Origin of the sequence: Pseudomonas citronellolis (genome assembly GCF_900112375.1) — a bacterium.
Classification (GTDB): Bacteria; Pseudomonadota; Gammaproteobacteria; order Pseudomonadales; family Pseudomonadaceae; genus Pseudomonas; species Pseudomonas citronellolis.
The window spans coordinates 1-112,335 of record NZ_FOLS01000012.1 but is presented as its reverse complement, the minus strand read 5'-3'; the positions used below and the strand labels follow the sequence as shown (position 1 = coordinate 112,335).

Here is a 112,335-nt window from a genome sequence, read left to right as displayed (position 1 = left end):
TCCACTTATCGCTAGGCTCTTTAGGAGTCTTCGGTACGTTCTCGCTCACGCTTTTGCGTGTTTTAGCCGGGGTTTCTAAGTGATAGTAGGAAAGCACCACACTAACAAAATCAGCCTCGTTATAGCCGTGTTTCTCCCGCAAAGCATCCAGCTCTTCAACCAGATCAAGCACTTTGGCTTCGTTTGCATCAGCTTTAAGACTTTCGATCTGTGCTTCTAGCGATTTTTGCTGTGCAAGTAGATCAAGCAATTTAGACATTTCAACGATCCATGGTTGGGTTTTTCAGGATCATAATTTCAAAAAATTAGCTTGTCAAAATAAACCGCCAAGGATAAAGCAGTTAAGGGTTTAAGATTTTAGATCCACCAGAATGGCTTTTGACGTTCTGCCCTCATATTATATATAGATTTACGTAGTAAATATCTTATACCCCCTTACAACATTCAAAAAAGCCCGCAAGAATAAGAGAAATCTAAAAATTTGGGTTATAGCATTTTATTTTTATTCGATTTTGGGTTAAAGCATTTTATTTTTTTTAGGGGTTTATACTTAGAATATTGAGTTTTTCAAAAGCATTAAAGTATGGTTAAAGCAATTTATAAACTTTTTCCTGTTTTTATCCTTGTAATTTCTTTTTTTAATGGTTCAATATAAGTGTTAACAAGGAAAAATTAACCGTGGAATATAAATTAAAAGAAATCATTGGAAAAAACGGCAAGCCTCGTAGAGTACGAGCATTAACTACATTTATTTCAGTACCTAGAATTTTTCTAGTTCTGCCGCTTTTCAATATCATCAATAGTAGCGAAGGTTTTGGCGATACTATCAAAATTGATAAGCATCAAAATGCTAGAAATATAGAGTTCACAAACGTACAGCTAACGATAGACAATGACTTTGACGTTTTTCTATTTATATTAAGAAGGGTTTTGAATAGCAATAATACATCAATTGAGTTCACGACCAGCGAAATGATGGATGAATTAAAAATCGACAAAGTTAATAGAGCACAGTACTTAAAGACTTTTATTAAGTCGGTTGAACGACTAAGCAAAATACACGTCAGGTATATTGATTATGTCAACGGCGAATGGGAACGTAATTTTTTCAGTTTTATTGACGGAAAACTTACAAAAACAAAAGGCGTGATTGAAGTTTCAAAATTTTTCATTCAGTTTTTTGGAAGCCTTAAAGAGCTTTATGAGTTAAACCCTGAAATTTTAAGTGCATTAACAAAGTACCAACGTATTTTGTACGTCTTGTATGTGTGCAACAGAATGAGCACAACAAACCATTTTAGCGTTGATATGCTCAAAGAAAGATTCAACATCAACAGTGAAAAAATGCCTGACAAAACATTCATTAAAAGCATTCGAGATGCAAATAATGATCTTGTGTTCCTTGGTTTGATTACCGGCTTTCAAGAAATTAAAGAATTAGATAATCAAGGAAAAAACAACAGCCCGAAAAAGCCGACCGAAAAGTTTGAGGTTGATTACTCGTACAAATCACTTTATCCAAAAGTAGAAGAACTTGAAAAATTAAAAGAAAAGGCTGAAATACTTAAAGCTCAAAAGAGACAAAAGAAAGCTGTTAAAAAACTGAATTTAGACGCTTTTAATGATGATCTAGATGACGCATTCAAAGAAGAAATTGAACGCCAAAACAACATAAATAAAGAGGTGGAATAATGGAAGAACAAGAAATCAAAGAAATCGACTTAAAGCACGTCAGCGTTGCCGCTCAGGCGTTGATTACGCACATTGAAAGCATATTGCCAAAGATCCCTAGTGACCGCGTTAAAACGCTCGTAGCGATGAAATTAAGCACTGCCATTAGCCAAGGTGGTAATGAGGCTATGTTGCGTCAGATTTTGCTTTTAGCTGTTACAGCAATCGAAAGTAGTGAACTCATAGAACACAAAATGGACACGAATGATCTTCAATACAATATTATTACTGGGGAAATACTAAGTGAAATTGACTGTATCCCTGCGATGAATCAAATCATAAAAGTGAAAAAAGAAGTGGAAGATTCATTGAAAAGCAAAGGACCAAAAAACAACCAAAAACCGCCAGCGGTTTAACATCGATCAGGAGCAAGATGAATGTAAGAAATGTAATCACTTTTTTAACGCTGCTTTTCCTTCCAATCGTCGCATTCGCTGATGATGCAACCGCCGCCCGTGTTGAACTCATTTCGGCCAACATCGTGCTAATCAAGCGTGTTATTTTCTTGATCGGATTTATCGTATTTATTTCGGGTGCGTACAAGCTCACTTTGATTACCGAACAAGGTAATAAAATGGGAAAAAGTGTCCCGCTCGTTTTCCTAATTGTTGGTGCTGTTCTTATGAATATTACGCTTGCCATTGGTGTATTCGGTAATACCTATTTTAAAGCCGGTGATTTCTGTTTTGTCGTATCAGATGACGCGATAAATAACGCTTGTATGAATACGGAAGTATCGGGCCTTACAGGTGAAGTAAAAGCACGAATTGAAAAGCTTTCAAGCGGTAGCACTGCTGAAGAATTTTTGCAAAATTTTCAAATCATCATCGGTATTTTTCAAGTTATCGGATTGATTTATTTCGCTGTCGGGAGTTACGGGATTGCACAAGTTTCAAACGGATCATCAAAAGAAAATGGCTATGGAAAACCCATAATCACGATGTTTGCATCTGCTTTGATTGTTGATATTCCACACACTGCAATGATGGCGATCAATACGCTCGAAAAAATCGGAATCAACTTTTAAATTAACCAAGGAGGAAATTATGAAAAAAACGATGTTGCTTTTAACGCTTTTATACTCAGTCAATGCTTTTGCTGTTAATGATTTTTGTGAAGACGGTTGCACACTTAAAGAAATCGAGGCGAAAAACAAAGCGAATTACAAAACCCATGAACAATGGGTAATTCATAATGAAGCACTTGAAGCCGAGGAATATCGCCAGTGGGTTCAAGAACACCGTGAAGCACAAGCTAGGGCAGATGCTTTGCCTAAATCTGTTTACGTCCCCGGCACGCAATACAGGACGTGTGTGCAAGACGTTTATGAGCAAGCCGCTGGCTTCCTTGGTGAAGATGCAAATACTCAAATTTCAGTCAGTCAAGACACTAGTGAAAAATGTAGTTTCATCGTCACTAGATTTGATGATCAAAGTCATGCTTGCGAAAATCTTTCAGCACTGTCAGGAATGGCGAGAATGATGAGTTATCAAGAAGAAACATGTAGATATGAGAAAGAAAAGTGGAGGTTATACGAACAGTATAGAGATGTAGTTTATACGCCAGCATGGACGCATAGCGTTGAGCTTGAATATTTGAATAAATTGAAACCTATCGAGCTGAAACACAAGGAAAATGTAGATAAATGGATTGAGCAGGAAAAACAAAAAAACAAAAAAGGGGGAGCACTATGAACAAAGAAAGTTGGGTTGATGTAATTGAATATTTAGGTATTCGTATCGTTACTAAAAAGCAAGAAATTGAATACTACAAAAATAATGCCGGTTACACCAACGAAGAAAAGAAAAAGCTAATTAACGAACGTTTGCACTACATCAAATCGTTAGAAGCTGAAATTTTTTACATCACGTTTTTCATAAAATAACAGAAGCCCCAACCGGGCTTTTTTCTCGTATTTGATTTTTTAATATTATTATATATAATAATATTAACAACATCATTTCCAACATGAAAAATTCAAAAATTCTTTTCTATTCTCACTTCGCAGTGATTGCGTCAAGTGCCTTTTTACTTTCAGTTTTGTCTTCAATGCCAGAAGCCATACCAACGCACCACTTGATATTTTTAATCGGCATTCAAGTATTCGCAGTTTTTTGTTTATACAAATTGCACTGCATTGCCAAGAAAGGAGAACAAACAAACAACAATAACGAGGTATCACAATGATCAAGCTTTCACTTTTAACCATCGCATTATTTTCTTCAATTTCCGTTCAAGCGGCTTATGTCATAAAAATCCCTATGGAGCAAAATCTAGGTGGTTCATTGCCAACCAGTTCAATCGCCTTCGTTGGTGGAATCGGTGGGGGTTCTACTTCACCAGTAACGCCAGATCCAAAACCAGAAGAACCAGAGCAAAAACCAGAAGAACCATCAAGGGAAAGCGTTTGTGCTTCTGCGAAGCAAAATGTTATCAGCATCGCAGCATCACAAAATTTAGGCGTAACCGTTAAATACATTTCGCCGTTACCGGCTGACAAATGCGTTTTAATGGTTATGTCTATTGGGAAATTTACAGATAAAGCGGCATTAGTAAATTTTGGCAACTCAGTTGCAAGATTGAATATTGAAAATTATTCAATTGGAATTGAAAGATACAGCAGCACGACAGTAGATATGTTTATAAGCTCTGTAACGACTGACGTAAGCACACAAGCTGATAAAATTTGGTCACGATACCAAACAGACAAGAAATAAAAAGAACGCCTAAAAAGGCGTTTTTTAATCGGGTCTTGGCATGTTTCGTCTTCTCCTTTCGTTTTGATAATGTACATCTTCCGCTTCATTTTTTTGAGTTTGAATTCCTGCGTCAAGAGCACGCATTTCAGAAAGCTTTTCTTCCATAGTTCCCGCTGAAAAGCTGTTTGTCATATCACTCATTTTATCTAATGCACCATCAAGCAAACTAGCAGCGATTTCTACGGTTTTACTCCCGACAGCTTTTGCTGCACCGCCAATGCCGTTTTCGTTTTTTGGATCTTTGGTTTTTTCGACCGGTTTTCCAGTTGGTAAAGACTTAGTGTTATTTTGCTCAGTTGGCTTCTTGAACGCTTGGTTTTCAAGCTTCATTTTTTCAAGCTGTGCTTTGTCTTGTGCAGTCGGCTCATAGCCTTTGAGTGAATAACCTTTTTTATCAAGATTCATCATGTGAAATTGAAGCCATACCACACGCTTGAATGCTTCATCACCTTTGATATGCAAGGTGTCTGATTTGCCGCTCTCAGTGAGCTTTTGCAAGCCCGCTTTGATCACCATTGGGCTAATGCTATTGAAATGAGCGGTGCCGTTTGCATAGCTGAACGCTTTGCGGTGCGAGCCTTTGAAACGGTATGAATGACCATCATCAGTATCGAAACGAGTATCAAGGACGCGGTTAGATTTAATCCTGCGTTCGGTAATGGCTGATTGTTGATCATGAAAATCACCGCCAATGCTTCCAAAATCACGCACAGGGGCCGTTTTCACGCCAAGACGTGCAAGCGTGTCGGAGAACTGGGGATCGTCGCCAAAACGGGCTTTTAGAGCTTTATACGATGCACCGACATCGGAAGCCTTGAAGATCTGGCCGTCTTTCTCCAGGGAATAGCCAGTGTTGCCGTTGAGGATCAGGGTGTAGCCATCGGCATCAAGGAATTCGAGGAACTCGCCAGCGGTCATAGCTTTGTCAGTCGAAGCATTTACAGCTTCTTTAAATTTTGACTTTTCAGACTTGATACCGCGATTTTCAAGCCTGTATTCGTTCGATGGTTGGGGATTTGTAGGCATTTCGGGTTTTAGGAATTTTCTGTTTTCAACGACTTTCAAACCATTTTCGATTTCTGTTTTGTGAAGAGCTTTTTCAAACAAAGCATAATCGTAAAGCTGTTCGTATACCTTGCCGCTGTTATCTCTTTTATTCCAGATCAAGTGAACATGGATTTTATCCGTATCAGTGTGAACGGCCCAGCGGTGCCTGTGTTTGTCTATATTAAGAACCTCACGCCATACGCCCAAGGCTAATTCAGCCGCTTTTTCGGGTGTGATTTTATCGGAAGCGTCAAAGCTGATCATTTCGTGCAAGCCTTGAACTTCTTGTTTTCTTCCCGTTTTACCATCGTGTTTATTGTTAACCTGATCGCACTTCTTAACGCCCAGCTTCACATAATCTTTGATACTGGTGCTTTCAAATTTTACTTCACTACCGCCAACCAATGCGGCTTTTGATAGTGCATAATTCATTGAACGGCCTATGGCTGCACTGTCAGGTAATTTGCTTAATTTTTTCCTGATCATTTTTTACCTCTCTTCTTGATTACTGTTTTTTTTGTTCTTGTAGAAATCCAATCAGATAGATAATCAAAACGTGATGTTGATTTTTCGATGACTCTCAAAGCCGCGACGATTGTCTGTCTATTTTTTTCTGTAAGTTGTTCATCGGAATTCAATTTAGTCGAAATTTGGTTAATGTTGTTGCCGATGCTTTCCAACTGACTTTCAATGTCTTTCAAGGTTTCTTGAATTTTTTCAGCAGAAGCAATTAAAGCAGGATTATTGAACTCGACTGTTTGAGCAAAGCCATCGTTAATGACTTTTTTGATTATTGCTGTTTTAGTCATTGATAGACTAGAAGCGAGGGTGTTTAGTTTTTCTATGTCTTCTCTTCTAACGCGGATTGATATTTTGTCTTGTGCCATGTTTCTCCTGATCGATGTGTTTTATTTGGTGAACAAAGGCCGGGGCCTGTTGTTCGTTTACATCAAATGTTTCCTTCTGCTAAATCAATGATTGCGATTGAAATAGCCTTTATAGCTGACTGTTCGCTTTCCGTTAAATCTGTGTAACCTTCACGATCACCATCTGCAAGGCGTTCGATAATATCGCATAGAGTTGTGATTAATTGGCTTGTGGCGTGCTCGCTGAACATGCCACTCATAAAGCGATTATAAGAATATGAGTCATATCCTAGATGACGATTACAAATATCATTAACTACTATATTTAGAGCCTTGAACCTTTCAAGCCTTTCGGTTTTAAATTCAAAGTAAAGTGCTTGGTCGTTTCTTGGTGCTGCTTTAAATCTGCCGATAATATGCTCATAAGCATTTGAGATCTTAATCGCTTCCATCTGAGCGGCTGCACGACTTTCAGCATCTTTTTCATTAATAGTGTTTTGTTTTTTGATAACCGTTTCACCTATTGGTGTAACAATTTCATCACCAAAGTCAAAGTCATTGCTATCTTCAAAATCGAAATCGTTAGTGTCTTTTTTGTCTGTCATAATTTTCCTCATTTTTACGTTGGTTTTTGAACAATGAGCATCAGCTAATTGTTCGGGTCTTGCTTTTGATTTCCTGTAATGTCCGAAAGCATTACAGGGACTTGCTTTTGCTTTACCATTTTCAAACGAAGTGTAGAAAATCAAGTAGGAAACGGAATAAAAAAGCACGGAGTGTTTTTTATGACCGGCAATTTAACGAAGTTAAATGTCGGACGTTTCCATTGCTTGCCTGTTCTTTCTAGACTTCATATAAATGTTGTATCATATATTTTAATGTTTTCAATAGCGTCCGACATTTTTGTCCGACATAGAAAGCGTCCGACATTTTTGAAAACGTATGACAAAACGTCCGACATTTAACCGTTTGATTTTTAGACCGCATAAAAAAAGGCCATCTATAAATAGACAGCCTCTTTAATAAGTTTGATGGTTAGACTTATTGCGGTGCTTTATTCTTGTGATTGATAACCTGCTTTAAGATCAAACCGTTCTTCGTCCTCTGGCTCAAATTCAGGCGGCTCAAATCCTATGATCTGATCTCCGGTGTTGCCATCTTGATCTATAAATCGCTGGACGCCGTTAAAGAATTCGATTTCAAGGCCGGTTTCGAGATAGTCAATACGAATATGCTTAATGATCTTTTTAAGTTCGCTGTTGTATCTCACACGTTTTTCAATGGATTCATCAGAGCGATCATAAATTATTTCGCTAATGTCATTTGATTTCAAACCAGAGAACGATTTTTCGGACATGTATATTTGATCAAGCTTTTTACTTTCGCTTTCGATTTCTTGATCTATGTGTGTGCGGTTGCTTTCTAGTTCTGCGATCAACTCGTTGTAAGTAGATGGTATGGTTTTACCACTCATAATCATGTTTTTAACGTCAATCTTGAAGTCGTCAAGCCTGCTAGTTATTTGATCTCTGTTCGCTTTCATTTTCATGATTTTTGTTTTCAGTTCCTCGGCCTGTGTGTTTTCTTCTAGCAAGGCAGAAACATTCAAACCATCTGTGAAAGCAAAGAACATCGAAAACAGTTTTTTGCCACGAATCGACAATTGACCAAAATGACTATTTAGATCGCATTTGCCAGTCATCGAATTTGTGCAAATAAAATAATCTCTTTCACCCTTATTCATATAGCGGATGGTGCCACCACACCACTTGCAATAAATCAGGTCACGAAAGACGTTATATCGTTGATTAGAGTATCTACCGGCAAAAGGTCTACGGGATTTGATGACTTCTTGAACTTGATAGAAAAGTTTTTCATCGACAACAGCCGGGTAATAATTTGGTATGGCTTCGCCTTCGTCTTTCCGTTTCAGTTGTCCAGATTCGTCATAATGGATTTTTTGCGGCGAATGTTCGCCAATAAGCTTTCGATTACTCAATAGGTATTGTGTCTGGTGAATGGCGAGCTTTTCACTATATAGTTCGTTATATTCTCGCGTAGCTTCTTGTAGACCTTTCGACAGTGAAAGCTTGAAAAGCGTGTTAATTCGTTCGACTTTTGCATGATCAATGACAAAGGCGTTATTTTCGACTTTTAGCCACGTTGGCACCTTTTTAGTAACGATTTCACCGGCCCGCATTTTCTCGCGATTAAATCGCCATGCTTTGCTTGAAAAATCGCTTTTCCGCTCGCTCTCTGCGTTCGCACGTTCAAACTCTACAAGGGCACTGATCCAGTCTCCAAAATCGAGATTTTCAGCGTCATAGATTTTGTTTTTATCAAGAATGACAATCTTGATACCGGCGTAAAGCAGATCGGTAAAAATCTTATTACTGCGAACAATTTTGTCCCGCGAAAGCCGGTCGAAGTTTTCGATCAACAGATATGAACCCTTGTCGATTTCACCCATGCGGACTTGCCGCAGGAATTGACCAAGCACACCTTCGGCCCCTGCGTTTTTACCCCTGTGTGCTGACGTACCAGCGTCTTCAAGGTGTCGATCAACGTCTAGACCATGCTTAGTGACGAAAGCGTCTATAAGCTCGTTTTGGCGGGCACGGGTGCTGCCGTCCTCTTGGCGGGTCGATGAGAATCGAACGTAAGGAAAGCATTTTTTGGTCATTTTTAGTCACCCCGTGCGATGGAACGTATAGCCTAACATGTCTGCATCTACTGCTTCGCGCGGCCCAGCCACGCCTACTGGGACCTGTCGCCGGGCATCGACTTCGAGACGCGGCTGATCGCCAAGACCAACCTCGCCGAGCGCCTGGAGGCGGAGCTTAGCAAGCCCGGCTACGTGCCGCGGCCGATCGCCCTGGGCATCAACACCGATGCCTACCAGCCGCTGGAGCGCGAGCAGCGCCTGACGCGCCAGGCGCTGGAAATCCTGCTGCGCTTCCGCCACCCGCTGCACATCATCACCAAGGGCTCGCTGATCCTGCGCGACCTCGACCTGCTGGGCGAACTGGCCAGCCTCAACCTGGTCAGCGTGGCCTTCAGCCTCACCACCCTGGACAACGAGCTCAAGCGCATCATGGAGCCGCGCACCGCCAGCCCCGGCGCGCGCCTGCGCGCCATGCGCACCCTGCACGAGCACGGCGTGCCGGTCAGCGCGGTGCTGGCGCCGATGATCCCGATGGTCAACGACATGGAGCTGGAGCGCCTGCTGGAAGCCGCCCGCGACAACGGAGCGCGTTCGGCCGGCTACATCCTCCTGCGCCTGCCGCTGGAGATTTCCGAGCTGTTCCAGCAATGGCTGCAGGCGCACTTCCCCGACCGCGCCGAGCACGTGATGAGCCTGATCCGCCAGAGCCGCGGCGGCAAGGACTACGACAGCCGCTTCGGCACGCGCATGCGCGGGGAAGGCGTGTTCGCCGAACTGCTGGCCAAGCGCTTCCAATTGGCCGCCCGCCGCCTCGGACTGGACCGCCGCGACTACGGTGGGCTGGACTGCTCGCTGTTCCAGGTCCCCCGGGCGCAGATGAGCCTGTTCTGAGGCGGCGCATTCACATCATCGGGCCATGATAGCTTGTCGGCATCATCGGCGATCTTGCCTCAAAAACATCTGTAACGTGCGAGATAGAGCGATTATTTAATTTTTGATTAATCTTCCTTGTCTAGGGTTGCGTGAACAGGATGACCCCACGGTCACGAAAGTCATTTCCCATCGTTTGTGCCTTTTCGCCAGGCGCGAGACGTCGGCAAGCATGGGAAAATCCATCGACACTCTTCGAGGCTCATGCAATGAACGACAAATCGCACGGTGAGGAGCACATCACGGAGAATGCCGACGAGGCCCTGCGGCGCATCGTCGAAGGTTTCCGCCAGTTCCGCCAGGAAGTCTTCCCGCAACAGGAAGCGCTGTTCAAGAAGCTCGCCCATGCGCAGAACCCGCGCGCCATGTTCATCACCTGCGCGGATTCGCGCATCGTCCCCGAACTGATCACCCAGAGCTCGCCGGGCGACCTCTTCGTCACCCGCAATGTCGGCAACGTGGTGCCGCCCTACGGGCAGATGAACGGCGGCGTGTCCACCGCCATCGAATTCGCGGTGATGGCCCTGGGCGTGCAGCACATCATCGTCTGCGGGCATTCCGACTGCGGCGCCATGAAGGCTGTGCTCGACCCGCAGACGCTGGAGCGCATGCCCACGGTGAAGGCCTGGCTGCGCCACGCCGAAGTGGCCAAGACGGTGGTCGAGCAGAACTGCGGCTGCGCCAGCCACGACACCCTGGACATCCTCACCGAGGAGAACGTGGTGGCCCAGCTCGACCACCTGAAGACCCACCCCTCGGTGGCCGCGCGCCTGGCCAGCGGGCAGTTGTTCATCCACGGCTGGGTCTATGACATCGAGACCAGCCAGATCAAGGCCTACGACGCCGAGGTGGGCCATTTCCGCCCGCTGGACGGCGAAGGCCCGATGCCCATGGCGACGCCGCGCCCGCGCTACTCGCAATCCTGACCCTCATGGGCACGGCGCCCACCTCCACAACGACAGCCGTGCCCGCTTCCTGACCTGACACCTGCCCGAACCCCGCGCCGGCCCGCCGGCGCGTCCTGACAACCTGCGCGTGTCGATGCCGCTGACCCGGCGTCGTGGGCTTTCTCGCGCCCGAAAAAGCCAAGGAGGACAGCGCCATGCCCGTTCCCCAACCCCTTCATGCGCCCCTGCGCGCCCTCAAGGACAACCTGCCCCGCGACCTGCTGGCCTCGGTGGTGGTCTTTCTCGTCGCCCTGCCGTTGTGCATGGGCATCGCCATCGCCTCCGGCATGCCACCGGCCAAGGGCATGCTCACCGGCATCGTCGGCGGCCTGGTGGTCGGCCTGCTGGCCGGCTCGCCGCTGCAGGTCAGCGGGCCGGCGGCGGGCCTGGCGGTGCTGGTCTTCGAACTGGTGCGCAGCCACGGCATGGCCATGCTCGGGCCGATCCTGCTGCTGGCCGGGCTGATCCAGCTGATCGCCGGGCGCCTGCGCCTGGGCTGCTGGTTCCGCGTCACCGCGCCGGCGGTGGTGTACGGCATGCTCGCCGGCATCGGCATCCTCATCGTGCTGTCGCAGATCCACGTGATGCTCGACCTCCAGCCACAGGCATCAGGGCTGGACAACCTGCTGGCCTTCCCCGGCGCCCTCGCCGCCTCGCTGGGCAACGGCCCGCAGGCCCTGGCCCTGGGCCTCGGCACCATGGCGCTGATGTGGAGCTGGGAACGCTTCCGCCCGGCGCGCCTGCGCTTCCTGCCCGGCGCCCTGCTCGGGGTGAGCGCGGCGACCCTGGCGAGCCTGGCGCTGCCCATGGACGTACTGCGGGTGGAAGTGCCGGAACAGCTCAGCCAGGCCATCGACTGGGTCCGCCCGGCCGACCTGCTGCGCCTGGCCGAACCCGAGCTGCTGCTGGCGGCCCTGGCGGTGGCCTTCATCGCCAGCGCCGAGACGCTGCTCTCCGCCGCCGCGGTGGACCGCATCCACCAGGGGCCGCGCTCGGACATGGACCGTGAGCTGTCCGCCCAGGGCGTCGGCAACCTGATCTGCGGCCTGCTCGGCGCGCTGCCGATGACCGGGGTGATCGTGCGCAGCTCGGCCAACGTGCAGGCCGGCGCCCGCAGCCGCCTGTCCGCCATCCTCCACGGCCTCTGGCTGCTGGCCTTCGTCGCCCTGCTCGGCGGGCTGCTGCGGCAGATCCCCATCGCCAGCCTGGCCGGGGTGCTGGTCTACACCGGGCTCAAGCTGGCCGATCCCAAGGCGCTCACCGGCCTGCTGCGCTACGGGCGGATGCCGGCGCTGGTGTACCTGGCCACGGCTTTGGGCATCGTCCTCACCGACCTGCTCACCGGCGTACTGGTGGGCTTCGCCCTGACCCTGCTCAAGCTGGCGCTGAAGGCCGCGCGGCTGAAGGCCAGCCTGCACTACAACGGCGCCGGCGACGAAGCCGAGCTGCGCCTGGTGGGCGCCGCCACCTTCCTGCGGGTACCGCAGCTGGCGCGCCTGCTGGACCAGGTGAAGCCGGGCACCACGCTGCACGTGCCGCTGCAGCACTTGCGCTACATCGACCACGCCTGCATGGAACTGCTGGAGGACTGGGGCCGCGCCGCGGCGGCCAAGGGCTGCCGGCTGAGCCTGGAAAACCACGGCCTGCGCCGCCGCCTCGAAGGCCGCGCACGGCGCGAGGCGGGAGCGGCAGGTTCGTAGGATGGGTTTCTGCTGTCATGCCGCGACACTCATGACAGCCGGATCGCGGATGAGATCCGCTACACCGTGCTACCCGCGCTCGGAGCCTGCGGTCCCCTCACCCTCTGGAAGAGGGCAAGCCCGAGCACCAATGCATTCCCATGTAGGAGCGCGCCCTGCGCGCGAAATCGCGGGCAGGGCCCGCCTACACCTCCAGGGAAGCACGGCTTTTCGTAGGATGGTATTGAGCGAAGCGATACCCATCACCACGGCAGCATGGGTATCGCAAGCTCAACCCATCCTACGAAGAGCGCATCGGCGCAAGACAGTTGCTCCTACCGTATGGGCAAGGCACGGCCTCTCGTAGGAGCGAGCTTGCTCGCGAACCGCATGGCACCGCGCTTGTTCGCGAGCAAGAACTAGGCGTCCCCCTCGATCCTACGAAAAGCACCTCGGCGCAGCTGGAAAGACAGTTGCCCCTACATTCCGGCTCGCTCAGGCCCGGCGGCGTTCGCGCTGGTCGATCAGGTACTGCAGGCGGAACAGGTGACGGTAGCCGGCTTCCCAGGCCCCATGACCGGACTTCACATTGATGTGCCCGGCATCCGGCAGGATCAACGTCTCGGCGCCCCAGGCGCGGCCCAACTGCAAGGCGCGCTGCGGACTGCAGGCGGCGTCGTTGTCCGAGCCCACCAGCACGCTGGGAAAAGGCAGGGCGTCCAGGGCGATGGGGGCGAAGTTGCGCAGCGCCGCGTGGCAGGTCTCGCGCTCGACGTCGGCAGGCGCCACCAGCAGGGCGCCTGCCACCTGGGCCAGGGCCCTGGGCCCGGCGCGGCGGGCCCAGGAAGCGACGGTGACGCAGCCCAGGCTGTGGGCGATCAGCACCACGCGGCCGGGCTGGCGGCGGATCTCGCGGTCCAGTTCGGCGACCCAGTCGACATGCCGCGGCGTCACCCAGTCGCGCTGTTCCACCCGCGAGGCGTTGGGCAGCGCGCGCTGCCAGTGGCTCTGCCAGTGCTCGTCCTCCGAGCCGTGCCAGCCGGGCACCAGGACATAGCGGACGCGTTCGCTGCGCATGGGTTCATCCCCCTGAAAGTCGTCATGGGGAGGCAGTGTAGGTGGGCTTCGTCAATAAATTAAGGAATAAAAAATGCTTTGCTTATGCTGCATTTGCTTATTCCCGCACTTCTTGATTCGCGACAAGTACGCAGGGGGCTGGAAGGCGTTGAATCGACGCTGGGCCCACTCCCTCCAGGCAATTCCCCATGGCGAAGAAATTCCCCCTGCACCCCGCCCACCCCGAACGCATCTGCTGGGGCTGCGACCGCTACTGCCCGGCCTCGGCCATGGGCTGCGGCAACGGCTCCAGCCGCACCCAGCACCCCGTCGAGATCTTCGGCGAGGACTGGGCGGACGAATCCGCCTGGGGCCTGGACGAGACGCCCGCACAACTGATCGAGGTACGCCAGCCGGCGCCCTGATTCAGCCGGAGGCCTTGGCGCAGCAGCGCGCCAGCAGGGCTTCCAGGTTCAGGTCAGGCATGGCGCAGGCGCGCAGCGCGCTGACCGTCTGCTCGACGTATTCGCGGGTGGTGCCGAAGTGCCCCTGGGCGCTGTCGAACACGCGCTGCACGACGCTGTCCGGCAGCGAGCCGGCGTAGCTGGGCAGGTGGCGTTCGAGGACGAAGCCCAGGGCGCGCACCCGGCGGCCATCCTCCAGGCGGCAGCTGAGCCATTCCGGGCGGTAGGAGGCGTAGGGCATCTCGCGCTGCCAGAGGGCGAACAGGTTGGCGTCCAGACCGTCGTCGGGCAGCCGGTAGGCGAAGCCGCCGCAGGAGCCGCCGCGGTCCAGGCCGAGCACCAGGCCGGGCATCTCCGGGGTGCCACGGTGGGTCAGCGACCACAGGTAGAGTCCGCGGTGGTAGCCGTGCACCCGCGCACGGCTGGCCTCGGCCACCGGGAACTCCGGGCGCCAGATCAGCGAGCCGTAGGCGAACAGCCAGACGGCGCCGCCGCCGTGCTCGGCCATGGTGATTTCCAGCGAGGCGCGCAACTGCTCCGCGCTGAGTCGTTCCGGCGCCCCCAGCGCCGGTGGATAGAAGGGGCCGTCCAGGTTCATAGACGTGCTCATGCGTAACCCCCAAGGTACCTCACGCTCTGAAAACTTAGCGGATGTGACCTTTTGACAGAAGGGCCAGCTGCGCAAGACACCTTTGCGCGGACGAACGGCGATACCGCCGGTCCGGATGGCGAAAACGCGGGAAAAGAGCCGGAAAAAAAGAGGGCCGCGCGGGGCGGCCCTATCACCAAGATCTTTGCTGGCGTGGGGTGCCAGTGGGTGTGAGGTACCCGACCAGCAGTAGAACAGCCGCCCATGACAGGCGCATGACGGTCACTTGCCGGCGTGCCATTGGCCCTTGCTCTGGCTTTCGCAGAACGGCTGGAGGAAGCGCGCGTCGCTGGCCACACCGTAGTAGTGGATGTCCTGGCGGTAGGGGCTGTTGGGCACCTGGGCGTTGTTGCAGACGCCGAAGGCGCCGCTGGGGCAGGCGTCGGCGTAGGTCACCTCGACCTGCTGGTCCTTCAGCTGCGGCTGGCAGAAGCCCTCGTGGAACAGCTTCGCCGGGATGCTGCGGTTCTGCTGGCAGACCTTCACGTCGAGGTTCTTGCCGCGGCTGTGCACCACGCAGGCTTCGGCGTGGGCAAGGGCTGGCAGGGCGAGGCAGGACGACAGGAGCAGGGCCGGCAGACGCATGAAGACGGGGTCCTTTGAGCGAAGGGCCGACTCTAGCGCTTTTCCCCGCCCTCGTCAGGCGGCAACATGGCGCCATGCTCGAACAGATTCCCACCCATGTGATCGGCGGCCCACTGGGCGCCGGCAAGACCAGCCTGATCCACGACCTGCTGGCCCAGCGCCCGCCTGGCGAGCGCTGGGCGGTGCTGGTCAACGAATTCGGCCAGGTCGGCCTGGACGCCGCGCTGCTGGCCACCGACGCCGACGGCGTGGCCATAGGCGAGGTGGCCGGCGGCTGCCTGTGCTGCGTCAACGGCGCGCCTTTCCAGGTCGGCCTCGCCCGCCTGCTGCGCAAGGTGCGGCCGCAGCGGTTGTTCATCGAGCCCTCCGGCCTCGGCCACCCGCGTACCCTGCTGCGCCAGCTGGGCGAGGCGCCCTGGCGCGGCGTGCTGGCGCCACAGCCGCTGCTGCTGGTACTGGATGCCGCGGCGCTGGCCGCCGGGGCCTCGCTGCCGGAGGCGCAGCAGGACGCCCTGGCCGATGCCGCGCTATTGGTGCTGAACAAGAGCGAAGGTCTGGATGAAGAGGCCCGCGAGCGTCTGCAAGCCAGCCTGCCGGCGTTGCCGCTGGTGTGGACCGAGCAGGGGCGCCTGCCCTTCGCGAGCCTGCCGTTCGTCGCTGGGTTCGATTCGGCAACGACGACGGAACTGCCGGCCCCCGCGGCCGAACTGCCGGTGCTGCTCACCCGCGCCGCGCCCCTGCGGCAGGTGCATAGCGATGGCGGGCACCAGGCTGTCGGCTGGCGCCTGCACGCCGACTGGCGCTTCCGCCGCGCGGCGGTGGAGGCCTGGCTGGCCGGCCTGGACGGCTTGCTGCGGGCCAAGGCGGTGCTGCATTGCGAGGACGGCTGGCAGGCCTGCAACCGGGTGACGGGCGCCGAACCCTGGCGGCCCAGCGCCTGGCGGCGGGACAATCGGCTGGAGCTGATCTTCGCCAAAGAGCAGGATCCGCAGGCGCTGCAGCAGCAAATGTTGACCTGCGCCTGGTTGCCGGATGGCCAATAAGGTTGCCATACCCGGGGCGAATGATAATAATTATCAGATTCTGTCATTTCTCCACAGGCTTCTCCCATGTCGCCATCGCAATCGCGCTCGCCGGCGAGTTCCACTCTCGTCGCGTCCGCCGCGGAACTTCCTTCGTCTTCCGACAGCGACGAAGGACTCTCGCTGCCCTGCGTCAGCGCCCAGCGTGGCAATGAAGCCAACCTGCGTCTGGTGGACTGCTCCGGCGCCCGCCGCGACGAGGAAGTGCCCGTCTCCGAACTGCTGATCCCCTACGCCGCGCCGGTGGAGGGGGTGGAAGAAGCGGAGCAGCCGCCCCAGCAGGCGGGCTGGTGGAAGTCTTCCGGGCTGTCCGTGGTGCTGCACCTGGCCGTGGTCGCCGGCCTGGTCTGGGCCGTGCCCAGCCCCGACGAGCTCAACCTCGGCCGTGGCGAAGTGCCGACCATGCAGGTCAGCGTGGTGCAACTGCCGCCCAAGCCTGAACCGGTGAAAGAACCGCCGGCCGCCGCGCCCGAGCCGCAGCCGCCGCAACCCACGCCGCCGGAGCCGGTGGTCGAGCCGCCCAAGCCGGAGCCGCCGAAACCCAAGCCCAAGCCGGTGGAAAAGGCGGTGCCGAAGAAGGCACCCAAGCCCAAGCCGAAACCCAAGCCCGAGCCCGAGCCGGCCGAGGAAGCCCAGGCCGAGCCGACGCCGCCCGCCCCGCCGCCGCCTCCGGCCGCGCCGACCGTGGGCCAGAGCACCCCGGGCGCCCAGGCCGCCCCGACCGGCACCCAGGGCCCGGCCGGCCTGCCCACCGGCAGCCTCAACGACAGCGACATCAAGCCGTTGCGCATGGAGTCGCCGAAATACCCGCTGATGGCCCAGCGCCGCGGCATCGAAGGCCACGTGAAGGTGCTGTTCACCATCACCGCCGACGGCCGCATCGACGACATCCAGGTGCTGGACTCCTCGCCGCCGCGGATGTTCGACAACGCCGTGCGCCAGGCCATGGACACCTGGCGCTTCGAGCCGCGCATCAGCGGCGGCCGCATCGTCGCGCGGCAGGCGACCAAGGTCTTCTACTTCAAGCTGGAGGGGCGCCGCTGAGGGGGTCTTCTGCTGGTGAAAAAAACGCGCCTTTGGGCGCGTTTTTTGTTTGGGGTGGTGGGTGTTGTAGGAGCGAGCTTGCTCGCGAATGGCGTTTACCGGCAGTGGCTGTGTTTCGGATCAACTCCTCCCCTCTCCCCAGCCCTCGGCTGCGCGCCCCGCCCTGAAGGGAGAGGGGGCTTGTCCGTGCCGAGAGAAGGAATGGTTTCAGTCGGAAACCAACGGTGCTGCCGGCTGACTCCAGAATATCCAAGCACACCGAACGGTCCCCTCTCCCTTCAGGGCGGGGCGCGCAGCCGAGGGTTAGGGAGAGGGGGCTCTTCAGGACACGCACCGAAGCCATCAGGCAGAGTTCCGTTCGCAAGCAAGCTCGCTCCTACAACGTGCTCCCCTGCAGCCCGTAGGATGGGTTGAGCGAAGTGTTACCCATCACCAGGCTCCGATGGGTTTCGCAAGCTCAACCCATCCTACGAAAAGCGCTTTGGCGCAGTCGGTCTTACAGAAACAGCCCCTCAAGGCAACTCAAACCCACCCGCCGCCTTATGCAGCGCCCGCAGGTGCGCACCAAGCTGCTTGAGATTGGCCTCCAGCGCCTGCAACTCCTCGCGGCGCTCCGGCTCCAGCAGCGCGCGGACTTCCTGGTCGAGGTCGTCGCTAAGCTGGCGCAGGCGGGCCTGGCGGGCCTGGGTCTGCTGTTCCAGGCGCGTTGACTCGCCCGGCTGCGGCAGGCCGTAGCCGCTGTCCAGCAGCTCCGCCGGTTGGCTGAGGAAGCCGCTGTCGTCGAGGATCTGCTGCAGCGTCTTGCCCGCCGCCACCAGCTTGGGGTCGGCGCGGGCGTCGTCGCGGTGGCCCAGGTACAGGCGCTTCAGCTCGTCCTGGGCCAGCTGCAGCTGGCGCCGCAGCGAGGCCTGCTCCAGCAGCAGCATGGCGGCGCTGGCGCGCAGGTCGGCCTTGTCGAACCAGGCGCGGCGCTCGCTGGCGGGCAGGGCCAACCAGTCCTCGACCTTGCTCTGGGGAATGTCCAGGCGCTGGCGCAGCACCTCGAACATCGCCTGGTAGCGGTCGCGGAAGGAGTCGAAGCGGTAGCCCAGGCGCAGTGCGCTCTTGGAGTCGTCGAGCACGCTGGCGTCGGCCAGGCCGCGGTTCTCCAGGATCTGCACCACGCCGTTGGGGGTGATGCTGTCGAGGTCCTGCAGGCGCGGGTCGGGAATGCCGCTGCGCAGCAGCTTGAGGGTTTCCACCGCGCAGTTGTTGGAGATGAAGTAGTAGTTGCCGTCGTAGCCCCAGTGCACCTGCATGGCCCGCTCCACCAGCTCGTCGATCTGCTGGCGATTGAGCTTGAGCGGGATCGAGGCCAGGCTGCGCAGCTCGATCTTGGTGTATTCCTCGATCACCTGGGACAGCGGCAGGACGAACAGCCGCGACGGATAGGATCCGGTCAGGCCATCCCAGCTGGACAGCTGCAGGTCGCCGACGAAGGCGCGGTAGGACAACACCAGGTGCTGGTCCAGGTCCAGCCGGCAGTCCGGGCCGCGCGGCCGGCCCGGGGCGCAGACCACCAGGCGCAGCATGGCGTGGCCCCAGCGGCTCATCCACTGGTCGTTGGCCTCGGCCAGCAGGTAGTCGACCTCGTAGACGCGCTCCGGGTCCAGCCTGCCCAGCGGCTGGCGGCCGAAGTCGCGGCCGGCGTTGAGGTAGGCGAAGGACGGCGCGCAGGCCTGGCGCTGCGGGCGTTCGCCGAAGCGCTCGGCGTAGTAGCGGTACAGCGCCGGGCGGCGGCAGGCGTAGCTGGGGTCGAGGACGAAGTACTCCATGTTCACCGCGACGAACTCGCGCGGGTTGCTCAGCTCGTAACGGTCCGGGCTGCGCAGGACGAAGCGGTTGTCGTGCTCGCGCTGACCGCGCTTGCCGGCCAGTTGCGGCCAGCCGGCGAGGTCGAGCAGGCGCGGGTCGTCGGAGAGGGTGAAGCGGCGGTTGGCCTGGCCGCGGCACTCGGCGCCCTCGCCGATGCGTCCGATGCTGTCCTGCTGGCGCGTGCAACGCTGGATCAGCCGAGCCTCGGCGGGCAGCCAGAGGTGGCCGCGGTCGTACAGGTGGGTCAGCTCGTGGACCACAGTAGCCTGCAGCTCGCGGCGCAGGGTGCCGTGGCTGCGGCCAGTCTTGATAGTGGCGGCGCTGCCGTCGGTGAGGGCGGCCAGGTACTTGCGGTTCAGCGCGATGGCGCCGGGGCGCAGGGCCTGGCCCATGCCGTTGCCCGGCAGGTCGTCGCGCCATTGCACTTCGACGCGGCGGTCCAGGGCCTGGACGAAGATCGGCGGCAACGCCTGGCGGACGTCATCCAGCAACTGCTGGCTGGCCTGGCGCTGCGCCGGGGCGAGGCCGTCGGGCAGCAGCTCCAGGCGCAGGTCGGCCTGGGCGCCGGCGGCGACGAGCAGGCCCAGTGCCGCCAGAGCGCGGCGGCCGCGGGGGATCACAGAGCGAGAATGGCTTCAGCCAACTGCTGGTCGGAGGCGTCGCGCGCATCCGGTACCTTCTCGCGGACCACCTTCAGCGCCGCTTCCAGCTGCGCGCCGCGGATGGCGCCTTCACTGGCGACGAAGCTGGCGGCGTCGTCACGGGCCTCGCGGACGATCTTCATGTCGCGGATCGAAGTGGTGGTGTCGGAGGTGAAGTCCACGCTGCGGCCGATGGCGTTGGTGGTGATGTTGAACAGGCGGATGACCGAGTGGGCCTGGGCGCTGGAGGCGCAGGCGGCCAGCAGCAGGCCGAGGATCAGGGGGCTCTTGGGGATCGAGCTGAGGCGCATGGGAGTCTCCGAAACGGCAGCGGGCGCTGCTCACGACTGACTATTGGGCAAGAATGGCTTCGGCCAGTTCCCGATCGTTCGCCGCGAGCTCCGGATGCTGCGTGCGCAGCCAGCGCAACGCCTGTTCCAGGCGCGCTCCGCGCACCCGGCCGTCGGTGGCGATGTAGCTGGCGGCATCATCGCGGGCGGCACCGAGCAGTTTGTTCTCGAAAGGCGTACTGGTGACTTTGCTGGTCACGTAGCTGCTGCCGGCGACGAACATGGTGGTCTGTTCGAAGGCCAGCACGGGGGTGGCCAGGCAGAGGCCGGTGAGCAGGAATAGCAGGCTGCGCATGGGCTATGGCGATCGGAAAAGCACAGCCGCCAAGGCTAACGGAATGTGCCGGCAAGAGCCAGCCTTGCAGGCCCGGTAGACGCTCTGAAAAGGCGCCTCCGGGCGAAGAGCGGGGGTCAGATGACCAGGATCGCCTGGGCCAGCTGCAGGTCGTTGGCGGCCAGGCTCGGCAGCTTGCCGCGAATGTGCCGCAGCGCCGCTTCCAGATGCGCGCCGCGCACCTGCCCGTCGGTGGCGACGAAGGTGGCGGCGTCGTCGCGGGCGTCCAGGACGATCTTGTCGTCGCGGAAGGAGTTGGTGATGTCGGTGGTACCGTCGGAGGTGGCCTTGGTGGCGCCGACCAGCGCATCGGTGGTGACGATGAAGCTGCTGGCGAAGGCGCCGCTGGCGCAGGTGATCAGGGCGGCGGCGGTAAGCAGGCGCAGACGATTCATGAATGGACACTCCCAGTCGAGATAAAACCGCGCGGCCAAAGCTGCCGCGCGCTACCGATGCAGACTAGCGGAGCCCGCCCCCGGCGGCCAGCCGCTCAGCGCCAGAAAGGTTTTGAAAGTTCCCGCTCGCGCTGGCAACGGTCGATGCCGGCGTCGGCCAGTTCGCGTTCGTTGAACTGGGCGAGAAGGTAGCGGGTGCGAGCGTTGTGGCGCCACTGGCCAAATGCTGCGCGCAGGCGCCGGAACAGGAAGGTCAATCGTGGGGTGGAGCCGTTGAGTTCGAGTGCACGTTCCATGTTTGCCGACCTCGGTCGCTGGTGGGCAATACAGGTTGGCAGGGGCGGCTATCGCCCGGCAGGGCCAGGCAGGGGAAATTCGGGGAGAACAGTCAGGCGGCAGTGACAACTGTTATGGCCGCTTTGAGCGCGTCTGTTCGGGCACGCCTGCCCAATGACGGAGCAGCGGATTCGGGAGGGCTGAAAACAGTACGGGCCGCTACCTGGGAAGGGAGCGGCCCGTTACGGGTGACCGGTACAGTCCTGCTGGCTTACCGCGGACCGTAACAGTTTGAAGCTGTATTGCTTATTTCCAGAACGGCTTGTTCAGCTCGGCGTAGCGCTGGGCTTCGCTGATGCCGGCGTCGGCCAGCAGGCGCGAGTCGAGGCGGGCCAGTTGGCGGCGGCTCTCGATGCGGCGCTGCCACAGGCGGACGGTGCCGACCAGGCTGCGGTGGGCGGTGGAGGAAGAACGGATGTTGCTGACAGTGGCGGAACCGAGGGTACGTTCCATGATTTTCGTCCTTCCCGCTTTTGGCGGGTAGTGGGGTTGCGGAAGTTGTTGAGGAGTATCTTCTGACTTTTTGGTCAGCCGCGATAGGTACAGTTGCCTTGAATTAAATAGCGTCAGCGAATTGTTTCAGCAAACTGTAATGGCGATTTTGGGGCGAACTGTACCGCTGCGCTCCATTGTGGTGCACAGGCGGCGGGGGATTGAGGATTTTCAGCAGGTCTGCCGGGGATGGCAGTAGGAGAAGTGGAACAGTCGCTGTGGGATAAAAAACTGTTCGGAAGTGTTTTTACGTGGTTTTTTTCCGACTGTCCACCCTGGCGGGCCATTCTTTGTGGAATGGCCCGCCAGGCATGCCGGATCAGCTGGCGGCGAGCATGTGGCCGCGTTCTTCCAGGTTGATGTGCCAGTTCATGGCTTCGCGCAGGATGTGCGGGGTGTGCCCGCCGCGCTGGCAGGCGGCCTCGAAGTAGGCGGCCAGGGCGTCGCGGTAGGACGGGTGCACGCAGTTCTCGATGACCACCCGGGCGCGCTCGCGCGGCGCCAGGCCACGCAGGTCGGCCAGGCCCTGTTCGGTGACGAGGATGTCCACGTCGTGCTCGGTGTGGTCGACGTGGCTGACCATGGGCACCACGCTGGAGATGTTGCCGCCCTTGGCGATGGACTTGGTGACGAAGATGGCCAGGTGGGCGTTGCGGGCGAAGTCGCCCGAGCCGCCGATGCCGTTCATCATCCTGGTGCCGCCGACGTGGGTGGAGTTGACGTTGCCGTAGATGTCGAACTCCAGCGCCGTGTTGATGCCGATGATGCCCAGGCGCCGCACCACCTCGGGGTGGTTGGAGATTTCCTGCGGGCGCAGCACCAGCTTGTCCTTGTAGCGCTCCAGGTTGCCGAAGACGTCGGCGTTGCGGCGGCTCGACAGGGTGATGGAGCTGCCCGAGGCGAAGCGCAGCTTGCCCGAGTCCATCAGGTCGAAGGTGGAGTCCTGCAGCACTTCGGAGTACATGGTCAGGTCTTCGAAGGGCGATTCCATCAGGCCGCACATCACCGCGTTGGCGATGCTGCCGATGCCCGCCTGCAGCGGCGCGAGGTTCTTCGCCAGGCGGCCGGCGTCCACTTCGCGCTTGAAGAAGTCGATCAGGTGGTTGGCGATGGCCTGGGTCTCGCTGTCCGGCGGCAGCACGGTGGAGGGCGAGTCGGGCTGGTTGTTGATGACGATGGCGACGATCTTCTCCGGCGGGATCGGGATGGCGGTGCTGCCGATGCGATCGTCGACCTTGGTCAGCGGGATCGGTGTGCGGGTCGGCCGGTAGGTCGGGATGTAGATGTCGTGCAGGCCTTCCAGGTTGGTGTTGTGCGCCAGGTTGATCTCGACGATCACCTGCTTGGCGAAGATCGCGAAGCTGGCCGAGTTGCCCACGGAGGTGGTCGGCACGATGTGGCCTTGCTCGGTGATGGCCACGGCTTCGATCACCGCGATGTCCGGCAGCTTGAGCTGGTGGTTGCGCAGCTGTTCGACGGTTTCCGACAAGTGCTGGTCGATGAACATCACCGAGCCGTCGTTGATCGCCTTGCGCAGGGTGCTGTCGACCTGGAAGGGCATGCGCCGGGCCAGCACGCCGGCCTCGGTCAGGTGTTTGTCGAGGTCGTTGCCCAGGCTCGCGCCGGTCATCAGGCTGATCTTCAGCGGCTGCTGCTTGGCGCGCTGGGCCAGGGCCTCCGGCACGGCCTTGGCTTCGCCGGCGCGGGTGAAGCCGCTCATGCCGACGGTCATGCCGTCCTGGATCAGGGCTGCGGCCTGGTCAGCAGTCATCACCTTCTCGAGCAGGGAAGGCAGGCGCACGCGATCACGGTACATGGAAAAACCTCAGGCTTTATGGGGAGTGCAAGGCGGCCAGTCTAGGGATTCGGCGATTTTTCGCCCTTATACCAAGGTCGAAAAATCGCCCCACCACTGCCTTCCTTACTACCAAAGTCCAGAGGGTTTTCCTTTGCGGCAAAGCAAGACACCGGCGCGCGGCCGGTGTCTTGTGGATCGACGGCTGTCGTTATTCGACGGCCTTGACCATGTCTTCGATGACTTTCTTGGCGTCGCCGAAGACCATCATGGTCTTGTCCAGGTAGAACAGTTCGTTGTCCAGGCCGGCGTAGCCGCTGGCCATCGAGCGCTTGTTGACGATCACGGTCTTGGCCTTGTAGGCCTCGAGGATCGGCATGCCGGCGATCGGCGACTTCGGATCGTTCTTCGCCGCCGGGTTGACCACGTCGTTGGCGCCCAGCACCAGCACCACGTCGGTCTGGCCGAACTCGGAGTTGATGTCTTCCATCTCGAACACCTGCTCGTAGGGCACCTCGGCCTCGGCCAGCAGGACGTTCATGTGGCCCGGCATACGCCCGGCGACCGGGTGGATGGCGAACTTCACGGTGACGCCGCGGTGGGTCAGCTTCTCCGCCAGTTCCATCAGCGCGTGCTGGGCGCGGGCCACCGCCAGGCCGTAGCCGGGGACGATGATCACGCTGTCGGCGTTGGTCAGCAGGAAGGAGGCGTCGTCGGCCGAACCGGACTTCACCGGGCGGGCTTCCTTGGCGCCAGCCGGGCCGGCGTCGTCGGTGCTGGCGCCGAAGCCACCGAGGATGACGTTGAAGAACGAGCGGTTCATCGCCTTGCACATGATGTACGAGAGGATGGCGCCCGAGGAGCCCACCAGGGAGCCGGCGATGATCAGCATCGAGTTGTTCAGCGAGAAGCCGATGCCCGCCGCGGCCCAACCGGAGTAGGAGTTCAGCATCGACACCACCACCGGCATGTCGGCGCCGCCGATGGGGATGATGATCAGCACGCCGAGGATGAAGGCCAGGGCCAGCATCAGGGCGAAGGCGGCGAGGTTGCCGGTGAACATGAACACCAGGCCCAGGCCCAGGGTGGCCAGGCCCAGCACCAGGTTGAGCATGTGCTGGCCGGCGAACTGTACCGGTGCGCCCTGGAACAGGCGGAACTTGTACTTGCCCGACAGCTTGCCGAAGGCGATCACCGAACCGGAGAAGGTGATGGCGCCGATGGCCGCGCCGAGGAACAGCTCCAGGCGGTTGCCGGTGGGGATGGTGTCGCCCAGATGCTGGACGATGCCCAGCGACTGCGGCTCGACCACGGCGGCGATGGCGATGAAGACCGCGGCCAGGCCGATCATGCTGTGCATGAAGGCGACCAGCTCGGGCATCTTGGTCATCTCGACGCGCTTGGCCATGATCGAACCGGCGCTGCCGCCGATCAGCAGGCCGACCAGGATGTAGCCGATGCCGGCGGCGGCGTTGCCGCCCTCGACCAGTTGCGCGCCGAGCTTGAACACCAGGCCGACGGTGGTGAGCACGGCGATGGCCATGCCGACCATGCCGAACAGGTTGCCGCGCCGCGAGCTGGTCGGGTGCGACAGGCCCTTCAGGGCCTGGATGAAGCAGACCGAGGCGATCAGGTACAGCAGGGTGACGAGGTTCATGCTCATGGTCAGTGTTTCTCCGCCGGCGCTTTCGGCGCTTTCTTCTTGAACATCTCCAGCATGCGGCGGGTGACCAGGAAGCCACCGAACACGTTGACCGCGGCCAGGGCCACGGCCAGGGTGCCCATGATCTTGCCCAGCGGGGTGACGGTCAGGGCGGCGGCCAGCATGGCGCCGACGATGACGATCGCCGAGATGGCGTTGGTCACCGCCATCAGCGGGGTGTGCAGGGCAGGGGTGACGTTCCATACCACGTGGTAGCCGACGTACACGGCCAGCACGAAGATGATCAGGTTGTAGATCCCGTGGGAGATCAGCATTTCTTCCATCGTCTTTCACCGGTCTCTAGGCCGGGCAGAAGCCCGGCGGGTTCTTCTTTATTAAGGAGGGCTCAGCCGTTCTTGCGCACGGCCTGGCCGTCGCGGCACATCAGGCAGGCGGCGACGATGTCGTCTTCCAGGTTGACCTTGAAGCCTTCGGCGGAGAGGGTCAGCTTGAGGAAGTCGAGCAGGTTGCGCGCATACAGGGCCGAGGCGTCCGCCGGGACCATGGCGGCCAGGTTGGTGTGACCGACCAGGGTCACGCCGTGCTTGACCACCACCTGCCCGGCTTCGGTCAGCGGGCAGTTGCCGCCTTGGGCCGCGGCCAGGTCGATGACCACCGAGCCCGGTTTCATCTCCTGCACGGTGGCTTCGTGCAGCAGGGTCGGCGCCTTGCGGCCCGGGATCAGCGCGGTGGTGATGACGATGTCGGCCTGCTTGGCGCGCTCGTGCACCGCCTTGGCCTGGCGCTCCATCCACGAGGCCGGCATGGGCCGGGCGTAACCGCCGACGCCTTCGGCGCACTCGCGCTCCTCGTCGGTCTCGTAGGGCACGTCGACGAACTTGGCGCCGAGGGATTCGATCTGTTCCTTCACCGCCGGGCGCACGTCCGAGGCCTCGATCACCGCGCCCAGGCGCTTGGCCGTGGCGATGGCCTGCAGGCCGGCGACGCCGGCGCCGAGGATCAGCACGCGAGCGGCCTTAACGGTACCGGCGGCGGTCATCAGCATGGGCATGAAGCGCGGGTAGTGGTTGGCCGCGAGCATCACCGCCTTGTAGCCGGCGATGTTGGCCTGGGACGACAGCACGTCGAGGCTCTGCGCCCGCGAGGTGCGCGGGGCGGCTTCCAGGGCGAAGGCGGTGATGCCGCGTTCGGCCATGCGCGCGATGTTGTCGTTGTCGAAGGGGTTGAGCATGCCGATCAGCACGGCGCCCGGCTTCATCTGCGCCAGTTCCTCGGCGCTGGGGGCGACCACCTTGAGCACCAGTTCGGCGCCCAGGGCGTCGGCGGCGGAGCCGATCTTCGCCCCGGCGGCCTCGAAGGCGCTGTCCGGCTGACAGGCATTGATACCGGCGCCACTCTGAACGATCACCTGGTGGCCTTGGCCAACCAGTTTCTTGATGGTTTCAGCGGTGGCGGCGACCCGTGTTTCACCGGCATGGGTCTCGAGAGGGACACCGATCTGCACTCACAAATCTCCTGCGTGATCCTTGAGTAGTCCGGCGCCGGAAGGCGGCCGGGTTGTCGAACTGGCAACGCATGCCGCGAAAGGGCGGGTCCAGAACCCGCTGGGCGTCGGCATTGTGCAATCGAGCCACTGGGTCGGCAAGAAGTTCTGAAGTAGTACTGAAAAAGGACTACAAGTCACGTTGGGACCCGTAGTTCCCCCGTCCCGGCAAGGGGCGCGTGCGCCCTGGCTTTTAGCCTAATTGCCTATTGTGACCGGGGGAAAACGCTATCCCTGGTGTGAATGTTTGCTCATCAGAACCCCCGGCAACCCGGTGAGAGGCCCGTCAATCCTGCCTCAGGCGTATCTATAGGTGTTAATTAATGTTTTTAATCCGAAATATGAGTGATCACTGATGCCTGGAATTCCGTAGCAGATTTTTTACATTGACTACAGAGTCAGGAAATCCCTGGCGACCGCCTCACAGCGCATGTTTCCTGGCTTTCGGGCGGGCGTCGGGGCAGGCCTTGAAAAACAGACTAGTCCAAGGCTGTGCAGGCGGGTGATGAAAAAAAAGAACGGCCACCCGAGGGTGGCCGTTGCCTGGCTGCGACAAAGCAGCGCGGTGAATGGGCCGGCTGCGCGCCGGCGAATGGCTCAGCCCTGGTCGGCGAGCACCTTGGGCAGCTGTTCGGCGAGCTTGGCGTTGTTCAGCGGGGCGCGGATGAAGCCGTGCTGGGTGCCGTCCGGGCCGATGATGACCAGGTTGCCGCTGTGGTCGACGGTGTAGTTGGGCTTGCTGGTGTCGGCCGGGATGTAGGGGATGCTCATGGCGTTGGCCAGCTTCTGGATGGCCTCGTCGCTGCCCACCAGGCCCTGGAAGCCGGCGTTGAAGAAGCCCAGGTATTCCTTCAGGCGTGCCGGGGTGTCGCGGTGCGGGTCGACGCTGACGAATACCACCTGCAGCTTCTCGCGCGCCTCGGGGGCCAGCTTGCCCTGCAGCTCGCGCAGCTGCGCCAGGGTGGTGGGGCAGACGTCCGGGCAGAAGGTGTAGCCGAAGAACAGCAGGCTCCAGCGGCCCTTGAGGCTGGCGGTGTCGAACGGCTTGCCGTCCTGGTCCTGGAAGGTCAGCGCCGGCACCTCGCGGCTCTGCGGCAGCAGCACGATGCCGGCGTCGAGCAGCGCAGCGGGGTCGAGGCGGTGTTTCTCGGTGAGGACCTTCTGCACGGTGAGGCCGAGGATGACGGCGACTATGGCTACCAGGATGAGGACGGTCTTGTTGACTCGGGACATGGGGTTCTCGTGGTCGGGAGCGGTCGAGGGGCGTTCATGGGCGTAGGGCGTATAACCGTTCGCGGTTATACGCCGCTACACCCAAGCCCGCAGCCAACTCCCAGGTCAACCCCGGAGCCGCCTGGGGCCAAGGTCAAACGGCGTATAACGCGGAGCGTTATACGCCCTACGACTCCTGTCACAGCGCCATGTGGATGGGCAGGTAATGGTCCACCAGCAGGGCGATGAACAGCAGGAACAGGTAGGCGATAGAGTACTTGAAGGTGCCGATGGCCGCATGGGGCTTGCTGTCACGGTACAGCGCCCAGGCCCAGTCGAGGAAGCGAGCGCCCAGGGCCAGCGCGGCGAGCAGGTAGACCAGGCCGCTCATGTGGATGGCGAAGGGCATCAGGCTCACGGCGAACAGCACCAGGCTGTAGAGCAGGATGTGCAGCTTGGTGTAGCGCTCGCCGTGGGTCACCGGCAGCATCGGAATCTCGGCCTTGGCGTACTCGTCCTTGCGGTGCAGGCACAGGGCCCAGAAGTGCGGCGGCGTCCAGGCGAAGATGATCAGCACCAGCAGCAGCGGCTCGGCCGACAGGTGCCCGGTCACCGCCACCCAGCCGAGCATCGGCGGGGCCGCGCCGGCCAGGCCGCCGATCACGATGTTCTGCGGCGTGGCGCGCTTGAGGAAGCCCGTGTAGAGCGCCGCGTAGCCCAGCAGCGAGGCCAGCGTCAGCCAGGCGGTGAGGGCGTTGGTGAAGGTCAGCAGCAGGCTCATCCCGGCCAGCGCCAGGAGCAGGGCGAAGCCCAGGGCCACGCTGGGCGAGAGCCGCCCCTCCACCAGCGGGCGGCGGTGGGTGCGCGCCATGATCGAGTCGATGCGCCGGTCCACCACGTGGTTCACCGCCGCCGCCGCGCCGGCGCACAGGCCGATGCCCAGGTTGCCGAACAGCAGCACCGTCCAGGGCACGCCGCTGCGGGTGGCCAGCAGCATGCCGATCAGCGAGGTGATCAGCATCAGCAGGACCACCTTGGGCTTGGTCAGCTCCAGGTAATCGCGCCAGCCGGGTTGGCTGCGGGTGCCGCTCAGTACGCTGGCCATGTTCGACTCTCCGTTCGTTGAATGAGGTTCAGCCTTGCGAGGGGTAGGCCACCGGCCGTTCCAGCGCCGGCAGCGTGCGCGCCCTGCCGGCCGCAGCGACCTTGGCCACGCTGACCGGGGCGCGCAGGCGGTAGTTGACCAGCACCAGGCTCAGCAGCAGGCAGGCGCCGCCGCCGTTGTGCGCCACCGCCACCGGCAGCGGCAGGTGCAGCAGCACGTTGCTGATGCCCAGGCCGACCTGCAGCGACAGCGCCAGCAGCATCAGCGCGGTGGGGTAGATCAGGCCGACGCGCTGCATGCGCCAGGCCAGCACCAGCAGCACCGCCACCACGCAGAAGGCGCCCATGCGGTGGGTCATGTGGATGGCCGTGCGGGCGTCGCTGTCGAGCTGCCCGCCCAGGTAGTTGGGGCCGATGTGCTGGGTCAGGTGGAAGCCGTTGGCGAAGTCCATCTGCGGCCACCACTGGCCGTGGCACATGGGCAGGTCGATGCAGGCGACCGCCGCGTAGTTGCTGCTCACCCAGCCGCCCAGGGCGATCTGCAGCACCACCAGGGCCAGGGCGAAGGCCGCCAGGCGGCGCGGCGCGCCGGCGCGTTGCAGCGGTTGCACGGCGCCGGACAGGCGCAGGGCGAGGAGGAACAGCAGCGACAGGGTGGTGAAGCCGCCGAGCAGGTGCGCGGTGACCACCTGCGGCCACAGCTTGAGGGTCACCGTCCACATGCCGAAGGCGGCCTGGGCGATCACCACGCCCAGCAGCAGCAACGGCAGGCGCAGCGGCTGGCCGTCGCGGCCGCGGCGCAGCAGGGCGTGTACCGCCAGGCCGGCGATGAGCAGGCCCAGGGTGCCGGCGAAGTAGCGGTGGATCATCTCGTTCCAGCCCTTCTGCGCTTCCACCGGGGCCTCGGGGAAGTGCTGCTCGGCGTGGGCCAGCTGCGCCTCGCTGCTGGGCACGTGGATGAAGCCGTAGCAGCCGGGCCAGTCCGGGCAGCCCAGGCCGGCGTGGGTGAGCCGGGTGTAGGCGCCGAGCAGCACCACCACCAGCGCCAGGGCGGTGGCGAAGGCGGCGACGTAGAAGCCGGGTTTACGCGGTGTGTTCGTCATGCACAGCCCCCGTTCTTGTTGTTGTCGTGGCCTGCGCTCAGCCGATGTGGGAGAGCTTCAGCAGCAGTTGCAGGTCGCCGAGGATCTGCTTGCCGTTGGCGCCGGCGGCGTAGCGCAGCACCAGGTTGCCGTGGGGATCGACTATCCACAGCTGCGGCGCCTGCTCGCCGGCGGCCGGTTGCAGGGCGTAGCGCTTCAGGCGCGGGTAGTCCTTGTCCAGCTGCGCCTGGAAGTCCGCCGGCAGCGCCTGGGCGGCGGCCAGGGCGTGCTCGGCGCGGTTGGCGTCGCGGTTCAGGCCGATGTTGATCTGCCGCGCCAGGTACACCAGCTGCTGGCAGTCGGCGGCACAGGTAGCGGGGGCGGTGACCAGCAGTTGCCAGCGGTCGCTCGCGGCGTCGGCCTGCACACCCAGGTCGGCGGGCGTGCTGCCGTTGGCGATCAGCTCGCCATGGTAGCTGCGGCTTTCCGGCACCCAGAAGCGGAACTTGTACATGCCGGTGGCCAGCAACATCGGGCCGAATACCACGGCGAGGATCAGCAGCAGCTGCAGGCGCCCGCGGTTGCGGCGGCGCAGCTGGGTTTCATCGAGGGTCAGGCTGGTCATGGGCGGGCTTCTCCCGTGCGCGGCGGATGCCGAGGTAGAGGTAGAGGGCGAACAGGGCGGTGGCCATGGCGAACCACTGCACGGCGTAGCCGGTGTGGCGTTCGGGGGCCATGGCGACCACCGGCCAGTTGGTCTCGAAGGCGGCGTCGCCCGGTTCCAGGCGCAGCTCCAGGGCCAGGCCGTTGCGGTCCAGGGCCTGCCAGGTGGCGTCCGGGTCGACGCGGGTGATCAGTTGCGGCCAGGCCTGCTGCCGCGCATCGGCCAGTTGCAGGCCGCCGGGCGGCGGGATGTAGGCCCAGGCGTCGAGCAGCAGGTCGCCGGCGGGCGTATCGAAGGTCGGCGGCACGCGGCGGTTGGGCCAGGGCAGCCAGCCGCGGTTGACCAGCAGCCAGAGGCCGCTGGCCTTGTCATGGAAGGGTTGCAGCACCTCGACGCCAGCGGCGCCGTCGCGGGTGCGGTTGTCCAGCAGCAGGGTATGTTCGGCGTCCAGGCGGCCCTGCAAGCGCACCCGCACGTAGGCGGGGTTGGCCAGGCGTTCGAGCTGCGCGGCGGGGATGGGCGCCGCCTCGCGGCGTGCTTCGGCGGCGGCCAGCAGCACGCGTTTCTCGGCGGCGCGGGAAAGCTGCCAGCAGCCTAGGGCGACCAGCAGCGGGAGCAGCGCCAGGACCACCAGGGTCGGCGCCAGGCCCGGCCGGAAGACCGCCGCCACGCCGTGGCGCGGGCGGGAGTCGATGGCGTGCTGGCTATACTGCAAGTTACCCCCTCAGCAATCGGAGCCAGGTCATGCTCAAGGCCGCGATCGTCGTTCTGCTGCTGGCCACCGTGGCCAGCCTGTTCAGCGGGTTGTTCTTCCTGGTCAAGGACGAGGGCCACGGTTCCCGTGTGGTCAACGCCCTTACCGTGCGGGTCATCCTCGCCGCCCTCACCCTCGCCCTGGTCACCTGGGGCTTCTACTCCGGGCAACTGGTCACTTCCGCTACTTTCTGACTTCCTGCTCTTGCTCTTCGTAGGAGCGAGCTTGCTCGCGAACCAGCCCCGCTGCGGAGCCGTTCGCGAGCAAGCTCGCTCCTACAAGGGCGTGCTTCCTCAAAGCACATACACAAAGATGAACAGCCCGATCCACACCACGTCGACGAAGTGCCAGTACCAGCTGGCCGCCTCGAAGCCGAAGTGGTGCTCGGCGTCGAAGTGCCCGCGCAGGATGCGGATCAGCATGATGCTCAGCATCAGCGCGCCTATGGTCACGTGGGCGCCGTGGAAGCCGGTGAGCATGAAGAAGGTGGTGCCGTAGATGCCCGAGCCGAGGGTCAGGCCCAGTTCGCTATAGGCCTCGTGGTACTCGTGGGCCTGCAGGAACAGGAAGGCCACGCCCAGCGCCACAGTGATCGCCAGCCACAGCTTCAGCGGGCCGCGGTGGTTCTTCTTCAGCGCGTGGTGGGCGAAGGTCACGGTGAAGCTGGAGGTGACCAGCAAGATGGTGTTGATCAGCGGCAGCTTCCACGGCTCGATGACTTCCTTGGGCGGCGGGAACAGCTTGTTGTCCGGGTTGCTCAGCAGCGGCCAGGTGTACTGGAACTCCGGCCAGAGCATGTGGGCGATGCCCTTGTGGCCCTCGCCGCCGAGCCAGGGCCCGGCGAAGTGGCGGATGTAGAAGAGCGCGCCGAAGAAGGCGGCGAAGAACATCACCTCGGAGAAGATGAACCAGCTCATGCCCCAGCGGAACGAGCGGTCCATCTGCGGGCTGTAGAGCCCGGAGCGGCTCTCCTTGATCACGTTGCCGAACCAGCCGAACAGCATGTAGGCGACGATCAGCCCGCCGGCGAAGAGGATCCAGGGCCCGTGGGAGGCTTCCTTGCCGGCGCTGTAGTCGTTCATCCAGGTGCCGACGCCGAACAACGTGGTGAGCAGGCCGATGGTGGCGATGATCGGCCATTTGCTCTGCGCGGGGACATAGTACGGATCGTGGGTTGCCATTCTTGTTCTCCTGGGCCGGTCAGCGGTCGTTGCTGGCCACCGGTGGCTTGCGTGCGGTGATGTCGAACAGCGTGTAGGCGAGGGTGATGCGGTGGACGTCCGCCGGCAGGTCGCGGTCGACGATGAAGCGCACCGGCATCTCGATGCGCTCGCCGGGCTGCAGGACCTGCTGGGTGAAGCAGAAGCACTCGGTCTTGTGGAAATAGCGCGCGGCCGTGGAGGGCGCGATGCTGGGGATGGCCTGGGCGGTCATCGGCTTATTGGTGGGGTTCTGCGCGACGAACAGCATCTGGTTCACCGCCCCGGGGTGCACCACGATCATTTCGCTCTCGGGGCGGAATTCCCAGACCATGTCGATGTTGTTGTTCGCCACGAAGTCCACCTTCACCTGGCGCGCCATGTCCACCTGCTGGAGGCTGCCCTGGTAGGCGCTGCCGGAAGTCTTGCCGTTGATGCCCAGGGCCTTGCACATGACGTTGTAGATCGGCACCAGGGCGAAGCCGAAGGCGAACATGGCCACCACCACCACCAGCAGGCGGGTGACCAGCTTGCGCGTCTCGATGTTGCCGTCGCTCATGGAGTTTCTCCTGTAGGAGCGAGCTTGCTCGCGAACCAGCCCCGCTGCGGAGTCGTTCGCGAGCAAGCTCGCTCCTACGAAGGGCGGTTCACTTCACTTCCGGCGGGGTGCTGAAGGTGTGGTAGGGCGCCGGCGAGGGCACCGTCCACTCCAGGCCTTCGGCGCCGTCCCAGGGCTTGGCCGGGGCCGGCTTGCCGCCGCGGATGGTCTTGATGACGATGAACAGGAACAGCAGCTGGGTGGTGCCGAACAGGAAGGCGCCGATCGACGAGACCATGTTGAAGTTGGCGAACTGCAGGTTGTAGTCCGGAATCCGCCGCGGCATGCCAGCCAGCCCCAGGAAGTGCATGGGGAAGAAGGCCATGTTCATGCCGATGAACGAGAGCCAGAAGTGCAGCTTGGCCAGGGTCTCGTCGTACATGTGCCCGGTCCACTTGGGTATCCAGTAGTACACCGAGGCGAAGATGCCGAAGATCGCCCCGGGCACCAGCACGTAGTGGAAGTGCGCCACCACGAAGTAGGTGTCCTGGTACTGGAAGTCCGCCGGGGCGATGGCCAGCATCAGCCCGGAGAAGCCGCCGATGGTGAAGAGGATGACGAAGGCCACGGCGAACAGCATCGGCGTCTCGAAGGTCAGCGAGCCCTGCCACATGGTCGAGGCCCAGTTGAACACCTTCACCCCGGTGGGCACGGCGATCAGCATGGTGGCGTACATGAAGAACAGTTCGCCCACCAGCGGGATGCCGACCACGAACATGTGGTGCGCCCAGACGATGAACGAGAGGAAGGCGATCGAGGCGGTGGCGTAGACCATCGAGGTGTAGCCGAACAGCGGCTTGCGGCTGAACGCCGGGATGATCGCGCTGACCGCGCCGAAGGCCGGCAGGATCATGATGTACACCTCGGGGTGGCCGAAGAACCAGAACACGTGCTGGAACAGCACCGGGTCGCCGCCGCCGGCCGCGCTGAAGAAGCTGGTGCCGAAGTGGATGTCCATCAGCATCATGGTCACGCAACCGGCCAGCACCGGCATCACCGCGATCAGCAGGAAGGCGGTGATCAGCCAGGTCCAGACGAACAGCGGCATCTTCATCAGCGTCATGCCCGGGGCGCGCAGGTTGAGGATGGTGGCGATCACGTTGATCGCGCCCATGATCGAGCTCATCCCCATCATGTGCAGGGCGAAGATGAAGAAGGTCACGCTGTGCGGGGCGAAGGTGGTGGACAGCGGGGCGTAGAAGGTCCAGCCGAAGTTGGGGCCGCCGCCGGGCATGAACAGGGTGCTGACCAGCAGGCCGAAGGCCGCCGGCAGCAGCCAGAAGCTGAAGTTGTTCATGCGCGGCAGGGCCATGTCCGGCGCGCCGATCATCAGCGGCACCATCCAGTTGGCCAGGCCGACGAAGGCCGGCATCACCGCGCCGAACACCATCACCAGGCCGTGCATGGTGGTCATCTGGTTGAAGAAGGCCGGCTCGACGATCTGCAGCCCCGGCTGGAACAGCTCGGCGCGGATCACCATGGCGAAGGAGCCGCCGAGGAGGAAGGCGCAGAAGCTGAACCACAGGTACAGGGTGCCGATGTCCTTGTGGTTGGTGGTCAGGACCCAGCGCATCAGGCCCTTGGCCGGGCCGTGGTGGTGCTCGCCGGCGTGCGAATGCTCGGGATGGTCGATCACAGCGCTCATCGCAGGCTCCTCGTTATTTTTGCTTCTGCTTGTAGGCCACCACGTCTTGCGGTGTGACCATGTCGCCGTCGTTGTTGCCCCAGCTGTTGCGCTCGAAGGTGATCACCGCGGCGATGTCCACTTCCGAGAGCTGCTTGCCGAAGGCCGCCATGGCCGTGCCCGGGACGCCGTTGAACACGGTTTCCAGGTGGTGCTCCTTGGGCCCGGTGACGATCTTCGAGCCCTTGAGCGCCGGGAACATCGGCGGCATGCCCTGGCCCTCGGGCTGGTGACAGGCGGCGCAGATGGTGTGGTAGACCTTGTCGCCGCGGGCGACGAGTTCTTCCTTGGTCCACTCCTTGCTGGTCAGCTCCTTGAGCTTGATCGCCTCTTCCTTGCGCTCGGCCAGCCACTTGTCGAAGTCCGGTTTGGACTTCACGTCGACGACGATGGGCATGAAGCCGTGGTCCTTGCCGCACAGCTCGGCGCACTGGCCACGGTAGATGCCGGGCTCGTCGACCTTGGTCCAGGCCTCGTTGACGAAGCCGGGGATGGCGTCGCGCTTGACCGCGAAGGCCGGCACCCACCAGGAGTGGATGACGTCGCTGGAGGTCACCAGGAAGCGCACCTTGACCCCGGCCGGCAGCACCAGCGGGTTGTCCACCTCAAGCAGGTAGTGCTCGTCCTTGGGGTCCTTGTTGTGGATCTGCTCCTGGCTGGTGGCCAGGTTGCTGAAGAACTCCACGTCCTGGCCCAGGTACTTGTACTGCCACTTCCACTGGTAGCCGGTGACCTGCACGTCCAGTTCCGGCTCGGTGGTGTCGTACATGTGGATGAGGGTGCGGGTGGCGGGAATGGCCATCACCACCAGAATCAGGAACGGCACCACGGTCCAGAGGATTTCCACCACGGTACTCTCGTGGAAATGCGCCGGCTGCTGGCCGGTGGAGCGGCGGTGGACGATCATCGACCAGAACATGGCACCGAAGACGATGATGCCGATGACCACACAGATCCAGAAAATGGTCATGTGCAGGTCGAACACGTTACGACTGACCTCGGTCGCCCCCGGGGTCATGTTCACCGTCCAGGCGGCGTGCGCCGGAGCGAACACGAGGAGCGACAGCAAGCCCATCCAGGTACGCGGATGTCGCAGCATTCGGGTTCCCCTTATCGTTGTTCTTATCCCGCCGGCAAATGCCAGCGGCCAAGGGAGCGACCGCCAAGACAGCAAACTTTGACCGCCGAGCCTCGGCACGTTCAAGGCAGGCCGGGTTCATCAGGTTCAGGTGTGTCGAATCGGAGTATAGCCAGGGGTTGCGACATAACAACGCAGCGCAAAAAACTCCTCCGCAATTGCGAAAGGTGCTCTCAAAGCCACGCCGCCTGCGGCTTTGCGCTACCATGGTGGCGGCTTGATATGCCCGAACCTCATAAAGGTTGCGTGATTATGACGATCGCGTCTTAGCTCGCCGACCCGCCCGGCTAAGGTCTTTCTTCACTTTCCAAATCGAGTTGTCTTGGAGTTGTCATGAATATCGCAGCACTGCGCGAACTGATTCAGCAGGCCCACCAGCTCGAGACGCGCAACGGGCACCTGGCGCGGCTCATCCACAGCCAGATGGCGGGCCTGCACCCGAGCATCAACCTGAGCGGCGACGATGCCGTCCAGGTGCTCACCCGCTTCGTCCACGCCTATATCGAGCAGGTCCCCGAGTTCCTCGAAGCCGCCACCAGCGTGGCGCGCAACGCCGGCATAGAGGAAAGGATCAAGCCGGTGCTGAAGGTCGCCGAGCACTTCTTCCTGACCCCGCCCGACCTGCTGGCCGGCCACGACGGCCTGGACGCGCTGCTCGACGAGGCCTACCTGGCGCACCGTCTGGTGGAGGAAGTGAACGACCGCTACATCGCCCACTTCGGCCAGCCGCTGATCCCGCTGGACACCACCGTGGCCAACCTGGTGGCGCACCAGCTGATCGGCGAACCCTTCGCCAACCAACTGGACGAGGCCGTGCACCACGCGGTGGACTCGATGCTCGACGACAGCGTCTTCGCCAGCCCGGCGGCGCAAGCCTACCGCGCCCGCCTGAGCGACCCGCAGACGGTCACCGCCTGGAAGCAGTGGCCGTGCCTGTCGCGGCGTTTCGGGGTGGAATTGCATCTGAATTGATGCGCCTGGGGCCCCTGTAGGAGCGGGCCCTGCCCGCGATTCGCGCGCAGGGCCCGCTCCTACGGTTCCAGGAAGCACGGCTTTCCGTAGGATGGCGTTGAGCGAAGCGATACCCATCAGCGCAACCGCATGGGTTTCGCAAGCTCACCCCATCCTACGAAGAGCACCTCGGCGCAAGACAGTTGCTCCTGCCATACCGGCGGGCACGGCTCGCTCCTACGAAGAGCGCTCCGGCGCTGCCGGCAAGACAGGACCCGGCCTCCTCAGTCTTCTTCCTGCACCGCCTTGTACCCACTGGCCAGGCGCTGCTGCACGTCCTGCGGCACGGGGTTGTAGTGGCTGGCCTCCAGGGTGAAGAAGCCCTGCCCGGCGGTGATCGCCTTCAGCCGGTTGGCGTAGCCCTCCAGTTCCGCCAGCGGCACCTGGCCGCGCACCAGGGTGGCGCGGGCCGACAGCGGTTCGGTGCCCAGCACCTGGCCGCGGCGCCCGGTGAGGTCGGCGGTGATGTCGCCCAGGCGCGCCTCCGGCGCCGTCACCGCGATGTTCACCACCGGCTCCAGCAGCATGCCGCCGGCGTTGCGCAGGGCGTCGAACATGGCCTTGCGCCCGGCGGCCTGGAAGGCGATGTCCTTGGAGTCCACCGAATGGCTCTTGCCGTCGAACACCGTGACCTTCACGTCCTCCACCGGGAAGCCGGCCAGGGGCCCGGCGGCCAGCGCCGCGCGCACGCCCTTTTCCACCGAGGGGATGAACTGCCCCGGGATCACCCCGCCCTTGATGGCGTCGACGAACTCGAAGCCGGCCCCGCGCGGCAAGGGCTCCACGCGCAGGAACACCTCGCCGAACTGGCCGGCGCCGCCGGTCTGCTTCTTGTGCCGGCAGTGCCCCTCGGCCGGGCGCGTGGCCGTCTCGCGGTAGGGCACGCTGGGCGCTCGGGTGTTCACTTCCAGCTTGTAGCTGCCGGTCAGGCGCTCCAGCAGGTAGCGCAGGTGCAGTTCGCCCATGCCGCGCAGCACGGTTTCCTGGGTGGAGGCGTTGTAGTCCAGGCGCACGCAGGGGTCCTCGGCCAGCAGGCGCTGCATCACTTCGGCCAGGCGCTGCTCGTCGCCGCGGCGGCCGGCCTCGATGGCCAGGCCCTGCATGGGCGTGGGGAAGTCCAGCGGCGCCAGGCGGATGTGGTCCTCGTCGTGGGAATCGTGCAGGACCACGTCGAACTCCAGCTCCTCGACCTTGGTCAGCGCGCCGAAATCGCCGGGGATCAGTTGCGGCACCTCCTCGTGGCGCTTGCCCTGCAGGCGCAGCAGGTGGCCGACCTTGAACGGTTTGCGGCCGTCCCCGGCGAACAGCTGCATGTCGCGGCGCACTGTGCCCTGGTGCACGCGGAACACCGCCAGGCGGCCGACGAAGGGGTCGATCACCACCTTGAACACATGGGCCAGCACGTGGGCTTCGGGGTCCGGCTGCGAGCGAAAGGGCCTGGCGCCGCCCTGCTCGTCCAGCCGCTCGAACAGCGGCGGGTTGCCTTCGGCAGGGTTGGGCGCCAGCCGCGCCAGCGCCGCCAGCAACTCGTCGACGCCGGCGCCGGTGCGCGCCGAGACGAAGCACAGGGGAATCAGGTGGCCTTCGCGCAGGGCCCGCTCGAAGGGCTCGTGCAGTTCCTCCGGCTGGATCGAGCCCTGCTCCAGGTAGCGCGCCATCAGCTCCTCGTCGACCTCCACGACCTGGTCGACCAGCGCCTGGTGCGCCTCCTCCACCGAGGAGAAGTCCGCCTCGCCGGCGGGCGCGAAGAAGCAGTCGGCCACCCGCGTCGCCCCGCCGGCCGGCAGGTTGAGCGGCAGCACTTCCTTGCCGAAGGCTTCACGCAGGTCGGCCAGCAGCGTCGGCAGGTCGACGCGTTCGGCGTCGATCTTGTTCACCACCAGCATCCGGCACAGCCCGCGCTCGGCGGCCCAGTCCATCATGCGGTGGGTGTTCAGCTCGATGCCGTTCTGCGCGTTGACCACCACCAGCGCGGTCTCCACCGCCGCCAGGGCCGGCAGCGCGTGGCCGATGAAGTCGGGCAGGCCGGGGGTATCGATGAGCTGGACGTGCGCGCCCTCGTGCTCGAAGTGCGCCAAGGCGGCGGACAGCGAGTGGTGGTAGTCACGCTCCAGCGGGTCGGCGTCGCACAGGGTGTCGCCGCGCTCCAGCGAGCCCATCGCGGGGATGGCGCCGCTGCGCTGCAGCAGGGCTTCGGCGAGCAGGGTCTTGCCGCTGTCGCCATGGCCGACCAGGGCGACCGTGCGGATCTGTTCGACCGAGTAGTTCGACATGGGGCACCTCCCAGGCAGGGTAACGGCAAGTATAGGTAGCACCTCGGGACTCTCTGGGCAAAAAACAGCCAGGCGCCACGAGCCCAGCGGGCATGCCTGCCGCAGCCGTTTCACCACAGCTTTTCCACAGCTTGCTGAAGACCGCTTCCACAGCCATTGTGGACAGTTCGGCAAACTCGTCGGGGATGCTGGCAGGCCTTGCGCCACGGGCCCTTCAGCACAACGCTGGCGATTTTTTGGGCAGTGCTGCGCAAGCCCCGGAACGCCTGTCCAGCAGCAGTTTATCCACAGCTTTGTCACAAGCCGTTCAACAGAAGCCGTGGACAGCCCGCGACGATTCGCCGCCGGTTTTTTCCGCAGCGCCCGGAGACAGGGCCATTGGCGAAAAAACCAGCAATGCCTGGCAGGCCCCGCCGCTTCGCTCGTACAGCCATTCACCGACAGCTTTTCCACAGCTTTCCAGTGCCTCGCTCCACAGCCATTGTGGGCAACTCGTCGGCCACCGGAGGGTCACGGCAAGTGCTTGAAAATCAAGGCGCGCAGCGGAAACAAGGTCAAAAAACGTACAGCCGCGCGCAGGCCCCGCCAGGCCTGGCGCGAAGGTATTCATTCACACTTTATCCACAGTGCGGCCAACAGATTCCGGGGGCAGAATCCAGCCCACCGAGCAAACGCCGAGCGCCCTGGCCCGGCCCAGCAGCCATGCGGCCGCCAACCGCCTGCACACAGCCCGGCCACAGGCTGCGCACAGGGTTTTCGACAGATTCGGTGGACAACTCAGGTGGCGGCGCCCATCACCTGGCGAATGTCCTGCGCCAGGGCCTCGACACGCTCCAGCTCGGTGTCCCAGGAGCACATGAAGCGCGCGCCGCCGGCGCCGATGAAGGTGTAGAAGCGCCAGCCGCGCTGGCGCAGGGCTTCCAGGGCCGGCTCGGACATCTGCAGGAACACCCCGTTGGCCTCCACCGGGAACATCAGCTGCACGCCCGGCACGTCGGCCACCCGCTGCGCCAGCAGGCGCGCGCACTGGTTGGCGTGGTTGGCGTAGTGCAGCCAGGCGTCGTCCTGCAGCACCCCGACCCAGGGCGCGGCGAGGAAGCGCATCTTCGAGGCCAGCTGGCCGGCCTGCTTGCAGCGGTAGTCGAAGCCTTCGGCCAGCTCGCGGTCGAAGAACAGGATGGCCTCGCCCACCGCCATGCCGTTCTTGGTGCCGCCGAAGCACAGCACCTCGACGCCGGCCTTCCAGGTCAGCTCCGCCGGGGTGGCGCCGAGGAAGGCGCAGGCGTTGGAGAAGCGCGCGCCGTCCATGTGCAGGTGCAGGCCCAGCTCGCGGCAGGTGGCGCTGAGCGCGCCCAGCTCGTCCGGGCGGTAGACGGTGCCGACCTCGGTGGCCTGGGTGAGGGTCACCACCCGCGGCTTGGGATAGTGGATGTCCTGGCGCTTCAGGGCGATTTCGCGAATAGCCGCGGGGGTCAGCTTGCCCTGCTCGTCGGTGCGCGCCAGCAGCAGCTTGGAGCCGTTGGAGAAGAACTCCGGGGCGCCGCACTCGTCGGTCTCGACGTGGGCGGTCTCGGCGCAGATCACGCTGTGGTAGCTCTGGCACAGGGCGGCCAGGGCCAGGGAGTTGGCGGCGGTGCCGTTGAAGGCGAAGAACACCTCGCAATCGGTCTCGAACAGCTCGCGGAAGTGGTCGGAGGCGCGCGCCGTCCACTGGTCGTCGCCGTAGGCCCGCTCATGGCCGCGGTTGGCCTCGGCCATGGCGGCCCAGGCTTCCGGGCAGATGCCGGAATAGTTGTCGCTGGCGAATTGCTGGGAAATGTCGAACATCGAAAGCTGCCTCGGGAAGAGAAGAGTCATCCACAGGCAGCGTAGCGAAATCGCAGCTTTTGTAGGAGCAACAGTCTTGCCGGCTACGCCGAGGCGCTTTTCGTAGGATGGGTTGAGCCTTGGCGAAACCCATGCGGCCGGGGTGATGGGTATCGCTTCGCTCAACGCCATCCTACGACGGCTCGCGATGGGGGCCGTTCGTGCCACCGAGGCGTCCGGCGTGGCCGGGAATCCAATCGCGGACAAAGTCCGCTCCTACGCCCGTGCTTTCCTGGAACCGTAGCAACTGTCTTTCAGGCTGCGCCGAGGTGCTCGTCGTAGGATGGGTTGAGCTTGCGAAACCCATGCGGTGGTGATGATGGGTATCGCTTCGCTCAACGCCATCCTACGGCGGTTCGCCGTGCCACCGAGGCGTCCGGCGTGGCCGGGGCCAATCGCGGACAAAGTCCGCTCCTACGCCCGTGCTTCCCTGTAACCGTAGGAGCGGACTCTGTCCGCGATTCGGCGGATAACGCCGGAGGCGGCCGGTCAGGGCAACGCCGTCAGCTTCATCTGCTCGACGATAGGCACGAACAACTGCCGCATGGACTGGGTGCTGCCGCCATTGGGCTTGTCCGGGCTGCTCAGTGTCAGCACGTAGCGCCCCTTGATCAGCCCGGTCAGGCTGGACTCACCCGCCTCGCCCTTGGCCGGGGCGACTACGCCCAGGGGATCGCCCATGCGGGTGGTGTCGATCACCGGCAGGTAATCCTCGCCACCGAACTTGTCGGCAGTGCCATTCTTGATCGCAGTCTCGCGAGTCTTGTTCAGCAAGGTCAGGCTGGAATGCGTCATGTCGCGCAGCTTGTCCTGCACGCCGCGGTAGGCGATGGCCTGCTCGCTATTGGCATCCTGGGCCGGCGCCGGCATGCCGGTGTCGATCAGGCTGATCTCCAGGTGGCGGCTGCCGTCGGCGGTGCCGTACACCAGCTTGGCGTCGTTGTAGCCGCATTCGCGGGAGATGAACGGGTAGCCGTATATTTCCTTGCTCGGCGGCAGGGCCTTTTCCAGCGGGTGGCCGGTGCAGCTGTCGGCCGGCGCCGCGGCGGCCGCGGCCTTCTCGGCCTTGGCCTTGTCGTCGCCACCGCCGCAGCCGTGGAGGGTCGCGCCGAGCATCAGGGCGCTGAGCAGGATCAGGGAGCGTTTCATGGCGTCCTCGGGTTTGACAGTGGCGGCATTCTAGCCGCGGGCGGCGCGGCGCGCAGCAGTGGCCCGGTGGCAGCCAGGTGCATTTTCAGCTCGGGAGCGGACATCTTTTCCCCGGCCGGCAGCCGCAAAGCGACGGCAGTCGGGGCAGCCTGCTTTTCTTGTTCTTCTGCGACATGCGCGGGGGGCGCCGCCGGGCCTCGGCTTGCACCCCTGTCGATGTCGCGCCGACGCCTTCGCGGCCGCCGCGGGCCCGGCGCAGACGAAGCAGGGACGGGCGGTGCAGCGCGCGGGTAGGTTTGGGCATTTTGACGTCGCAAACAGGCAAATGGGGGGGCTGGCTATTGCGCACAATCGATCGCAACTGGCTAATACCGACCCCTTCGCGCCGAGCCCCGCCAGGCTCCCGGCGCGGGCGGTCAGGGCAGCCTCCACCCACAAGCGACGCGCCTGTCGCACGGAGACCGCGATGTTCAGCAAGCATGACCAGATCCAGGGCTACGACGACGAACTCTTCGCCGCCATGACCGCCGAGGAAGAACGCCAGGAAGACCACCTGGAGCTGATCGCCTCGGAGAACTACACCAGCAAGCGCGTCATGCAGGCCCAGGGCAGCGGGCTGACCAACAAGTACGCCGAAGGCTACCCGGGCAAGCGCTACTACGGCGGCTGCGAGCACGTGGATAAAGTCGAGCAGCTGGCCATCGACCGCGCCAAGCAACTGTTCGGCGCCGACTACGCCAACGTCCAGCCGCACTCCGGCTCCTCGGCCAACTCGGCGGTGTACCTGGCGCTGCTCAACGCCGGCGACACCATCCTGGGCATGAGCCTGGCCCACGGCGGCCACCTGACCCACGGCGCCAAGGTCTCCTCCTCCGGCAAGCTGTACAACGCCGTGCAGTACGGCCTGGACACCGCCACCGGGCTGATCGACTACGACGAGGTCGAGCGCCTGGCCGTGGAGCACAAGCCGAAGATGATCGTCGCCGGCTTCTCCGCCTACTCCAAGACCCTCGACTTCCCGCGCTTCCGCGCCATCGCCGACAAGGTCGGGGCGCTGCTGTTCGTCGACATGGCCCACGTCGCCGGCCTGGTGGCCGCCGGCCTGTACCCGAACCCGCTGCCCTACGCCGACGTGGTCACCACCACCACCCACAAGACCCTGCGCGGCCCGCGCGGCGGCCTGATCCTGGCTCGCAGCAACGAGGAGATCGAGAAGAAGCTCAACTCCGCGGTGTTCCCCGGCGCCCAGGGCGGCCCGCTGATGCACGTGATCGCCGCCAAGGCGGTGTGCTTCAAGGAAGCGCTGGAGCCAGAGTTCAAGGACTACCAGGCCCAGGTGATCAAGAACGCCAAGGCCATGGCCGAAGTCTTCATCGACCGCGGCTACGACGTGGTCTCCGGCGGCACCGACAACCACCTGATGCTGATCAGCCTGGTCAAGCAGGGCCTGACCGGCAAGGAAGCCGACGCCGCCCTCGGCCGCGTCGGCATCACGGTGAACAAGAACGCCGTGCCCAACGACCCGCAGAGCCCGTTCGTCACCTCGGGCATCCGCGTCGGCACCCCGGCCATCACCAGCCGGGGCCTGAAGGAAGAACAGAGCCGCGAGCTGGCCGGCTGGATCTGCGACGTGCTCGACCACCTGGGCGACGCCGACGTCGAGGCCAAGGTGGCCACCCAGGTCGCCGGCCTGTGCGCCGACTTCCCGGTCTATCGTTGAGATTCCCGCGGCCCTTGCTCCGTAGGAGCGGGCCCTGCCCGCGAATGGCCGAAAGCATCGCGGGCAGGGCCCGCTCCTACAGGTAGAACGCCGCGACACGAGATTTTCAGGAGCACCCCACATGCAACGCTACTCCGGCTTCGGCCTGTTAAAGCACTCACTGAGCCACCACGAGAACTGGCAGCGCATGTGGCGCACGCCCACGCCCAAGCCGGTGTACGACGTGGTCATCGTCGGCGGCGGCGGCCACGGCCTGGCCACGGCCTACTACCTGGCCAAGGAACACGGCATCCGCAACATCGCGGTGGTGGAGAAGGGCTGGCTGGGCGGCGGCAACACCGCGCGCAACACCACCATCGTCCGCTCCAACTACCTGTGGGACGAGTCGGCGCAGCTCTACGAGCACGCCATGAAGCTGTGGGAAGGCCTGTCCCAGGACCTCAACTACAACGTCATGTTCTCCCAGCGCGGCGTCTACAACCTCTGCCACACCCTGCAGGACATGCGCGACGGCGAGCGCCGCGTCAGCGCCAACCGCCTCAACGGCGTGGACGGCGAGCTGCTGAACGCCCAGCAGGTGGCCGAGGAAATCCCCTACCTGAACTGCACCAAGAGCGCCCGCTACCCGATCATGGGCTCCACCGTGCAGCGCCGCGGCGGCGTGGCCCGCCACGACGCGGTGGCCTGGGGCTTCGCCCGCGCCGCCGACGCCCTGGGCGTGGACCTGATCCAGCAGACCGAGGTCATCGGCTTCCGCAAGCAGGACGGCGCGGTGATCGGCGTCGAGACCAACCGCGGCTTCATCGGCGCCAAGCGCGTCGGCGTGGTCACCGCGGGCAACTCCGGGCACATGGCCAAGCTCGCCGGCTTCCGCCTGCCGATCGAATCGCACCCGCTGCAGGCCCTGGTTTCCGAGCCGCTGAAGCCGATCATCGACAGCGTCATCATGTCCAACGCCGTGCACGGCTACATCAGCCAGTCGGACAAGGGCGACCTGGTCATCGGCGCCGGCATCGACGGCTACAACGGCTACGGCCAGCGCGGCTCCTATCCTGTGATCGAGCACACCCTGCAGGCCATCGTCGAGATGTTCCCGGTGCTCTCCCGCGTGCGCATGAACCGCCAGTGGGGCGGCATCGTCGACACCACCCCGGACGCCTGCCCGATCATCGGCAAGACGCCGGTGAAGAACCTGTTCTTCAACTGCGGTTGGGGCACCGGCGGCTTCAAGGCCACCCCAGGCTCCGGCAACGTCTTCGCCGCCACCCTGGCGACCGGCGAGCCGCACCCGCTGGCCGCTCCCTTCTCCATCGAACGTTTCCACTCCGGCGCGCTGATCGACGAGCACGGCGCGGCCGCCGTCGCACACTAAGAGGGCCTTCACCATGTTGCATATCTTCTGCCCCCACTGCGGCGAGCTGCGCTCCGAAGAGGAATTCCACGCCAAGGGCCAGGCGCACATCCCGCGCCCGCTGGACCCCGGCGCCTGCACCGACGAGGAGTGGGGCGACTACATGTTCTTCCGCGACAACCCGCGCGGCATCCACCACGAGCTGTGGGTGCACGCCGCCGGCTGCCGGCAGTACTTCAACGCCACCCGCCACACCGTGACCTACGAGATCCTCGAAACCTACAAGATCGGCGAGAAACCCAGCGTGACCAGCGCCGAGAAGAAACCCGCCGCCCAGCCCGCAGTCGCGAAGGCCTGAACATGAGCCAGATCAATCGCCTTTCCCGTGGCGGTCGCATCGACCGCAGCAAGCCGCTGACCTTCACCTTCAACGGCCAGCAATACCAGGGCTTCGCCGGCGACAGCCTGGCCGCCGCCCTGCTGGCCAACGGCGTCGACGTGGTCGGCCGCAGCTTCAAGTACTCCCGCGCCCGCGGCATAGTCGCGGCCGGCGCCGAGGAGCCCAACGCCATCCTGCAGATCGGCTCGCGCGAGGCCACCCAGGTGCCCAACGTGCGCGCCACCCAGCAGGCCCTGTACCCGGGCCTGGTGGCCAGCAGCACCAACGGCTGGCCGAACGTGCAGAACGACCTGATGGGCGTATTCGGCAAGGTCGGTGGCAAGATGATGCCCCCCGGCTTCTACTACAAGACCTTCATGTACCCGCAGTCCATGTGGCTGACGTACGAGAAGTACATACGCAAGGCCGCGGGCCTGGGCCGCGCGCCCACCGAGGTCGACCCGGACAGCTACGACTGGATGAACCGCCACTGCGACGTGCTGGTGGTCGGCGCCGGCCCCGCCGGCCTGGCCGCGGCCCTGGCCGCCGCGCGCACCGGCGCCCGGGTGATCCTGGCCGACGAGCAGGAAGAGTTCGGCGGCAGCCTGCTGGACACCCGCGAGACCCTCGACGGCAAGCCCGCCGCCGAATGGGTGGCGCAGGTGCTGGCCGAGCTGAAGTCGCTGCCGGAAGTCGTGCTGCTGCCGCGCGCCACGGTGAACGGCTACCACGACCACAACTTCCTCACCATCCACGAGCGCCTCACCGACCACCTGGGTGAGACCGCGCCGCTGGGCCAGGTCCGCCACCGCGTCCACCGCGTGCGCGCCAAGCGCGTGGTGCTCGCCGCCGGCGCCCACGAGCGGCCGCTGGTGTACGCCAACAACGACCTGCCGGGCAACATGCTGGCCGGCGCGGTCTCCACCTACGTGCGCCGCTACGGCGTGGCGCCGGGCAAGAAGCTGGTGCTCTCCACCAACAACGACTACGCCTACCGCGTGGCCCTGGACTGGCAGGAAGCCGGCCTGGAAGTGGTGGCCATCGCCGATGCCCGCGCCAACCCGCGCGGCGAGTGGGTGGAAGAAGCCCGCAAGCGCGGCATGCGCGTCATCACCGGCAGCGCGGTGATCGAAGCGCGCGGCAGCAAGCGCGTGAGCGGTGCGAAAATCGCCGCCATCGACCCCGTCCGCCTGAAGGTCACCGCCCCCGGCGACTGGCTGGACTGCGACCTGATCGCCAGCTCCGGCGGCTACAGCCCGGTGGTGCACCTGGCCTCGCACCTGGGCGGCAAGCCCGAGTGGCGCGAGGACATCCTCGCCTTCGTCCCTGGCGAGGGCCTGCAGAAGCGCATCTGCGCAGGCTCGGTGAACGGCGTGTTCCGCCTCGCCGACAACCTGCAGGACGGCTACAACGCCGGCACCCAGGCCGCCGAGGACGCCGGCTTCAAGGCCGTCGCAGGCGAGCTGCCGAAGGCTTCCGAGCGTGTCGAGGAGCCGACCGTGGCGCTGTTCCAGGTGCCCCACGAGAAGCCCACTTCCCGTGCGCCCAAGCAGTTCGTCGACCCGCAGAACGACGTCACCGCCGCGGCCATCGAGCTGGCCTGCCGCGAGGGCTTCGAGTCCATCGAGCACGTCAAGCGCTACACCGCGCTGGGCTTCGGCACCGACCAGGGCAAGCTGGGCAACATCAACGGCCTGGCCATCGCCGCCCGCGCCCAAGGCAAGAGCATCGCCGAGACCGGCACCACCATGTTCCGCCCGAACTACACCCCGGTGACCTTCGGCGCCGTGGCCGGCCGCCACTGCGGCCACCTGTTCGAGCCGGTGCGCTTCACCGCCCTGCACGCCTGGCACGTGAAGAACGGCGCCGAGTTCGAGGACGTCGGCCAGTGGAAGCGCCCCTGGTACTTCCCGAAAGCCGGCGAGGACATGCACGCCGCCGTGGCCCGTGAATGCCGCGCGGTGCGCGAATCGGTGGGCCTGCTGGACGCCTCCACCCTGGGCAAGATCGACATCCAGGGCCCGGACGCCCGCGAGTTCCTCAACCGCGTCTACACCAACGCATGGACCAAGCTGGACGTGGGCAAGGCCCGCTACGGCCTGATGTGCAAGGAAGACGGCATGGTCTTCGACGACGGCGTGACCGCGTGCCTGGCGGACAACCACTTCGTCATGACCACCACCACCGGCGGCGCCGCCCGCGTGCTGGAGTGGCTGGAGCTGTACCACCAGACCGAATGGCCGGAGCTGAAGGTGTACTTCACCTCGGTCACCGACCACTGGGCCACCCTGACCCTGTCCGGCCCCAACAGCCGCAAGCTGCTGGCCGAGGTCACCGACATCGACCTGGACAAGGACGCCTTCCCCTTCATGACCTGGAAGGAAGGCAAGGTGGCCGGCGTGCCGGCGCGGGTGTTCCGCATCTCCTTCACCGGCGAGCTCTCCTACGAGGTGAACATCCAGGCCAACTACGCCATGGGCGTGCTGGAAGCCATCGTCGAGGCCGGCAAGAAGTACGACCTGACCCCGTACGGCACCGAGACCATGCACGTGCTGCGCGCCGAGAAGGGCTTCATCATCGTCGGCCAGGACACCGACGCCTCGGTGACCCCGGACGACCTCAACATGGGTTGGGCCGTGGGCCGCACCAAGCCCTTCTCGTGGATCGGCTGGCGCGGCATGAACCGCGCCGACTGCCTGCGCGAAGACCGCAAGCAGCTGGTCGGCCTCAAGCCCACCAACCCCATGGACGTGCTGCCCGAAGGCGCCCAGTTGGTGTTCACCACCCAGCAGTCGATCCCGATGAACATGGTCGGCCACGTCACCTCCAGCTACATGAGCAGCAGCCTCGGCTACGGCTTCGCCCTGGCGGTGGTCAAGGGCGGCTTGAAGCGCATGGGCGAGAAGGTCTACGCGCCCCTGGTCGACGGCCGGGTGATCGAGGCGGAAATCTGCAGCTCGGTGTTCTACGACCCGAAAGGCGAACGGCAGAATGTGGATTAAGAGCAGCTGCAAGCGGTAAGCGAAGGCCGAGCCCTCCTCCGACGGGGGGAGGGTGAGAGGATTCCAGGGCGCACGGCGCCCCAAGGTGAATACGAATGAGCAAGGCAAACCTCTACCAGCAATGCCCCGAAGCCGGGGTGAAAGTCGAGACCCCGCTGCACCACGCCGAGCTGGACAAGCTCGCTGGCCGCAGCGTCGCCAACGCCGGCATCACCCTGCGCGAGAAAAAGCTGCTGGGCCACCTGACCCTGCGCGGCAGCGCCCATGACGCGGCCTTCGCCGAAGGCGTGCACAAGGCCCTGGGCCTGGAGCTGCCGGTGGCCCTGACCCTGGTGGCCAAGGGCGAGGTCTCGCTGCAGTGGCTGGGCCCGGACGAGTGGCTGCTGATCGTCCCCGGCGGCGAGGAATTCACTGTTGAGAAGAAGCTGCGCGAAACCCTCGGCGAAGACCTGCACTACTCGGTGGTCAACGTCGGCGGCGGGCAGACCCTGCTGGAACTGTCCGGGCCGAAGGTGCGCGAGCTGCTGATGAAGTCCACCAGCTACGACGTGCACCCGAGCAACTTCCCGGTGGGCAAGGCGGTGGGCAGCATCTTCGCCAAGTCCCAGTGCGTGATCCGCCACACCGGCGAAGACACCTGGGAACTGGTGGTGCGCCGCAGCTTCGCCGACTACTTCTGGCTGTGGCTGCAGGACGCCAGCGCCGAGTACGGCCTGCAGATCGCCGCCTGATCCCGGCGGGCGGGCCATCCGGCCCGCCCTCCCGCGTCGCCACCGGAGCCACGTCATGAGCCGCACCCCCGATACCTGGATCCTCACCGCCGACAGCCCGAGCCTGCTCGGCACCGTCGACGTGGTGACGCGCTACCTGTTCGAACAGCAGTGCTACGTCACCGAGCACCACTCCTTCGACGACCGCCTGGCCCAGCGCTTCTTCATCCGCGTGGAGTTCCGCGCCCCGGCCGGCTTCGACGAGGCGGCCTTCCGCGCCAGCCTGGCCGAGCGCGTCGAGCCCTTCCAGATGAAGACCGAACTGACCTCGCCGGGCTACCGCAGCAAGGTGGTGATCATGGTCTCCAAGGCCGACCACTGCCTGAACGACCTGCTCTACCGCCAGCGCATCGGCCAGCTGCCGATGGACGTGGTGGCGGTGGTCTCCAACCACCCGGACCTGGAGCCCCTGGCGCGCTGGCACGGCATCCCCTACCACCACTTCGCCCTCGACCCGCAGGACAAGGCCGCCCAGGAAGCCAAGGTGTGGCAGGTGATCGAGCAAAGCGGCGCGGAACTGGTGATCCTCGCCCGCTACATGCAGGTGCTCTCCCCCGAGCTGTGCCGCAGGCTGGACGGCTGGGCGATCAACATCCACCACTCGCTGCTGCCCGGCTTCAAGGGCGCCAAGCCCTACCACCAGGCGTACCAGAAGGGCGTCAAGCTGGTCGGCGCCACCGCCCACTACATCAACAACGACCTCGACGAGGGCCCGATCATCGCCCAGGGCGTCGAGGCCGTGGACCACGCCCACTATCCCGAGGACCTGATCGCCAAGGGCCGCGACGTCGAATGTCTGACGTTGGCGCGGGCCGTTGGTTATCACATTGAGCGGAGGGTTTTCCTCAACGCGAATCGGACGGTGGTGCTTTAAAGAGCCGCTGGAGGCTGGAAGCCGGAAGCTAAAGGAAAAAGCCGGAGCCCAAGCCCCGCTCAGGACGGCCCCTCTCCCTTCGGAGCGGGGCGCGCAGCCAGGGTTGGGGAGAGGGGCTCTTGGAGGCTCCCCCCGAAAGCCACTGGGTTCCCGCGTTCGCGGGAATGACGAAAAGGGGAATCACCACCCTCCCCCGTCATCCCCGCGGACGCGGGGGACCAGCAACAGGCAACACCGACAGACCCGCCGGCTGCCAGCAGTACCCCGGCCCTGTCGCGCAACAGACGACATCCCAGTGCAAAGCCGCGTGGCCGCCGCGCCGCGCATTTGTACCCACAACGACAAAGAGGAATGCGTATGTCTGGCAATCGTGGTGTGGTTTATCTCGGCCCAGGTAAGGTCGAAGTTCAGAACATCCCCTATCCCAAGATGCAGGACCCGCAAGGCCGGCAGATCGACCACGGGGTGATCCTGCGGGTGGTCTCCACCAACATCTGCGGCTCCGACCAGCACATGGTGCGCGGCCGCACCACCGCGCCCACCGGCCTGGTGCTGGGCCACGAGATCACCGGCGAGGTGGTGGAGATCGGCCGCGGCGTGGAAACCATGAAGATCGGCGACCTGGTCTCGGTGCCCTTCAACGTCGCCTGCGGCCACTGCCGCACCTGCAAGGAGCAGCACACCGGCGTCTGCCTGACGGTCAACCCGGCCCGCGCCGGCGGCGCCTACGGCTACGTCGACATGGGCGGCTGGGTCGGCGGCCAGGCCGAATACGTGCTGGTGCCCTACGCCGACTTCAACCTGCTGAAGCTGCCGGACCGCGAGAAGGCCATGGAGAAGATCCGCGACCTGACCTGCCTGTCCGACATCCTGCCCACCGGCTACCACGGCGCGGTCACCGCCGGCGTCGGCCCGGGCAGCAGCGTGTACATCGCCGGCGCAGGTCCCGTCGGCCTGGCGGCTGCGGCTTCTGCCCGCCTGCTGGGCGCCGCGGTGGTGATCATCGGCGACGTCAACCCGACCCGCCTGGCCCACGCCAAGGCCCAGGGCTTCGAGATCGCCGACCTGTCCAAGGACACCCCGCTGCACGAGCAGATCGCCGACCTGCTGGGCGAGCCGGAAGTGGACTGCGCGGTCGACGCGGTGGGCTTCGAGGCCCGCGGCCACGGCCATTCCGGTTCGCAGCACGAGGCCCCGGCCACCGTGCTCAACTCGCTGATGGGCATCACCCGGGTGGCCGGCCAGATCGGCATCCCGGGCCTGTACGTCACCGAGGACCCGGGCGCGGTGGACGACGCCGCCAAGCACGGCGCGCTGAGCATCCGCTTCGGCCTGGGCTGGGCCAAGTCGCACAGCTTCCACACCGGCCAGACCCCGGTGATGAAGTACAACCGCCAGCTGATGCAGGCGATCATGTGGGACCGCATCAAGATCGCCGACATCGTCGGGGTGGAAGTCATCACCCTGGACGAAGCGCCCAAGGGCTACGGCGAGTTCGATGCCGGCGTGCCGAAGAAATTCGTCATCGACCCGCACAACCTGTTCCGCGCCGCCTGAGGCCGGCCAGCGCTCCAACCGCGGCGTCCCCGCCGCGGTTTCTCTCCAGGGGAGCCTTCGGGCTCCCTCTTTTTTTTGCGCGGCATTCCCCTGTAGGAGCGGGCCCTGCGCGCGAATCGCGGGCAGGGCCCGCTCCTACGGTAAACATGACGCCCCGTGCCTCAACGGCCCCTCACCCTAGCCCTCTCCCGGAGGGAGAGGGGATCGTTCGGCGTGTGCGGGGAAGGTTGGAGTCAGCCGGAGACAAAGGACTCCGCGCCGCATGCTCTTCGTAGGAGCGAGCTTGCTCGCGAACCGCATGGCAACGCGTTTGTTCGCGAGCAAGGCCCTGCCGGCGCAATCGCGGATAAATCCGCTCCTACAGGGAGACTCCGTGCCTCAACGGCCCCTCACCCTAACCCTCTCCCGGAGGGAGAGGGAGCCGTTCGGCGTGTGCGGGGAGGCTGGGGTCAGCCGGAGACAAAGGACCCACAGCCGGTACGCGCCACGTGCTCTTGGTAGAAAAGCCGTGCTTCCCTGGAGGTGTAGGAGCGGACTCCGTCCGCGATATCCACAGCAGGCCGAGTACGACAGGGACTTCATGGCGCGGCACGGCCGGCGAGCCCGGACTAAGCTGACGGCTCCCCTTTCCCGGAGCCCGCCATGTCGCTGACCAGCCTTCTCGTCCCCTCGTTCACCCACATGCTCACGAACCTCTCGCAATGGCTCGACAAGGCCGCCGCCCATGAAAGCGCTGCCGGCAACGACGTCGACGAACTGATGGCGCAACGCCTGGCGCCGGACATGTACCCGCTGGCCGCGCAGGTGCGCTTCGCCTGCTTCCAGGCGCTGGAGCCGACCTACCGCCTACGCGGCCTGGCCGTTCCGCAGGCGTGGCTGCAGGTGCGCAACGACGGCTGGGCGTCGAACGAGCGGCCGGGCACCCTGGCCGAGGCCCGGGCCTGCATCGCCGAAGCGCTGGCGGCGCTCGCCGATCTGCCCGGCGACGCGCTCGATGGCCGGCCCGAGGCGCCGATCGCGCTCGACCTGCCCAACGGCATCATCTTCGACATGGACAGCCAGCAGTACGCCCGCGACTGGTCGTTCCCGCAGTTCTATTTCCACTGCATCACCGCCTACGCCATCCTGCGCAGCCTGGGCGTCGAACTGGGCAAGGCCGACTACGTCGCGCACGTGCTGACTTACCTGCGCCCGGGCACGCTGCCGCAGGCTTGATGCCGGCCTACAGGCCGAGCTTCTGCGCCATGCGCTCGATAGCCTGGCGCTGGAAGGCGCGGAAGTCCGCGTCCGGCTGCTGGCCTTCGAGCATCGGCAGGAAGGGGTCGACCACTTCGGTAGCCACCCCGGCCAGTTCCTCGATCACCGCGTGGCCGCAGAAGGGCACGTAGGCTTCGGCGTAGCCGCCCTCGTGGACCAGCACCAGGCGCCCGTCGCACAGGCGCTCGGCGGCCTCGCGCACGCTGCGGGTGAGGGCGCGGAAGGTCTCGCTGTGGGCGAGCATGCGCGCCAGCGGGTCCACGCCGTTGGCGTCGAAGCCGCAGGCGACCACGATCAGCTCCGGGCGGAAGCGCTCCAGGGCCGGCACTATGATGCGCTGCATGGCGTGGCGATAGGCGTCGTCGCCACTGCCGGGGTACAGCGGCACGTTGACGTTGGCGCCCAGGCCGGCGCCTTCGCCCTGCTCTTCCACGGCGCCGGAACCCACCGGGAAGCAGTCGGCCTGGTGGATCGACAGGGTCAGCACATCGTCGCGGCCATAGAAGATCGACTGGGTGCCGTTGCCGTGGTGCACGTCCCAGTCCAGCACGGCGACGCGCCGGATGCCGTGGCGCGCCTTCGCCGCCTCCACCGCCACGGCGATGTTGGCCAGGTAGCAGAAGCCCATGCCGCGGTCGGCCAGGCAATGGTGGCCCGGCGGCCGCGACAGCGCGTAGGCGTTGTCCAACTCGCCGCTGAGCACCGCGTCCACCGCGGCGATGGCCAGCCCGGCGGACTGCCGGGCGATCTCGTAGGTGCCGGGGCCGACCATGGCCTCCTCGCCCAGCTCGCCGTGGCCGGCGTCGCTCATGGCCTTGAAGCGTTGCAGGTAGTCCAGCGGGTGGACGCGCAGCAGGTCCTCCTCGCTAGCCAGCGGCGCGCTGGCGAGCCTGAGCTTCGCGCTCAGGCCCGAGACATCCATCAGGCTCTTCAGCCGCCGCTTGCTCTCCGCCGATTCGGCGTGGCCGCTGCCGGCCGGCGGCTGCAGCCAGCCGCCCACCGGGAGGATCAGCGCGTGCAGCCCGGCGGCGTGCCAGAAGCAGCGCTCGTCGAAGAAGAAACCGCTGCGCCGGCTCATGCGCGGGCCTCCGCCAGGGCGCGCTGGCGCTTGCGGCTGAACGCCCAGTACACCGGCGAGACCACGCCCAGGCCGACGATCCAGGAGATGTCGGCGCCGTTCATGGCGCGCGCCACCACCCCGGTGTACAGCTCGGTGGACATGAAGGGTACCTGCACCAGGATGCCCAGCACGTAGCAGTTCACCGCGGTCCAGTTGAAGGTGCCGTAGATGCCGCCGTCGCGGCGGAAGAACGACAGCACGTCGTACTGGCCGTGGGCGACCAGGTAGTAGTCGACCAGGTTGATCGCGCTCCAGGGCACCAGCACGTAGAGCAGCAGCAGGATGAAGTTGGTGTAGTTGGCCATGAAGTTGTCCTGGCCGAGCAGGGCGATGGCCAGCGAGCCGCCGAACAGGCTCAGGGCGATCAGCGCGCGCCAGCCGGCGCCGGCCGCCCAGGCCGGGATCAGCGTCTGGCCGACGGTGATCGCCGAGAGCGTGCCGCAGTACAGGTTCATGGCGTTGGTGGCGGCGATGCCGATGGAGAACACCGCCACCAGCACGGCGCTGAAGCCGCCGGTCATGCCGATCAGCCCGGCGACCACGTCGCCGCCGTCCAGGCACAGGCCGACGATCACGCCCAGGACCATGGGCAGGATCGAACCCAGGCAGCAACCCCAGTAGCTGGACCAGAACGCGGTGCGCGCGCCGGTGTCCTGCGGCATGTAGCGCGAGTAGTCGGAAACGTAGGGGGCATAGGCCAGCTGCCAGAGCGCGGCGATCGACAGCGCGCCGAGGAAGCCCGGCAGGTTGAAGCCGTTGCGCTGCAGGAAGTCCGCCGGCAGGCCGTGGATGAACAGCACCCAGGCGAAGCTGACCAGCAGCACCGCGCCGGACAGCCAGGACATCAGCCGGGTGTAGCCGTGGATCAGGCGGTAGCCGAAGACGGTGGCGACCACGCTGATCGCGCCCACCAGCAGGATGCCGGCGTTGGTGGCCACGGCCGGGAAGCGCGCGTGCAGCGTCTGGCCGCCGAGCACCAGGTTGGAGGCGAAGAAGCCCAGGTACATGATCACCACCAGGGCCACCACCAGCAGCGAGCCGAAGGAGCCGAACTGGCCGCGCGTCTGCACCATCTGCGGCACGCCCAGCTGCGGGCCCTGGGCCGAGTGCAGGGCCATGAACACCCCACCCACCAGGTTGCCCAGCACCAGCGCCAGCAGCGCGGCGACGAAGGACAGCTGGAACACGGTGACGGCCAGCGCCCCCGTGACCACGGTGAGCAGCATGATGTTGCTGCCGAACCAGATGGTGAAGAGGTCACGGGCGCGGCCGTGGCGTTCGTGCCGGGCGATGGGCTGGATGGTGCTCAGCTCCAGGGTCGCCGCCGGGGTTTGCGTCGTTGTCATTGTGGTTCTCGCAAGGCAAAGCGGTGCCCGGCACGCCGGGCACTCGGGTTGGCCGGGGGCCTTAGCGGGCCGCCCAGGCGTTGAAGCGCAGTTCCAGTTCCTCGCCGTGGTCGACCCAGAAGGCCGAGTCCACCGAGCGGGCGCCCTGCAGGTTGGCCGGGGCGGTGGGCAGGGCGGCCTGCACGTCGGCCGGCAGCAGTTCCAGGGTGCCCTTGTGCACCGGGCCGTAGGGGATGTTCTCGGAGAACACCTTCTGCGTCTGCGGCTGGCTGGCGAAGGCGATGAACTTCTCGGCCAGGGCCTTGTTCGGCGTGCCCTTGACCACTGCCCAGTATTCCGGGTCGTAGAGGCTGCCCGGCCAGACGATGGCCAGCGGCACGCCTTCCTTCTGCGCGGCGGCGATGCGGCCGTTGTAGGCGGCGCTCATCACCACGTCGCCGGCGGCCAGCCACTGCGGCGGTTGCGCGCCGGCTTCCCACCACTGGATGTAGGGCTTGATCTCGTCGAGCTTCTTGAAGGCTCGGCTGACGCCCTCGGGGGTGCCCAGCACCTTGTACAGGTCCTCGGGCTTCACGCCGTCGGCCAGCAGGGCCACTTCCAGGGTGTACTTGGCGCCCTTGCGCAGGCCGCGCTTGCCCGGGTAGTCCTTGACGTTCCAGAAGTCCGCCCAGGAGGTCGGCGCCTTGGCCAGGCGCTTGCTGTCGTAGGCCATGACCATGGACCAGACGTAGGTGGCCACGCCGCACTCGCTGAAGGTGCCGGGGACGAATTTCGACTCGTCGCCGATGGCGGCCGGGTCGATGCGCTCGAACAGGCCCTCGTCGCAGCCGCGCAGCAGCTCGGGGCTTTCCACCTCGACCACGTCCCAGGTGACCTTGCCGACGTCGACCATGGCCTTCACCTTGGCCATCTCGCCGTTGTACTCGCCGGCGATCACCTTGCCGGCGCCGCTGGCATCGAAGGGTTTGAAGTAGGCCTTGTCCTGGGCGGCCTTGGTGGCGCCGCCGAAGGAGATCACCGTGAGATCCTGCGCCTGGGCGGCGCCGGTGGCGGCGAGGACCGCGCAGGCGAGGATGCAATGCAAGGACGATTTCATGGAACGAACTCCCACAGCCGGTTGGCGTTGTTGGTTTGGATTGCTGGGCAGTTGCCGAACGGGCGGCAAAAAGGTTCCACGGCGCGGGCCTGCGTGGGCCCGCGGCGTTGTTGTTGTTCGTTTTTCGTAGGAGCGGGCTTGCTCGCGAAGGGCCGGAAAGCCCCCTCTCCCTAACCCTCTCCCTTCAGGGAGAGGGCGGGGGGAGAGGGAATCCGTCTTACGCCGGACTTCGCGAGCAAGCTCGCTCCTACAAGGTCGTGTCGTGCCTTACAGCACGCCGATCTCCTTCGCGGTGCGGTCCACCGCGATGCGCGTCTTGTCCACCAGCTCGTCCAGCTCGGCGCGGCCGGCCACCAGGGCCGGGGCCATGATCATGCGGCCGAGGGTGGAGCGGATGATCAGGCCTTCCTCGAAGCCGATGGTGCGGCAGCGCCAGGCCAGGTCGTTCTCGTTATCGAAGCGCTTGCGGGTGGCCTTGTCCTGCACGAACTGCAGCGCCGCCACCAGGCCGGCGCCCTGGATCTCGCCGATCAGCGGGTGGTTGCCGAACACCTCGCGCAGGCACTGCTGCAGGTAGGGGCCGGTGTCGTTCTTGACCTGGGTGACGATGCCCTCGTCGCGCAGCGCCTTGAGGTTGGCCACGGCCACCGCCGCCGCCACCGGGTGGCCGGAGTAGGTCAGGCCGTGGGCGAACACGCCGCCCTGCTCCACCAGCACCTCGGCGATGCGCTTGCTCAGCACCAGGCCGCCCATGGGGATGTAGCCGCTGGTCAGGCCCTTGGCGATGGACAGGGTGTCCGGCTCGAAGCCGAAGTGCTGGTGGGCGAACCACTCGCCGGTGCGGCCGAAGCCGCCGATCACTTCGTCGGCGCACAGCAGCACGTCGTACTTGCGGCAGATGCGCTGGATTTCCGGCCAGTAGCTCTCCGGCGGGAAGATCATGCCGCCGGCGCCCTGGAACGGCTCGGCGATGAAGCCGGCGACGTTCTCGGCGCCCAGCTCGAGGATCTTGTCCTCCAGCTGCTGCGCGCAGCGGCGGCCGAATTCCTCGGGGGTGAGGTCGCCGCCGTTGGCGAACCAGTAGGGCTCGTCGATGTGGGCGATGTCCGGGATCATGCCGCCCATCTCGTGCATGAACTTCATGCCGCCCAGCGCGGTGGCCGCCAGGGTCGAGCCGTGGTAGCCGTTCCAGCGGCCGATCATGATCTTCTTCTGCGGCTTGCCGAGGATCTGCCAGTAACGGCGCACGGTGCGGATCAGCACCTCGTTGGATTCGGAGCCGGAGTTGGTGTAGATGGCGTGGCTGTAGTGGCCCGGCACCAGGCTGAAGAGCAGCTCGGACAGCTCGATCACCGCCGGGTGGGTGGTGTGGAAAAACATGTTGTAGTACGACAGCTGGTCCATCTGCGCGCTCGCCGCGGCGGTCAGGTCCTTGCGCCCGTAGCCCAGTTGGGTGCACCACAGGCCGGACATGCCGTCCAGGTAGCGGTTGCCGTCGTTGTCCCACAGGTACAGGCCCTCGCCGCGCACCATCACCCGCGGGCCTTCGGCGTTCAGCGCCTTCTGGTCGAGGAAGGCGTGGATGTGGTGGGCCGCGTCCGCCGCCTGGTAGTCACGGGTTTCGCGTTGCGCTTTGGTGTTGTCGGTCATCGACTTTCTCCTAGTTCCCTCGGCGGTGCTCCGGCAGCCGGCCTGAGGGGTTTGCAGGGGATCGAGGGCGACGGACTTACCTGGGCAGTCTCACCGGCCGTCTCGAGCGGTTCGCCGGGGCAGCACGGGCCGGCGGTGCGCCGGCCCCGGGGCTGCCCTCAGCGCAGCTGGAACCAGGTGGTTTTCAGCTGGGTGTACTTGTCGAACGAATGCAGCGACAGGTCGCGGCCGAAGCCGGACTGCTTGCCGCCGCCGAAGGGGATGGCCGGGTCCAGGGCGTCCACGGTGTTCACCGACACGGTGCCGACGTTCAACCGGCCGGCCACGCGGTGGGCACGGTTGAGGTCGTCGCTCCACACCGAGGCGGCCAGGCCGAAGGGGCTGTCGTTGGCCAGGCGCAGGGCCTCGTCCTCGCTGTCGAAGGCGCTCACCGCCAGCACCGGGCCGAAGACTTCCTCGCGGGCCAGGCGCTGCTGCGGGTCGACGTTGGTGAAGATGGTCGGCTCGATGAAGTTGCCCGAGCCGTTGAAGCTCAGCTGGCGGCCGCCGCAAGCCAGGGTAGCGGCGCTGCCGCGGGTTTCCTCGATGAAGCGCAGGATGCTGGCGGTCTGCTTGGCGTCGACGATGGCGCCGGCGCGGCTGGCCGGGTCCAGCGGGTCGCCCGGGGCCCAGTCGCGGGCCTTGGCGATCAGGCGCTCGACGAATTCGTCGTGGATGGAGCGCTCCACCAGCAGCCGCGAGTTGGCCGAGCAGACCTCGCCCTGGTTGAAGAAAATGCCGAATGCCGCTTTTTCAGCCGCAAGATCGAGGTCGCGGCAATCGGCGAACACGAGGTTCGGGCTCTTGCCGCCACACTCCAGCCACACCTGCTTGAGGTTGGACTGGGCGGAATACTGCATGAAGTACTTGCCCACTTCGGTGGAGCCGGTGAACACCAGGCAGTCCACGTCCGGGTGCAGGCCCAGGGCCTTGCCGGCGTGCTCGCCGAGGCCCGGCACCACATTCAGCACGCCCTCGGGCAGGCCGGCCTCCAGGGCCAGTTCGGCCAGGCGCAGGGCCGAGAACGGCGACTGCTCGGCCGGCTTGAGCACCACCGAGTTGCCGGCGGCCAGGGCCGGGGCCAGTTTCCAGGCGGCCATGTCGAGGGGGAAGTTCCACGGCACCACGGCGCCGATCACGCCCAGGGGCGCGCGGGTGATGGTGGCCAGGGCGTTGGGCGCGGTCGGGGCGACCTGGTCGTAGAGCTTGTCCAGGGCCTCGGCGTACCAGGAAAAGACGCCGGCGGCGCCGGGCACGTCGATGTTCCAGGCGTCCATCACCGGCTTGCCCATGTTCAGCGAGTCCAGCAGGGCCAGCTCGTCGCGGTGGGCCAGCATCAGCTCGGCCAGCTTCAGCAGCACGGCCTTGCGCTCGCGCGGCGCCATGCGCGCCCAGGGGCCCTGCTCGAAGGCACGGCGGGCGCTACGCACGGCGGCGTCGACTTCGGTCGCGCCACAGGCGGCGACGTTGGCCAGCAGGCGGTTGGTGGCCGGGTCGATGGATGCGAAGGTGGCGCCGTCGGCGGCGGCCATGCGGCGGCCATCGATCAGGGCGGCGTCGATGAAGGTCTGGCGGGCTGCACGCTGCTGCCAGTCGCTGAGTTGATACACCAGGGCACTCCTGCTCACGAGCAATTATTGTTTTGTTCTGTGGTACCGCTGATGGTCGCGCATGCCCCGGCGGAGGAAAAATATTAAATATGTCTTCGGGGTATATGAAAAAGCTGGGCAGGCGCGCACCGGCAAAGTGCGCCATGCTGGGTTATGGTGCGGCACCTGGAGGCGCCTCGACGCTCCCCGGCGCAGGCCGGCGGGCCCGATCCTTGCTTCCCGATGAACCGATGACACAACGAGAGCGCGCACGCCACCGGCGAAGCCGCGCCATAGAGGTCTTGCAGTGGCTTCCTATACCTTGCGGCAATTGAAGTATTTCGTGACGACAGTGGAATGCGGCAGCGTGGCCGAGGCCTCGCGCAAGCTCTACATCGCCCAGCCGTCGATCTCCACGGCGATCAAGGGCCTGGAAGAGAGCTTCGGCGTGCAGCTGTTCATCCGCCACCACGCCCAGGGCGTGTCCCTCACCCCCAGCGGCGCGCGCTTCTACCGCAAGGCCCAGGAACTGCTGCGCATGGCCCACGAGTTCGAGCAGAACGCCCTGGCCGACAACGACGTGGTGGCCGGGCAGATCGACCTGGCCTGCTTCGAGACGGTGGCGCCGCTGTACCTGCCGCGGCTGATCGCCGGCTTCCGCGAGCGCTACCCGGGGGTGGAGATCCGCATCCGCGACGGCGAGCAGCAGGAACTGGTGCAGGGCCTGACCTCCGGGCGCTTCGACCTGGCCCTGCTGTACCGCCACGACCTCGACGGCACCATCGAGACCGAGCCGCTGATGCCGGCGCAGCGCCCCTACGCCCTGCTCCCGGCCGACCACCGCTTCGCCCGCCAGGCCCAGGTGTCGCTGCGCGACCTGGCGCTGGAGCCGATGATCCTGCTCGACGTGCAGCCCAGCCGCACCTACTTCGTGAGCATCTTCGAGGAACTGGGGCTGACGCCGAACATCGCCTTCAGCTCGCCCTCCATCGAGATGGTGCGCGGCATGGTCGGCCAGGGCTTCGGCTTCTCGGTGCTGGTCACCCGGCCGCATTCGGAATGCACCTACGACGGCAAGAAGGTGGTGATGGTGAACATCGCCGAAGACGTCAGCGCCTCCGGCCTGGTGGCCGCCTGGCTCAAGCGCGCGCAGCTGACCAAGCCGGCGCGGCTGTTCGTCGACTATGCCCGCGAGGAGTTGAGTGGCGGGGTGGCGTCAGAGCCCGCACACAAGCCTTCGTAGGATGGGTTGAGCTTGCGAAACCCATGCGGTCGTGGCGATGGGTATCGCTCCGCTCAACCCATCCTACGGGGCTGAATGCCAACCCTTGTAGGAGCGGGCCCTGCCCGCGATTCGCGCGCAGGGCGCGCTCCTACAGGGGAATGGCGCGGGTGGGGCGGCGTAGGAGCGGATCTCATCCGCGAATCGCGCCGAAACCCCTGGCTATCGCGGACAAGGTCCGCTCCTACGTCTCAGGCGGCATGGCTCGCTCCTACGAAGAGCCGCCGGCCACCCTACCCTCCGTCCAGCGCCGCTGCCCCGCGCCCGGCACAAGCGCTACAATCCCCGCCCTTCCGGTTGTCCGGCTTCGGCCCTTCGTCATGCTTGTGTTGAAATCCCGCGTGCAGCGCCTGATCGCGCTGGCCCTCTCGCTCCTGGAACGCTACCCGCGGCTGGTCGCCCTGTTCGGCTTCTGCTCCGGGCTGTTCAGCTTCATGATGGTCGATCGCCACCGCGCCGGCTTCGCCCGCGCCATGGCCATCGTCATGCTGGTCAGTTGGCTCTGGCTGATGCTCGAGAACCTGCTCACCCAGCGCTTCAAGGAGCGCTTCGGCTGGTCGGTGCCGCCGGGGCTGCTGCGCTACGCGACCCAGCTGATCCACCAGGAAAGCCTGTTCTTCGTCCTGCCGTTCTTCTTCGTCACCACCACCTGGAACAGCGGCCAGGCCCTGTTCACCGGCGCCCTGGGGCTGGCCGGGCTGATCGCCATCACCGACCCGGTCTACTACAAGTGGCTGGCGCCGCGGCGCTGGACCTTCCTCGGCTACCACACCCTGACGCTGTTCGCCGTGCTGCTCACCGCGCTGCCGCTGATCCTCCAGCTGAGCACCCCGGAAAGCTACCGCTGGGCCCTGGGCATCGCCGTGGCGCTGTCCTTCCCCAGCCTGGTGGTGTCGGTGGGCATCCACAAGTGGTGGCGCTGGTTCGCCCTGCTCGGCCTGACCCTGTGCATCGGCGTGGTCGGCTGGTTCGGCCGCGCCTGGGTGCCGCCCTCCACCCTGTGGCTGGCGGAAATGGCGGTCACCGAGCAGTTCGACAACAGCCAGCGCACCCCCGGCGACAGCGTCGAGCAGGTCGGCGCCGCGCAGATCCGCGCCCAGGGCCTCTACGCCTACACCGCCATCAGCGCGCCGCGCGGCCTGGACGAGCGCATCTTCCACGTGTGGCTGCACAACGGCCAGGAAGTCGACCGCATCGCCCTGGACATCCACGGCGGCCGCGAGGCCGGCTACCGCGCCTGGACGCACAAGCAGAACTTCCCCGCCGACCCGACCGGGCGCTGGCAGGTGCAGGTGATCACCGAGGTCGGCCAGGTGATCGGCACCCTGCGTTTCGAGGTCACGCCCTGACCGCCCGGTTCGCTTGACCGCGCCCGGGCCGCTCCCCTAAAAGGACCGGATACCCGCGCCGAGAGCACCGAGCATGACCGACTCCGCCCTGCACCCCTTCGACCGCGCCCTGGCCCTGGAAGCCGACGCCCGCGACGCCGACCTGCTCCACGGCCACACCAGCGCCGACTACTGGAACATGGTCGGGCCCTTCGGCGGCATCACCGCCGCCACCCTGCTGCAGGCCGTGCTGCGCCACCCGCGGCTGCTCGGCGCGCCCGTCGCGCTGACGGTGAACTTCGCCGCCGCCATCGAGGCCGGCGCCTTCTCCGTGCGCGCCACGCCGATCCGCACCAACCGCTCCACCCAGCACTGGCTGCTGCAGCTGAGCCAGCTGGACTGCGACGGCGTGGAGCAGGTCTCCACCACCGGCACCGCGGTCACCGCCCTGCGCCGCGAGACCTGGAGCGAACTCGACCTGGCGCGCCCGCAGGCCACGGCGCCGGCGCAGACGCCGCCGCTGAACACCAGCGGCAAGGGCGTGGCCTGGGTGCAGCAGTACGAGATGCGCGCCATCGACGGCGCCTTCCCCAGCACCTGGGACGGCAGCGGCGAGCACAGCCGCACCCGCCTCTGGCTGCGCGACGCCCAGCCGCGGGCGCTGGACTTCCCGGCCCTGGCGGCGATGAGCGATATCTTCTACCCGCGCGTGTGGCTGCGCCGCGCCACCCCGGTGCCGGCCGGCACCGTGTCGATCACCACCTACTTCCACACCGACGCCGCGCAACTGGCCGAAGTCGGCAGCGGCTACCTGCTCGGCGAGGCCCGCGGCCAGGCCTTCCGCAACGGCTACTTCGACCAGGCCGCGGAGCTGTGGAGCGAGGCCGGCGAGCTGCTCGCCACCAGCAACCAGATCGTCTACTACAAGCAGTGACGGCAAGGGCCGGGCGCCCCGCGCCCGGCCTTGGCAAAAAGCCAGCATGGTTACAAAAACGTAAGATTGCATCGCTATAAACGACGGCCACTTCCAGAAGAAAAAGGTCGTCGCCATGTCGTTCAAGCCTTCTCCGCTGGCGTTCAGCATCGCCCTCGTCTTCAGCGCCGGCGCCCACGCCGCGCCCGCCGGCCCCATCGTCATCAGCACGCCCAGCACCAGCAAGCAGACGCTCTCCGGCGGGGCCAGCCTGCAGGTCACCGCAAGCGGCAGCATCACCGCCAGCGACAAGACCGTCGCCCTGAAGGACGCCACCAGCGGCGCCGGCGTGGTGGTCGACAACAGCGGGCAGATCACCGCCACCAGCGGCCGCGCCATCGAAAGCTCGGGCAGCACCGCGACCACCCGCAACTACCGGATCTACAACCGCGCCGGCGCCAGCATCAGCGCCAGCGACGACGCGGTGCGCGTGAAGGACGGCTTCGACAGCGGCAGCCTGCTGCTGGACAACGCCGGCAGCATCCGCTCGACCACCGGCCAGGCGCTGGACTTCGACGACCTGCGCAGCGGCGTGCCGGTGACCATCATCAACCGCGAAACCGGCGTCATCCACGGCGACGGCAACGACGGTATCCGCCCCGGCGCCAACGCCAGCATCACCAACTACGGCGAGATCAGCAGCGGCGACATGATCGACGCCGACGCCAAGAACGACGGCATCGACTTCCAGAACGCCGAGGGCGGCAGCGTCTACAACCACGGGCTGATCTCCGGCGGCCGCCACGGCATCACCACCGACGTCGGCGCCACCCTGGTCAACTACGCCGACGGCGTGATCATCGGCCGCAACGGCTCGGGCTACGGCTCCGACGGCAACGGCACGGTCACCAACTACGGGCGCATCACCGGCGCCTACAACGGCCTGGTGCCCGATGGCGACGGCGATGGCGTGGACATCGACCTGATCGGCCACATCGAGAACCACGGGATCATCGAAGGCATAGGCGCGGCCGGCGTCGACAAGGGCGGCCAGCCCAACGGCAGCGAGGGCATCGCCATGGGCGGCGGCAGCGTCTACAACGCCGCCGGCGCGCTGATCAGCGGCGCCAGCCGCGGCATCCTGGTGGACGACGGCTCCGCCGGCAGCGGCTACGGCGCCACCACCCTGGAGAACCACGGCACCATCGAAGGCCTGGCCTCCAGCGGCGTGACTCTGGTCGGCGACTTCGCCGACGTTGTGATCAACGACGGCCTGATTCACGGCGGCAACGGCATCGCCCTGGAACTGGGCGGCGGCGACGACAGCCTGACACTGCTCGCCGGCAGCCGCTTCGAAGGCCTGGTGGACGGCGGCGACGGCCATGACCGGGTGAGCTTCGACGACGCCCGCGGCGGCAGCTTCGGCCAGAGCCGCAACTTCGAGCGCCTGGAGGTGCGCCAGGGCGCCTGGATCCTCACTGGCAGCGGCGACTTCAGCGAAGGCGGCGAAGTCTTCGCCGGCGCCCAGCTGATCAACCAGGGCGGCATCGCCGGCAGCCTGCTGGTGGACAGCGGCGCCAGCTACGCCGGCAGCGGCAGCGTCGGCGGCCTGGACGTCAGCGGCACCTTGCTGGCCAACCCGCAGCAGGGCGCCACCCACGTAACCGGCGACCTGGCCCTGCGCAGCGGATCGACCCTGGCCTATGGCGTGGAGGCCGACGGCAGCCACGCCACCCTGCAGGTGGATGGCAGCGCGACCCTGGACGGCGCGCGCCTGGCCCTGCAAGCCGGGCCCGGCAACTATCCCTGGCAGAGCAGCTATCAGGTGCTGAACGCCAGCGGCGGCGTCAGCGGCCGGTTCGCCGAGGTCAGCAGCAACTTCGCCTTCCTCACCCCGAGCCTCGGCTACGGCGCCAACAGCGTGGACCTGCAACTGACGCGCAACGACGTGCAGTTCGCCGACCTGGCCAGCAGCGGCAACGGCCGCAACGCCGCCAGCGCCCTGCAGGGCCAGGGCATGGGCCAGCTGTACAACGCGCTGATCACCAGCGACGCCGGCAACGCCGGCCGCGCCGTGGAACAACTGGCCGGCGCCAGCAACGCCAACCTGGCCGCCGCCACCCTGGCCGGCAGCCAGGCGGTGGGCGGCGCCATGCTCGGCGCACTGCGCCAGCTCGGCGGCGGCCTGCTGGTGGCCAGCGACGACCGCGACACCCCGCAACTGGCCGCCCTCGGCGTACCCAGCGAGGCACGCAACCTGAACGACCCGAACGCCGCCGGCCGCCTCTGGCTGCAAGGCATCGGCAGCCACGGCCAACTGGACGGCGAGCACGGCAGCGGCGACCTCGACCAGAACACCGGCGGCACCCTGCTGGGCGCCGACTGGGCGCTGGACGGCCAATGGCGCCTGGGCGTGCTGGGCGGCTACTCGCACACCGACCTCGACGGCCAGGGCGGCACCTCCGGCGACATCGACAGCTGGCACCTGGGCACCTACGCCCTGCGCCAGGCCGGCCCGCTGGCCCTGCGCCTGGGCGCGGCCTACAGCAGCCACGACGGCGAAAGCAAACGCCGCGTCGAGTTCGACGGCTTCAGCGACCGCCCCAAGGGCGACTACGACGCCCACAGCTGGCAGGCCTTCGCCGAGGCCGGCTACCAGCTCGGCGACGGCCGCCTGAGCGCCGAGCCCTACGCCAACCTCGGCTACCAGTACTACAAGCGCGACGCCTACGACGAAAAAGGCGGCGCCGCGGCCCTGCACGTGGACGAGCAAAGCCAGCACAACCTCAGCAGTACCCTGGGCGTGCGCACGGCCTGGCTCACCAGCCTGGACAACGGCATGAGCCTGACCCCGCGCCTGGGCCTGGGCTGGCGCCACACCTACGGCGACCTGGACAGCAGCACCCGCCAGGCCTTCCTCGCCGGCGGCGGCGCCTTCAGCGTCCAGGGCACGGCGCTGGACCGCAACAGCCTGCTGCTGGACCTGGGCCTGGACCTGGGCCTGTCGGCCCGCCACAGCATCGGCCTGGCCTACAGCGGCGAGAAAGGCAGCCAGGCGCAGAACCATGCGCTGATCGCGCAGTGGCAGATGGCGTTCTAAAGCATGCCAGGGGCTTTTCGTAGGAGCGAGCTTGCTCGCGAACAGCAGTCAGCCGGCGAGGTTCGGTGTGTGGCCTGAAGAGCGCCCTCTCCCTAACCCTCTCCCTGAAGGGAGAGGGGACCGTTGGGCAGGCACTGATGTTCTGGAGTCAGCCGGCTAGCACCGTGACTACCGGCTGACTACAGGCCTCCTCTCGGCATGGACAAGCCCCCTCTCCCTTCAGGGAGAGGGCTGGGGAGAGGGAGCGGAGCCAACCCAGCGCGCTGGTATCACCAGGAGACCTGGTTCGCGAGCAAGAGCTAGGCGCCCCCCTCGCTCCTACAAAACCTCCTCATCCTCCCCCGGCAACTGCTCATCCAGATGCAGCCAAGCAACCCGGCTCTTCACCCACACATGCCTTTGCGGCGGCGCCACCTCCGGGTGATCGAAGGTCGCAACAGTCACATCCAACGTCTCCGGCGTCCGCTCCGTCTCGAACACCACCTGGGCCCCACAGTTCCCACAGAACAACCGCCGATTACCCGGACTCGACACATAGCAGGCCGGCTCCCCCTTCAACCAACGGAAACTACTGCGCGGCACCGTCGCCCAGGTGACCACCATGCCCCCACTACTCCGCCGGCAGATCGAACAATGGCAGTGGCCGACATCATCCAACTCCGCAGTGAACTCATAACGCAGGGCACCACAATGGCAGCCCCCTTGGTGGGTCTGGCTCATGGCCGGGCTCCTCAGTCGTATTCCGCCGCCTCGTGGTCGCCCAGCAGGCGGCGCTGGCGGGGCGTGCAGGCGGCCAGCACTTCGGGGTCGAAGCGCCAGTCGAGATAGGGCGAGAACTTCTGCGCCACCATGCGCCGGCCGTAGTGCACCTGCAACAGGTAGCGCGTGCGCTGGCTCAGGTTGCGGCTGCCGGAATGCCACAGGTCACTGCGGAACACCAGGCAGTCGCCGGCGCGGCACAGCACCGGCTCGGCCGCCCTGCCCCGCCAGCTGCGCTCGTCCGGGTGTGGTACGCGGCCGGCGCGGTGGCTGCCGGGAATCACCCAGGTCGGGCAGAGTGCGTGGTCGATATCGTCGAGGTAGACCTGCGCCGTGCAGATGAACATCGGCAGCTCGAAGCCGCCCAGCAGCAGCGCTTCCGGCAGGCGCAGCGGCAGGTAGTCCTGGTGCATGTCGCTGCCGATGAAGCCGGGGTGGCAGCGCCAGGCGGTCTGGCCGATGACGTGGCAGTCCTCGCCCAGCGCCGCCTCGGCCACCTCGATCAGCCCCGGCGGGTCGAGGTACGGCAGCCAGCGCGGCGAGCGGTTGAACACGCACTTGTAGTGGTCCACCAGGCCCTCGTAGTCCCAGTGGATCGGCCGCAGGGCGTCGATCAGCCCGCGCACTTCCGCGACCTGCGCAGCATCCAGCAGGCCGGGCAGCAGTACGAAGCCATCCTCGTGCAATGCGTGCAGTGCGTTCATGACTCCAGCCCTCCCCGGCCCAGTTGCGCCTGGGCCTGTTCCAGCGCGCCGAGGAAGGCGCCCAGGGCTTCGCCCGGCTCGGCGCCCTGGCGCGTCACGCAGTGGAATTCCGAGTGGTAGGCCAGCTGCGCGGGGCGGATCGCCCGCAGCCGTCCCTCGGCGACCCAGGCGGCGGCGTAGGGCGTCGGCAGGTAGCCGATGAAGGTGCCGCTGAACACCAGGTTGGCGATGGCCTCCATGCTGTAGGCGGTGGTCGTGCGGTTGAACACCAGGCCGTGGGGGCGCCGGCTCTCGGCCATGTAGCCGCGGCCGACGTAATCGGCGGCGCAGATCGCCTCCAGGTCCGGCTCGTCGTCGGCGCGGGCGAAGAACGGGTGGCCGGGGGCGCAGTAGAGGTTCTGTTCCTCGCTGAAGAGCAACTGGTAGCGCAGCCCGGACAGGCGATGGTGGAAGGCGCCGATGGCCAGTTGCAGGCGCTCTTCCAGCACGGCGTTCTCCAATTCGTCCGGGCGCTGGGTGTGCAGGTTCAGGCGCACGCCGGGGTTGCCCTGGCGGAACAGGCGGATGGCCAACGGCAGCGCCCAGCAGTGCTGCCCGACCACGCCGTCGACGCAGCCCAGGTGCAGGGTTTCGCGGTCGCGTCCGCCCAGGCCGGTGACCTGCTCGCGGAAGCGTTCGATGTCGACGAACAGGCCCTGGGCCGCGTCGTACAGCTGCTGGCCTTCCTCGGTGAGCTGGAAGCCGCTGCTGCCGCGCCGGCACAGCGAGTAGCCCAGGCGCAGTTCGAGGTCGCGCACCAGCACGCTCAGGCGCGACAGGCTGGTGTTCAGACGCACCTGGGCGGCGGTGAAGCCGCCGGCCTCGACTATGGCGCAGAAGGTGCGCAGCAGGCGCAGGTCGATGTCGGAAAGGTTGCCCAGCATGGGGGTTCTCGCGGCGGCGGGGGCAGGCCTTCGTTATAGCCCCGCGGGCGCCGCCCCGTGAACCCCCGCAGCGGTCAGCGGCGCCGGGCCCGGGCGTCGGCGAGGATGCACAGCAGCTCGAACATCATGGTCGCGCCGACCAGCGCCGTGGCGCCGCCCAGATCGAACGGCGGCGACACCTCCACCACGTCCGCGCCTATCAGGTCCAGGCCCTGCAGGCCACGGACCAGGTGCTGCGCCTGCAGCGTGGTCATGCCGCCGATCTCCGGGGTGCCGGTGCCGGGGGCGAAGGCCGGGTCGAGCACGTCGACGTCGAAGCTGACGTAGGTCGGCCCCTCGCCCACCACCCGCCGCGCCTCGGCGAGTGTCGCCTCGACGCCCAGCGCGGCGAACTCCTCCATGTGGATGACGCGGATGCCGCACTCCTTGGCGAAGGCCTCGTCGTCCGCTGAATACACCGAGCCGCGGATGCCGATCTGCACGGTGCGCCGCGGGTCCAGCAGGCCCTCCTCGATGGCGCGGCGGAACGGCGTGCCGTGGGTGTAGGGGTTGTCGCCGAAGTAACGGTCGTTGGTGTCCGAATGGGCGTCGAAGTGGACCATGCCGATGGGCCGCTCGGCGGCCAGGGCGCGGAAGATCGGCAGCGTCACCAGGTGGTCGCCGCCCACCGACAGCGGCACCGCGCCGGCAGCGTGGATGCGCCGGTAGAAGCCCTCGATGCGCTTGAGCGAATCGAGCAGGTCGATGGGGTTCACCGGGGCGTCGCCCACGTCGCCGACGCGCGCCAGGTCGTAGGGCGCGATGCGGCTGACGTGGTGCACCTTGCGCATCAGGCTGGACTGGTTGCGCACCTCGCGCGGGCCGTGGCGGGCGCCGGCGCGGTTGGTGGTGCCGCCGTCCCAGGGCACGCCGACCAGGGCGATGTCCACCTGGGCCGGGTCCTCGAAGATCGGCAGGCGCATGAAGCTGGGGATGCCGGCGAAGCGCGGGACCTCGGCGGCGTCCACCGGTTGCGGGAAGTCATGGGGCATGGGCGTCTCCTGGCGGGAAAGGGGCTGCCCCACCAGCCTGGACCGCCCCGCGGCGGCGGCAAATCCCGAAAGCGGCAAGCCAACTTGCGCCGCCGCGAAAGTGCCCTGCAAGCCGCGCCAGCCGGGCCTTTCCACCCACCCAGCCAGCTCCGCGCCAGCGCCCGGCCGCACTCGCGCCCTCTCCTTCCCATTGCCCTTCTCACCAACGCCAAGTGCCTGATTCGTATACTTATGTTATCGTTGTAAACTCTGTATACAGCGTAAACGGACTGCTCAGAAATTGACCACCGTAATCTCCTTCCGCGCCGATGACGCCCTGGCCAAGGCCCTGGACCAACTGGCCCGGGCCACCCACCGGGACCGCCCCTACCACCTGCGCCAGGCCCTGGCGCAGTACCTGGAGCGCCAGAGCTGGCACGTGGCGGCCATCGACGAAGGCCTGGCCGACGCCAACGCCGGGCACCTGCTGCCGCACGCGGAGATAGAAGCCAAGTGGGGGCTGGCATGAGCCTGCAGTGGACGCACAAGGCGGCGGCCGACCTGGACGGCCTGTACGACCACTACGTGGTGCTGATCGGCCCGGAGAAGGCGCTGAAGGCCATCCAGGACGTGGTCGGCCAGGTGAAGGCGCTGGCCGACCTCAGCCTGAGCAGCGTCGGCCGGCCCAGCGAGGTGCCCGGCGTGCGCGAATTGCCGCTGGAACGCTGGCCTTACCAGGCCGCCTACCGGGTGAAAGGCCGCGATGTACAAATTTTGCGCATCGATTCTGTGGATAACCCGGGGTAAAAGTGGCCACACGGTTACAAAATATTTCAAAGTATTGACTTATTGATTTTGCACAAAAATAGATCAAATGCATAATTCAAAGTAATTTGGTCTATTTGCGACCATAAAGTGCAATATCGATCTAGTTACGACCGAATAATGACAAATCGTCTTTTCATGTAGCGACGCGTTTTTCCGAGATCGGAACTTTTCCCGGCATTTCCCTGTCCACTTTCCTGACTTTCCCGGCCATTTCGCCGCCCTGCCCGACGACCCGACCATGCCCAAGACCCCCTCCTTCCGCGCCCTTTGCCTGGGCCTGCTGCTGCCCGCCGGCGCGGCCCTCGCCTGGAACGCCAACGACGCCCAGCAACAGCAGCAATGGCAGGAGCAACAGCGCCAGCAACAGGAACAGCAACGCCAGATGGCCGAGCAGCAGCGCCGGCAGAACGAGGAACAGCAGCGCCGCCAGCAGGAGCAGCAACGCCAGCAGCAGGAACAGCAGCGGCAGATGGCCGAGCAGCAACGTCGGCAGATGGAGGACCGGCAGCGCCAGCAACAGGAGTTCCAGCGCCAGCGCGATGAACAGCGCCGCCAGGCCGAGCAACAGCAGCGCCAGGAAGCCCAGCGCCGCCAGCAGGAACAGCAGCGGCGCTGGCAGGAAGAACAGCGCCAGCAGGCCGAGCGCGACCGCCAGTGGCAGGACGAGCAGCGCCGCCAGGCCGATGAGCGCCAGCGTCAGTGGGAAGAGGCGCAACGCCGCCAGCAGGAGCAGCGGCAACGCGAATGGGAAGACGCCATGCGCCGCCAGGAGGCCGAGCGCCGGCACTGGCAGACCGGCCAGTACCTGCCGCCGGAATACCGCGCGCGGCGCTACTACGTGGAGGACTGGCGCAGCCGCCAGCTACCGCCGCCGGCCTACGGCTACCAATGGCAGGAAGTGGACGGCGACTACCTGCTGATCGAACTGGCCAGCGGCCTGATCCAGCAGATTCTCAGCGGCCAGCGCTAAACCGCGGCGGCAAGGGAAAAGGGCAGGGGGCTCAGCTCCAGTTCACCGGCAGCTGGCCTTCCTTCCAAGCGAAGCGGTCGAGGTGGCTGACCACCACCTGCTGCACGCGGGCCAGGCGCTCGGCGTCCTCGGCTTCGGCCTGCAGGTGCAGCGCGGCGGCGTCGGCCTTGAGCCGGCAGGTGCCGAACTCGAAGTTCAGCACGCCGCTGTCCTCGCTCAGTTCCACCGGCAGCTTGTGGGCGAAGTGGTTGCACAGGCGCTTGAGGTAACGGGCGCCATCGGGGGTAGGCACGTCGGCACGGGAAGTCGGCATCTTTCATCCTCTTCTTTCAGAGGCTTCGCATGCTAGGCGCAAGAAAGCCCGGGAAAAACCGGCTATCGTGCCTTTCACTCTTAAGCGGAGCTTCACAATGGACAACCTCCGAGGCATGGCCGTATTCGCCACCGTGGTCGACCGCGGCTCCATGGCCGCCGCCGCCGAGGCCCTGGGCATGAGCCCCTCGGCGGTCAGCCAGCAGATCCGCAAGCTGGAGGCGCAGGCCCAGGTGAGCTTGCTGCACCGCACCACCCGCAGGCTGACGCTGACCGAGGCCGGCGAGGCCTTCTACCGCAGTTGCGCGCAGATGCTGGCCATCGCCGAGGAGGCCGAGCAGCGCCTGGGCGAGTGGCGCGAAGCGCCGGTGGGCGAACTGCGCCTGGCAGCGCCGGTGGGTTTTTCCGGGCGGCTGATCACCGAGGCGCTGCGTCCGCTGCTGGAGAACCACCGCCAACTGCGCTTGCAGCTGTTCTTCCACGACGAGCAGATCGACCTGATCGAGCAGCGCATCGACCTGGCTATCCGCGTCGGCAACCTGGCCGATTCCAGCCTGGTGGCGCGCCACCTGGGCGACTGGCAGAACCTAGTCTGCGCGGCCCCGGCCTACCTGCGCCGCTGCGGGGCAATCGACCATCCCGACCAATTGTTGCAGGTCGACTGGCTGGCGCTGAACACCCGCGGTCACGGCCAGGCGCTGCAGTTCGACGGGCCGGACGGGGAGAGCTGCCGCCTGCGCCTGGAACCGCGGGTGGCGGCCAACAGCATGCTCGCCCTGCGCCAGTTCACCCTCGACGGCCTGGGCGTGTCGCTGCAGCCGGAGCCGGAAGTGCGCGAGGCGCTGGAGGAGGGCAGGCTGCTGCGCCTGCTGCCGCAATGGCGCCTGCCCACCTACGGCATCTACGCCGTCACGCCACGGCGCGACGCCCAGCCGGCCAAGGTGCGGGTGGCCATCGAGGCGCTGCGCCGGCACCTCGGCGGGCTGTCGCCGACGGGGCCGCGGGTGGCTGTGTGAAACGCCCGGGCGTGAGAGGATGGGCGGTCTTTTCCACCTGCCGCCGGAGCCTCACGCCATGGACCTCACCTGGAGCTGCCAACACCACAGCGAACTGAGCAAGGAGACGCTGTACGCCCTCCTGCGCCTGCGCTGCGAGGTATTCGTGGTGGAGCAGAACTGCCCCTACCAGGACATCGACGATCAGGACCTGTCCGGCGACACCTGCCACCTGATGGCCCACGAGGGCGGCCAGCTGCTGGCCTACCTGCGCCTGCTCGACCCGGCGACGCACGACGGCGAGGTGGTCATCGGCCGCGTCATCACTGCCGCCGCCGGGCGCGGACGCGGCCTCGGCCACCAGCTGATGCAGCGCGCCCTGGACGAAGCGGCGCGGCGCTGGCCGGGCAGCCCGGTGTACCTCTCCGCCCAGGCGCACCTGCAGGGCTACTACAGCCGCTACGGCTTCGTCGCCGAGGGCGAGGTGTACCTGGAAGACGACATCCCGCACATCGACATGCGCCGCCCGGCCTAGAGCCAGTCCAGGGTCAGCAGCAGGCGCCGCGTGCCCGGCGCCGGGGCGGGCGAGCGGTGGACGATGCCGGCGCCCTCGTTGCCGATCCATTTCTCGCCCTTGAACAGGCCCACGTCGCCTACTTCCAGGCGCTGGATGCGCGCCGGCTCGGCCTCGCCGAGACGGTCGCGGGGCAGGGCGCCTTCCTCCAGCCATTCGCTGGCGCAGCCGGCGTAGCTGGTGACCAGGCGCAGCGCCACGTGGTCGACGTGGAAGCGCGGGCACATGGCCCGCTCCAGGCTGCGCAGGCGCAGGCCCACGCGGCGCGCGCCGGTCAGGCAGGCGAAGGCCTCCACCAACCAAGCCAGGTCGTTGGCGAAGAGCGTGGCGCCCGGGCTCTCGTCGAACAGGCCGCGCAGTTGGTCGCTGCGCCCGGCCTCGTCCAGTTCCAGGGTCGCGTGGCGGGCGTAAAGCGCCTCGCCCCGCACCAGCGCCTCGGCATAGGCCGCCAGCTCGGGGAACAGCCGGCGCCGCCAGACCGCCAGGTTGACGCCGTCGTGCAGCACCTCGGCGAGCACCTGCGGGTCGTCGCCGAGCACCTGGCGCGGCATGGGCTGCAATGGCCGGGCGAGCATCAGGCGTCCTCCGTCCAGGACTCGAAGGGATCGGCCAGGCGCGCCCAGGCCTGGGGCCCGGCGGCGAATTCGGCGTCGTCCAGCAGGCAGGCGTCCAGCTCGTCCTCCAGGCGGGCGAAGTCGATGCCCTGGCCGATGAACACCAGTTCCTGGCGGCAATCGCCGGTCTCCGCGCTCCAGTGGCGCATCACCTGGCGCAGGCCGTCCTCGTCCTGCGGCCAACGTTCCTTCGGCACGAAGCGCCACCAGCGCCCGGCCAGGCCGTGGCGCATCAGGCCGCCGGCCTGGGACCAGCTGCCGGCCTCGCGGTAGCGGCTGGCCAGCCAGAAGAAGCCCTTGGAGCGCAGCAGGCGGCCGTTGCTCCAGGGCGTGGCAAGGAAGTCGTGGAAGCGCTGCGGGTGGAAGGGCCGGCGCGCGCGGTAGGCGCGGGAGGCGATGCCGTATTCCTCGGTCTCCGGCACGTGTTCGCCGCGCAGTTCCTTGAGCCAGCCGGGGGCCTGGGCGGCGCGCTCGAAGTCGAAGCGGCCGGTGTCGAGGATCCATTCCAGCGGCACCTGGCCCATGAGCATGGGGCGGATCTCGGCGTCGGGGTTGAGGCCGCGGAGGATCGCCAGCAGCTCTTCGCGCTCGGCGCTGGAGATCAGGTCGACCTTGCTGAGCAGGATGACGTCGGCGAACTCCACCTGGTCGATCAGCAGGTCGGCGATGGAGCGCTGGTCTTCCTCGCCCAGGCTCTCGCCGCGGCTGGCCAGGCTGTCGCTGCCCTGGTAGTCGCGCAGGAAGTTCAGGCCGTCGACCACGGTGACCAGGGTGTCCAGCCGCGCCAGGTCGGACAGGCTGCGGCCCTGCTCGTCGCGGAAGGTGAAGGTCTCGGCCACCGGCAGCGGCTCGGAGATGCCGGTGGACTCGATCAGCAGGTAGTCGAAGCGGCCTTCGGCGGCCAGCTTCGCCACTTCCTGCAGCAGGTCTTCGCGCAGGGTGCAGCAGATGCAGCCGTTGCTCATCTCCACCAGCTTCTCTTCGGCGCGGTTGAGGCTGACGTCGCGCTGCACCTCGCTGCCGTCGATGTTGATCTCGCTCATGTCGTTGACGATCACTGCGACACGGCGGTGCTCGCGGTTCTTCAGCACCTGGTTAAGCAGGGTGCTCTTGCCGGCGCCGAGGAAGCCGGAAAGGACGGTGACGGGTAGGCGTTGCTTCACGGTGGTGGCTCTCTGTCATGGATTCTTCAGGCGTCGCGCAGGTGCAGCTCGCGGCGCTCCTGGCGTTCCTTGGCCTCGACGCTGAGGCTGGCGGTGGGGCGCAGCAGCAGGCGGCGCAGGCCGATGGGCTCACCGGTCTCGGCGCACCAGCCGTACTCGCCGCGGGCCAGGCGCTCCAGGGCCTGGTCGATCTTGTCCAGCAGCTTCTTCTCGCGCTCCAGCAGGCGCAGCTGCCACTGGCGCTGCTCCTCGCGGCTGGCGACGTCGGCCTCGTCGCCGGGCCGTTCCACCTCGCGCAGCGCGTCGAATTCGCCGTCGATGCGCGCCTGCAGCTCGGCGCGCTGGCGCAGCAGCAGGTCGCGGAAGAAGGCCTGCTGGGCCTCGTTCATGTAGGCGCTGGCGGGTTGCGCCAGCAGTTGCCGTTCGCTGAGGACCGGCTCGGATTGCAGGGACATGGCGGTCTCCGGAAGGACGGGATCGAATTGTTATAATATAACATTTCGTATTCGACAATCCGCCGGCGTACCATGGAGGCCCATCCAGCCCGCCCCGAGGTCCCGATGAAAGCCGCCGCCCTGACGCTCTGCCTGCTGCTCCTGGCGCCCCTGGCGCGGGCCGCGGGGGAGCCGCCGCTGGCGTTCCCCGGCCTGCCGCCGGCGGCCTGCGCCTGGCTGGCCAACGTGCTGGCCTGCATGGACCGCGACGGCAGCCACTACAGCGTCGCCACCCAGGGCCACGACACCTACCTGCGCGGTTTCGACGCCGCCAGCGGCCAGCGCTGGGCGCAGACCGGCACGCGCTACGGGCGCCTCACCTTCTTCAGCGGCGTGAGCAGCGACGGCCAGGTGTGGCTGGGCACCAGCCGCGGCATCGGCTGGACGCACATCAGCCGCTTCAGCAGCTCCAGCGGCGGCCAGGCGAAGCTGACCTGCGGGCGTGTCAGCGGGTGCAGCCAGCAGGTGCGGTAGGCGCCCGGCCACGCCACAGCCGGACGCATGGGGAATCGCGGACGGAGTCCGCTCCTACGGTTCGCGGGGCAGCACGGTATTCCACATTCCGGCGCGATTCGCGGATGAGATCCGCTCCTACGCTGCGCCACCCACGCCATTCCCCTGTAGGAGCGCGCCCTGCGCGCGAATCGCGGGCAGGGCCCGCTCCTACAATTGTCGTGAAGCACGGAGTTTCCTCGTAGGAGCGGACTCCGTCCGCGATAGGCCGAGCCCCGCCGCGAAATCGCAGATGAATCCGCTCCTCGCCCTACGCCTTGCCCTGCTCCCGCAACGCCGCCAACAGGCTCCCCGCCGGCGGGCGCTGGCGGAAGTAGCCGTGCAGGCCGTCGAAGATCGCTCCGGCCAGCTCCTGCTGGTGCCGCGCGTCGTGCAGGCGGCGGCAGTCGGCGTCGTTGGAGATGAAGCCGGTCTCCACCAGGATCGAGGGGATGTCCGGTGACTTGAGCACGGCGAAACCGGCCTGGTCGACGCGTTCCTGGTGCAGCCGGGTGATGCCGCCGAGGCTGCGCAGCACGCTGTGGCCCAGGTCCAGGCTGGAGGCGATGGTGGAACTCAGCGACATGTCGAGGATGACCTTGGCCAACGCCGGGTCCTTGCCCTGCAGCGGCAGGTTGCCGGTGGCGCCGATCAGGTCGGCGCCGTTCTCGCGCTCGGCCATGAAGCGCGCCAGGGTGGAAGTGGCGCCGTGCTCGGAAAGGGCGAACACCGAGGCGCCGGACGCCGTGCGGCGAGGCGCGGCGTCGGCGTGCACCGAGACGAACATGTCGGCGTTGCAGCGCCGCGCCACTTCCACGCGCTGGCGCAGCGGGATGAACACGTCGACGTTGCGCACCAGGCGCGCCTTGAAGCCGCTCTGGCGGTCGATGCGCCGCGCCAGGTTCTGCGCGATCAGTAGCGCCACGTCCTTCTCCCGCTCGCCGCGCGAGCCGAGGGCGCCGGGGTCCTTGCCGCCGTGGCCGGCGTCCACCACCACGAGGATGTCGCGGCCCTTGCCGGCAGCCTTCGCCGTGGCGACCGGGACAGGTGCCCCCGCCGGATGCAGGTCGAGCACCAGGCGATGGCCCCTGCCGGCCTGGGGCCCCAGGGCGAAGGCCTGCAATCGCACCGGCTCGGCCAGGTCCAGCACCAGGCGCGTGCCGCCGTCGGCCAGGCGCCCGCTGCGCAGGCCGCGCAGCGGGCCGGACGGGGCAGGGGAGGCCAGGGGAACGCCCAGGCTGGCGCCGTCCAGGTCGACCACCAGGCGCTCCGGCGCGGAGAGGGTGAAGGTGCGGTAGTGGAAGGGCCCGTCGAGGTCGAGGACCAGGCGCAGGCCTCCGGCCATGGCCTCACTGCGCGCGCCGAGCAGGCGCGGGCCGGCGAAAACGTCCAGGGCGGGCAGCCAGGCGGCGCTGGCGAGCAAGGTTTGCAGCAGGCGGCGTCGATTCATGGCGCTTGCAGGAAGGAGTAGGAAACAATACGTTATATTATAACATCCACCAGCGCCAGCCATTCCCATGACCGCCTTTCTCCCCGACGTCGCCAGCCAGGCCGCGTCCGACACCCTCGCCCTGGACTGGGTCGGCATGCAGGGCATCGCCCTGCCGCTGCGCCTGCACGGCGAACGCCTGAACGCGCTGGCCGACGCCGGCGTCAGCCTGGACGCAGCCGCCGCCCGCGGCATCCACATGTCGCGCCTGTACCTGGCCCTGGCCCGCCTGGAGCAGGCCGAGCTGGGCCCGCAGCTACTGCGCGAAGTGCTCGACGACTTCCTCGCCAGCCACGCCGGCCTGTCGCGCCGCGCCAGCCTGCGCCTGGCCTTCGACGCCCTGCTCAGCCGCCCGGCGCTGGTCAGCCCGCTGAGCGGCTGGAAGCAGTACCCCTGCGAGGTCCACGCGCGCCTGGACGACCAGGACCTGCGCCTGGAGCTGCGCCTGCGCCTGGCCTATTCCTCCACCTGCCCCTGCTCGGCGGCCCTGGCGCGCCAACTGATCCAGCAGCGCTTCGCCGAGGAGTTCGCCGACCGCTCGCCCAGCCACCAGGAAGTCCACACCTGGCTCGGCAGCAGCGCCGGCATAGTCGCCACGCCCCACAGCCAGCGCAGCTTCGCCGACCTGCATCTGCACCTGCGCGAGGGCCTGGACGGCCTGCCGCTGCGCGAGCTGCTCGACTGCGCCGAGGCCGCCTTGGGCACCGCCGTGCAGACCGCGGTGAAGCGCGCCGACGAGCAGGCCTTCGCCCTGGCCAATGGGCAGAACCTGATGTTCTGCGAAGACGCCGCCCGCCGCCTGCACCGCGCCCTGGCGCAACGCGGGGAACTGGAGGCCTTCGCGCTGAGCGTGGTCCACGCCGAAAGCCTCCACGCCCACGACGCCGTGGCCCGCAGCCAGTGGCGCAGGGAGGCCCCATGATCCATTGCCAGGCCCTGCAGTGGGGCCCGCCGCGCCTGCCGCTGACGCCGCCGCTGAACCTAGACCTAGACGCCGGCAGCCTGACCGCCATCGTCGGCGCCAACGGCTGCGGCAAGAGCAGCCTGCTGAAGGTCATCGCCGGGCTGCAGAAGCCCCTGGCCGGGCGCGTGCGCGTCCAGCTGCGGCCGCGGGAGATCGGCTACCTGGTTCAGCAGCAGGCCCTCGACCGGCAATTCCCCATCGGCCTCGGCGAGCTGGTCGGCGCCGGCTTCTGGAACAGCCGCCTGAGCACCGCCGAGCGCCGCGAGAAGCTGCGCCAGGCGCTGGCCGACTGGCAGTTGGAGGGACTGGAGCAGCGCCCGCTGGCGGCGCTCTCCGGCGGCCAGCTGCAGCGCGCCCTGCTGGCCCGCCTGAGCCTGCTGGACAGCCCGCTGCTGCTGCTCGACGAGCCCGATGCCTGCCTCGACGAAGCCGGTCAGACGCTGCTCTGGCAGCACATCGACGCCTGGCACCGCGAAGGCCGCACCCTGCTGCTGGTCTGCCACGACCTGGGCGCGGTGCGCGAGCGCGTCCCCGACTGCCTGCGCGTGGCCGCCGAGGGTTGCCGCCACGGCAGCAGCCGCGAGCTGATCGCCAGCCGCTGCCTGGCGCGGGTGGCGTGATGGTCCTGCACGCGCTCTGGCAGCCCTTCGTCGAATTCGCCTTCATGCGCCGCGCGCTGCTGGGCGGCGTGGTCCTGGCGTCGAGCGCGGCGCCCCTGGGGGTGTTCCTGATCCTGCGGCGCATGAGCCTGATCGGCGACGCCATCGCCCACGGCATTCTCCCCGGCGCCGCCATCGGCTTCTGGCTGGCCGGGCTGTCGCTGCCGGCGCTGACCCTCGGCGGCCTCGGCGCGGGCCTGGCGGTGGCCGGCCTGGCAGCCTGGGTGACGCGCCACACCGGGCTGCGCGAGGACGCCAGCCTGGCCGCGGTCTACCCCATCTCCCTGGCCAGCGGCGTGCTCCTGCTGGGCCTGGCCGGCAAGCGCCTGAACCTGCTGGAGCTGCTGTTCGGCTCGGCCCTGGCGGTGGACCGCACGACCCTGCTGGGCATGCTCGGCGTGGCCGCGCTCAGCCTCGGCGTGCTCGCGCTGATCTACCGCAGCCTGCTGCTGGACAGCCTCGATCCGCTGTTCCTGCGCAGCGTCAGCCGCCTCGGGCCCTTCGCCCACGGACTGTTCCTCGGCCTGGTGGTGCTCAACCTGGTGATCGGCTTCCAGGCCCTGGGCGCGCTGATGATGGTCGGCCTGATGATGCTGCCGGCCGCCGCCGCGCGCTTCTGGAGCCGCCGCCTGCCGGCGCTGCTGGCCCTGGCCGCGGGTATCGGCGCGCTCTCGGTGTGGCTGGGCCTGGCGGCGTCCTACGCCTGGTCGCTGCCCAGCGGGCCGGCCATCGTCCTGCTCGCCGGCCTGTTCTACCTGTTCTCCGTGCTGTTCGGCCCGGTGCACGGCCTGTTGCGCCGCGGCCTGCTGCCCATTCCGCAATGACATCCCCCTTGAGGAAAGCCACCATGCGTGTCCTGCTGCTTCTGCTTGCGTTCTGCCTGCCCCTGTCGCTGTCCGCCGCCGAGAAGCCGCGCGTGGTGACCAGCTTCAGCATCCTCGCCGACATGACCCGCGCGGTCGGCGGCGAGCACATCCAGCTGAACAACCTGGTCGGCCCCGACAGCGACGCCCACACCTACGAGACCACCCCGGACGACGCCCGCGCCGTGCGCCAGGCGCAGCTGGTGGTGGAGAACGGCCTGGGCTTCGAACCCTGGCTCGACCGCCTGGTGAAGAGCACCGAGACCCGCGCGCAGGTGATCCAGGCCAGCCGCGGCGTGATCCCGCGCAGCCTGGAGGAGGACGGCCAGACCATTCCCGACCCGCACGCCTGGAACAACCTGGCCAACGCCGACATCTACGTCGGCAACATCTCCAAGGCGCTGGAGAAGCTCGACCCGGCCAATGCCGCCGACTACCGGCGCAACGCCGAGGCCTACCTGAAGCAGGCCCACGCGTTGCTCGCCTACGCCAAGGACAAGCTCGGCAACCTGCCCGCCGACCGCCGCACCCTGGTCACCTCCCACGACGCCTTCGGCTACCTCGGCCAGGCCTACGGCCTGACGCTGCTGGCGCCCCAGGGCCTGTCCACCGAGCGCGAGGCCTCGGCCACCGAGGTCGCCGAACTGATCCGGCAGATCCGCGAGCAGCACATCCGCGCGGTGTTCGTGGAGAACATCAAGGACCCGCGGCTGATGCAGCAGATCGCCGAGGAAAGCGGCGCGAAGATCGGAGGCACCCTGCACTCGGACGCGCTGGCCAGCGAAGGCCCGGCCAGCACCTACCTGGGCCTGTACCGCAGCAACGTCGACACCCTATACCAGGCGCTGGCCGACTAGAGCACCAGGCTCAGGCGCAGGCGGTCGCGGCAGGGGATGCCGTTCTCGACGATGGGCTCGGGGTAGTTGAGGCTGAAGTAATCGCTCTCCACGGCGCAGATGCGAAAGCCCATGCGCTGGTAGAGCCCCAACTGCGCCAGGCTGGAGTTGCCGGTGGCGATGTCCAGCCGCAACGCCCCGGCCGCCCGCGCCGCGTCGATGGCCGCGGCCAGCAGGCGCTTGCCCAGCCCACGCCCCTGCCAGGCCTCGTCCACGGCGAGGTTGGTGACTTCCAGTACGCCCCAGCTCACCGGCGTCAGCGCCAGCACGCCGCGGACTGCCTCGCCTTCGACCAGCGCCAGCAGGCGGGATTGCGGGAGGTAGCGTTCGATCTGGTCGCGGCTGGGATCGGCGAGCAGGAGCAGGGGCCAGGGGGCTTGGGTGAGGGGGAGTTCCTGGAGGGTGGGCACGGGAGGGCATCCGGGCGGGGCTGGAGGGGGCGCATTGTGCCGCAGAGGAAGCAGGGTTGCTTGGGAATGGAGCATGCCGGATGCAGTAGTGCTTCGGGGTGACTCCGCTCCCTCTCCCCAGCCCTCTCCCTGAAGGGAGAGGGGGCTTGTCCGTGCCGAGAAAGGATTTGGTGTCAGCCGGGTACTCGGTACAAGCCGGCTAACGCCGAAACATCAGCACACTCCGAACGGTGCCCTATCCCTTCAGGGAGAGGGCGCTCTTCAGGGCACGCACCAAACCCACCGGCAGTGATGGCGATGGGTATCGCTTCGCTCAACACCATCCTACGGGCGTTGTGTTTGCCGGAGCCTGTAGGAGCGGACCTTGTCCGCGATAGCCGGAGGTTCCGGCGCGATTCGCGGATGAGATCCGCTCCTACGAGTGCCCCCAACACCATGCCCATGTAGGAGCGCGCCCTGCGCGCGAATCGCGGGCAGGGCCCGCTCCTACAGGTGGCCGCGCCTCAGGCGTAGATATCCCCCCGGCTCCACGGCACCTCGTGGCTGCCGTCCGCGTGCGGCTTGCTCGCCAGGATCTGGTGCAGATTGATCCAGCCCTTCTTGAAGCCGTAGGCGCAGCCGGCCAGGTACAGACGCCAGATGCGCAGTGCCTGCTCCGGCACCAGCTTGGCGGCCTCGGCCAGTTTCGCTTCCAGGCTGGCGCTCCAGAAGTCCAGGGTGCGCGCGTAGTGCAGGCGCAGGCCCTCGACGTCGACCACTTCCAGGCCCGCCTCGCTCATGCGCGCCACCGCCAGGGACAGGTGCGGCAGTTCACCGTGGGGGAACACGTAGCGGTCGATGAAGTCGCCGGCGCCGCGGCCCACCGGGCGGCCGTCGGTGTAGCGAGCGGTGATGCCGTGGTTCATCACCAGGCCGCCCGGACGCACCGCGTCGTACAGCTGCTGGAAGTAGAGGCCCAGGTTGGCATGGCCGACGTGCTCGAACATGCCCACGCTGACCACCTTGTCGAAACGGCCGTCGCGCGGCAGGTCGCGGTAGTCCAGCAATTCCAGCTTCACCTTGCCTTCCAGGCCCTCGGCCTTGACCCGTTCGCGGCCGAGCTTGAGCTGCTCTTCGCTGAGGGTGATGCCGTAGACCTCGGCGCCGAACTCGCGCGCCGCCAGGCGGGCCAGGCCGCCCCAGCCGCAACCGACGTCGAGCAGACGCTCGCCGGGCTTCAGGCGCAGCTTGCGGCACAGGTGGCGCAACTTGGCCAGCTGGGCGGTGGCCAGGTCTTCCGTGCCGGTCTCGTAGTAGGCGCAGGAATAGACCATCTCCGGGTCCAGCCAGAGCTTGTAGAAGTCGTTGGAGAGGTCGTAGTGGTAGTGGATGGCTTCGGCGTCGGTGCGCTTGTCGTGGCTTTCGCGGACGAAGTCGGCGGGGCCGTCGTCGACGCCCAGGGCCTCGCTCAGGGCATCGCCCATGGCGATGACGTCGCCGATCGGCCCCTCGATATCCATGCGCTTCTCGACGTAGGCGCGGCCGAGGGCGTCCAGGCTGGGCTGGGTGATCTCGGCCAGCAGCGTCGGATCGCGGACGATCAGCGTCACCTGCGGGTCCGGGCCGAGGTCGAAGGCCTGGACATCGCCGATACGGATGCGCAACGGCAATTGCAGGGACAGCAACTCAGAGGGCAGGTTGGCTTTCATGCATTCCTCCTGGTCACGAACAGAAAAACTATAGAACAGGACCCTCATAGCCTTCGCCTATGGGTGTTCCCGCCCTTCGTCTATCGGTGGATTCGGCGGCAGGTGCGAACGGAGCGCTGCAAAAGCGTAGCAGGAGATTTCTGACAGTCAGCGTGTCCATATCGAGATAGAGCCTTTACCGGATTGCAAAAGTGCGGCAGCGCGCCGCAGGCACAATCCGTTAGACTGCTAAGCATCCATCCCGTCCCATTCAATCCGCTCGTCTTCAAGGGGGTTGCTTGAATACCCTGAGCCACCCGCGTCCGCCGGTGCGCACCATCCTCATCGGGCTGATGCTGGCGATCTTCCTCGGCGCGCTCGACCAGACCATCGTCGCCGTCTCGCTGCCCGCCATCTCCGCCGGTTTCGCCAACTTCGACCTGCTGGCCTGGGTGATCTCCGGCTACATGGTCGCCATGACCATCTCCATGCCCATCTACGGCAAGCTCGGCGACCTCTACGGGCGGCGCCGGCTGATGCTCTTCGCCACCGCGCTGTTCACCTTCGCCTCGCTGCTCTGCGGCCTGGCCCAGAGCATGGAGCAGCTGGTGCTGGCGCGGGTGCTGCAGGGCGTGGGCGCCGGCGGGCTGATGTCGGTGAGCCAGGCGATCATCGGCGACATAGTCCCGCCGCGCGAACGCGGCCGCTACCAGGGCTACTTCAGCAGCATGTACGCGGTGGCGAGCATCGCCGGCCCCGTGCTGGGCGGGCTGCTCACCGAATACCTGTCCTGGCGCTGGGTGTTCCTGATCAACCTGCCGGTGGGCCTGGTGGCCTTCGCGGTGTCGCGGCGCACCCTGGTGGGCCTGCCGGTGCCGGGCCGGCGGCCGCGCATCGACTACCTGGGCACGCTGCTGATGATCGCAGGCCTCGGCAGCCTGCTGCTGGCCATCACCGAAGTCGGCCAGGGCGCCGACTGGCGCGATGCGCAATTGCTCGGGCTGTTCGCCGCGGCCCTGGTGCTGCTGGTGCTGTTCGTCCTGCAGGAGCGCCGCGCCGCCGAACCGCTGGTGCCCATGCAGCTGTTCGCCATCCGCGCGGCGACGCTGAGCTGGATGGTCGGCTTCTTCGCCAGCTTCCAGATCATCTCGCTGTCGGTGCTGGTGCCGCTGCGCTTCCAGTCGGTAACCGGCGCCGGCGCCGACAGCGCCGCGCTGCACATGCTGCCGCTGGCCATGGGCGTGCCGATCGGCGCCTACTGCTGCGGGCGCCTGACCACCATCCTGGGCCGCTACAAGCCGCAGATAGTCGCCGGCGCGCTGCTGCTGCCCTGCGCGGTGGCCGGCCTGGCCCTGACCACGCCGTCCAGCTTCTGGCTGTCGGGGCTGTTCATGCTGCTCTGCGGCACCGCCGCCGGCACCCAGTTCCCCACCAGCCTGGTGGCCGCGCAGAGCGCCGTGGAGCATCGCCACCTGGGCGTCGCCACCAGCAACACCACGCTGTTCCGCTCCCTCGGCGGGGCGGTGGGCGTCGCCCTGATGTCGGCGATCCTCCTGGCCATGCTGCAGCCGCTGGCGGCCGGGGAGGGCTTCGGCCACGGCATCTCCGCCAACGAACTGCTCGCCAGCCTCGCCGGCCCCGGCCACGAGGACCGCCGCCTGCTGCTGGACGAGGTGTTCCGCCGGCTGTTCCTGGTCAACGCCGGCGTCGGCGTGCTGGCGTTGCTCATCGCCCTGGCGCTGCCCAACAGCCGCCTGCGCGGCAAGGTGGAGGACTGAGCCTCCACCGCCCGCGCACCGTCAGTCCTCGTCGTTGAGGTAGCTGACCTTGCGCAGGTCCGGCAGCAGCAGGCAGACCACCAGCGCCACGCCGCACATCACCGAGACGTAGATGTAGAAGTACGACTCCACGCCGAGGCTCTTCAGGCCCAGGGCCGCGTATTCCGCCGAGCCGCCGAAGATGGCGTTGCCCACCGCGTAGGACAGGCCCACGCCCAGGGCGCGGATCTGCGGCGGGAACATCTCGGCCTTGATCAGCCCGCTGATGGAGGTGTACAGGCTGACGATGGCCATGGCCACGATGATCAGCACGAAGGCCATGTAGGGGCTGGTGGTGGTCTTGAGCGCGGAGAGGATCGGCCAGGTGCAGAGCATGCCCAGCAGGCCGAACCAGAGCATCGAGGTCTTGCGCCCGATGCGGTCGGAGAGGGCGCCGAACAGCGGCTGCATGCACATGTAGACGAACAGCGCGAAGGTCATCACGCCGCTGGCCACCTTGGCGTCCATGCCCACGGTGTTGACCAGGTACTTCTGCATGTAGGTGGTGAAGGTGTAGAAGATCAGCGAGCCGCCGGCGGTGAAGCCGAGCACGGTGAAGAAGGCGCGCTTGTGGTGGGCGAACAGCTCGGTGAGGGTGCCGGACTCGGCGCGGTGCAGGTTCTCGTCCTTGGCCGTCTCGCTCAGCGAACGGCGCAGGTAGAAGGCGATCACCGCGGTGATGGCGCCGACCACGAAGGGAATCCGCCAGCCCCAGGCGCGCAGCTCCTCGTTGCTCAGCAGCTGCTGCAGGATCACCACTACCAGCACCGCCAGCAGCTGGCCGCCGATCAGCGTCACGTACTGGAAGGAGGCGAAGAAGCCGCGCTGGCCCTTGAGCGCCACCTCGCTCATGTAGGTGGCGCTGGTGCCGTACTCGCCGCCCACCGACAGGCCCTGGAACAGCCGCGCCAGCAGCAGCGCCGCCGGCGCCAGCACGCCGATGGTCTCGTAGGTGGGCATCACGGCGATCGCCAGGGAGCCGCCGCACATCATCAGCACCGAGATCATCATCGCCGTCTTGCGGCCCTTCTTGTCGGCGATGCGGCCGAACATCCAGCCGCCGATGGGGCGCATCAGGAAGCCGGCGGCGAACACTCCGGCGGTGTTGAGCAACTGCACCGTGGGGTTGCCCGAGGGGAAGAAGGCGTGGGCGAAGTAGATGGCGGTGAAGGCGTAGACGTAGAAGTCGAACCATTCCACCAGGTTGCCGGAGGAGGCGCCGACGATGGCGAAGATGCGTCGGGTGCGTTCTTCGGCAGTGTAGTGCGGAGCGGGTGCGTTCATGGGGCTCTCTCGTCGATGACACTGTTGTTGGCGTTGTACGGCGGCCGTCCCTGTCGCCACCGGACGAGGTGCGGCAGGCCGCCCTCGGGCGGCTTGCCGACACAATCTGTTACAGGAGTATAGCCCCATGCCGATAGCCAGCTAACGATAAATCCTGCCGATCGACGGGCCGCTCCCCATTGAAAGGGCGAATATCGAACGTCCGTTCGGCATTTCCGATTGACCGGCACAAGGCCAGCTTCTATCGTTTCGCCACCCACGCGTGCCTGCCGGGACTACTTGTCAGGTACCCCTCGGTGGGCCGCAGGGTCCGACCTTGTCCACAAGACAAGGTCGATTACCTTCCCCTCGCAGGGCGGCTCCTGCCGCAAAGCCTCGGTGCCCCGTCCACACCCCCGGACGCGCAGGCACCGGGGGGATAATGGTCTCCCCGCCTTCCCCATCCTTCGTGCCGTTGCCGTCTTCGTCCGCCGTTCGCCGGCTGACGGAATTGTCATGTCCGCCTCATCTCCGCGTCATTCCGCCGTCATCAGGATGGAGCCTGCCTGCGCGCGGCTCCCAGCCGCTGCGGGTGCACAACAACGATGCGGCGCCTCTCCGGCAGCCGCCCAACACCCATGGAGCGATCGATGACACAGCGGCACATTCCCCTGGCCCTCTCCCTGCTCGCCGCCGGGCTGGCCAGCCCCCTGGCCGGCGCCGAGGAGAGCGCCGAAGGCTTCCTCGAAGGCCAGCGCCTGGACATCCTCAACCGCAACTTCTACTTCAACCGCGACGACCGCCACGGCCAGTCCAGCCCCAAGGGCAACGGCTACTCCGAGGCCTGGGCCCAGGGCCTCTTCGCCCGCTACCAGTCCGGCTACACCCGGGGCACGGTGGGCTTCGGCGTCGACGCCTTCGCCATGCTCGGCATCCAGCTGGACAGCGGCGACGGCCGCAACGGCGGGCACAGTTCCTTCGACGTGCTGCCGGTGGACGCCCGGGGCCGCACCCAGGACGAATACGCCAAGGCCGGCGGCGCCGCCAGGCTGCGCCTGTTCGACACCGAGGTGAGGATCGGCGACGTGTTCCCGCAGACGCCGGTGGTGCACTACGGCGACTCGCGCCTGCTGCCCGAATCCTTCCGCGGCGTGACCCTGAACAACGCCAGCATCGAGGGCCTGGACCTGCAGGCCGGGCGCCTGCATTCGATGAGCCAGCCCAACGACCGCAAGATGAGCGAAGGCTTCTCGACCTTCTACGCAGGCCCCGTCGACGCCCCCTGGGTCGCCTACCTGGGCGGCGACTACGCGCTCACCGAGGAGGTCAGCGTGAGCCTCTACGGCAGCCGCCTGAAGGACACCTGGAAGCAGTACTACGCGGCTACTTCGGCGACCTATCCACTGGCCGACGGCCTGGACCTGATCGGCGGCTTCACCTACTACAAGTCGGTGGACGACGGCGGCCGCGAGCTGCTCGGCGAGTTCAACACCAACATCTGGAGCGGCAAGCTCGGCGTGCGCTTCGGCGCCCACACCCTGGCCCTGAGCCACCAGCGCAACAACGGCAATAACGACTTCGACTACCTGCGCCAGTCGGACTCGATCTACCTGGACAACTCCATCCAGTACACCGACTTCAACTCGCCGAAGGAGCGCTCCTGGATGCTCCGCTACGACCTCGACATGCAGGCCTACGGCATCCCTGGCCTGAGTTTCATGACCCGCTACGCCCGCGGCAGCGACGCCGACTACAGCCACGCCAACGCGGTCTACATGCGCCGCGACGGGAATGGCGATCCATTGACCGACCAGAAGCGCTGGGAGCGCGACGTCGAGGCGAAGTACGTGGTGCAGAACGGCAACCTGAAGGACCTGTCCTTCCGCCTGCGCCAGGCGACGACGCGGGCCACGGCCTTCGAGTCGGACCTGGATGAGGTGCGGCTGATCGTCGAGTACCCGTTGCGGGTGCTTTGAGGTTCGTGTGTGGAGAAGGCCCCTGCGGGGGCCTTTTTCGTTTGCGGGCGTGGTTTTGCTTTTCGTAGGAGCGAGCTTGCTCGCGAACAGTGTTTCCTGGTGGCTTCGGTGCTTGGCCTGAAGAGCGCCCTCTCCCTAACCCTCTCCCTGAAGGGAGAGGGGACCGTTCGGTGTGCTCGGGTATTTCGGCGTTAGCCGGCTACTCCACGGGTATCAGGATGAAACCACACCGCCTCTCGGCACGAACTAGCCCCCTCTCCCTTCAGGGAGAGGGCTGGGGAGAGGGAACGGAGTCAATCCAAGGCTCCGTTGCAACCGGGGAACTCCGTTCGCGAGCAAGCTCGCTCCTACACAAAAGCCCAACCCCCTCCCTATCAAAATCGTCATCCCCACCTCAGCATCCTGTTACCGACGACAGGTTCCAATAACCCCCGTCAGCCCCACTTGTGTGAACTGACGGCCGTCCCGGCAGCGAAAGCTCCTTTGGTGAGGGACGGCCCCTGAGGCGCCCCCCGCGGGCGCCTTTTTTTACGTCCCGCTCAGCCCACCTCATCGCGCCTATGCGCCCAGCGATACAGCGCCGGCAACACCAGCAGCGTGAGCGCAGTGGAAGAAAGAATGCCCCCAATCACCACCGTAGCCAGCGGCCTTTGCACCTCGGCGCCAGTCCCTGTGGCCAGGGCCATGGGCACGAAGCCCAGCGACGCCACCAGCGCCGTCATCAACACCGGGCGCAGGCGCGTCAGGGCGCCCTCGTGGATGGCCGCGTCCAGGCCGCGGCCCGCCTCGCGCAGGTTGCGGATGAAGGCGAGCATCACCAGGCCGTTGAGCACCGCCACCCCGGACAGCGCGATGAAGCCCACCCCGGCGGAAATCGACAGCGGGATGTCGCGCAGCCACAGCGCCGCCACCCCGCCGGTGAGGGCGAAGGGGATGCCGGTGAACACCAGCAGGCCGTCGCGGACGTTGCCGAACATCATGAACAGCAGCACGAAGACCAGCAGCAGCGCCACCGGCACCACCACCTGCAGGCGCTTGGCCGCCGATTGCAGCTGCTCGAACTGGCCGCCCCAGGCGGTCCAGTAGCCGGCCGGCACCTGCACCTCATTGGCCAGGCGCTGTTCGGCCTCGGCGACGAAGGAACCGATGTCGCGGCCGCGCACGTTGGCGCTGACCACCACCAGGCGCTTGCCGTTCTCCCGGCTGACCTGGTTCGGCCCTTGCAGCAGCTGCACTTGCGCCACCTGGCCGAGCGGGATGAAGGCGATGCGCCCGTCGGCGCCGGCCGGCAACGGCAGCAGCAGGCGCGACAGGCCGTCGATGTCGCTGCGCTGCGCCTCGGGCAGGCGCACCAGCAGGTCGAAGCGGCGGTCGCCCTCGAACAGCGTGCCGGCCTGGCGCCCGCCCACCGCGATGGCGACGAAGTCCTGCACGTCGCCCACGGCCAGGCCGAAGCGCGCCGCCCGGTCGCGGTCGATGTCGACGGTCAGCACCGGCAGGCCGCCGGTCTGCTCGACCTTCACCTCGGAGGCGCCGGGCACCTGGCGCAGGGCCTCAGCGATCTTCCCGGCGGTCTGTTCCAGCACCGCCATGTCATCGCCGAAGACCTTCACCGCCACGTCGCTGCGCACCCCGGAGATCAGCTCGTTGAAGCGCAGCTGGATCGGCTGCGACAGCTCGTAGTTGCTCCCCGGCACCTCGGCGGCGGCGCGCTGGATCTCCTCCACCAGCTGCGCGCGCGGCTTGCGCGGGTCCGGCCAGTCCTGCTGCGGGCGCAGCATCAGGTAGCTGTCGGAGATGTTCGGCGGCATGGGGTCGGAGGCGATCTCGGCGGTGCCGGTGCGGGCGAACACCCGCTGCACCTCCGGCACCCTGGCGAGGATGTGCCGCTCCAGGCGTTCCTGCAGCTCCACCGACTGCGTCAGGCTGGTGCCCGGCACGCGCAGCGCCTGCAGGGCGAAGTCGCCCTCGCTGAGGCTGGGCACGAACTCGCTGCCCATGCGCGTGGCCAGCAGGCCCGCGCCCAGCACCAGCAGCGCGGCGCCGGAGAACACCCGCGCGCGGTGGCCCATCACCCAGCCCAGCACCGGCTCATAGCCGCGCCGCGCGCCGCGCATCAGCCAGTTCTCCTCCTCGCGCACGCGGCCGCTGACGAACAGGGCGATGGCCGCTGGCACGAAGGTCACCGACAGCAGCATGGCGCCGAACAGCGCGATGACCACGGTGAAGGCCATGGGGTGGAACATTTTCCCTTCCACGCCGGTGAGGGCGAAGATCGGCAGGTACACCACCATGATGATCAACTGGCCGAAGATCAGCGCGCGGCGCGCCTCCTTCGAGGCGGCGAACACCTCGTGCAGGCGCTCGCTGCGCGTCAGCAGGCGGCCATGGTGCTGCTGGGCGTGGGCCAGGCGGCGGATGGCGTTCTCGACGATGACCACCGCGCCGTCGACGATGATGCCGAAGTCCAGCGCGCCCAGGCTCATCAGGTTGGCGCTGACGCGGTTGGCGAACATGCCGCTGAAGGTGAACAGCATCGCCAGCGGGATGACCATGGCGGTGATCAGCGCCGCGCGCAGGTTGCCAAGGAACAGGAAGAGCACGGCGATGACCAGCACCGCGCCCTCCACCAGGTTCTTCTTCACCGTGGCGATGGCCTTGTCCACCAACTGCGTGCGGTCGTACACCGGCACCGCGCGCACGCCCGCCGGCAGACTGCGGTTGACCTGCTCCAGGCGCTCGGCCACGGCGGCGGCGACGCTGCGGCTGTTCTCGCCGATCAGCATGAACACCGTGCCCAGCACCACCTCGCGGCCGTTCTCGGTGGCCGCGCCGCTGCGCAGTTCGCGGCCGATCTGCACCTGCGCCACGTCGCGCACGCGGATCGGCGTGCCTTCCAGGTTGGCCACCAGCACGTTGCCGATGTCCTCCAGGCCGGACAGCTGCCCCGGCGCGCGCACCAGCAGTTGCTCGCCGTTGCGCTCGATGTACCCGGCGCCGACGTTGCCGTTGTTGCGCTCCAGCACCGCCAGCAGGTCGGCCAGGGTCAGGCGGTGCGCGGCCAGGCGCTGCAGGTCGGGGGCCACCTGGTACTGCCGGGCCTGGCCGCCGATGGTGTTGATCTCGGCCACGCCGGGCACGTTGCGCAGCTGCGGCTTGACGATCCAGTCCTGGATCACCCGCAGGTCGGTGGGCGTGTAGGGCGTGCCGTCCTCCTTGCGCGCATCCTCGGCGGCCTCGATGGTCCACAGGAAGATCTCGCCCAGGCCGGTGGAGATCGGCCCCAGCGCCGCCTCGGCGCCCTCGGGCAGCTGCTCGCGGGCCTGCTGCAGGCGCTCGTTGACCAGCTGCCGGGCGAAGTAGATGTCGGTGCCGTCGGCGAAGATCGCCGTCACCTGCGACAGCCCCGAGCGCGAGATCGAACGCGTCTGCTGCAGGCCCGGCAGGCCGGCCATGGCGGTCTCGATGGGGTAGGTGATGCGCTGCTCGGTCTCCAGCGGCGAGTAGCCGGGGGCGGCGGTGTTGATCTGCACCTGGACGTTGGTGATGTCGGGCACCGCGTCGATCGGCAGCTTCTGGTAGCTGGCCACGCCGAGGGCGGCCATGCCCAGCACGGCGAGCAGCACCAGGTAGCGCTGCTCGATGGCGAAACGGATGATGCGTTCGAACATGGGGGGCTCTCGCGGTCAGTGGGCGTGCTCGGCGCTGGCCTTGCCCAGCTCCGACTTGAGGACGAAGCTGCCGGCGGCGGCGACCTGCTCGCCGGCGGCCAGGCCCTGCAGCACCTCCACCCGGCCCTGGCCGCGCGCGCCCAGGCGCACCGGCTGGGCGACGAAGGCGCCGTCGCGGCGGACGAACACCACGTCCTGCTCCTCCACGCGCTGGATGGCCGCCTCCGCCACGCTGACCGCCGCAGCGCGCGGCGCGCCGGCCAGCGTCACCTGCACCGGCAGGCCCGGCCGCCAGGCGCCGCCGGGGTTCTCCACCACCACCCGCGCGCTGGCCATGCGCGACTGCTCGCCCAGCAGGTTGCCGACCTGGGCGACGCGGCCCCCGGCGCTCATGCCCAGGTCCGTGGCCTCGACCTGCGCCGCCTTGCCCAGCTGCACCCAGGCCAGGTCGCGCGGCGCCACGGCGAAGGTGGCCCAGACCCGCGACAGGTCGGAAAGGGTGAAGGCGGCGGTGTTCTCGTCCACCACCTCGCCGCGCACCAGGTGCTTCTCCACCACCACGCCGTCGAAGGGCGCGCGCAGCTCGTAGCGATCGCCGCCGCCGGCGCCCAGGGCGCCGAGCTTCTGCCGGGCGTTGGCCAGGGCGATCTCGGCTTCCTGCCGGGCCTGGCGCGCCTGCAGGTAGTCCTGCTCGGCGGAGACCTTCTCCTGCCACAGCTGGCGCTCGCGCTCGTAGGTCACCCGCGCCAGTTCGAGGCGCCGCTGCGCCGCCGCCAGTTCGCTGCGCAGGTCGGACAGCTGCGGGCTGGCGATCACCGCCAGCAGCTCGCCGCGCTTCACCGCCTGGCCCAGTTCGGCCGCCACCTGCTGCACCACCCCGGCCACGCGCGGCACCAGGTGCGCGGTGCGGTCGGCGTCGAAGGCGATCTCGCCGGGCAGGCTCAGGCGCGCGGACAACTCGGCCGGCGCGGCGTGCTCCAGCTCCACGCCGGCGACGCGCAACTGCTCGTCGCTCAGGCGCAGGCCGGCGTCTTCCTCGCCGTGTTCTTCGCTATCGGCGTGGTGCTCGTCGTCGCCATGGCCAGCGGCCTCGCCATGGGCCTTGGCGGCGCTTTCGCCGTGGTGTTCGCCATCCTGGTGCGCGGCCGCCTCGCCATGCCCTTCCGGCGCCTGCGCGGCCCCGCCCGGCAACAGCGTGGCGGCGCCGCCCAGCGCCAGCAGGAACAGCACGGCGGCGGCGATCTTCATTTCTCTCGACTTCATGGACTCTCCCGGATGGCCCCGCGCCTCAGGCGCCGATCAGGCTCGACAGCGCGCCCAGGGCGCGGAACAGGTCATGGATGCACCAGTGCCCGGCGGCGGAGCCGTAGGCCTGGTAGGGAAGGTGGCCGCTGGCGGCCAGCAACGCCGCCAGCAGCAGGGCCGACGACAGCCGGGCGCGCAGGGAGCGCCCGGCCATCAGCGCAGCGCCAGGTCGCCGAAGATGCGCTCGGTGCGAGCGCGCGCCTCGGCGAGGCGGGCCAGCGCCTGCAGGTACTGGTCGCGCGCGGCGAGCAGGGTGCGCTGGGCGTCAAGCACCTCGAGGAAGCCGAACTTGCCCATCTCGAAACCGCGGGTGGCGGCGTCCAGGGCCTGGCGCGCGGCCGGCAGCAGGCTGTCGCGCAGGGTCCGCGCCTCATGCTGCGCGGTGCTCCACAGGTCCAGCGCCTGCTGCGTCTCGCGGCGCAGGCGCAGCTCAGTGGCGTTGCTCAGGTCGCGGGCCTGGTCCGCCCTGCGCGCCTCGGCCAGCAGGCGGCCCTGGTTGCGGTCGAACAGCGGCAGCGGCATGGACAGCCCGACCAGGTTCACCCGCTCGCGGGCCTCGTGGTCGTACTGGCTGCCCAGGGTGACGTCGAGGTCGGGCACGCGCTCGGCCCGCGCCAGCTGCACGGCGGCCTCGCGCTGGTCGACCTGGAGCAGCGCCAGGCGCAGCTCCGCGGTCTGCTCCAGGCGCCGCAGCAACCGCGCGGCCTGGGGCGGCGCCGGCAGCTCGGCGTTGCCGGCCACTTCGGCGAAGCCCGGCTCGGCCTCGCCCATGAGCCCGGCCAGGGCGCGGTAGGCCTGGTCACGGTCGATGCGCGCGCGCTGCAGTTCCAGCTCCACCTCGGTCAGCTGCACCTGTGCCCGCGTCGCCTCCAGCGGCGCCGACTTGCCGGCGCGCACCCGTGCCTCGGCGGCGCGCAGGGCCCGCCGGGCCAGGGTTGCCGACTCCTCGCCCAGGCGCAGGCGTTCCTGGGCCTGCAAGGCAGCCTGGAAGGCCTCCAGCACCTCGGCGCGCAGCGTGTTGCGGCGCACTTCCAGCTCCATTTCGGCGATCGCCTCGCCACGTTCGGCCACGGCCACCCGCGCGCCGCGCTTGCCGCCCAGTTCCAGGGGCTGGGTCAGGGCGAGGGTGGTGGTGGAACGGTCGCGGCGGGTGTCCTCGGTCTCCCAGGACAGGCTCGGGTTCGGCAGCAGCGCCGCCTGGCGCCGCTCGCCCGCGGCGATGCCCTGGCCGCGGGCGACGGCGGCCAGCTCGGGGTTGGCCTCCAGCGCGGTGCGCAGGGCCTCGTCGAAGCCCAGGGCGCGGGCCTCGGCCGGCACGCCCGGCAGGCCGAGCAGAAGCAGGAACAGCGACAACGATGCCGGCCACGGACACAGGCCCGCAGCCGGCCAGCGGAACAGGCCACGAAAGTAGGACACGGCACACCTCAGGAAACGGCCCGGGACGGCGATTTCGCCCCATGGACAGGCGGAAACTTCCAGGGAAGTTCCACCAACTGCCGCAACGTTAATTTCCTGCTTTTATCGGCAAGGTGACCCGTCAATTACAAATATGTCATTCAACCGAAGTTCATATTTTCCTGCGTTAGCATCGGCTTTATCCGGCTATCCAGGGCACTCTGAAACAGGCCCTGAAAACCACTGGCCAGGCAAGCTTTATCAATGATTTGGAATAACTAATGCGCCGCAATGGCAATATCCGGAAACATCCTTTGGAAGCCAGTGGCATTGACACTGAAGCGACTACAGCCCTTAGCCTCGCCGGCCAGTTAAATATCGGAAAGTTCCCTGCCTACATATCCGGAATTCACACGTCCGATAAGTACAGAATTTTCAGACTTCATAAGTAAGGTCATTCCCCATATGCGAATCCTAGTTGTAGAGGACGAAGCCAAGACCGCCGACTACCTGCACCAGGGCCTGAGCGAAAGCGGCTTCGTGGTGGACCGCGCCGACAACGGCGTGGACGGCCTGCACCTGGCCCGCCAGGGCAACTACGACCTGGTCATCCTCGACGTGAACATGCCGCAGATGGATGGCTGGGAAGTGCTGCAGCAACTGCGCCGCGAGAGCGACACGCGGGTCATGCTGCTCACCGCCCGCGGCCGCCTGGCCGAGCGCGTGCGCGGCCTGGAGCTGGGCGCCGACGACTACCTGGTGAAACCCTTCGAGTTCCCCGAGCTGCTCGCCCGGGTGCGCACCCTGCTGCGCCGCAGCGAGCGGGTGAGCGCGCCGCCGGTGCTGCGCATCGCCGGCCTGGAGCTGGACCCGGCGCGCCACCGCGCCTACCGCGACGGCCGGCGCATCGACCTGACCACCAAGGAATTCGCCCTGCTGCACCTGTTGATGAGCCGCAGCGGCGAGGTGCTGACGCGCACCCAGATCATCTCCCTGGTGTGGGACATGAACTTCGACTGCGACACCAACGTGGTGGAAGTCACCATCCGCCGCCTGCGGCTGAAGGTCGACGACCCCTTCGACAGCAAGCTGATCCACACCCTGCGCGGCGTCGGCTACGTGCTGGAGGCGCGCGAATGAAGCCGGCCAGCCTGTCCACCCGCCTGGCCCTGGGCATCGGCCTGCTCTGCGCCGGCCTGGTGGTGGTGTTCGCCCTGCTCGCCTACACGGCCCTCGACCACGAGTTGCAGAGCCGCGCGCGCAACGAGCTGGCCGACAAGCTCGGCCAGGTTCGCCACGCCCTGGATGCCGGCCTGGACGACCGCGCCCTGGCGCGCGGGCCGCACGAACTGCTGGACGTGGTGGCCGGCCACGACAACCTGGAGCTGACGCTGCTGGCCCCGGACGAGGGCCAGGCGCCGCTGCTCGACACCGGCAAGCCGCAGCGGCTGGCCACCCTGGACAGCCTGCAACCGGGCAGCGAAGCGCAGTACCACGCCTGGACCGACGACGCCGGCCGGCGCCTGCTCAGCATCGGCAGCCGGGTGCCGATGGCCAACGGCGCCAGCGTGCGCGCCCTGCTGACCCTCGAACGCGGCAACGACGATGCGCTGCTCGGCGCCTTCCGCCAGTCGGTGCTGGCCGGCGTGCCCTTCCTTCTGCTGCTGGTGGGCCTGGGCGCCTGGTACGCGGTGCACCGCGGGCTGTCGCCGCTACAGCGCTTCCGCAAGGTGGCCACGCGCATTTCCACCGAGGACCTCAGCCACCGCATCCCGGTGGAGAAGCTGCCGCTGGAACTGGGCGAGGCGGCCCAGGCGCTGAACGTCATGCTGCATCGCCTGGACCAGGGCGTGCAGCAGCTGACGCAGTTCTCCGACGACCTCGCCCACGAGCTGCGCTCGCCCATCGGCAACCTGCTGGGCAAGGCGCAGGTCACCCTGTCCCGCGAGCGGCCGCTGGAGGAATACCAGGCGGTGCTGGCCTCGGGCGTCGAGGAGCTGGAGCGGCTGTCGCGCATCGTCAGCGACATGCTGTTCCTGGCCCAGGTCAACCAGGCGCAGGTGCCTTTCGAGCGCCTCTCGCTGGGAGCCGAGGCCTGCCGCGTGGCGGAGCTGTTCCTGTATGCCGCCGAGGAGAAGGGGGTGGACATCGAGCTGTCCGGCGATGCCTGGGTCCACGGCAACCGCCTGATGGTGCAGCGGGCGATCTCCAACCTGCTGTCCAACGCCATCCGCCACGCGCCGGCCGGCAGCCAGGTCGACATCGACATCAAGGGCGGCGCGGAGGGCGTGGCGCTCTGCGTCGGCAACCCTGGCCCCGGCATCGAGCCGCAGCACCTGCCGCATCTGTTCGAGCGCTTCTACCGCGCCGATGGCGGCCGCTCGCGCCAGGAGGGCGGCACCGGCCTGGGCCTGGCCATCGTCCGCTCGATCATGAGCCTGCACAACGGCAGCGTCGCGGTGGACAGCGCGGCGGAAGGCCCGACGCGCTTCCACCTGCGCTTTCCCAACGCGTCCGCCTGATCACTTGCCGCGGTTGCAGCTGACGCGCTCGGCGCGGTATTCCAGGCGCTGCTCGGCGCCGTCGGAGTCCAGGTAGCGCATGCGCACCGGCACCACGCCGCAGCCCCGGTCCGGCGTCACTTCCAGCACCTGGGCGATGTCCAGGCGCATGCCGTACTCGTAGCGGCGGAAGTCGTCGGCCTGCGCCGTCGGGTTCGCGACGGCCATGGCCGCCAGGCGGTTCTGCTCCATGCGCGCGAAGGTACGGTCGCCCCCGCTCTCGGCCAGGGCCAGGGACGAAACGCCGAGCAGACCGGCGAGCAGAAGAGGACGGAACAGGTTCATGGCAGTCACCTCATCGGTGGTGGTGGAAACTGCCTTCACCTTAAGCAGCGGGGCCTAACGGGAGCCTGAGGCGTGCATGACGATTCGGTTATCCGTTGGTGGTGGCGAGGGGGTGGGGCTGTCCTTCTTGGCCTGTTGGTCAGGCACCATCCTCCCACCCCGTCATTCCCGCGAACGCGGGAACCCAGCTGCCTTCTTGTTTGGGTGTGTTTGCGCCGCTTCGGCGTGCTCGGATGTTTCTTGTTTCGCCCCCTCGGGCGAGTCCCTTTTGTCAAACGCCACAAAAGGAACCAAAAAGGCTTGCCCCGCATACGGGCCCGATGGAGCCGGGCTACCCTCACGAATTCCCCCGCCACGGAGGCCCGCCCCGAGGGTACGTCCCTGTAGCCCGCGGGGCTCTCGCGACATCCATGTCGCATGACCTCCTGAGCGCGGGTTTCGCTCGGCCTTCTGAAGGGGCGTTTCGGTGCGCTCGGGTATTTCTCTGGAAGTCCAAAAGCCAGAGCCAGAGCAGAGCTGCTTTTGCTCTTCGTAGGAGCGAGCTTGCTCGCGAACCCGCCAGTCGCTGGGTTATTCCCCTTCGGGCCAGCGCAAGCGCTGTTCGCGATGGAGCCGCGTCCCGCGTTCGCGGGAATGACGAGGTGGGGTTAGGCGTAGAAGGATAACGCCTGACCGACACACCGCTCAGGACAGCCCCCCTCCCTTCAGGGCGGGGCGCGCAGCCGAGGCTGGGGAGAGGGTTACGGACTTCGCCGACACTCCATTGCCAACCCTGTACTCCGCTCCCCCTCCCTAACCCTCCCCCGCAAGCGGGAGAGGGAACCGTTCGGCGTGAAGCGCAATCACAAAGCTCCCTGAACCACAATGCGTAGGGCGCATAACGCCTACGGCGTCATCCGCCGAATCGCGGACAGAGTCCGCTCCTACAGTTCCAGGAAGCACGGGCGTAGGAGCGGACTCCGTCCGCGATTGGATTCACCGGCCACGCCGGATACCTCGGAAGCACGGCCAACGGCGGACAACCACAAATGCTTATCCGCCCCACATTCCAACCGCGCGGCTTATTCCACCGTAACCGACTTGGCCAGGTTGCGCGGCTGGTCGACGTCGGTGCCCTTGAGCACGGCCACGTGGTAGGACAGCAGCTGCAGCGGCACGGTGTAGAGGATCGGCGCCAGGCAGTCATGGATCGGCGGCATGCTCACCACGTGGGTGCCCGGGCCGTTGCCGAGGCCGCTGTTGGCCTCGGCGAAGACGATCAGCTCGCCGCCGCGGGCGCGGACTTCCTGCAGGTTGGACTTGAGCTTCTCCAGCAGCTCGTTGTTCGGCGCCACCGTGACCACTGGCATGTCGGCGTCCACCAGGGCCAGCGGGCCGTGCTTGAGCTCGCCGGCCGGGTAGGCTTCGGCGTGGATGTAGGAGATTTCCTTGAGCTTCAGCGCGCCCTCCATGGCCACCGGGTACTGCGCGCCGCGGCCGAGGAACAGGGTGTGGTGCTTCTCGGCGAACAGCTCGCCGACCTTCTCCACCACCTTGTCCATCGCCAGGGCTTCTTCCAGGCGCGTCGGCAGGCGGCGCAGGGCTTCCACCAGTTCGGCCTCGACGCCCTCGCCCAGGCGGTTCTGCACCCGGCCGATGGCCAGGGTCAGCAGCAGCAGGGCCACCAGTTGGGTGGTGAAGGCCTTGGTCGAGGCCACGCCGATCTCCGGGCCGGCCAGGGTCAGCAGGGTCATGTCCGACTCGCGCACCAGCGAGCTGGTGGCGACGTTGCAGATCGCCAGGCTGGAGAGGAAGCCCAGCTGCTTGGCGCTGCGCAGCGCGGCCAGGGTGTCGGCGGTCTCGCCGGACTGGGAGATGGTGACGAACAGGGCGTCGGGCTGCACCGCCACCTTGCGGTAGCGGAACTCGCTGGCCACCTCGACCTGGCAGGGGATGCCGGTCAGCTCTTCCAGCCAGTAACGCGCCACCAGGCCGGCGTGGTAGCTGGTGCCGCAGGCAACGATCTGCACGTTGCGCACCTTGGCGAACAGCTCGGCGGCGTTGGGTCCGAAGCTCTCCGCCAGCACCTGGCCGGAGCCCAGGCGGCCTTCCAGGGTGCGCTGCACCACCTTGGGCTGCTCGTGGATCTCCTTGAGCATGAAGTGGCGGTACTCGCCCTTGTCGGCGGCCTCGGCGCCCTCGTGGTACTGCACCGCCTCGCGCTTCACCGGGCGGCCTTCGGCGTCCCACAGTTGCACGCTATCGCGGCGCAGCTCGACGATGTCGCCTTCTTCCAGGTAGATGAAGCGGTCGGTGACCTGGCGCAGGGCCAACTGGTCGGAGGCCAGGAAGTTCTCGCCCAGGCCCAGGCCGACCACCAGCGGGCTGCCGCTGCGGGCGGCGACGATGCGGTCCGGCTGGTCCAGGCTGATCGCCGCCAGGCCGTAGGCGCCGTGCAGTTCCCGGACCGTGGCTTTCAGCGCGGTGGTCAGGTCGCCCAGCTCGCGCAGGCGCAGGTGCAGCAGGTGGACGATGACCTCGGTGTCGGTCTGCGAGGTGAACACGTAGCCCTCGCTCTTGAGGTATTCGCGCAGCTCCTCGTGGTTCTCGATGATGCCGTTGTGCACCACCGCCAGACGGTCGTGGGAGAAGTGCGGGTGGGCGTTGGCCTCGCTGGGCGCGCCGTGGGTGGCCCAGCGGGTGTGGGCGATGCCCAGGTGGCCGGCCAGCGGCTGTTCAGCCAGGGCCTGCTCCAGGCTGGCCACCTTGCCGACGCGGCGGCGGCGCTGCAGTTCGCCGGCGGCGTCCACCAGGGCCAGGCCGGCGCTGTCGTAGCCGCGGTATTCGAGGCGCTTGAGGCCCTCGATCAGGATCGGGGTGACGTTACGTTCGGCAATGGCGCCAACGATTCCACACATGGGGCGTTCTCCTTAGTTCGTGCAGCGCGCGCGTATGACTTTCACGCCGCGCGCCTCGATCTGGGCACAGGCCTCGTCGCTGAGGCGCTCGTCGGTGATCAGGGTCTGGATGCTGCTCCACGGCAGCTCCAGGTTGGGCATGCGCCGCCCGAGCTTGTCGGCCTCGGCCATGACGATCACCTCGCGGGCGACCTCGGCCATCACCCGGCTCAGCCCGAGCAGTTCGTTGAAGGTGGTGGTGCCGCGCACGGGGTCGAGGCCGGCGGCGCCGATGAACAGCTGGTCGAAATCGTAGGAGCGCAGCACCTGCTCCGCCACCTGGCCCTGGAACGACTCCGAGTGCGGGTCCCAAGTGCCGCCGGTCATCAGCAGCACCGGCTCGCGCTCCAGCTCGCGCAGGGCGTTGGCGACGTTCAGCGAGTTGGTCATCACCACCAGGCCGGGCTTGTGCCCAAGCTCCGGGATCAGCGCGGCGGTGGTGCTGCCGCTGTCGATGATGATCCGCGCGTGCTCGCGGATGCAGGCCGCCGCGGCGCGGGCGATGGCCTGCTTGTAGGGCGACAGCGGCGGGCTCGGCTCGGCCAGCAGTTCCTGCGGCATGGGCACCGCGCCGCCGTAGCGGCGCAGCAGCAGGCCGTTGCTCTCCAGGGCGGCCAGGTCCTTGCGGATGGTCACCTCGGAGGTGGCGAAACGCCGGGCGAGGTCGTCGACACTGACCTCGCCCTGCTGGTTGAGCAGGGCGAGGATCTCGTGGCGGCGCTGGGGCGTGTTGCGTTTCGACATGAAGGCTTATGTTTCGATTCGAAAGTTATAGGTGCGAATCAAAACCCAAGAGCTTTCATTCGTCAAGTTCGGGTGATGGGAGGTTGGGGCGATGTAGGAGCAGCTGTCTATTGGGTTCCCGCGTTCGCGGGAATGACATCGGAAAATACGGTTCCCCACACCCGTCATTCCCGCGAACGCGGGAACCCAGAAAACAACGTAGGAGCGGGCCCTGCCCGCGATTCGCGCGCAGGGCGCGCTCCTACAGGGGTGCGATACGGGTGGGACTAATCGTTCGCGGTTATCAGCCGGGCAGCGCCTCAGCCCATCTCCAGGCGGTTGCGGCCGCCGCGCTTGGCGCGGTACAGGGCCTGGTCGGCGCGTTCGAAGGCCGCTTCGTTGCGTTCGCCGTCGCGGAACTGGGTGAGGCCCGCGGAGCAGGTGATGACCAGCGGTTCGCCCTTGAAGTGGAAGGGGATGCGTTCCACCGCTGTGCGCAGGGCTTCCAGCAGCTGGCGGCCGCCGTCCAGCGGCGTGGAGGGCAGCAGCACGACGAATTCCTCGCCGCCGAAGCGGGCGATGAAGTCGGTCTTGCGCAGGCGCTTGGCCAGCTCGCCGGCGATGATCTTCAGCACCTTGTCGCCGGCCAGGTGGCCGTAGTCGTCGTTGATGCGCTTGAAGTGGTCGACGTCCAGCACCGCCAGCAGCAGTTCGCCGCCGAAGCGCTGCACCCGCGCCACTTCCAGTTCCAGCCGCTCGCTCAGGGCGGCGCGGTTGGGCAGGCCGGTGAGGGGATCGGTCAGGGCCTTCTGCCGCTGGTCCTCGATGCTGGCCTGGAAGCTGCGCGCCTCTTCCTCCATCGAGGAAACCCGCGCCACCAGCGCCTGCAGGCGCTCCCCGGCCTCGCGCTCACGGGCCTCGCGTTCCTGGCGGTGCCGCTCGATGCTGCCGAGCAGGCCTTCCAGGCGCTCATCCACCGAGCGCCGGAGGCTGTCCAGGTCGGTGGCCTGCTGCACGCTGCTCTGCAGGCCGCTGACCTGGTCGCGCAGTTCATCGTCCAGGCGCCGCGCGCTGTCGGACACGGCGTCCTGGCCCTGCTGCACGGCGCCGAGGCTGTCGAGGAAGGTGCTGAGGCGGTCGTTGAGCTGGTGCAGGTAGCCTTCGAAGGCGGCCTGGCCGCTGTCGTTGAGGGCCAGCACCAGCACCGCCAGGTCGTCCAGCACCGGCACCAGTTCGTACCAGTTCAGGCTGCCGTTGATGCGCTCGCGCAGGGCCTGGGCCTGTGGGCGGTAGGTGGCCGGCAGCTGCAGCTGGTCGAGCAGGTTCAGCAGGCTGGCCTCGATGTGCGGCGCCACCGCGCTGTAGCCGGGCTCGGGCATCGGCGGCAGGGCGTAGTGCTGCTCGCCCTCGCCATCCAGCAGCACCGGGCGCGGCGCGCTGGGGATGAGGTCGGCGGGCAGCGGCAGGCTGTCCAGCAGGGCGGCGGACGGCGCGGGTGACGGCAGCGGCTCGGGGTCGACCTGCGGCGCCACGGCAGCGGCCTGCTGCGGGATGGCCGGGGGTTCTTCGTCCACGACGGCCACGCTAGCCTCGGTGACCACGGCGGCCTCGGCCCTGGCCGGCGCCGCCGGCGTCTCGCTGGCCGGCGTGCCGCTGCTGGCAGGCGCGGGCTGGGCGGGGCCGTCCTCGCCGTCTTCGCGGCCACCGAACAGGCGCTGCAGCAGGCCGGGGCGCGGCGCCTCGGCGTCGGAAAGCTGTTCCAGCACGCGCCGCTGCAGGTTGCCCAGCTCGCCGAGCAGCACCGGCAGCTCGCGGGACTGGCTGGCGCGCGCCTCCAGGTCGCGGGCGAACAGTTTCAGCGGCAGGCGCACGTCACGCGGCAGGTCGAGGTTCAGCAGCTGCTGGGCGATCTGCTGCAGCGCCGTGATGTTCTGGCGGATGCGCTGCTGGCGGCGCTGTTCGGAATCCAGCACGGTCTTTTCCAGGCGCGGGATGAGCCGCGCCAGGCCCGCGTCTATGTCGTTGCGGCGCAGCAGTTCGCGTAGTTCCTGCATGCACTGGTCGACCGCCTTGTCGCTGCCCTCGGCGGCCAGGCTGCTGCGCACCAGGCCGCGGCGCAGCAGGTCGACGCGCACCTCCCAGCGGCGCTCCAGGCGCTCCTGCTGGTCGATGTTGGCGAGGTACTTTTCCTTCCAGCGCTGGTTGTCGTCGCGGCTCATCGAGCGTCCTTGAGAGAAAGCGCGGAGTCTTGCCGGCAGCCGTCGGGCAGGCGGATCTCCACGGCCACCGGCAGGTGGTCGGAGATCGGCTCCGGCAGCACGCTGACCCGCTCCAGGGTCAGCCCGGGGCTGAGCAGGATATGGTCCAGGCAGCGCTGCGGGCGCCAGCTGGGAAAGGTCGCCTGGACCTGCGGGGCGATCAGCCCGAGATCACGCAGCGGCGAAGTCTCCAGCAGGTCGCTGGCGTGGGTGTTCATGTCGCCCATCAGCACCTGGTGGCGGTAGTTCTGCAGCAGCTCGCGGATGTAGGCGAGCTGGCGGGTGCGGGTGCGCGGGCCCAGGGCCAGGTGCATCATCACCACGGCCAGGGCGTTGTCGCCCTCGCCGAAGCGCATGAGGATCGCCCCGCGGCCGGGCGGGCCGGGGAGCGGGTGGTCTTCCAGCAGGGTCGGGCGCAGGCGGCTGAGCAGGCCGTTGCTGTGCTGGGCGATGCGCCCGAGGTTGCGGTTGAGCTGCTGGTACCAGTAGGGGAAGGCGCCGAGCTGGGCCAGGTGCTCCACCTGGTTGACGTAGCCGGAGCGCAGGCTGCCGCCGTCGGCCTCCTGCAGGGCCACCAGGTCGTAGCCGGACAGCAGGTCGCCGATGCGCTGCAGGTTGCCGGCGCGCCCGGCGGCGGGCAGCAGGTGCTGCCAGCCGCGGGTCAGGTAGTGGCGGTAGCGTTCGGTGCTGATGCCCACCTGGATGTTGAAGCTGAGCAGGCGCAGGCGGCCATCGGCGGGATAGCCGGATTCCGCGGCCTGCGGATTGACCTGCGCGGGGCGGGATGCGACCACCCGCTGCTGGCGGAGCCTGCTCAGCATGGCTGGGTTACCTCACTGGGCGGCCTTGGCGGCGTCGCGTTCCTTGGCGATCAGGAAGTCGGCCAGTTCCAGGGCCTTCTCCGGGCCACCGGCCGAGCCGATGTCGAAGCGGTACTTGCCGTTGACCACCATGGTCGGCACGCCGCTGATCTGGTAGGCCATGGCCAGCTTCTTGTCCTTCTCGATCTGGCCCTTGATGGCGAACGAGTCGAAGGTGCTGAGGAACTTGTCCTTGTCCACGCCCAGCGGGGCGAGGAAGTCGGCCATCTCTTCCGGGGTGGCCAGTTTCTTGCCTTCCTTGTGGATGGCCTCGAACACGGCGGTGTGCACCTTGTGCTCCACACCCATGGCTTCCAGGGTCAGGAACAGCTGGCCGTGGACGTTCCAGATGCCGCCGAACATGGCCGGGATGCGGACGAAGTGCACGTCGGCCGGCAGTTTCCCGATCCACGGGTTGATGGTCGGTTCGAAGGCGTAGCAATGCGGGCAGCCGTACCAGAACAGCTCCACCACCTCGATCTTGCCGGGCTGGGACACCGGAACAGGGGTGCTCAGCTCGGTGTACTGCTTGCCGGATTCGAACTCGGCGGCTTGCGCGCTGAGACCGAACAGGCCGGCGAAGGCCAGTACGGCGGTGAAAATCAGGTTACGCATGGTTCACTCCTTGGCTGGATCGGGGGCGCCGCGGCGCGGCTGTGATTGGACTGGGGAGGCCGGCGGCGGTTCCAGGCATTGTAGTGGTGCCGGATACGAAAAAGGGTGGCCGAAGCCACCCTTTTTTTTCAAGCCGTGCCGCGGGACGAAGGCCTCAGTGCAGGCCTTCGATGTAGCTGGAGACGGCGGCGATGTCCTTGTTGGACAGCTTGGCGGCGATGCTGCGCATGATCATGCTGTCGCCGTCGTTGGTGCGGTCGCCTTCGCGGAAGTTGGTCAGCTGCTTGGCCACGTAGGCCGCATGCTGGCCACCCAGGTGCGGGAAGGCGGCCGGCTCGTTGCCCACGCCGTTGGGCGAGTGGCAGCCGGTGCAGGCGGGCATGCCCTCGGCGAGCTTGCCGCCGCGGTACAGGGCTTCGCCGGCGGAAACCAGCTTGGGATCGGCGGCGCCGACGCTCATCTTCTGGCTGGAGAAGTAGGCGGCGATGTCGGCCAGGTCCTGGTCGCTGAGGTTGGTCAGCAGGCCGGTCATCTCCAGAACGGTACGTTTGCCGTCCTTGATGTCATGCATCTGCTTGAGCAGGTATTTGTCGCCCTGGCCCGCCAGTTTCGGGAAGTTCGGCGCCATGCTGTTGCCATCGGCACCATGGCAGGCGCCGCACACGGCGGCTTTCGCCTGGCCGGCCTTGGCATCGCCGACTTCGGCGTGGGCCATACCGGTCAGTCCCAGGGTCAAGAGCAGACTCACGATTATTTTGTTCATCAGCTAATCCATTACGGCTAATAGGTGAAAGAGAAAAGCCCGGGTTACTTGGACATCCACTGGATGATTGCCTTGTAGTCCTCGGTGTTGCAGTCGGTGCACAGGCCACGCGGGGGCATGGCGTTGAAACCGTTGGTGACGTGCTGCACCAGCGTATCCATGCCTTTGTCCAGGCGCGGTTTCCAGGCTGCGGCGTCGCCCTTCTTCGGGGCCATCGGCAACTGGCCGGCATGACAGGCGCCACAGGCCCGGTTGAATACCGCTTCCGGGTCCTGGGCGGCCTGCACGCTGGTAGCCATCGCGGCGGCTACGGCTGCGAACAGCAGTTTCTTCATGATCGTCCTCATCGGGAGGGAACGTCCGCGTTCTATTGCGCGGCCGGTTGATTATCGCGTTCCCGTGGCGCCCGACCCTGGGGGATAAAGCGCACACAAAATCCGCGGCATTATATACTTCGCCTGCCTGTTCGAAAACGAGACCGGCCCCCGCGACACCGAGTCGCACCCCGCCGCGGAAGCCCCCCATGCCCCCCAAGAGCCCTGCCAAGAACCCCATCCTCAGCCTTTGCCAGCAGGCAACCTTCCTCATCAGCGCGGCCAAGGTCGAGCAGTGCCCGGAAGACGGCGGCCGCGAAGTCGCCTTCGCCGGCCGTTCCAACGCTGGTAAGTCTAGCGCGCTAAATGCACTCACCCATGCCAATCTGGCGCGAACCTCGAAAACCCCCGGGCGCACCCAGCTGCTGAACTTCTTCCGCCTGGACGACGAGCGCCGCCTGGTGGACCTGCCCGGCTACGGCTACGCCAAGGTGCCGATCCCGCTGAAGCTGCACTGGCAGCAGCACCTGGAGGCCTACCTGAGCAGCCGCGAGTCGCTGGCCGGGGTGGTGCTGATGATGGACATCCGCCATCCGCTGACCGAATTCGACCGCCTGATGCTCGACTGGGCCCAGGCCAGCCGGCTGCCGATCCACGTGCTGCTGACCAAGGCCGACAAGCTGGCCTTCGGCGCGGCGAAGAACGCGCTGCTCAAGGTGCGCCGCGAAATCCAGCAGGGCTGGGGCGACGTCGCCAGCGTGCAATTGTTCTCGGCGCCCAAGCGCGAGGGAGTGGAGGAGGCGCAACAGGTCCTGGCGGCCTGGCTGGGCCTGCTGGAAGAGGACGGGGAGGAGGCCGAACAGGCCTGAAGGCCTGGCGTAGAGGGTGCCGGCTGGCCGCCGGCACTTTTTCGCAGGCAAAAAAAACCCCGAGCTTCGTATGGGGAGGGGGAAGTTCGGGGTTTAAGTCCGGACCGCTAGGGCGGGGTCCAGGATTCTGCCAACACTAAACACTGCAAAGGAGCATCGAAGGGCTTCTCCAGCCATTCACGAGTTCTGACCCGGGCTGCGGTGGGAAAGTTCAGTGGTGGATGAAAAAATTTTCCCGAGGCCCTTTTCAGGGTTTCCTGAGGCGCCCCGCAGGGCCCGTCACCCGGGCCCTGCGACCGTTCGTCAGTGGGCTTCGTCCCAGTTCGAACCGCTGCCGGTTTCGACGATGAGCGGTACCGCCAGCTCCGCCGCCTTGCCCATCAGGTCGCGCAGTTTCGCCGCCACCTCCTCGACCAGGTCCTCGCGCACTTCCAGCACCAGTTCGTCGTGTACCTGGAGGATGACCCGGGCGTCGATGCCGCTGGCCTGCAGCCAGTCGTCCACGGCAACCATGGCGAGCTTCATGATGTCCGCCGCGGTGCCCTGCATGGGCGCGTTGATCGCGGTGCGCTCGGCGGCCTTGCGCATGGCGGCGTTCTTCGAGCCGATTTCCGGCAGGTACAGGCGGCGGCCGTAGAGGGTCTCGACGTAGCCCTGCTCGGCGGCCTGGGCGCGGGTGCGCTCCATGTAGGCCAGCACCCCGGGGTAGCGGGCGAAGTAGCGGTCGATGTAGGCCTGGGCCTCCTTGCGCTCGACGCCGATCTGCTTGGCCAGGCCGAAGGCGCTCATGCCGTAGATCAGCCCGAAGTTGATGGCCTTGGCGCGGCGGCGCTGCTCGGGCGTGACCTCTTCAAGCGGCAGGCCGAAGACCTCGGCGGCGGTGGCGCGGTGCACGTCGCGGTCGTGGCGGAAGGCGTCCAGCAGGCCTTCGTCCTGGGCCAGGTGGGCCATGATGCGCAGTTCGATCTGCGAATAGTCGGCCGACAGCAGCCGGCAGCCCGCGGGGGCGACGAAGGCCTGGCGGATGCGCCGGCCCTCGGCGGTGCGGATCGGGATGTTCTGCAGGTTCGGGTCGGTGGAGGAGAGCCGCCCGGTGGCCGCCACCGCCTGGTGGTAGCTGGTGTGGATGCGCCCGGTGCGCGGGTTGATCTGCTCCGGCAGCTTGTCGGTGTAGGTGCTCTTGAGCTTGCTCAGGGAGCGGTACTGCATGATCACCTTGGGCAGCTCGTAGTCCTGCTCGGCCAGGTCGGCGAGGACGTTCTCGGCGGTGGACGGCTGGCCGGTGGCGGTCTTGGCCAGCACCGGCAGGCCGAGCTTCTCGTAGAGGATGGCGCCGAGCTGCTTGGGCGAGCCGAGGTTGAACTCCTGGCCGGCCAGTTCGAAGGACTTGCGCTCCAGTTCGACCATTTTCTCCCCCAGTTCGCGGCTCTGCAGCCCCAGGAGGTTGGCGTCGACCAGCGCGCCGTTGCGCTCGATGCGCGCCAGCACCGGCACCAGCGGCATCTCGATGTCGGTGAGGACCTTGGCCAGCGACGGGATGGCCTGCAGCTTCTCCCACAGGGCCTGGTGCAGGCGCAGGGTCACGTCGGCGTCCTCGGCGGCGTAGGGGCCGGCCTGCTCCAGGGCGATCTGGTCGAAGGTCAGCTGCTTGGCGCCCTTGCCGGCGATGTCCTCGAAGCGGATGGTGCTGTGGCCCAGGTACTTCAGCGCCAGGCTGTCCATGTCGTGGCGGGTGGCGGTGGAGTTGAGCACGTAGGATTCGAGCATGGTGTCGAAGGCCACGCCCTGCACGGTGATCGGCGTGCTGGCGTTGGCCAGGACGTTGATGTCGTACTTGGCGTGCTGGCCGACCTTGGCCTTGTTCGGATCTTCCAGCAGCGGCTTGAGGGCCTCGAGCACCGCGTCGCGGTCCAACTGCTGGGGCACGCCCATGTAGCTGTGGGCCAGGGGCACGTAGGCGGCCTCGCCCGCCTCGACGGCGAAGGACACGCCCACCACCTGCGCCTGCTGGGCGTCGATGCTGGTGGTCTCGGTGTCGAAGGCGATCAGCTCGGCGGCCGCAAGCTTCTGCAGCCAGGCATCGAAGGCGGCCTGTTCCAGCACCGTTTCGTAGCGCGAGTCCTGGGCCGGGGCGTCCTCGGCGGGGCTCTCGCCGGCTTCCTTGGCCTCGCGCAGCAGGTCGTCCAGCCAGTTCTTGAACTCCAGCTGGCGGTACAGCTCGATCAGCGCGTCGCGGTCCGGCTCGCCCGGATGCAGCGCGTCCAGCTCGATGTCCAGGGCGACGTCGGTCTTGATGGTGGCCAGCTGGTAGGACAGGTAGGCCTGCTCGCGGTTTTCCTCGAGCTTGGCCGGCAGGCCCTTGGCGCCGCGGATCGGCAGCTCGGGCACCTTGTTCAGGCTGGCGTAGAGCACGTCGAGGCCGCCGCCGACGCCGGTGAGCAGGCCCAGCGCGGTCTTCTCGCCGACCCCGGGCACGCCGGGGATGTTGTCGACCTTGTCGCCCATCAGCGCCAGGTAGTCGATGATCAGCTCAGGACCGACGCCGAATTTCTCTTTAACGCCATCCACGTCCAGCGTGCTACCGGTCATGGTGTTGACCAGCGTAATGTGCCCGTCGACCAATTGGGCCATGTCCTTGTCGCCAGTGGAGATCACCACCGGGCGCTGCGCCGCGGCACTGCTGCGGGCCAGGGTGCCGATCACGTCGTCGGCCTCCACCCCTTCCACGCACAGCAGCGGCAGGCCCAGCGCGCGCACCGTCGCGTGCAGCGGCTCAATCTGCACCCGCAGCTCATCCGGCATCGGCGGGCGGTGCGACTTGTATTCGGCAAACAGCTCGTCGCGGAAGGTCGGACCCTTGGCGTCGAAGACCACCGCGAAGGGGCTGTCCGGGTACTGCTTGCGCAGGCTCTTGAGCATGTTCAGCACCCCCTTCACCGCGCCCGTGGGCATGCCGGTGGAGGTGGTCAGCGGCGGCAGGGCATGGAAGGCGCGGTACAGGTAGGAAGAGCCGTCCACGAGGACGAGGGGTGCTTGACTCATGAGTGGAATCAACCTTTTCCGGAGGCCAGGGGCTAGAATGACCCCAGCCGAATCGACAAAGGAACAAGGTTATCATGCGCAGTCGCAAACGCTGGTTGCTAGCCGCCCTGCTGGCCGTATCCCCCCTGGTCGCCATGGCGGTGGACGAGGAAGCGCCGACGCCCGAACCGGATGTGACCATCCGCCAGGAGGGCGACAAGACCATCCAGGAATACCGGGTCAACGGCTTCCTCTACGCCATCAAGGTCACGCCCAAGCATGGCAAGCCGTATTTCCTGGTGCGCCAGGACGGCAGCGATGGCAATTTCATCCGTTCCGACCAGCCGGACAAGCTGATCCCGCAGTGGCAGATCTTCAGCTGGTAACCCATCAACCCCATGGCGCTCACGAGGCCTGAGCATGTCGGTATTCACCCCTCTTGAGCGTTCCACCCTGGAAAGCTTCCTCGCACCCTATGGACTGGGGCGCCTGCACGAGTTCCGCGGCATCCCCGAGGGCTCGGAGAACAGCAACTTCTTCGTCAGCCTGGAGCGCGGCGAATTCGTCCTGACCCTGGTCGAGCGCGGCCCGGTGCAGGACCTGCCGTTCTTCGTCGAACTGCTCGACGTGCTCCACGAGGCCGACCTGCCGGTGCCCTACGCCCTGCGCACCGAATCCGGCGAGGCCCTGCGCCAGCTGGAGGGCAAGCCGGCGCTGCTGCAGCCGCGCCTGCCCGGCCGCCACGAGCGCCAGCCCAACGCCCACCATTGCGGCGAGGTCGGCGCCCTGCTGGCGCGCCTGCACCTGGCCACCCGCGGGCGCATCATCGAACGCCCCAGCGACCGCGGCCTGAGCTGGATGCTGCACCAGGGCGAAAACCTCGCCTCGCACCTGGCCCCGGCCCCGCGCGAACTGCTGGAAAACGCCCTGGAGGAAATCGCCCGGCTGCTCGCCGAACAGCCCGAGCTGCCGCGCGCCAACCTGCACGCCGACCTGTTCCGCGACAACGTGCTGTTCGACGGCCCGCACCTGGCCGGGGTGATCGACTTCTACAACGCCTGCTCGGGCTGGATGCTCTACGACCTGGCGATCACCCTGAACGACTGGTGCTCCCACGAGGACGGCGAGCTCGACGGCCCCCGCGCCCGCGCGCTGCTGGCCGCCTACGCCAGCCGCCGGCCGTTCACCGCCCTGGAGGCCGAACTGTGGCCGGAGATGCTGCGCGTGGCCTGCGTGCGCTTCTGGCTGTCGCGCCTGATCGCCGCCGAGGCGTTCGCCGGGCAGGACGTGCTGATCCACGACCCGGGCGAGTTCGAGCGACGCCTGGTGAAGCGGCAGAAGGTGGACATACACCTGCCGTTTGCGTTGTAGGGCGTATAACCGTTCGCGGTTATACGCCGATACACCTCACCCATCGGCCAACTCCGTGGCTGAGCCCGCAGTGCCCTGAAACAGGCGCTTCGCGTTCAAACCCGCGGCGCCCCAGGACCATGGTCAGGCGGCGGATAACGTCGAACGTTATCCGCCCTACGCCAAGGTCGATCCTGGCGTAGGGCTTTTCGCAGGAGCGGATTTATCCGCGATTTCCGCCGGCAGGGCCGGCGTATATACGCTATCGCGGACGGAGTCCGCTCCTACGTCCGTGCATCCCAGGGGCCTCGATGCCCACCTGTAGGAGCGCGCCCTGCGCGCGATCGCGGAATGACACCCCACAGTTGCAAACTGCCGGATGGCATGGCTTTTCGTAGGAGCGAGCTTGCTCGCGAAGGGGGATCGTGTGGTGGTTCAATTTCCTCGGACACCTCGATAGGTGGAAAATCCACTGAATAGAGGAGTCATTCATGAGCCGTAAACGCAGAACATTCGATGCCAGCTTCAAGCTGCAAGTCGTCCAGATGATCAA

103 protein-coding genes and 2 pseudogenes (1 of these 105 only partly in view) are annotated in these 112,335 nt (G+C 66.0%); 43 read left to right on the top strand and 62 right to left on the bottom strand.

Annotated features, from left to right (window positions below):
• A protein-coding gene (locus BM060_RS13520; protein ID WP_074980554.1) for a hypothetical protein crosses the window boundary here: on the bottom strand, positions 1-259 show its 5' portion. It extends 179 nt beyond the left edge of the window; the window shows 259 of its 438 coding nt (coding positions 1-259); the start codon lies at positions 257-259; its stop codon lies off the left edge, out of view.
• A gap of 419 nt (positions 260-678) precedes the next feature.
• On the opposite strand from BM060_RS13520, the gene BM060_RS13515 reads away from it, so the two are divergent.
• The 6 genes from BM060_RS13515 to BM060_RS32440 all read left to right on the top strand — a co-directional run bounded on the left by BM060_RS13515 (position 679) and on the right by BM060_RS32440 (position 4,448).
• Entirely contained in the window at positions 679-1,692 is a 1,014-nt protein-coding gene (locus BM060_RS13515; RefSeq protein ID WP_074980553.1) for a hypothetical protein, read from the top strand.
• Entirely contained in the window at positions 1,692-2,087 is a 396-nt protein-coding gene (locus BM060_RS13510) for a hypothetical protein (RefSeq protein WP_074980552.1), read from the top strand. Before BM060_RS13515 ends, BM060_RS13510 begins: the two co-directional genes overlap by 1 nt.
• A 17-nt stretch (positions 2,088-2,104) precedes the next feature.
• Positions 2,105-2,758, top strand: a complete 654-nt coding sequence (locus tag BM060_RS13505) for a hypothetical protein (RefSeq protein ID WP_074980551.1) — start codon at positions 2,105-2,107, stop codon at positions 2,756-2,758.
• Between the two features lie 19 nt (positions 2,759-2,777).
• The gene (locus BM060_RS32450; protein ID WP_135499879.1) at positions 2,778-3,425 is read left to right on the top strand and encodes a hypothetical protein; all 648 of its coding nucleotides are present in this window, start codon (positions 2,778-2,780) and stop codon (positions 3,423-3,425) included.
• On the top strand, positions 3,422-3,616 hold the full coding sequence (locus tag BM060_RS32445; RefSeq protein ID WP_135499880.1) for a hypothetical protein: 195 nt from the start codon (positions 3,422-3,424) through the stop codon (positions 3,614-3,616). Before BM060_RS32450 ends, BM060_RS32445 begins: the two co-directional genes overlap by 4 nt.
• A 298-nt stretch (positions 3,617-3,914) precedes the next feature.
• On the top strand, positions 3,915-4,448 hold the full coding sequence (locus BM060_RS32440; protein ID WP_135499881.1) for a hypothetical protein: 534 nt from the start codon (positions 3,915-3,917) through the stop codon (positions 4,446-4,448).
• Between the two features lie 24 nt (positions 4,449-4,472).
• Here the strand turns inward: BM060_RS32440 and BM060_RS13495 are convergent, their stop codons facing one another.
• The 4 genes from BM060_RS13495 to BM060_RS13485 form a co-directional block, all read right to left on the bottom strand.
• Positions 4,473-6,023 (bottom strand): relaxase/mobilization nuclease domain-containing protein, encoded by a 1,551-nt coding sequence (locus BM060_RS13495; RefSeq protein WP_074980549.1) that lies wholly within the window; start codon positions 6,021-6,023, stop codon positions 4,473-4,475.
• Positions 6,020-6,424, bottom strand: a complete 405-nt coding sequence (gene mobC / locus BM060_RS13490) for a plasmid mobilization relaxosome protein MobC (protein ID WP_074980548.1) — start codon at positions 6,422-6,424, stop codon at positions 6,020-6,022. The genes BM060_RS13495 and mobC overlap by 4 nt, the downstream gene beginning before the upstream one ends.
• A 62-nt stretch (positions 6,425-6,486) precedes the next feature.
• Positions 6,487-7,176: a hypothetical protein gene (locus BM060_RS32435; protein ID WP_135499882.1), complete on the bottom strand. Its 690-nt coding sequence runs from the start codon at positions 7,174-7,176 to the stop codon at positions 6,487-6,489.
• A 281-nt stretch (positions 7,177-7,457) separates the two neighbouring features.
• Positions 7,458-9,086 carry a recombinase family protein gene (locus tag BM060_RS13485; protein ID WP_074980547.1) on the bottom strand — a complete coding sequence of 543 codons (1,629 nt, stop codon included), beginning with the start codon at positions 9,084-9,086 and terminating at the stop codon, positions 7,458-7,460.
• A gap of 36 nt (positions 9,087-9,122) precedes the next feature.
• On the opposite strand from BM060_RS13485, the pseudogene BM060_RS13480 reads away from it, so the two are divergent.
• From BM060_RS13480 to BM060_RS13470, 3 genes and pseudogenes are all read left to right on the top strand, one after another.
• Positions 9,123-9,959: pseudogene (locus tag BM060_RS13480) on the top strand (PA0069 family radical SAM protein); the annotation flags it as partial.
• Positions 9,960-10,207: 248 nt separating this feature from the next.
• A complete protein-coding gene (locus BM060_RS13475) occupies positions 10,208-10,924 on the top strand; it encodes a carbonic anhydrase (protein ID WP_043269908.1) in 717 nt (238 codons plus the stop codon).
• A gap of 176 nt (positions 10,925-11,100) precedes the next feature.
• Entirely contained in the window at positions 11,101-12,645 is a 1,545-nt protein-coding gene (locus BM060_RS13470) for a SulP family inorganic anion transporter (protein ID WP_074980546.1), read from the top strand.
• 474 nt (positions 12,646-13,119) lie between these two features.
• Here the strand turns inward: BM060_RS13470 and BM060_RS13465 are convergent, their stop codons facing one another.
• Positions 13,120-13,701 (bottom strand): alpha/beta hydrolase, encoded by a 582-nt coding sequence (locus BM060_RS13465; RefSeq protein WP_061560337.1) that lies wholly within the window; start codon positions 13,699-13,701, stop codon positions 13,120-13,122.
• Between the two features lie 188 nt (positions 13,702-13,889).
• Between BM060_RS13465 and BM060_RS13460 the strand changes: the two genes are divergently transcribed.
• Positions 13,890-14,105 carry a DUF3079 domain-containing protein gene (locus tag BM060_RS13460; RefSeq protein WP_074980545.1) on the top strand — a complete coding sequence of 72 codons (216 nt, stop codon included), beginning with the start codon at positions 13,890-13,892 and terminating at the stop codon, positions 14,103-14,105.
• Position 14,106: 1 nt separating this feature from the next.
• Here BM060_RS13460 and BM060_RS13455 read toward each other — a convergent pair whose 3' ends face one another.
• Together BM060_RS13455 and BM060_RS13450 are read right to left on the bottom strand one after the other, a co-directional pair.
• Positions 14,107-14,754 carry a gamma-glutamylcyclotransferase gene (locus BM060_RS13455; protein WP_074980544.1) on the bottom strand — a complete coding sequence of 216 codons (648 nt, stop codon included), beginning with the start codon at positions 14,752-14,754 and terminating at the stop codon, positions 14,107-14,109.
• 261 nt (positions 14,755-15,015) lie between these two features.
• Positions 15,016-15,378, bottom strand: a complete 363-nt coding sequence (locus BM060_RS13450) for an NADH:ubiquinone oxidoreductase (protein ID WP_074980543.1) — start codon at positions 15,376-15,378, stop codon at positions 15,016-15,018.
• A 74-nt stretch (positions 15,379-15,452) separates the two neighbouring features.
• Here BM060_RS13450 and BM060_RS13445 point away from each other — a divergent pair, with 74 nt between their 5' ends.
• Positions 15,453-16,421: a CobW family GTP-binding protein gene (locus tag BM060_RS13445; RefSeq protein WP_074980542.1), complete on the top strand. Its 969-nt coding sequence runs from the start codon at positions 15,453-15,455 to the stop codon at positions 16,419-16,421.
• A gap of 66 nt (positions 16,422-16,487) precedes the next feature.
• Positions 16,488-17,504 carry an energy transducer TonB gene (locus BM060_RS13440; RefSeq protein ID WP_074980541.1) on the top strand — a complete coding sequence of 339 codons (1,017 nt, stop codon included), beginning with the start codon at positions 16,488-16,490 and terminating at the stop codon, positions 17,502-17,504.
• Positions 17,505-18,016: 512 nt separating this feature from the next.
• On the opposite strand, the gene BM060_RS13435 is transcribed toward BM060_RS13440, so the two are convergent.
• From BM060_RS13435 to BM060_RS13365, 15 genes are all read right to left on the bottom strand, one after another.
• Positions 18,017-19,975, bottom strand: coding sequence for a DUF7844 domain-containing protein (locus tag BM060_RS13435; RefSeq protein WP_135499892.1), 1,959 nt, complete (start codon positions 19,973-19,975; stop codon positions 18,017-18,019).
• Complete coding sequence (locus tag BM060_RS13430; RefSeq protein WP_074980539.1) at positions 19,975-20,310, bottom strand: DUF2388 domain-containing protein; 336 nt, start codon at positions 20,308-20,310, stop codon at positions 19,975-19,977. The genes BM060_RS13435 and BM060_RS13430 overlap by 1 nt, the downstream gene beginning before the upstream one ends.
• A 40-nt stretch (positions 20,311-20,350) precedes the next feature.
• Entirely contained in the window at positions 20,351-20,644 is a 294-nt protein-coding gene (locus BM060_RS13425) for a DUF2388 domain-containing protein (RefSeq protein WP_058487845.1), read from the bottom strand.
• Positions 20,645-20,760: 116 nt separating this feature from the next.
• Positions 20,761-21,078: a DUF2388 domain-containing protein gene (locus BM060_RS13420; RefSeq protein WP_074980538.1), complete on the bottom strand. Its 318-nt coding sequence runs from the start codon at positions 21,076-21,078 to the stop codon at positions 20,761-20,763.
• Positions 21,079-21,173: 95 nt separating this feature from the next.
• Positions 21,174-21,374 carry a DUF1127 domain-containing protein gene (locus tag BM060_RS13415; RefSeq protein ID WP_074980537.1) on the bottom strand — a complete coding sequence of 67 codons (201 nt, stop codon included), beginning with the start codon at positions 21,372-21,374 and terminating at the stop codon, positions 21,174-21,176.
• 286 nt (positions 21,375-21,660) lie between these two features.
• Complete coding sequence (locus tag BM060_RS13410) at positions 21,661-21,867, bottom strand: DUF1127 domain-containing protein (protein ID WP_009614715.1); 207 nt, start codon at positions 21,865-21,867, stop codon at positions 21,661-21,663.
• A gap of 358 nt (positions 21,868-22,225) precedes the next feature.
• Positions 22,226-23,722: a succinyl-CoA:acetate CoA-transferase ScpC gene (gene scpC / locus BM060_RS13405; RefSeq protein ID WP_074980536.1), complete on the bottom strand. Its 1,497-nt coding sequence runs from the start codon at positions 23,720-23,722 to the stop codon at positions 22,226-22,228.
• A gap of 190 nt (positions 23,723-23,912) precedes the next feature.
• Positions 23,913-25,364: an NAD(P)(+) transhydrogenase (Re/Si-specific) subunit beta gene (locus tag BM060_RS13400; RefSeq protein ID WP_074980535.1), complete on the bottom strand. Its 1,452-nt coding sequence runs from the start codon at positions 25,362-25,364 to the stop codon at positions 23,913-23,915.
• Positions 25,365-25,366: 2 nt separating this feature from the next.
• Positions 25,367-25,687: an NAD(P) transhydrogenase subunit alpha part 2 gene (locus tag BM060_RS13395; protein ID WP_009614711.1), complete on the bottom strand. Its 321-nt coding sequence runs from the start codon at positions 25,685-25,687 to the stop codon at positions 25,367-25,369.
• 62 nt (positions 25,688-25,749) lie between these two features.
• Positions 25,750-26,868 (bottom strand): Re/Si-specific NAD(P)(+) transhydrogenase subunit alpha, encoded by a 1,119-nt coding sequence (locus BM060_RS13390; protein ID WP_074980534.1) that lies wholly within the window; start codon positions 26,866-26,868, stop codon positions 25,750-25,752.
• A 636-nt stretch (positions 26,869-27,504) separates the two neighbouring features.
• The gene (locus BM060_RS13385; RefSeq protein ID WP_009614707.1) at positions 27,505-28,140 is read right to left on the bottom strand and encodes an SCO family protein; all 636 of its coding nucleotides are present in this window, start codon (positions 28,138-28,140) and stop codon (positions 27,505-27,507) included.
• Between the two features lie 178 nt (positions 28,141-28,318).
• On the bottom strand, positions 28,319-29,224 hold the full coding sequence (gene cyoE, locus BM060_RS13380) for a heme o synthase (RefSeq protein ID WP_009614706.1): 906 nt from the start codon (positions 29,222-29,224) through the stop codon (positions 28,319-28,321).
• Positions 29,225-29,252: 28 nt separating this feature from the next.
• A complete protein-coding gene (locus BM060_RS13375) occupies positions 29,253-30,326 on the bottom strand; it encodes a COX15/CtaA family protein (protein WP_074980533.1) in 1,074 nt (357 codons plus the stop codon).
• Between the two features lie 37 nt (positions 30,327-30,363).
• Positions 30,364-30,930: a PA_0111/PP_0108 family redox-active disulfide protein gene (locus BM060_RS13370; RefSeq protein WP_074980532.1), complete on the bottom strand. Its 567-nt coding sequence runs from the start codon at positions 30,928-30,930 to the stop codon at positions 30,364-30,366.
• Positions 30,908-31,684 (bottom strand): SURF1 family protein, encoded by a 777-nt coding sequence (locus tag BM060_RS13365; RefSeq protein WP_074980531.1) that lies wholly within the window; start codon positions 31,682-31,684, stop codon positions 30,908-30,910. Before BM060_RS13365 ends, BM060_RS13370 begins: the two co-directional genes overlap by 23 nt.
• A 29-nt stretch (positions 31,685-31,713) precedes the next feature.
• On the opposite strand from BM060_RS13365, the gene BM060_RS13360 reads away from it, so the two are divergent.
• Positions 31,714-31,917, top strand: a complete 204-nt coding sequence (locus BM060_RS13360) for a twin transmembrane helix small protein (protein ID WP_074980530.1) — start codon at positions 31,714-31,716, stop codon at positions 31,915-31,917.
• Between the two features lie 99 nt (positions 31,918-32,016).
• Here the strand turns inward: BM060_RS13360 and BM060_RS13355 are convergent, their stop codons facing one another.
• From BM060_RS13355 to coxB, 4 genes are all read right to left on the bottom strand, one after another.
• Entirely contained in the window at positions 32,017-32,904 is an 888-nt protein-coding gene (locus BM060_RS13355) for a cytochrome c oxidase subunit 3 (RefSeq protein WP_009614695.1), read from the bottom strand.
• Between the two features lie 19 nt (positions 32,905-32,923).
• Positions 32,924-33,481, bottom strand: a complete 558-nt coding sequence (locus BM060_RS13350) for a cytochrome c oxidase assembly protein (protein ID WP_074980529.1) — start codon at positions 33,479-33,481, stop codon at positions 32,924-32,926.
• Positions 33,482-33,569: 88 nt separating this feature from the next.
• Positions 33,570-35,165, bottom strand: coding sequence for a cytochrome c oxidase subunit I (ctaD, locus tag BM060_RS13345; RefSeq protein WP_074980528.1), 1,596 nt, complete (start codon positions 35,163-35,165; stop codon positions 33,570-33,572).
• 13 nt (positions 35,166-35,178) lie between these two features.
• Positions 35,179-36,303: a cytochrome c oxidase subunit II gene (gene coxB / locus BM060_RS13340; RefSeq protein ID WP_074980527.1), complete on the bottom strand. Its 1,125-nt coding sequence runs from the start codon at positions 36,301-36,303 to the stop codon at positions 35,179-35,181.
• Positions 36,304-36,675: 372 nt separating this feature from the next.
• Here coxB and BM060_RS13330 point away from each other — a divergent pair, with 372 nt between their 5' ends.
• A complete protein-coding gene (locus BM060_RS13330; RefSeq protein ID WP_074980526.1) occupies positions 36,676-37,314 on the top strand; it encodes a hypothetical protein in 639 nt (212 codons plus the stop codon).
• 263 nt (positions 37,315-37,577) lie between these two features.
• Here the strand turns inward: BM060_RS13330 and fusA are convergent, their stop codons facing one another.
• The 4 genes from fusA to BM060_RS13315 all read right to left on the bottom strand — a co-directional run bounded on the left by fusA (position 37,578) and on the right by BM060_RS13315 (position 42,641).
• Complete coding sequence (gene fusA, locus BM060_RS13325) at positions 37,578-39,626, bottom strand: elongation factor G (RefSeq protein WP_074980525.1); 2,049 nt, start codon at positions 39,624-39,626, stop codon at positions 37,578-37,580.
• Between the two features lie 307 nt (positions 39,627-39,933).
• Positions 39,934-40,236 carry a hypothetical protein gene (locus BM060_RS32430; protein ID WP_135499883.1) on the bottom strand — a complete coding sequence of 101 codons (303 nt, stop codon included), beginning with the start codon at positions 40,234-40,236 and terminating at the stop codon, positions 39,934-39,936.
• 167 nt (positions 40,237-40,403) lie between these two features.
• Positions 40,404-41,453 carry a threonine aldolase family protein gene (locus BM060_RS13320; protein WP_074980524.1) on the bottom strand — a complete coding sequence of 350 codons (1,050 nt, stop codon included), beginning with the start codon at positions 41,451-41,453 and terminating at the stop codon, positions 40,404-40,406.
• Between the two features lie 528 nt (positions 41,454-41,981).
• Positions 41,982-42,641, bottom strand: a complete 660-nt coding sequence (locus BM060_RS13315) for a hypothetical protein (RefSeq protein ID WP_074980523.1) — start codon at positions 42,639-42,641, stop codon at positions 41,982-41,984.
• A gap of 466 nt (positions 42,642-43,107) precedes the next feature.
• On the opposite strand from BM060_RS13315, the gene glyA reads away from it, so the two are divergent.
• The 8 genes from glyA to BM060_RS13275 all read left to right on the top strand — a co-directional run bounded on the left by glyA (position 43,108) and on the right by BM060_RS13275 (position 53,509).
• Positions 43,108-44,361 carry a serine hydroxymethyltransferase gene (glyA, locus tag BM060_RS13310; protein WP_074980522.1) on the top strand — a complete coding sequence of 418 codons (1,254 nt, stop codon included), beginning with the start codon at positions 43,108-43,110 and terminating at the stop codon, positions 44,359-44,361.
• Between the two features lie 121 nt (positions 44,362-44,482).
• Complete coding sequence (locus BM060_RS13305; protein ID WP_009614658.1) at positions 44,483-45,733, top strand: sarcosine oxidase subunit beta; 1,251 nt, start codon at positions 44,483-44,485, stop codon at positions 45,731-45,733.
• A gap of 13 nt (positions 45,734-45,746) precedes the next feature.
• Positions 45,747-46,070, top strand: coding sequence for a sarcosine oxidase subunit delta (locus BM060_RS13300; protein WP_009614657.1), 324 nt, complete (start codon positions 45,747-45,749; stop codon positions 46,068-46,070).
• Positions 46,071-46,072: 2 nt separating this feature from the next.
• Positions 46,073-49,093: a sarcosine oxidase subunit alpha gene (locus BM060_RS13295; RefSeq protein ID WP_074980521.1), complete on the top strand. Its 3,021-nt coding sequence runs from the start codon at positions 46,073-46,075 to the stop codon at positions 49,091-49,093.
• A 95-nt stretch (positions 49,094-49,188) separates the two neighbouring features.
• The gene (locus BM060_RS13290; RefSeq protein ID WP_074980520.1) at positions 49,189-49,824 is read left to right on the top strand and encodes a sarcosine oxidase subunit gamma; all 636 of its coding nucleotides are present in this window, start codon (positions 49,189-49,191) and stop codon (positions 49,822-49,824) included.
• Between the two features lie 55 nt (positions 49,825-49,879).
• Positions 49,880-50,737, top strand: a complete 858-nt coding sequence (gene purU, locus BM060_RS13285; protein ID WP_074980519.1) for a formyltetrahydrofolate deformylase — start codon at positions 49,880-49,882, stop codon at positions 50,735-50,737.
• Between the two features lie 357 nt (positions 50,738-51,094).
• Positions 51,095-52,294, top strand: a complete 1,200-nt coding sequence (gene fdhA, locus BM060_RS13280; RefSeq protein WP_074980518.1) for a formaldehyde dehydrogenase, glutathione-independent — start codon at positions 51,095-51,097, stop codon at positions 52,292-52,294.
• A 642-nt stretch (positions 52,295-52,936) separates the two neighbouring features.
• Complete coding sequence (locus tag BM060_RS13275) at positions 52,937-53,509, top strand: DUF1993 domain-containing protein (protein WP_009614651.1); 573 nt, start codon at positions 52,937-52,939, stop codon at positions 53,507-53,509.
• Between the two features lie 7 nt (positions 53,510-53,516).
• Here the strand turns inward: BM060_RS13275 and BM060_RS13270 are convergent, their stop codons facing one another.
• From BM060_RS13270 to BM060_RS13250, 6 genes and pseudogenes are all read right to left on the bottom strand, one after another.
• A complete protein-coding gene (locus tag BM060_RS13270) occupies positions 53,517-54,629 on the bottom strand; it encodes a class II histone deacetylase (RefSeq protein ID WP_074980517.1) in 1,113 nt (370 codons plus the stop codon).
• Positions 54,626-56,017, bottom strand: a complete 1,392-nt coding sequence (locus tag BM060_RS13265) for a purine-cytosine permease family protein (RefSeq protein WP_074980516.1) — start codon at positions 56,015-56,017, stop codon at positions 54,626-54,628. The genes BM060_RS13270 and BM060_RS13265 overlap by 4 nt, the downstream gene beginning before the upstream one ends.
• 61 nt (positions 56,018-56,078) lie before the next feature.
• Positions 56,079-57,113, bottom strand: a complete 1,035-nt coding sequence (locus BM060_RS13260; RefSeq protein ID WP_074980515.1) for a gamma-aminobutyric acid-binding protein — start codon at positions 57,111-57,113, stop codon at positions 56,079-56,081.
• A gap of 267 nt (positions 57,114-57,380) precedes the next feature.
• Positions 57,381-58,763, bottom strand: coding sequence for an aspartate aminotransferase family protein (locus BM060_RS13255; protein ID WP_074980514.1), 1,383 nt, complete (start codon positions 58,761-58,763; stop codon positions 57,381-57,383).
• Positions 58,764-58,802: 39 nt separating this feature from the next.
• Positions 58,803-58,876: pseudogene (locus tag BM060_RS33710) on the bottom strand (hypothetical protein); the annotation flags it as partial.
• A 45-nt stretch (positions 58,877-58,921) separates the two neighbouring features.
• Positions 58,922-60,412, bottom strand: a complete 1,491-nt coding sequence (locus tag BM060_RS13250) for an aldehyde dehydrogenase (RefSeq protein ID WP_074980513.1) — start codon at positions 60,410-60,412, stop codon at positions 58,922-58,924.
• A gap of 286 nt (positions 60,413-60,698) precedes the next feature.
• On the opposite strand from BM060_RS13250, the gene BM060_RS13245 reads away from it, so the two are divergent.
• From BM060_RS13245 to BM060_RS13230, 4 genes are all read left to right on the top strand, one after another.
• Positions 60,699-61,634: a LysR family transcriptional regulator gene (locus tag BM060_RS13245; RefSeq protein ID WP_009614641.1), complete on the top strand. Its 936-nt coding sequence runs from the start codon at positions 60,699-60,701 to the stop codon at positions 61,632-61,634.
• Between the two features lie 359 nt (positions 61,635-61,993).
• Positions 61,994-63,022, top strand: a complete 1,029-nt coding sequence (locus tag BM060_RS13240) for a DUF5924 family protein (RefSeq protein ID WP_043312483.1) — start codon at positions 61,994-61,996, stop codon at positions 63,020-63,022.
• A gap of 73 nt (positions 63,023-63,095) precedes the next feature.
• Positions 63,096-63,935 (top strand): acyl-CoA thioesterase, encoded by an 840-nt coding sequence (locus BM060_RS13235; protein WP_074980512.1) that lies wholly within the window; start codon positions 63,096-63,098, stop codon positions 63,933-63,935.
• Positions 63,936-64,050: 115 nt separating this feature from the next.
• The gene (locus BM060_RS13230) at positions 64,051-67,014 is read left to right on the top strand and encodes an autotransporter outer membrane beta-barrel domain-containing protein (protein ID WP_074980511.1); all 2,964 of its coding nucleotides are present in this window, start codon (positions 64,051-64,053) and stop codon (positions 67,012-67,014) included.
• 318 nt (positions 67,015-67,332) lie between these two features.
• On the opposite strand, the gene BM060_RS13225 is transcribed toward BM060_RS13230, so the two are convergent.
• The 4 genes from BM060_RS13225 to speB all read right to left on the bottom strand — a co-directional run bounded on the left by BM060_RS13225 (position 67,333) and on the right by speB (position 70,431).
• Positions 67,333-67,734 carry a GFA family protein gene (locus BM060_RS13225; RefSeq protein WP_058487878.1) on the bottom strand — a complete coding sequence of 134 codons (402 nt, stop codon included), beginning with the start codon at positions 67,732-67,734 and terminating at the stop codon, positions 67,333-67,335.
• Between the two features lie 11 nt (positions 67,735-67,745).
• Entirely contained in the window at positions 67,746-68,477 is a 732-nt protein-coding gene (locus tag BM060_RS13220) for a phytanoyl-CoA dioxygenase family protein (RefSeq protein ID WP_074980510.1), read from the bottom strand.
• A complete protein-coding gene (locus BM060_RS13215; protein WP_074980509.1) occupies positions 68,474-69,400 on the bottom strand; it encodes a LysR family transcriptional regulator in 927 nt (308 codons plus the stop codon). The genes BM060_RS13220 and BM060_RS13215 overlap by 4 nt, the downstream gene beginning before the upstream one ends.
• A gap of 74 nt (positions 69,401-69,474) precedes the next feature.
• Positions 69,475-70,431, bottom strand: a complete 957-nt coding sequence (speB, locus tag BM060_RS13210) for an agmatinase (protein WP_009614633.1) — start codon at positions 70,429-70,431, stop codon at positions 69,475-69,477.
• 280 nt (positions 70,432-70,711) lie between these two features.
• Here speB and BM060_RS13205 point away from each other — a divergent pair, with 280 nt between their 5' ends.
• From BM060_RS13205 to BM060_RS13195, 3 genes are all read left to right on the top strand, one after another.
• Positions 70,712-70,939: a CopG family ribbon-helix-helix protein gene (locus tag BM060_RS13205; RefSeq protein ID WP_009614631.1), complete on the top strand. Its 228-nt coding sequence runs from the start codon at positions 70,712-70,714 to the stop codon at positions 70,937-70,939.
• Positions 70,936-71,217 carry a type II toxin-antitoxin system RelE/ParE family toxin gene (locus tag BM060_RS13200; RefSeq protein WP_009614629.1) on the top strand — a complete coding sequence of 94 codons (282 nt, stop codon included), beginning with the start codon at positions 70,936-70,938 and terminating at the stop codon, positions 71,215-71,217. Before BM060_RS13205 ends, BM060_RS13200 begins: the two co-directional genes overlap by 4 nt.
• Positions 71,218-71,476: 259 nt before the next feature.
• Positions 71,477-72,208, top strand: a complete 732-nt coding sequence (locus tag BM060_RS13195) for an RcnB family protein (RefSeq protein WP_074980508.1) — start codon at positions 71,477-71,479, stop codon at positions 72,206-72,208.
• 31 nt (positions 72,209-72,239) lie between these two features.
• Here the strand turns inward: BM060_RS13195 and BM060_RS13190 are convergent, their stop codons facing one another.
• The gene (locus tag BM060_RS13190; protein WP_069862794.1) at positions 72,240-72,521 is read right to left on the bottom strand and encodes a DUF2218 domain-containing protein; all 282 of its coding nucleotides are present in this window, start codon (positions 72,519-72,521) and stop codon (positions 72,240-72,242) included.
• 97 nt (positions 72,522-72,618) lie between these two features.
• Between BM060_RS13190 and BM060_RS13185 the strand changes: the two genes are divergently transcribed.
• The gene (locus tag BM060_RS13185; protein ID WP_074980507.1) at positions 72,619-73,536 is read left to right on the top strand and encodes a LysR family transcriptional regulator; all 918 of its coding nucleotides are present in this window, start codon (positions 72,619-72,621) and stop codon (positions 73,534-73,536) included.
• Between the two features lie 58 nt (positions 73,537-73,594).
• Complete coding sequence (locus BM060_RS13180) at positions 73,595-74,050, top strand: GNAT family N-acetyltransferase (protein ID WP_074980506.1); 456 nt, start codon at positions 73,595-73,597, stop codon at positions 74,048-74,050.
• Here the strand turns inward: BM060_RS13180 and BM060_RS13175 are convergent.
• Genes BM060_RS13175 through dksA form a run of 3 tightly spaced genes read right to left on the bottom strand, consistent with a single transcriptional unit; the run spans position 74,047 to position 76,321 of the window.
• The gene (locus BM060_RS13175; RefSeq protein ID WP_074980505.1) at positions 74,047-74,664 is read right to left on the bottom strand and encodes a DUF1826 domain-containing protein; all 618 of its coding nucleotides are present in this window, start codon (positions 74,662-74,664) and stop codon (positions 74,047-74,049) included. The genes BM060_RS13180 and BM060_RS13175 overlap by 4 nt on opposite strands.
• Positions 74,664-75,866: a zinc metallochaperone GTPase ZigA gene (zigA, locus tag BM060_RS13170; RefSeq protein ID WP_074980504.1), complete on the bottom strand. Its 1,203-nt coding sequence runs from the start codon at positions 75,864-75,866 to the stop codon at positions 74,664-74,666. The genes BM060_RS13175 and zigA overlap by 1 nt, the downstream gene beginning before the upstream one ends.
• A gap of 26 nt (positions 75,867-75,892) precedes the next feature.
• Positions 75,893-76,321 carry an RNA polymerase-binding protein DksA gene (gene dksA / locus BM060_RS13165; RefSeq protein WP_064581556.1) on the bottom strand — a complete coding sequence of 143 codons (429 nt, stop codon included), beginning with the start codon at positions 76,319-76,321 and terminating at the stop codon, positions 75,893-75,895.
• A 105-nt stretch (positions 76,322-76,426) separates the two neighbouring features.
• On the opposite strand from dksA, the gene BM060_RS13160 reads away from it, so the two are divergent.
• Complete coding sequence (locus BM060_RS13160; protein ID WP_009614620.1) at positions 76,427-76,834, top strand: hypothetical protein; 408 nt, start codon at positions 76,427-76,429, stop codon at positions 76,832-76,834.
• Between the two features lie 289 nt (positions 76,835-77,123).
• On the opposite strand, the gene BM060_RS13155 is transcribed toward BM060_RS13160, so the two are convergent.
• Positions 77,124-78,302, bottom strand: a complete 1,179-nt coding sequence (locus tag BM060_RS13155) for an N-acetylmuramoyl-L-alanine amidase (protein ID WP_074980503.1) — start codon at positions 78,300-78,302, stop codon at positions 77,124-77,126.
• 67 nt (positions 78,303-78,369) lie between these two features.
• Here BM060_RS13155 and folE2 point away from each other — a divergent pair, with 67 nt between their 5' ends.
• From folE2 to BM060_RS13135, 4 genes are read left to right on the top strand one after another with little or no spacing between them, the layout of a single operon-like run.
• Complete coding sequence (gene folE2, locus BM060_RS13150; RefSeq protein WP_074980502.1) at positions 78,370-79,263, top strand: GTP cyclohydrolase FolE2; 894 nt, start codon at positions 78,370-78,372, stop codon at positions 79,261-79,263.
• Positions 79,260-79,925: a metal ABC transporter ATP-binding protein gene (locus BM060_RS13145; RefSeq protein WP_074980501.1), complete on the top strand. Its 666-nt coding sequence runs from the start codon at positions 79,260-79,262 to the stop codon at positions 79,923-79,925. Before folE2 ends, BM060_RS13145 begins: the two co-directional genes overlap by 4 nt.
• A complete protein-coding gene (locus BM060_RS13140; protein WP_074980500.1) occupies positions 79,925-80,788 on the top strand; it encodes a metal ABC transporter permease in 864 nt (287 codons plus the stop codon). Before BM060_RS13145 ends, BM060_RS13140 begins: the two co-directional genes overlap by 1 nt.
• 23 nt (positions 80,789-80,811) lie before the next feature.
• Positions 80,812-81,684, top strand: coding sequence for a metal ABC transporter substrate-binding protein (locus tag BM060_RS13135; RefSeq protein ID WP_074980499.1), 873 nt, complete (start codon positions 80,812-80,814; stop codon positions 81,682-81,684).
• On the opposite strand, the gene BM060_RS13130 is transcribed toward BM060_RS13135, so the two are convergent.
• A complete protein-coding gene (locus BM060_RS13130) occupies positions 81,681-82,133 on the bottom strand; it encodes a GNAT family N-acetyltransferase (RefSeq protein WP_074980498.1) in 453 nt (150 codons plus the stop codon). The genes BM060_RS13135 and BM060_RS13130 overlap by 4 nt on opposite strands.
• A 503-nt stretch (positions 82,134-82,636) precedes the next feature.
• Complete coding sequence (cfaB, locus tag BM060_RS13125) at positions 82,637-83,821, bottom strand: C17 cyclopropane fatty acid synthase CfaB (protein WP_074980497.1); 1,185 nt, start codon at positions 83,819-83,821, stop codon at positions 82,637-82,639.
• A gap of 278 nt (positions 83,822-84,099) precedes the next feature.
• Here cfaB and BM060_RS13120 point away from each other — a divergent pair, with 278 nt between their 5' ends.
• A complete protein-coding gene (locus tag BM060_RS13120) occupies positions 84,100-85,578 on the top strand; it encodes an MDR family MFS transporter (protein WP_074980496.1) in 1,479 nt (492 codons plus the stop codon).
• A gap of 21 nt (positions 85,579-85,599) precedes the next feature.
• On the opposite strand, the gene BM060_RS13115 is transcribed toward BM060_RS13120, so the two are convergent.
• A complete protein-coding gene (locus BM060_RS13115; RefSeq protein ID WP_074980495.1) occupies positions 85,600-86,901 on the bottom strand; it encodes an MFS family transporter in 1,302 nt (433 codons plus the stop codon).
• A 629-nt stretch (positions 86,902-87,530) separates the two neighbouring features.
• On the opposite strand from BM060_RS13115, the gene BM060_RS13110 reads away from it, so the two are divergent.
• Positions 87,531-88,856, top strand: a complete 1,326-nt coding sequence (locus BM060_RS13110) for an OprD family porin (RefSeq protein ID WP_135499886.1) — start codon at positions 87,531-87,533, stop codon at positions 88,854-88,856.
• A 539-nt stretch (positions 88,857-89,395) separates the two neighbouring features.
• Here the strand turns inward: BM060_RS13110 and BM060_RS13105 are convergent.
• From BM060_RS13105 to BM060_RS13095, 4 genes are read right to left on the bottom strand one after another with little or no spacing between them, the layout of a single operon-like run.
• The gene (locus BM060_RS13105; RefSeq protein ID WP_074980494.1) at positions 89,396-92,527 is read right to left on the bottom strand and encodes a CusA/CzcA family heavy metal efflux RND transporter; all 3,132 of its coding nucleotides are present in this window, start codon (positions 92,525-92,527) and stop codon (positions 89,396-89,398) included.
• A gap of 15 nt (positions 92,528-92,542) precedes the next feature.
• On the bottom strand, positions 92,543-93,790 hold the full coding sequence (locus tag BM060_RS13100; RefSeq protein ID WP_074980493.1) for an efflux RND transporter periplasmic adaptor subunit: 1,248 nt from the start codon (positions 93,788-93,790) through the stop codon (positions 92,543-92,545).
• A gap of 25 nt (positions 93,791-93,815) precedes the next feature.
• The gene (locus BM060_RS32960) at positions 93,816-93,986 is read right to left on the bottom strand and encodes a hypothetical protein (RefSeq protein WP_159458814.1); all 171 of its coding nucleotides are present in this window, start codon (positions 93,984-93,986) and stop codon (positions 93,816-93,818) included.
• The gene (locus tag BM060_RS13095) at positions 93,986-95,206 is read right to left on the bottom strand and encodes a TolC family protein (RefSeq protein ID WP_371857801.1); all 1,221 of its coding nucleotides are present in this window, start codon (positions 95,204-95,206) and stop codon (positions 93,986-93,988) included. The genes BM060_RS32960 and BM060_RS13095 overlap by 1 nt, the downstream gene beginning before the upstream one ends.
• 486 nt (positions 95,207-95,692) lie before the next feature.
• Here BM060_RS13095 and BM060_RS13090 point away from each other — a divergent pair, with 486 nt between their 5' ends.
• Complete coding sequence (locus tag BM060_RS13090) at positions 95,693-96,367, top strand: heavy metal response regulator transcription factor (protein WP_074980491.1); 675 nt, start codon at positions 95,693-95,695, stop codon at positions 96,365-96,367.
• Positions 96,364-97,749: a heavy metal sensor histidine kinase gene (locus BM060_RS13085; RefSeq protein WP_074980490.1), complete on the top strand. Its 1,386-nt coding sequence runs from the start codon at positions 96,364-96,366 to the stop codon at positions 97,747-97,749. Before BM060_RS13090 ends, BM060_RS13085 begins: the two co-directional genes overlap by 4 nt.
• Here BM060_RS13085 and BM060_RS13080 read toward each other — a convergent pair whose 3' ends face one another.
• The 8 genes from BM060_RS13080 to BM060_RS13045 form a co-directional block, all read right to left on the bottom strand.
• The gene (locus tag BM060_RS13080; protein ID WP_074980489.1) at positions 97,750-98,073 is read right to left on the bottom strand and encodes a co-regulatory protein PtrA N-terminal domain-containing protein; all 324 of its coding nucleotides are present in this window, start codon (positions 98,071-98,073) and stop codon (positions 97,750-97,752) included.
• A 1,061-nt stretch (positions 98,074-99,134) separates the two neighbouring features.
• The gene (gene glmS / locus BM060_RS13075; protein WP_074980488.1) at positions 99,135-100,970 is read right to left on the bottom strand and encodes a glutamine--fructose-6-phosphate transaminase (isomerizing); all 1,836 of its coding nucleotides are present in this window, start codon (positions 100,968-100,970) and stop codon (positions 99,135-99,137) included.
• 12 nt (positions 100,971-100,982) lie between these two features.
• A complete protein-coding gene (locus tag BM060_RS13070; RefSeq protein ID WP_074980487.1) occupies positions 100,983-101,753 on the bottom strand; it encodes a DeoR/GlpR family DNA-binding transcription regulator in 771 nt (256 codons plus the stop codon).
• A 299-nt stretch (positions 101,754-102,052) separates the two neighbouring features.
• Positions 102,053-103,951, bottom strand: coding sequence for a GGDEF domain-containing protein (locus BM060_RS13065; protein ID WP_074980486.1), 1,899 nt, complete (start codon positions 103,949-103,951; stop codon positions 102,053-102,055).
• On the bottom strand, positions 103,948-104,811 hold the full coding sequence (locus BM060_RS13060) for an endonuclease/exonuclease/phosphatase family protein (RefSeq protein ID WP_074980485.1): 864 nt from the start codon (positions 104,809-104,811) through the stop codon (positions 103,948-103,950). The genes BM060_RS13065 and BM060_RS13060 overlap by 4 nt, the downstream gene beginning before the upstream one ends.
• Before the next feature lie 12 nt (positions 104,812-104,823).
• A complete protein-coding gene (dsbA, locus tag BM060_RS13055) occupies positions 104,824-105,465 on the bottom strand; it encodes a thiol:disulfide interchange protein DsbA (RefSeq protein ID WP_009614565.1) in 642 nt (213 codons plus the stop codon).
• Between the two features lie 154 nt (positions 105,466-105,619).
• The gene (locus BM060_RS13050; RefSeq protein WP_074980484.1) at positions 105,620-106,228 is read right to left on the bottom strand and encodes a c-type cytochrome; all 609 of its coding nucleotides are present in this window, start codon (positions 106,226-106,228) and stop codon (positions 105,620-105,622) included.
• A gap of 44 nt (positions 106,229-106,272) precedes the next feature.
• Positions 106,273-106,563, bottom strand: coding sequence for a c-type cytochrome (locus tag BM060_RS13045; protein WP_009614563.1), 291 nt, complete (start codon positions 106,561-106,563; stop codon positions 106,273-106,275).
• 188 nt (positions 106,564-106,751) lie between these two features.
• Between BM060_RS13045 and yihA the strand changes: the two genes are divergently transcribed.
• On the top strand, positions 106,752-107,411 hold the full coding sequence (gene yihA / locus BM060_RS13040; RefSeq protein ID WP_074980483.1) for a ribosome biogenesis GTP-binding protein YihA/YsxC: 660 nt from the start codon (positions 106,752-106,754) through the stop codon (positions 107,409-107,411).
• A 303-nt stretch (positions 107,412-107,714) separates the two neighbouring features.
• Here the strand turns inward: yihA and polA are convergent, their stop codons facing one another.
• A complete protein-coding gene (polA, locus tag BM060_RS13035) occupies positions 107,715-110,453 on the bottom strand; it encodes a DNA polymerase I (RefSeq protein ID WP_074980482.1) in 2,739 nt (912 codons plus the stop codon).
• A gap of 74 nt (positions 110,454-110,527) precedes the next feature.
• On the opposite strand from polA, the gene BM060_RS13030 reads away from it, so the two are divergent.
• Both BM060_RS13030 and BM060_RS13025 read left to right on the top strand, forming a co-directional pair.
• A complete protein-coding gene (locus BM060_RS13030; protein WP_009614560.1) occupies positions 110,528-110,818 on the top strand; it encodes a DUF2782 domain-containing protein in 291 nt (96 codons plus the stop codon).
• 34 nt (positions 110,819-110,852) lie between these two features.
• On the top strand, positions 110,853-111,803 hold the full coding sequence (locus BM060_RS13025; RefSeq protein ID WP_074980481.1) for a homoserine kinase: 951 nt from the start codon (positions 110,853-110,855) through the stop codon (positions 111,801-111,803).
• Positions 111,804-112,335 lie beyond the last annotated feature (532 nt).

Excerpts from the sequence above, each read along its gene's own strand:
- BM060_RS13410 (WP_009614715.1), bottom strand. The coding sequence starts at position 21,867 with ATGGAACGTACCCTCGGTTCCGCCACTGTCAGCAACATCCGTTCTTCC.
- BM060_RS13100 (WP_074980493.1), bottom strand. The coding sequence starts at position 93,790 with ATGAAGTCGAGAGAAATGAAGATCGCCGCCGCCGTGCTGTTCCTGCTG.
- BM060_RS13220 (WP_074980510.1), bottom strand. The coding sequence starts at position 68,477 with ATGAACGCACTGCACGCATTGCACGAGGATGGCTTCGTACTGCTGCCC.
- BM060_RS32445 (WP_135499880.1), top strand. The coding sequence starts at position 3,422 with ATGAACAAAGAAAGTTGGGTTGATGTAATTGAATATTTAGGTATTCGT.
- BM060_RS13505 (WP_074980551.1), top strand. The coding sequence starts at position 2,105 with ATGAATGTAAGAAATGTAATCACTTTTTTAACGCTGCTTTTCCTTCCA.
- BM060_RS13495 (WP_074980549.1), bottom strand. The coding sequence starts at position 6,023 with ATGATCAGGAAAAAATTAAGCAAATTACCTGACAGTGCAGCCATAGGC.
- BM060_RS13235 (WP_074980512.1), top strand. The coding sequence starts at position 63,096 with ATGACCGACTCCGCCCTGCACCCCTTCGACCGCGCCCTGGCCCTGGAA.
- BM060_RS13175 (WP_074980505.1), bottom strand. The coding sequence starts at position 74,664 with ATGCTCGCCCGGCCATTGCAGCCCATGCCGCGCCAGGTGCTCGGCGAC.
- BM060_RS13110 (WP_135499886.1), top strand. The coding sequence starts at position 87,531 with ATGACACAGCGGCACATTCCCCTGGCCCTCTCCCTGCTCGCCGCCGGG.
- BM060_RS32960 (WP_159458814.1), bottom strand. The coding sequence starts at position 93,986 with ATGGCCGGGCGCTCCCTGCGCGCCCGGCTGTCGTCGGCCCTGCTGCTG.
- fusA (WP_074980525.1), bottom strand. The coding sequence starts at position 39,626 with ATGTCGAACTACTCGGTCGAACAGATCCGCACGGTCGCCCTGGTCGGC.
- BM060_RS13510 (WP_074980552.1), top strand. The coding sequence starts at position 1,692 with ATGGAAGAACAAGAAATCAAAGAAATCGACTTAAAGCACGTCAGCGTT.
- BM060_RS13090 (WP_074980491.1), top strand. The coding sequence starts at position 95,693 with ATGCGAATCCTAGTTGTAGAGGACGAAGCCAAGACCGCCGACTACCTG.
- glyA (WP_074980522.1), top strand. The coding sequence starts at position 43,108 with ATGTTCAGCAAGCATGACCAGATCCAGGGCTACGACGACGAACTCTTC.
- ctaD (WP_074980528.1), bottom strand. The coding sequence starts at position 35,165 with ATGAGCGCTGTGATCGACCATCCCGAGCATTCGCACGCCGGCGAGCAC.
- polA (WP_074980482.1), bottom strand. The coding sequence starts at position 110,453 with ATGAGTCAAGCACCCCTCGTCCTCGTGGACGGCTCTTCCTACCTGTAC.
- BM060_RS13290 (WP_074980520.1), top strand. The coding sequence starts at position 49,189 with ATGAGCAAGGCAAACCTCTACCAGCAATGCCCCGAAGCCGGGGTGAAA.
- BM060_RS13115 (WP_074980495.1), bottom strand. The coding sequence starts at position 86,901 with ATGAACGCACCCGCTCCGCACTACACTGCCGAAGAACGCACCCGACGC.
- BM060_RS13200 (WP_009614629.1), top strand. The coding sequence starts at position 70,936 with ATGAGCCTGCAGTGGACGCACAAGGCGGCGGCCGACCTGGACGGCCTG.
- BM060_RS13455 (WP_074980544.1), bottom strand. The coding sequence starts at position 14,754 with ATGAGCACGTCTATGAACCTGGACGGCCCCTTCTATCCACCGGCGCTG.
- BM060_RS13155 (WP_074980503.1), bottom strand. The coding sequence starts at position 78,302 with ATGAATCGACGCCGCCTGCTGCAAACCTTGCTCGCCAGCGCCGCCTGG.
- BM060_RS13195 (WP_074980508.1), top strand. The coding sequence starts at position 71,477 with ATGCCCAAGACCCCCTCCTTCCGCGCCCTTTGCCTGGGCCTGCTGCTG.
- BM060_RS13135 (WP_074980499.1), top strand. The coding sequence starts at position 80,812 with ATGCGTGTCCTGCTGCTTCTGCTTGCGTTCTGCCTGCCCCTGTCGCTG.
- BM060_RS13330 (WP_074980526.1), top strand. The coding sequence starts at position 36,676 with ATGAATATCGCAGCACTGCGCGAACTGATTCAGCAGGCCCACCAGCTC.
- BM060_RS13045 (WP_009614563.1), bottom strand. The coding sequence starts at position 106,563 with ATGAAGAAACTGCTGTTCGCAGCCGTAGCCGCCGCGATGGCTACCAGC.
- BM060_RS13295 (WP_074980521.1), top strand. The coding sequence starts at position 46,073 with ATGAGCCAGATCAATCGCCTTTCCCGTGGCGGTCGCATCGACCGCAGC.
- BM060_RS13385 (WP_009614707.1), bottom strand. The coding sequence starts at position 28,140 with ATGTCCCGAGTCAACAAGACCGTCCTCATCCTGGTAGCCATAGTCGCC.
- BM060_RS13450 (WP_074980543.1), bottom strand. The coding sequence starts at position 15,378 with ATGCGTCTGCCGGCCCTGCTCCTGTCGTCCTGCCTCGCCCTGCCAGCC.
- BM060_RS13425 (WP_058487845.1), bottom strand. The coding sequence starts at position 20,644 with ATGCGCAGCCTGCTATTCCTGCTCACCGGCCTCTGCCTGGCCACCCCC.
- BM060_RS13270 (WP_074980517.1), bottom strand. The coding sequence starts at position 54,629 with ATGAGCCGGCGCAGCGGTTTCTTCTTCGACGAGCGCTGCTTCTGGCAC.
- dsbA (WP_009614565.1), bottom strand. The coding sequence starts at position 105,465 with ATGCGTAACCTGATTTTCACCGCCGTACTGGCCTTCGCCGGCCTGTTC.
- BM060_RS13360 (WP_074980530.1), top strand. The coding sequence starts at position 31,714 with ATGCTCAAGGCCGCGATCGTCGTTCTGCTGCTGGCCACCGTGGCCAGC.
- BM060_RS13475 (WP_043269908.1), top strand. The coding sequence starts at position 10,208 with ATGAACGACAAATCGCACGGTGAGGAGCACATCACGGAGAATGCCGAC.
- mobC (WP_074980548.1), bottom strand. The coding sequence starts at position 6,424 with ATGGCACAAGACAAAATATCAATCCGCGTTAGAAGAGAAGACATAGAA.
- scpC (WP_074980536.1), bottom strand. The coding sequence starts at position 23,722 with ATGTACCGTGATCGCGTGCGCCTGCCTTCCCTGCTCGAGAAGGTGATG.
- BM060_RS13445 (WP_074980542.1), top strand. The coding sequence starts at position 15,453 with ATGCTCGAACAGATTCCCACCCATGTGATCGGCGGCCCACTGGGCGCC.
- glmS (WP_074980488.1), bottom strand. The coding sequence starts at position 100,970 with ATGTGTGGAATCGTTGGCGCCATTGCCGAACGTAACGTCACCCCGATC.
- BM060_RS32440 (WP_135499881.1), top strand. The coding sequence starts at position 3,915 with ATGATCAAGCTTTCACTTTTAACCATCGCATTATTTTCTTCAATTTCC.
- BM060_RS13370 (WP_074980532.1), bottom strand. The coding sequence starts at position 30,930 with ATGACCAGCCTGACCCTCGATGAAACCCAGCTGCGCCGCCGCAACCGC.
- BM060_RS13105 (WP_074980494.1), bottom strand. The coding sequence starts at position 92,527 with ATGTTCGAACGCATCATCCGTTTCGCCATCGAGCAGCGCTACCTGGTG.
- BM060_RS13030 (WP_009614560.1), top strand. The coding sequence starts at position 110,528 with ATGCGCAGTCGCAAACGCTGGTTGCTAGCCGCCCTGCTGGCCGTATCC.
- folE2 (WP_074980502.1), top strand. The coding sequence starts at position 78,370 with ATGACCGCCTTTCTCCCCGACGTCGCCAGCCAGGCCGCGTCCGACACC.
- BM060_RS13400 (WP_074980535.1), bottom strand. The coding sequence starts at position 25,364 with ATGAGCATGAACCTCGTCACCCTGCTGTACCTGATCGCCTCGGTCTGC.
- coxB (WP_074980527.1), bottom strand. The coding sequence starts at position 36,303 with ATGCTGCGACATCCGCGTACCTGGATGGGCTTGCTGTCGCTCCTCGTG.
- BM060_RS13065 (WP_074980486.1), bottom strand. The coding sequence starts at position 103,951 with ATGAGCCGCGACGACAACCAGCGCTGGAAGGAAAAGTACCTCGCCAAC.
- BM060_RS13255 (WP_074980514.1), bottom strand. The coding sequence starts at position 58,763 with ATGACCGACAACACCAAAGCGCAACGCGAAACCCGTGACTACCAGGCG.
- speB (WP_009614633.1), bottom strand. The coding sequence starts at position 70,431 with ATGCCCCATGACTTCCCGCAACCGGTGGACGCCGCCGAGGTCCCGCGC.
- BM060_RS13260 (WP_074980515.1), bottom strand. The coding sequence starts at position 57,113 with ATGAAATCGTCCTTGCATTGCATCCTCGCCTGCGCGGTCCTCGCCGCC.
- BM060_RS13070 (WP_074980487.1), bottom strand. The coding sequence starts at position 101,753 with ATGTCGAAACGCAACACGCCCCAGCGCCGCCACGAGATCCTCGCCCTG.
- fdhA (WP_074980518.1), top strand. The coding sequence starts at position 51,095 with ATGTCTGGCAATCGTGGTGTGGTTTATCTCGGCCCAGGTAAGGTCGAA.
- BM060_RS13185 (WP_074980507.1), top strand. The coding sequence starts at position 72,619 with ATGGACAACCTCCGAGGCATGGCCGTATTCGCCACCGTGGTCGACCGC.
- BM060_RS13240 (WP_043312483.1), top strand. The coding sequence starts at position 61,994 with ATGCTTGTGTTGAAATCCCGCGTGCAGCGCCTGATCGCGCTGGCCCTC.
- BM060_RS13025 (WP_074980481.1), top strand. The coding sequence starts at position 110,853 with ATGTCGGTATTCACCCCTCTTGAGCGTTCCACCCTGGAAAGCTTCCTC.
- BM060_RS13305 (WP_009614658.1), top strand. The coding sequence starts at position 44,483 with ATGCAACGCTACTCCGGCTTCGGCCTGTTAAAGCACTCACTGAGCCAC.
- BM060_RS13275 (WP_009614651.1), top strand. The coding sequence starts at position 52,937 with ATGTCGCTGACCAGCCTTCTCGTCCCCTCGTTCACCCACATGCTCACG.
- BM060_RS13145 (WP_074980501.1), top strand. The coding sequence starts at position 79,260 with ATGATCCATTGCCAGGCCCTGCAGTGGGGCCCGCCGCGCCTGCCGCTG.
- BM060_RS13415 (WP_074980537.1), bottom strand. The coding sequence starts at position 21,374 with ATGGAACGTGCACTCGAACTCAACGGCTCCACCCCACGATTGACCTTC.
- BM060_RS13420 (WP_074980538.1), bottom strand. The coding sequence starts at position 21,078 with ATGAATCGTCTGCGCCTGCTTACCGCCGCCGCCCTGATCACCTGCGCC.
- BM060_RS13465 (WP_061560337.1), bottom strand. The coding sequence starts at position 13,701 with ATGCGCAGCGAACGCGTCCGCTATGTCCTGGTGCCCGGCTGGCACGGC.
- BM060_RS13080 (WP_074980489.1), bottom strand. The coding sequence starts at position 98,073 with ATGAACCTGTTCCGTCCTCTTCTGCTCGCCGGTCTGCTCGGCGTTTCG.
- BM060_RS13140 (WP_074980500.1), top strand. The coding sequence starts at position 79,925 with ATGGTCCTGCACGCGCTCTGGCAGCCCTTCGTCGAATTCGCCTTCATG.
- BM060_RS13300 (WP_009614657.1), top strand. The coding sequence starts at position 45,747 with ATGTTGCATATCTTCTGCCCCCACTGCGGCGAGCTGCGCTCCGAAGAG.
- BM060_RS13355 (WP_009614695.1), bottom strand. The coding sequence starts at position 32,904 with ATGGCAACCCACGATCCGTACTATGTCCCCGCGCAGAGCAAATGGCCG.
- BM060_RS13470 (WP_074980546.1), top strand. The coding sequence starts at position 11,101 with ATGCCCGTTCCCCAACCCCTTCATGCGCCCCTGCGCGCCCTCAAGGAC.
- BM060_RS13320 (WP_074980524.1), bottom strand. The coding sequence starts at position 41,453 with ATGTTCGACATTTCCCAGCAATTCGCCAGCGACAACTATTCCGGCATC.
- BM060_RS13430 (WP_074980539.1), bottom strand. The coding sequence starts at position 20,310 with ATGCGCCTCAGCTCGATCCCCAAGAGCCCCCTGATCCTCGGCCTGCTG.
- BM060_RS13265 (WP_074980516.1), bottom strand. The coding sequence starts at position 56,017 with ATGACAACGACGCAAACCCCGGCGGCGACCCTGGAGCTGAGCACCATC.
- BM060_RS13225 (WP_058487878.1), bottom strand. The coding sequence starts at position 67,734 with ATGAGCCAGACCCACCAAGGGGGCTGCCATTGTGGTGCCCTGCGTTAT.
- cfaB (WP_074980497.1), bottom strand. The coding sequence starts at position 83,821 with ATGAAAGCCAACCTGCCCTCTGAGTTGCTGTCCCTGCAATTGCCGTTG.
- BM060_RS13395 (WP_009614711.1), bottom strand. The coding sequence starts at position 25,687 with ATGGAAGAAATGCTGATCTCCCACGGGATCTACAACCTGATCATCTTC.
- BM060_RS13485 (WP_074980547.1), bottom strand. The coding sequence starts at position 9,086 with ATGACCAAAAAATGCTTTCCTTACGTTCGATTCTCATCGACCCGCCAA.
- BM060_RS13085 (WP_074980490.1), top strand. The coding sequence starts at position 96,364 with ATGAAGCCGGCCAGCCTGTCCACCCGCCTGGCCCTGGGCATCGGCCTG.
- BM060_RS13215 (WP_074980509.1), bottom strand. The coding sequence starts at position 69,400 with ATGCTGGGCAACCTTTCCGACATCGACCTGCGCCTGCTGCGCACCTTC.
- purU (WP_074980519.1), top strand. The coding sequence starts at position 49,880 with ATGAGCCGCACCCCCGATACCTGGATCCTCACCGCCGACAGCCCGAGC.
- BM060_RS13050 (WP_074980484.1), bottom strand. The coding sequence starts at position 106,228 with ATGAACAAAATAATCGTGAGTCTGCTCTTGACCCTGGGACTGACCGGT.
- BM060_RS13375 (WP_074980533.1), bottom strand. The coding sequence starts at position 30,326 with ATGACGAACACACCGCGTAAACCCGGCTTCTACGTCGCCGCCTTCGCC.
- BM060_RS13230 (WP_074980511.1), top strand. The coding sequence starts at position 64,051 with ATGTCGTTCAAGCCTTCTCCGCTGGCGTTCAGCATCGCCCTCGTCTTC.
- cyoE (WP_009614706.1), bottom strand. The coding sequence starts at position 29,224 with ATGGCCAGCGTACTGAGCGGCACCCGCAGCCAACCCGGCTGGCGCGAT.
- dksA (WP_064581556.1), bottom strand. The coding sequence starts at position 76,321 with ATGTCCCTGCAATCCGAGCCGGTCCTCAGCGAACGGCAACTGCTGGCG.
- BM060_RS13160 (WP_009614620.1), top strand. The coding sequence starts at position 76,427 with ATGAAAGCCGCCGCCCTGACGCTCTGCCTGCTGCTCCTGGCGCCCCTG.
- yihA (WP_074980483.1), top strand. The coding sequence starts at position 106,752 with ATGCCCCCCAAGAGCCCTGCCAAGAACCCCATCCTCAGCCTTTGCCAG.
- BM060_RS13060 (WP_074980485.1), bottom strand. The coding sequence starts at position 104,811 with ATGCTGAGCAGGCTCCGCCAGCAGCGGGTGGTCGCATCCCGCCCCGCG.
- BM060_RS13190 (WP_069862794.1), bottom strand. The coding sequence starts at position 72,521 with ATGCCGACTTCCCGTGCCGACGTGCCTACCCCCGATGGCGCCCGTTAC.
- BM060_RS32430 (WP_135499883.1), bottom strand. The coding sequence starts at position 40,236 with ATGAATACCTTCGCGCCAGGCCTGGCGGGGCCTGCGCGCGGCTGTACG.
- BM060_RS13180 (WP_074980506.1), top strand. The coding sequence starts at position 73,595 with ATGGACCTCACCTGGAGCTGCCAACACCACAGCGAACTGAGCAAGGAG.
- BM060_RS13460 (WP_074980545.1), top strand. The coding sequence starts at position 13,890 with ATGGCGAAGAAATTCCCCCTGCACCCCGCCCACCCCGAACGCATCTGC.
- BM060_RS32450 (WP_135499879.1), top strand. The coding sequence starts at position 2,778 with ATGAAAAAAACGATGTTGCTTTTAACGCTTTTATACTCAGTCAATGCT.
- BM060_RS13315 (WP_074980523.1), bottom strand. The coding sequence starts at position 42,641 with ATGAAACGCTCCCTGATCCTGCTCAGCGCCCTGATGCTCGGCGCGACC.
- BM060_RS13440 (WP_074980541.1), top strand. The coding sequence starts at position 16,488 with ATGTCGCCATCGCAATCGCGCTCGCCGGCGAGTTCCACTCTCGTCGCG.
- BM060_RS13350 (WP_074980529.1), bottom strand. The coding sequence starts at position 33,481 with ATGAGCGACGGCAACATCGAGACGCGCAAGCTGGTCACCCGCCTGCTG.